117 protein-coding genes (1 of these 117 running past the window's edge) are annotated in these 115,343 nt (G+C 32.0%); 68 read left to right on the top strand and 49 right to left on the bottom strand.

Annotated features, from left to right (window positions below):
- From ACEQT4_RS11125 to ACEQT4_RS11080, 10 genes are all read right to left on the bottom strand, one after another.
- Positions 1-560: the beginning of an ATP-binding protein gene (locus tag ACEQT4_RS11125; protein ID WP_370227703.1), read on the bottom strand. The gene continues 1,684 nt to the left of window position 1, outside the view; the window shows 560 of its 2,244 coding nt (coding positions 1-560); its start codon is at positions 558-560; its stop codon lies off the left edge, out of view.
- A 46-nt stretch (positions 561-606) separates the two neighbouring features.
- Positions 607-1,602 (bottom strand): type I glyceraldehyde-3-phosphate dehydrogenase, encoded by a 996-nt coding sequence (gap, locus tag ACEQT4_RS11120; protein WP_027880263.1) that lies wholly within the window; start codon positions 1,600-1,602, stop codon positions 607-609.
- On the bottom strand, positions 1,602-2,480 hold the full coding sequence (gene lipA, locus ACEQT4_RS11115) for a lipoyl synthase (protein ID WP_027880262.1): 879 nt from the start codon (positions 2,478-2,480) through the stop codon (positions 1,602-1,604). The genes gap and lipA overlap by 1 nt, the downstream gene beginning before the upstream one ends.
- Before the next feature lie 103 nt (positions 2,481-2,583).
- Positions 2,584-3,129 carry an RNA polymerase sigma factor gene (locus ACEQT4_RS11110; RefSeq protein ID WP_027880261.1) on the bottom strand — a complete coding sequence of 182 codons (546 nt, stop codon included), beginning with the start codon at positions 3,127-3,129 and terminating at the stop codon, positions 2,584-2,586.
- Entirely contained in the window at positions 3,120-4,235 is a 1,116-nt protein-coding gene (locus ACEQT4_RS11105) for a glycosyltransferase (protein WP_370227700.1), read from the bottom strand. The genes ACEQT4_RS11110 and ACEQT4_RS11105 overlap by 10 nt, the downstream gene beginning before the upstream one ends.
- A 6-nt stretch (positions 4,236-4,241) precedes the next feature.
- The gene (locus tag ACEQT4_RS11100; RefSeq protein ID WP_027880259.1) at positions 4,242-4,445 is read right to left on the bottom strand and encodes a hypothetical protein; all 204 of its coding nucleotides are present in this window, start codon (positions 4,443-4,445) and stop codon (positions 4,242-4,244) included.
- Positions 4,446-4,554: 109 nt separating this feature from the next.
- On the bottom strand, positions 4,555-5,361 hold the full coding sequence (locus ACEQT4_RS11095; protein ID WP_370227698.1) for an anti-sigma factor domain-containing protein: 807 nt from the start codon (positions 5,359-5,361) through the stop codon (positions 4,555-4,557).
- A 12-nt stretch (positions 5,362-5,373) separates the two neighbouring features.
- Positions 5,374-5,904: an RNA polymerase sigma factor gene (locus tag ACEQT4_RS11090; protein ID WP_027880257.1), complete on the bottom strand. Its 531-nt coding sequence runs from the start codon at positions 5,902-5,904 to the stop codon at positions 5,374-5,376.
- Between the two features lie 46 nt (positions 5,905-5,950).
- The gene (gene murB, locus ACEQT4_RS11085; RefSeq protein WP_370227696.1) at positions 5,951-6,964 is read right to left on the bottom strand and encodes a UDP-N-acetylmuramate dehydrogenase; all 1,014 of its coding nucleotides are present in this window, start codon (positions 6,962-6,964) and stop codon (positions 5,951-5,953) included.
- Positions 6,964-8,154: a pyridoxal phosphate-dependent aminotransferase gene (locus tag ACEQT4_RS11080; protein ID WP_370227694.1), complete on the bottom strand. Its 1,191-nt coding sequence runs from the start codon at positions 8,152-8,154 to the stop codon at positions 6,964-6,966. The genes murB and ACEQT4_RS11080 overlap by 1 nt, the downstream gene beginning before the upstream one ends.
- A 127-nt stretch (positions 8,155-8,281) precedes the next feature.
- Between ACEQT4_RS11080 and ACEQT4_RS11075 the strand changes: the two genes are divergently transcribed.
- On the top strand, positions 8,282-9,619 hold the full coding sequence (locus ACEQT4_RS11075; RefSeq protein WP_370227692.1) for an aspartyl protease family protein: 1,338 nt from the start codon (positions 8,282-8,284) through the stop codon (positions 9,617-9,619).
- A 50-nt stretch (positions 9,620-9,669) separates the two neighbouring features.
- On the opposite strand, the gene ACEQT4_RS11070 is transcribed toward ACEQT4_RS11075, so the two are convergent.
- Positions 9,670-10,095, bottom strand: coding sequence for a DUF1573 domain-containing protein (locus ACEQT4_RS11070; RefSeq protein WP_370227690.1), 426 nt, complete (start codon positions 10,093-10,095; stop codon positions 9,670-9,672).
- Between the two features lie 184 nt (positions 10,096-10,279).
- On the opposite strand from ACEQT4_RS11070, the gene ACEQT4_RS11065 reads away from it, so the two are divergent.
- The 3 genes from ACEQT4_RS11065 (at position 10,280) to ACEQT4_RS11055 (ending at position 14,765) form a co-directional block, all read left to right on the top strand.
- The gene (locus ACEQT4_RS11065; RefSeq protein WP_370227688.1) at positions 10,280-12,916 is read left to right on the top strand and encodes a valine--tRNA ligase; all 2,637 of its coding nucleotides are present in this window, start codon (positions 10,280-10,282) and stop codon (positions 12,914-12,916) included.
- Between the two features lie 236 nt (positions 12,917-13,152).
- The gene (locus ACEQT4_RS11060; protein ID WP_027880251.1) at positions 13,153-13,857 is read left to right on the top strand and encodes a hypothetical protein; all 705 of its coding nucleotides are present in this window, start codon (positions 13,153-13,155) and stop codon (positions 13,855-13,857) included.
- Between the two features lie 95 nt (positions 13,858-13,952).
- On the top strand, positions 13,953-14,765 hold the full coding sequence (locus ACEQT4_RS11055) for a DNA/RNA non-specific endonuclease (RefSeq protein ID WP_370227685.1): 813 nt from the start codon (positions 13,953-13,955) through the stop codon (positions 14,763-14,765).
- Here the strand turns inward: ACEQT4_RS11055 and ACEQT4_RS11050 are convergent.
- The 4 genes from ACEQT4_RS11050 to gcvP all read right to left on the bottom strand — a co-directional run bounded on the left by ACEQT4_RS11050 (position 14,762) and on the right by gcvP (position 20,177).
- Positions 14,762-15,610: a glycosyltransferase family 2 protein gene (locus ACEQT4_RS11050; protein ID WP_370227683.1), complete on the bottom strand. Its 849-nt coding sequence runs from the start codon at positions 15,608-15,610 to the stop codon at positions 14,762-14,764. The genes ACEQT4_RS11055 and ACEQT4_RS11050 overlap by 4 nt on opposite strands.
- Positions 15,611-15,617: 7 nt before the next feature.
- Positions 15,618-16,145 (bottom strand): methyltransferase, encoded by a 528-nt coding sequence (locus ACEQT4_RS11045; RefSeq protein WP_370227681.1) that lies wholly within the window; start codon positions 16,143-16,145, stop codon positions 15,618-15,620.
- A 23-nt stretch (positions 16,146-16,168) separates the two neighbouring features.
- Complete coding sequence (locus ACEQT4_RS11040) at positions 16,169-17,227, bottom strand: 3-oxoacyl-ACP synthase III family protein (RefSeq protein ID WP_027880247.1); 1,059 nt, start codon at positions 17,225-17,227, stop codon at positions 16,169-16,171.
- A gap of 100 nt (positions 17,228-17,327) precedes the next feature.
- Entirely contained in the window at positions 17,328-20,177 is a 2,850-nt protein-coding gene (gene gcvP, locus ACEQT4_RS11035; RefSeq protein WP_370227679.1) for an aminomethyl-transferring glycine dehydrogenase, read from the bottom strand.
- Between the two features lie 174 nt (positions 20,178-20,351).
- Here gcvP and ACEQT4_RS11030 point away from each other — a divergent pair, with 174 nt between their 5' ends.
- Entirely contained in the window at positions 20,352-21,179 is an 828-nt protein-coding gene (locus ACEQT4_RS11030; RefSeq protein WP_370227677.1) for a hypothetical protein, read from the top strand.
- Here the strand turns inward: ACEQT4_RS11030 and ACEQT4_RS11025 are convergent.
- The 9 genes from ACEQT4_RS11025 to ACEQT4_RS10985 form a co-directional block, all read right to left on the bottom strand.
- Positions 21,159-21,413 (bottom strand): hypothetical protein, encoded by a 255-nt coding sequence (locus ACEQT4_RS11025; protein WP_106676710.1) that lies wholly within the window; start codon positions 21,411-21,413, stop codon positions 21,159-21,161. The genes ACEQT4_RS11030 and ACEQT4_RS11025 overlap by 21 nt on opposite strands.
- A gap of 3 nt (positions 21,414-21,416) precedes the next feature.
- Positions 21,417-21,968 (bottom strand): sigma-70 family RNA polymerase sigma factor, encoded by a 552-nt coding sequence (locus tag ACEQT4_RS11020; protein ID WP_027880243.1) that lies wholly within the window; start codon positions 21,966-21,968, stop codon positions 21,417-21,419.
- A gap of 124 nt (positions 21,969-22,092) precedes the next feature.
- Complete coding sequence (locus ACEQT4_RS11015) at positions 22,093-22,491, bottom strand: hypothetical protein (RefSeq protein ID WP_370227675.1); 399 nt, start codon at positions 22,489-22,491, stop codon at positions 22,093-22,095.
- Between the two features lie 3 nt (positions 22,492-22,494).
- Entirely contained in the window at positions 22,495-22,845 is a 351-nt protein-coding gene (locus ACEQT4_RS11010) for a hypothetical protein (RefSeq protein WP_370227673.1), read from the bottom strand.
- Positions 22,842-23,177 (bottom strand): hypothetical protein, encoded by a 336-nt coding sequence (locus ACEQT4_RS11005; protein ID WP_370227671.1) that lies wholly within the window; start codon positions 23,175-23,177, stop codon positions 22,842-22,844. The genes ACEQT4_RS11010 and ACEQT4_RS11005 overlap by 4 nt, the downstream gene beginning before the upstream one ends.
- Positions 23,178-23,231: 54 nt before the next feature.
- A complete protein-coding gene (locus ACEQT4_RS11000) occupies positions 23,232-23,735 on the bottom strand; it encodes a GbsR/MarR family transcriptional regulator (protein WP_370227669.1) in 504 nt (167 codons plus the stop codon).
- Between the two features lie 129 nt (positions 23,736-23,864).
- Complete coding sequence (locus ACEQT4_RS10995; RefSeq protein ID WP_370227667.1) at positions 23,865-25,895, bottom strand: M3 family metallopeptidase; 2,031 nt, start codon at positions 25,893-25,895, stop codon at positions 23,865-23,867.
- A gap of 365 nt (positions 25,896-26,260) precedes the next feature.
- Positions 26,261-26,746: a 5-(carboxyamino)imidazole ribonucleotide mutase gene (gene purE, locus ACEQT4_RS10990; protein ID WP_370227665.1), complete on the bottom strand. Its 486-nt coding sequence runs from the start codon at positions 26,744-26,746 to the stop codon at positions 26,261-26,263.
- Between the two features lies 1 nt (position 26,747).
- A complete protein-coding gene (locus ACEQT4_RS10985) occupies positions 26,748-27,902 on the bottom strand; it encodes a 5-(carboxyamino)imidazole ribonucleotide synthase (RefSeq protein WP_370227663.1) in 1,155 nt (384 codons plus the stop codon).
- A 119-nt stretch (positions 27,903-28,021) separates the two neighbouring features.
- Between ACEQT4_RS10985 and ACEQT4_RS10980 the strand changes: the two genes are divergently transcribed.
- The 3 genes from ACEQT4_RS10980 to ACEQT4_RS10970 all read left to right on the top strand — a co-directional run bounded on the left by ACEQT4_RS10980 (position 28,022) and on the right by ACEQT4_RS10970 (position 31,165).
- Positions 28,022-29,137 carry an adenylate kinase gene (locus tag ACEQT4_RS10980; RefSeq protein ID WP_081653198.1) on the top strand — a complete coding sequence of 372 codons (1,116 nt, stop codon included), beginning with the start codon at positions 28,022-28,024 and terminating at the stop codon, positions 29,135-29,137.
- 85 nt (positions 29,138-29,222) lie between these two features.
- On the top strand, positions 29,223-30,218 hold the full coding sequence (obgE, locus tag ACEQT4_RS10975; protein WP_027880234.1) for a GTPase ObgE: 996 nt from the start codon (positions 29,223-29,225) through the stop codon (positions 30,216-30,218).
- Positions 30,219-30,442: 224 nt separating this feature from the next.
- Positions 30,443-31,165 (top strand): SDR family oxidoreductase, encoded by a 723-nt coding sequence (locus ACEQT4_RS10970; RefSeq protein ID WP_370227661.1) that lies wholly within the window; start codon positions 30,443-30,445, stop codon positions 31,163-31,165.
- Between the two features lie 61 nt (positions 31,166-31,226).
- Here the strand turns inward: ACEQT4_RS10970 and ACEQT4_RS10965 are convergent, their stop codons facing one another.
- Positions 31,227-37,325: an alpha-2-macroglobulin gene (locus ACEQT4_RS10965; protein ID WP_370227659.1), complete on the bottom strand. Its 6,099-nt coding sequence runs from the start codon at positions 37,323-37,325 to the stop codon at positions 31,227-31,229.
- 177 nt (positions 37,326-37,502) lie between these two features.
- On the opposite strand from ACEQT4_RS10965, the gene ACEQT4_RS10960 reads away from it, so the two are divergent.
- Together ACEQT4_RS10960 and ACEQT4_RS10955 are read left to right on the top strand one after the other, a co-directional pair.
- Positions 37,503-38,450, top strand: coding sequence for a tetratricopeptide repeat protein (locus tag ACEQT4_RS10960; protein WP_370227657.1), 948 nt, complete (start codon positions 37,503-37,505; stop codon positions 38,448-38,450).
- 166 nt (positions 38,451-38,616) lie between these two features.
- On the top strand, positions 38,617-39,972 hold the full coding sequence (locus ACEQT4_RS10955) for a UDP-N-acetylmuramate--L-alanine ligase (RefSeq protein WP_370227655.1): 1,356 nt from the start codon (positions 38,617-38,619) through the stop codon (positions 39,970-39,972).
- A gap of 18 nt (positions 39,973-39,990) precedes the next feature.
- Here the strand turns inward: ACEQT4_RS10955 and ACEQT4_RS10950 are convergent, their stop codons facing one another.
- The 4 genes from ACEQT4_RS10950 to ACEQT4_RS10935 form a co-directional block, all read right to left on the bottom strand.
- The gene (locus ACEQT4_RS10950; protein WP_027880229.1) at positions 39,991-41,343 is read right to left on the bottom strand and encodes a TrkH family potassium uptake protein; all 1,353 of its coding nucleotides are present in this window, start codon (positions 41,341-41,343) and stop codon (positions 39,991-39,993) included.
- 47 nt (positions 41,344-41,390) lie between these two features.
- Positions 41,391-41,750: a DUF1304 domain-containing protein gene (locus ACEQT4_RS10945; protein ID WP_370227653.1), complete on the bottom strand. Its 360-nt coding sequence runs from the start codon at positions 41,748-41,750 to the stop codon at positions 41,391-41,393.
- A 4-nt stretch (positions 41,751-41,754) separates the two neighbouring features.
- Entirely contained in the window at positions 41,755-42,354 is a 600-nt protein-coding gene (locus ACEQT4_RS10940) for an FMN-binding negative transcriptional regulator (protein ID WP_106676736.1), read from the bottom strand.
- A gap of 86 nt (positions 42,355-42,440) precedes the next feature.
- Entirely contained in the window at positions 42,441-42,893 is a 453-nt protein-coding gene (locus ACEQT4_RS10935) for a DUF1569 domain-containing protein (RefSeq protein ID WP_370227651.1), read from the bottom strand.
- 63 nt (positions 42,894-42,956) lie between these two features.
- On the opposite strand from ACEQT4_RS10935, the gene radC reads away from it, so the two are divergent.
- The 4 genes from radC to ACEQT4_RS10915 all read left to right on the top strand — a co-directional run bounded on the left by radC (position 42,957) and on the right by ACEQT4_RS10915 (position 46,520).
- A complete protein-coding gene (gene radC, locus ACEQT4_RS10930) occupies positions 42,957-43,655 on the top strand; it encodes a DNA repair protein RadC (protein WP_370227649.1) in 699 nt (232 codons plus the stop codon).
- 90 nt (positions 43,656-43,745) lie between these two features.
- Complete coding sequence (locus tag ACEQT4_RS10925; RefSeq protein ID WP_027880224.1) at positions 43,746-45,047, top strand: polysaccharide deacetylase family protein; 1,302 nt, start codon at positions 43,746-43,748, stop codon at positions 45,045-45,047.
- The gene (locus ACEQT4_RS10920; RefSeq protein ID WP_370227647.1) at positions 45,037-45,723 is read left to right on the top strand and encodes a YjjG family noncanonical pyrimidine nucleotidase; all 687 of its coding nucleotides are present in this window, start codon (positions 45,037-45,039) and stop codon (positions 45,721-45,723) included. Before ACEQT4_RS10925 ends, ACEQT4_RS10920 begins: the two co-directional genes overlap by 11 nt.
- Positions 45,724-45,725: 2 nt before the next feature.
- Positions 45,726-46,520: a hypothetical protein gene (locus ACEQT4_RS10915; protein ID WP_370227645.1), complete on the top strand. Its 795-nt coding sequence runs from the start codon at positions 45,726-45,728 to the stop codon at positions 46,518-46,520.
- 144 nt (positions 46,521-46,664) lie between these two features.
- On the opposite strand, the gene ACEQT4_RS10910 is transcribed toward ACEQT4_RS10915, so the two are convergent.
- Positions 46,665-47,942: a replication-associated recombination protein A gene (locus ACEQT4_RS10910; protein ID WP_370227643.1), complete on the bottom strand. Its 1,278-nt coding sequence runs from the start codon at positions 47,940-47,942 to the stop codon at positions 46,665-46,667.
- A 274-nt stretch (positions 47,943-48,216) separates the two neighbouring features.
- On the opposite strand from ACEQT4_RS10910, the gene ACEQT4_RS10905 reads away from it, so the two are divergent.
- The gene (locus ACEQT4_RS10905) at positions 48,217-48,966 is read left to right on the top strand and encodes a rhomboid family intramembrane serine protease (RefSeq protein ID WP_370227641.1); all 750 of its coding nucleotides are present in this window, start codon (positions 48,217-48,219) and stop codon (positions 48,964-48,966) included.
- Here ACEQT4_RS10905 and rlmB read toward each other — a convergent pair.
- From rlmB to ACEQT4_RS10880, 5 genes are all read right to left on the bottom strand, one after another.
- On the bottom strand, positions 48,963-49,697 hold the full coding sequence (rlmB, locus tag ACEQT4_RS10900; RefSeq protein WP_370227639.1) for a 23S rRNA (guanosine(2251)-2'-O)-methyltransferase RlmB: 735 nt from the start codon (positions 49,695-49,697) through the stop codon (positions 48,963-48,965). The two genes, ACEQT4_RS10905 and rlmB, sit on opposite strands and share 4 nt — an antisense overlap.
- A gap of 65 nt (positions 49,698-49,762) precedes the next feature.
- Positions 49,763-50,506, bottom strand: a complete 744-nt coding sequence (locus tag ACEQT4_RS10895) for a DUF1735 domain-containing protein (RefSeq protein ID WP_027880219.1) — start codon at positions 50,504-50,506, stop codon at positions 49,763-49,765.
- Between the two features lie 57 nt (positions 50,507-50,563).
- Positions 50,564-52,099: a RagB/SusD family nutrient uptake outer membrane protein gene (locus tag ACEQT4_RS10890; RefSeq protein ID WP_027880218.1), complete on the bottom strand. Its 1,536-nt coding sequence runs from the start codon at positions 52,097-52,099 to the stop codon at positions 50,564-50,566.
- 17 nt (positions 52,100-52,116) lie between these two features.
- Positions 52,117-55,419, bottom strand: a complete 3,303-nt coding sequence (locus ACEQT4_RS10885; RefSeq protein WP_027880217.1) for a SusC/RagA family TonB-linked outer membrane protein — start codon at positions 55,417-55,419, stop codon at positions 52,117-52,119.
- Positions 55,420-55,537: 118 nt separating this feature from the next.
- The gene (locus ACEQT4_RS10880; protein ID WP_370227636.1) at positions 55,538-57,187 is read right to left on the bottom strand and encodes a ShlB/FhaC/HecB family hemolysin secretion/activation protein; all 1,650 of its coding nucleotides are present in this window, start codon (positions 57,185-57,187) and stop codon (positions 55,538-55,540) included.
- A gap of 220 nt (positions 57,188-57,407) precedes the next feature.
- On the opposite strand from ACEQT4_RS10880, the gene rpsL reads away from it, so the two are divergent.
- The 37 genes from rpsL to ACEQT4_RS10695 all read left to right on the top strand — a co-directional run bounded on the left by rpsL (position 57,408) and on the right by ACEQT4_RS10695 (position 81,131).
- Positions 57,408-57,782, top strand: coding sequence for a 30S ribosomal protein S12 (gene rpsL / locus ACEQT4_RS10875; RefSeq protein WP_008269190.1), 375 nt, complete (start codon positions 57,408-57,410; stop codon positions 57,780-57,782).
- 22 nt (positions 57,783-57,804) lie between these two features.
- Positions 57,805-58,281: a 30S ribosomal protein S7 gene (gene rpsG, locus ACEQT4_RS10870; RefSeq protein WP_027880215.1), complete on the top strand. Its 477-nt coding sequence runs from the start codon at positions 57,805-57,807 to the stop codon at positions 58,279-58,281.
- A 6-nt stretch (positions 58,282-58,287) separates the two neighbouring features.
- On the top strand, positions 58,288-60,414 hold the full coding sequence (fusA, locus tag ACEQT4_RS10865) for an elongation factor G (RefSeq protein WP_027880214.1): 2,127 nt from the start codon (positions 58,288-58,290) through the stop codon (positions 60,412-60,414).
- An 11-nt stretch (positions 60,415-60,425) separates the two neighbouring features.
- Entirely contained in the window at positions 60,426-60,731 is a 306-nt protein-coding gene (gene rpsJ, locus ACEQT4_RS10860; RefSeq protein WP_010181931.1) for a 30S ribosomal protein S10, read from the top strand.
- Positions 60,732-60,878: 147 nt separating this feature from the next.
- Positions 60,879-61,496 carry a 50S ribosomal protein L3 gene (rplC, locus tag ACEQT4_RS10855; protein ID WP_027880213.1) on the top strand — a complete coding sequence of 206 codons (618 nt, stop codon included), beginning with the start codon at positions 60,879-60,881 and terminating at the stop codon, positions 61,494-61,496.
- Entirely contained in the window at positions 61,496-62,125 is a 630-nt protein-coding gene (gene rplD, locus ACEQT4_RS10850; protein ID WP_027880212.1) for a 50S ribosomal protein L4, read from the top strand. Before rplC ends, rplD begins: the two co-directional genes overlap by 1 nt.
- 8 nt (positions 62,126-62,133) lie before the next feature.
- Positions 62,134-62,424 carry a 50S ribosomal protein L23 gene (gene rplW / locus ACEQT4_RS10845; RefSeq protein WP_027880211.1) on the top strand — a complete coding sequence of 97 codons (291 nt, stop codon included), beginning with the start codon at positions 62,134-62,136 and terminating at the stop codon, positions 62,422-62,424.
- Positions 62,425-62,434: 10 nt separating this feature from the next.
- A complete protein-coding gene (rplB, locus tag ACEQT4_RS10840; RefSeq protein WP_027880210.1) occupies positions 62,435-63,259 on the top strand; it encodes a 50S ribosomal protein L2 in 825 nt (274 codons plus the stop codon).
- A gap of 6 nt (positions 63,260-63,265) precedes the next feature.
- Positions 63,266-63,544, top strand: a complete 279-nt coding sequence (rpsS, locus tag ACEQT4_RS10835) for a 30S ribosomal protein S19 (RefSeq protein ID WP_027880209.1) — start codon at positions 63,266-63,268, stop codon at positions 63,542-63,544.
- Positions 63,545-63,547: 3 nt separating this feature from the next.
- Positions 63,548-63,955, top strand: coding sequence for a 50S ribosomal protein L22 (gene rplV / locus ACEQT4_RS10830; protein WP_370227631.1), 408 nt, complete (start codon positions 63,548-63,550; stop codon positions 63,953-63,955).
- A 7-nt stretch (positions 63,956-63,962) separates the two neighbouring features.
- The gene (rpsC, locus tag ACEQT4_RS10825) at positions 63,963-64,682 is read left to right on the top strand and encodes a 30S ribosomal protein S3 (protein WP_027880207.1); all 720 of its coding nucleotides are present in this window, start codon (positions 63,963-63,965) and stop codon (positions 64,680-64,682) included.
- A gap of 20 nt (positions 64,683-64,702) precedes the next feature.
- Positions 64,703-65,122 carry a 50S ribosomal protein L16 gene (gene rplP, locus ACEQT4_RS10820; protein ID WP_027880206.1) on the top strand — a complete coding sequence of 140 codons (420 nt, stop codon included), beginning with the start codon at positions 64,703-64,705 and terminating at the stop codon, positions 65,120-65,122.
- A gap of 12 nt (positions 65,123-65,134) precedes the next feature.
- On the top strand, positions 65,135-65,326 hold the full coding sequence (rpmC, locus tag ACEQT4_RS10815; RefSeq protein ID WP_027880205.1) for a 50S ribosomal protein L29: 192 nt from the start codon (positions 65,135-65,137) through the stop codon (positions 65,324-65,326).
- A gap of 12 nt (positions 65,327-65,338) precedes the next feature.
- Positions 65,339-65,596, top strand: a complete 258-nt coding sequence (rpsQ, locus tag ACEQT4_RS10810; RefSeq protein ID WP_027880204.1) for a 30S ribosomal protein S17 — start codon at positions 65,339-65,341, stop codon at positions 65,594-65,596.
- 2 nt (positions 65,597-65,598) lie between these two features.
- Entirely contained in the window at positions 65,599-65,967 is a 369-nt protein-coding gene (gene rplN / locus ACEQT4_RS10805) for a 50S ribosomal protein L14 (RefSeq protein ID WP_027880203.1), read from the top strand.
- 12 nt (positions 65,968-65,979) lie between these two features.
- Positions 65,980-66,291 carry a 50S ribosomal protein L24 gene (rplX, locus tag ACEQT4_RS10800; RefSeq protein WP_027880202.1) on the top strand — a complete coding sequence of 104 codons (312 nt, stop codon included), beginning with the start codon at positions 65,980-65,982 and terminating at the stop codon, positions 66,289-66,291.
- A gap of 2 nt (positions 66,292-66,293) precedes the next feature.
- A complete protein-coding gene (rplE, locus tag ACEQT4_RS10795; RefSeq protein ID WP_027880201.1) occupies positions 66,294-66,845 on the top strand; it encodes a 50S ribosomal protein L5 in 552 nt (183 codons plus the stop codon).
- Positions 66,846-66,848: 3 nt separating this feature from the next.
- Entirely contained in the window at positions 66,849-67,118 is a 270-nt protein-coding gene (rpsN, locus tag ACEQT4_RS10790) for a 30S ribosomal protein S14 (RefSeq protein WP_027880200.1), read from the top strand.
- Between the two features lie 63 nt (positions 67,119-67,181).
- A complete protein-coding gene (rpsH, locus tag ACEQT4_RS10785; protein ID WP_027880199.1) occupies positions 67,182-67,580 on the top strand; it encodes a 30S ribosomal protein S8 in 399 nt (132 codons plus the stop codon).
- A 19-nt stretch (positions 67,581-67,599) separates the two neighbouring features.
- Positions 67,600-68,142, top strand: coding sequence for a 50S ribosomal protein L6 (gene rplF, locus ACEQT4_RS10780; protein ID WP_027880198.1), 543 nt, complete (start codon positions 67,600-67,602; stop codon positions 68,140-68,142).
- Between the two features lie 10 nt (positions 68,143-68,152).
- Positions 68,153-68,509 carry a 50S ribosomal protein L18 gene (rplR, locus tag ACEQT4_RS10775; protein WP_027880197.1) on the top strand — a complete coding sequence of 119 codons (357 nt, stop codon included), beginning with the start codon at positions 68,153-68,155 and terminating at the stop codon, positions 68,507-68,509.
- A 6-nt stretch (positions 68,510-68,515) separates the two neighbouring features.
- The gene (gene rpsE / locus ACEQT4_RS10770; protein WP_027880196.1) at positions 68,516-69,040 is read left to right on the top strand and encodes a 30S ribosomal protein S5; all 525 of its coding nucleotides are present in this window, start codon (positions 68,516-68,518) and stop codon (positions 69,038-69,040) included.
- An 11-nt stretch (positions 69,041-69,051) separates the two neighbouring features.
- The gene (gene rpmD, locus ACEQT4_RS10765; protein ID WP_027880195.1) at positions 69,052-69,234 is read left to right on the top strand and encodes a 50S ribosomal protein L30; all 183 of its coding nucleotides are present in this window, start codon (positions 69,052-69,054) and stop codon (positions 69,232-69,234) included.
- A 12-nt stretch (positions 69,235-69,246) separates the two neighbouring features.
- Positions 69,247-69,699: a 50S ribosomal protein L15 gene (gene rplO / locus ACEQT4_RS10760; RefSeq protein ID WP_027880194.1), complete on the top strand. Its 453-nt coding sequence runs from the start codon at positions 69,247-69,249 to the stop codon at positions 69,697-69,699.
- A gap of 13 nt (positions 69,700-69,712) precedes the next feature.
- Positions 69,713-71,062 carry a preprotein translocase subunit SecY gene (gene secY, locus ACEQT4_RS10755; protein WP_370227625.1) on the top strand — a complete coding sequence of 450 codons (1,350 nt, stop codon included), beginning with the start codon at positions 69,713-69,715 and terminating at the stop codon, positions 71,060-71,062.
- A 10-nt stretch (positions 71,063-71,072) separates the two neighbouring features.
- A complete protein-coding gene (gene infA, locus ACEQT4_RS10750; RefSeq protein WP_007094967.1) occupies positions 71,073-71,288 on the top strand; it encodes a translation initiation factor IF-1 in 216 nt (71 codons plus the stop codon).
- A 4-nt stretch (positions 71,289-71,292) separates the two neighbouring features.
- Positions 71,293-71,409: a type B 50S ribosomal protein L36 gene (gene ykgO, locus ACEQT4_RS10745; RefSeq protein ID WP_010519235.1), complete on the top strand. Its 117-nt coding sequence runs from the start codon at positions 71,293-71,295 to the stop codon at positions 71,407-71,409.
- Positions 71,410-71,411: 2 nt separating this feature from the next.
- A complete protein-coding gene (rpsM, locus tag ACEQT4_RS10740; protein ID WP_027880192.1) occupies positions 71,412-71,783 on the top strand; it encodes a 30S ribosomal protein S13 in 372 nt (123 codons plus the stop codon).
- 107 nt (positions 71,784-71,890) lie between these two features.
- Entirely contained in the window at positions 71,891-72,283 is a 393-nt protein-coding gene (gene rpsK / locus ACEQT4_RS10735; protein WP_027880191.1) for a 30S ribosomal protein S11, read from the top strand.
- A gap of 189 nt (positions 72,284-72,472) precedes the next feature.
- Positions 72,473-73,078, top strand: coding sequence for a 30S ribosomal protein S4 (gene rpsD / locus ACEQT4_RS10730; RefSeq protein WP_027880190.1), 606 nt, complete (start codon positions 72,473-72,475; stop codon positions 73,076-73,078).
- Positions 73,079-73,171: 93 nt separating this feature from the next.
- The gene (locus tag ACEQT4_RS10725) at positions 73,172-74,164 is read left to right on the top strand and encodes a DNA-directed RNA polymerase subunit alpha (protein WP_027880189.1); all 993 of its coding nucleotides are present in this window, start codon (positions 73,172-73,174) and stop codon (positions 74,162-74,164) included.
- A 60-nt stretch (positions 74,165-74,224) separates the two neighbouring features.
- Positions 74,225-74,695, top strand: a complete 471-nt coding sequence (rplQ, locus tag ACEQT4_RS10720) for a 50S ribosomal protein L17 (RefSeq protein ID WP_027880188.1) — start codon at positions 74,225-74,227, stop codon at positions 74,693-74,695.
- Positions 74,696-74,782: 87 nt separating this feature from the next.
- Positions 74,783-75,889 (top strand): glutamine-hydrolyzing carbamoyl-phosphate synthase small subunit, encoded by a 1,107-nt coding sequence (gene carA, locus ACEQT4_RS10715; protein ID WP_370227620.1) that lies wholly within the window; start codon positions 74,783-74,785, stop codon positions 75,887-75,889.
- 146 nt (positions 75,890-76,035) lie between these two features.
- The gene (gene eno / locus ACEQT4_RS10710; protein WP_304141996.1) at positions 76,036-77,328 is read left to right on the top strand and encodes a phosphopyruvate hydratase; all 1,293 of its coding nucleotides are present in this window, start codon (positions 76,036-76,038) and stop codon (positions 77,326-77,328) included.
- 174 nt (positions 77,329-77,502) lie between these two features.
- Positions 77,503-78,789 carry a citrate synthase gene (locus tag ACEQT4_RS10705; protein ID WP_370227618.1) on the top strand — a complete coding sequence of 429 codons (1,287 nt, stop codon included), beginning with the start codon at positions 77,503-77,505 and terminating at the stop codon, positions 78,787-78,789.
- A gap of 64 nt (positions 78,790-78,853) precedes the next feature.
- Positions 78,854-79,768 carry a dimethylarginine dimethylaminohydrolase family protein gene (locus ACEQT4_RS10700; RefSeq protein ID WP_370227616.1) on the top strand — a complete coding sequence of 305 codons (915 nt, stop codon included), beginning with the start codon at positions 78,854-78,856 and terminating at the stop codon, positions 79,766-79,768.
- Between the two features lie 61 nt (positions 79,769-79,829).
- Positions 79,830-81,131, top strand: coding sequence for a hypothetical protein (locus ACEQT4_RS10695; protein ID WP_370227614.1), 1,302 nt, complete (start codon positions 79,830-79,832; stop codon positions 81,129-81,131).
- A 64-nt stretch (positions 81,132-81,195) separates the two neighbouring features.
- On the opposite strand, the gene ACEQT4_RS10690 is transcribed toward ACEQT4_RS10695, so the two are convergent.
- The 3 genes from ACEQT4_RS10690 to ACEQT4_RS10680 form a co-directional block, all read right to left on the bottom strand.
- The gene (locus ACEQT4_RS10690) at positions 81,196-83,481 is read right to left on the bottom strand and encodes a TonB-dependent receptor plug domain-containing protein (RefSeq protein WP_370227612.1); all 2,286 of its coding nucleotides are present in this window, start codon (positions 83,479-83,481) and stop codon (positions 81,196-81,198) included.
- A complete protein-coding gene (locus ACEQT4_RS10685; protein ID WP_370227610.1) occupies positions 83,474-84,367 on the bottom strand; it encodes a FecR family protein in 894 nt (297 codons plus the stop codon). The genes ACEQT4_RS10690 and ACEQT4_RS10685 overlap by 8 nt, the downstream gene beginning before the upstream one ends.
- A 75-nt stretch (positions 84,368-84,442) precedes the next feature.
- A complete protein-coding gene (locus ACEQT4_RS10680; RefSeq protein WP_370227608.1) occupies positions 84,443-84,958 on the bottom strand; it encodes an RNA polymerase sigma factor in 516 nt (171 codons plus the stop codon).
- 143 nt (positions 84,959-85,101) lie between these two features.
- On the opposite strand from ACEQT4_RS10680, the gene ACEQT4_RS10675 reads away from it, so the two are divergent.
- From ACEQT4_RS10675 to ACEQT4_RS10660, 4 genes are all read left to right on the top strand, one after another.
- The gene (locus ACEQT4_RS10675; RefSeq protein WP_370227606.1) at positions 85,102-87,501 is read left to right on the top strand and encodes a hypothetical protein; all 2,400 of its coding nucleotides are present in this window, start codon (positions 85,102-85,104) and stop codon (positions 87,499-87,501) included.
- Positions 87,502-87,633: 132 nt separating this feature from the next.
- Positions 87,634-88,962, top strand: a complete 1,329-nt coding sequence (gene ffh / locus ACEQT4_RS10670; RefSeq protein WP_027880179.1) for a signal recognition particle protein — start codon at positions 87,634-87,636, stop codon at positions 88,960-88,962.
- A gap of 73 nt (positions 88,963-89,035) precedes the next feature.
- Positions 89,036-89,926: a bifunctional 5,10-methylenetetrahydrofolate dehydrogenase/5,10-methenyltetrahydrofolate cyclohydrolase gene (locus ACEQT4_RS10665; RefSeq protein WP_027880178.1), complete on the top strand. Its 891-nt coding sequence runs from the start codon at positions 89,036-89,038 to the stop codon at positions 89,924-89,926.
- A 41-nt stretch (positions 89,927-89,967) separates the two neighbouring features.
- The gene (locus ACEQT4_RS10660; RefSeq protein ID WP_370227603.1) at positions 89,968-90,663 is read left to right on the top strand and encodes a TIGR02206 family membrane protein; all 696 of its coding nucleotides are present in this window, start codon (positions 89,968-89,970) and stop codon (positions 90,661-90,663) included.
- A gap of 1 nt (position 90,664) precedes the next feature.
- Here ACEQT4_RS10660 and rluF read toward each other — a convergent pair whose 3' ends face one another.
- From rluF to ACEQT4_RS10620, 8 genes are all read right to left on the bottom strand, one after another.
- The gene (gene rluF, locus ACEQT4_RS10655; RefSeq protein ID WP_370227601.1) at positions 90,665-91,432 is read right to left on the bottom strand and encodes a 23S rRNA pseudouridine(2604) synthase RluF; all 768 of its coding nucleotides are present in this window, start codon (positions 91,430-91,432) and stop codon (positions 90,665-90,667) included.
- 2 nt (positions 91,433-91,434) lie between these two features.
- Complete coding sequence (locus tag ACEQT4_RS10650; RefSeq protein WP_370227599.1) at positions 91,435-92,274, bottom strand: alpha/beta hydrolase; 840 nt, start codon at positions 92,272-92,274, stop codon at positions 91,435-91,437.
- A gap of 3 nt (positions 92,275-92,277) precedes the next feature.
- Positions 92,278-92,652 (bottom strand): cupin domain-containing protein, encoded by a 375-nt coding sequence (locus ACEQT4_RS10645; RefSeq protein WP_027880174.1) that lies wholly within the window; start codon positions 92,650-92,652, stop codon positions 92,278-92,280.
- 55 nt (positions 92,653-92,707) lie between these two features.
- Positions 92,708-93,259, bottom strand: a complete 552-nt coding sequence (locus ACEQT4_RS10640; RefSeq protein ID WP_027880173.1) for a hypothetical protein — start codon at positions 93,257-93,259, stop codon at positions 92,708-92,710.
- A 15-nt stretch (positions 93,260-93,274) separates the two neighbouring features.
- Positions 93,275-94,792, bottom strand: coding sequence for a helicase HerA-like domain-containing protein (locus tag ACEQT4_RS10635; protein ID WP_370227596.1), 1,518 nt, complete (start codon positions 94,790-94,792; stop codon positions 93,275-93,277).
- Between the two features lie 86 nt (positions 94,793-94,878).
- Positions 94,879-95,571 carry a hypothetical protein gene (locus ACEQT4_RS10630; protein ID WP_370227594.1) on the bottom strand — a complete coding sequence of 231 codons (693 nt, stop codon included), beginning with the start codon at positions 95,569-95,571 and terminating at the stop codon, positions 94,879-94,881.
- A gap of 28 nt (positions 95,572-95,599) precedes the next feature.
- Positions 95,600-96,340 carry a hypothetical protein gene (locus ACEQT4_RS10625; protein WP_370227592.1) on the bottom strand — a complete coding sequence of 247 codons (741 nt, stop codon included), beginning with the start codon at positions 96,338-96,340 and terminating at the stop codon, positions 95,600-95,602.
- Between the two features lie 7 nt (positions 96,341-96,347).
- Positions 96,348-97,124: a hypothetical protein gene (locus ACEQT4_RS10620; RefSeq protein WP_370227590.1), complete on the bottom strand. Its 777-nt coding sequence runs from the start codon at positions 97,122-97,124 to the stop codon at positions 96,348-96,350.
- Positions 97,125-97,290: 166 nt separating this feature from the next.
- Here ACEQT4_RS10620 and ACEQT4_RS10615 point away from each other — a divergent pair, with 166 nt between their 5' ends.
- The 10 genes from ACEQT4_RS10615 (at position 97,291) to ACEQT4_RS10570 (ending at position 110,166) form a co-directional block, all read left to right on the top strand.
- The gene (locus tag ACEQT4_RS10615; RefSeq protein ID WP_106676792.1) at positions 97,291-97,920 is read left to right on the top strand and encodes a 7-carboxy-7-deazaguanine synthase QueE; all 630 of its coding nucleotides are present in this window, start codon (positions 97,291-97,293) and stop codon (positions 97,918-97,920) included.
- A gap of 67 nt (positions 97,921-97,987) precedes the next feature.
- On the top strand, positions 97,988-98,536 hold the full coding sequence (locus ACEQT4_RS10610; protein ID WP_027880169.1) for an HNH endonuclease: 549 nt from the start codon (positions 97,988-97,990) through the stop codon (positions 98,534-98,536).
- Positions 98,537-98,722: 186 nt separating this feature from the next.
- A complete protein-coding gene (asnB, locus tag ACEQT4_RS10605) occupies positions 98,723-100,387 on the top strand; it encodes an asparagine synthase B (protein ID WP_370227587.1) in 1,665 nt (554 codons plus the stop codon).
- Between the two features lie 317 nt (positions 100,388-100,704).
- Positions 100,705-102,642, top strand: a complete 1,938-nt coding sequence (gene gyrB, locus ACEQT4_RS10600; RefSeq protein WP_027880167.1) for a DNA topoisomerase (ATP-hydrolyzing) subunit B — start codon at positions 100,705-100,707, stop codon at positions 102,640-102,642.
- 204 nt (positions 102,643-102,846) lie between these two features.
- On the top strand, positions 102,847-103,773 hold the full coding sequence (gene mdh, locus ACEQT4_RS10595) for a malate dehydrogenase (protein ID WP_027880166.1): 927 nt from the start codon (positions 102,847-102,849) through the stop codon (positions 103,771-103,773).
- Between the two features lie 129 nt (positions 103,774-103,902).
- Positions 103,903-104,556 carry a DUF4412 domain-containing protein gene (locus tag ACEQT4_RS10590; protein WP_370227584.1) on the top strand — a complete coding sequence of 218 codons (654 nt, stop codon included), beginning with the start codon at positions 103,903-103,905 and terminating at the stop codon, positions 104,554-104,556.
- Positions 104,557-104,671: 115 nt separating this feature from the next.
- On the top strand, positions 104,672-105,298 hold the full coding sequence (locus tag ACEQT4_RS10585; protein WP_370227582.1) for a hypothetical protein: 627 nt from the start codon (positions 104,672-104,674) through the stop codon (positions 105,296-105,298).
- 129 nt (positions 105,299-105,427) lie between these two features.
- Positions 105,428-108,436, top strand: coding sequence for a protein translocase subunit SecDF (gene secDF, locus ACEQT4_RS10580; protein ID WP_370227580.1), 3,009 nt, complete (start codon positions 105,428-105,430; stop codon positions 108,434-108,436).
- Between the two features lie 288 nt (positions 108,437-108,724).
- A complete protein-coding gene (gene lgt / locus ACEQT4_RS10575) occupies positions 108,725-109,651 on the top strand; it encodes a prolipoprotein diacylglyceryl transferase (protein WP_027880162.1) in 927 nt (308 codons plus the stop codon).
- Complete coding sequence (locus tag ACEQT4_RS10570; protein WP_106676804.1) at positions 109,651-110,166, top strand: DUF192 domain-containing protein; 516 nt, start codon at positions 109,651-109,653, stop codon at positions 110,164-110,166. The genes lgt and ACEQT4_RS10570 overlap by 1 nt, the downstream gene beginning before the upstream one ends.
- A 23-nt stretch (positions 110,167-110,189) precedes the next feature.
- Here ACEQT4_RS10570 and yidD read toward each other — a convergent pair whose 3' ends face one another.
- Genes yidD through folE form a run of 3 tightly spaced genes read right to left on the bottom strand, consistent with a single transcriptional unit; the run spans position 110,190 to position 112,651 of the window.
- Entirely contained in the window at positions 110,190-110,429 is a 240-nt protein-coding gene (gene yidD, locus ACEQT4_RS10565; RefSeq protein ID WP_027880160.1) for a membrane protein insertion efficiency factor YidD, read from the bottom strand.
- A 42-nt stretch (positions 110,430-110,471) separates the two neighbouring features.
- Positions 110,472-111,956, bottom strand: a complete 1,485-nt coding sequence (gene cysS, locus ACEQT4_RS10560) for a cysteine--tRNA ligase (protein ID WP_370227577.1) — start codon at positions 111,954-111,956, stop codon at positions 110,472-110,474.
- An 8-nt stretch (positions 111,957-111,964) separates the two neighbouring features.
- Entirely contained in the window at positions 111,965-112,651 is a 687-nt protein-coding gene (gene folE / locus ACEQT4_RS10555; protein ID WP_027880158.1) for a GTP cyclohydrolase I FolE, read from the bottom strand.
- Between the two features lie 195 nt (positions 112,652-112,846).
- Between folE and ACEQT4_RS10550 the strand changes: the two genes are divergently transcribed.
- Both ACEQT4_RS10550 and ACEQT4_RS10545 read left to right on the top strand, forming a co-directional pair.
- On the top strand, positions 112,847-113,320 hold the full coding sequence (locus ACEQT4_RS10550; protein ID WP_370227575.1) for a hypothetical protein: 474 nt from the start codon (positions 112,847-112,849) through the stop codon (positions 113,318-113,320).
- Positions 113,321-113,355: 35 nt separating this feature from the next.
- Positions 113,356-115,343 (top strand): PKD domain-containing protein (locus ACEQT4_RS10545; protein WP_370227573.1); only part of this gene is annotated, 1,988 nt, incomplete at its 3' end.

The raw sequence follows: 115,343 nt of genomic DNA, 5'->3' as shown, positions 1-115,343 counted from the left end.
ATAGCATCTTCATATAACTCATCTGCCATTTCATAGTTTTTTAAAATGTAGTAAGCGTCTGCTTTATACATTTTAGTTTCTGCTTCAAAGGAGTGTAAATCTTCGTTTTCAAAAATCACTTCTGCAGAATTAAAGTAATCTATAGCGTTATTGTATTCCTTTTTTTGATTAAGATATACTAATCCTAGGGTTTTATAGGTTTCTGCAATATTTATATTGTCTTTAGCAAAGCGCTGTTTTTCTATTGCTTTAACAAGTATTTTGGTGGCTTCTTCTGGGTTTTCTTGTATGTAATACAATTTACCCATTTTTGAGTAGATTAAGCCAATACTTTTATTGTCATTAATTTGTTGTGCTAATTCTAGTGCTTGTTCTAAGTCGTCTTGAGCTTTGTAATACTCGTTATTGTCTATGTTTTTTTGAGCAAAATTAATGTCAAAATCTATACTTTCTTGAATTGACTCAATTTCAGTTTGAGTTAATTCTTCTTGAGCAAATAGATTAAGACCAAATAGGCCTATAAATAAGTATAGTAGGTATGTTTTGGTTAGGGTACTCATAGCATTACACATCAAACAAATATAAATATTTATCAGATAAAATTAACTATTTATTCGATAAATAGTTAATTAAGTCAATAATTCTGCTAGAGTAACCAGTTTCGTTATCGTACCAACCAATAATTTTTACCATATTACCTATGACAGAGGTCATTTGAGAATCGAATATACATGAATGTGTATTGCCAACAATGTCAATAGATACTATAGGGTCTTCTGTATATTCTAAAACGCCTTTAAATTGGTTTTTTGAAGCATTTTTAAAAGCTTGATTAACCTCTTCAATTGTTACTGTCTTTTTAACATTAAAAGTAATATCTGTTAAAGATCCGTTAGCAACTGGAACTCTAATACCACAACCACCAATAACATCTGATAATTCAGGAAAAATTTTAGTTAAAGCTTTTGCTGCTCCAGTTGTGGTTGGGACAATGCTTTGTCCAGCAGCTCTGGCACGACGTAAATCTCTGTGAGGTTGGTCGTGTAAACTTTGATCTGTAGTATAAGAGTGTACTGTTGTAATGTAAGCTTGATCTATACCACACAAATCATTAATGATGTTAATCATTGGTGCAGCGTTGTTAGTAGTACAAGAGGCGTTAGATATTATTTTTTCTTCGCCATTAATACTGCTTTCATTAACACCTAAAACAATGGTTTTAATATCATCTTCGGTTGGAGGAACACTTAAAATTACTCGTTTAGCTCCGTTCTTTAAATGAAATTCTAAATCTTCAGACGTTTTAAATTTTCCTGTAGACTCAATTACAAAATCAGGGTTTACTAAAGACCAATCGGTCTCTTTAGGATGCTTTTTGTTAAATAATGGGATTGATTTATTATTAACTATTATTGTATTTTCTGTTGAAGAAATTTCAGCAGGAAAAACACCATGTATACTATCGTATTTTAATAAATGAGCTAATGTTTTAGCATCTGCCAAATCATTTATAGCAACAACCTTTATCGATGGATGATTATGTAATAATCTAAAAACACGTCTACCAATACGACCAAAACCGTTAATAGCAACCGTTATCATTAATTAATATGTTTTTGAGCTTTGTAAGATGAACGAACTAAAGCGCTACTTTCTACATGTCTAAAACCTAATTTAAGTCCTATTTCTTCGTATTCTTTAAATTCGTCAGGCATAATAAAACGCTTTACCGGTAAGTGTTTTTTACTTGGTTGTAGGTATTGTCCAATAGTTACAACATCTACGTCGTTTTCTTTAAGATCGTGAAGTGTTTCAATAACTTCTTCTCTAGTTTCGCCTAAACCTAACATTATACCAGATTTTGTACGGCGTTGTCCTTGCTGTTTTAAATATTTTAAAACTTGCATACTACGGTCGTATTTTGCTTGTATACGTACTTCTCTAGTTAAGCGTCTTACGGTTTCTATGTTGTGCGAAATAACTTCTGGAGCAACATTGATAAGTCTATCAATATGCATTTCGATACCTTGAAAGTCTGGAATTAAAGTCTCCATTGTTGTTTCAGGATTCATGCGTCGTACAGCTTTAACAGTTTCTGCCCACATGATACTTCCCATGTCTTTTAAATCGTCTCTATCAACACTAGTTAAAACGGCATGTTTAATTTTCATTATTTTGATAGAACGAGCAACTTTTTCAGGTTCGTCCCAATCTACATCTTCTGGTCTACCTGTTTTTACACCACAAAAACCACAAGATCTTGTGCAAACGTTACCTAAAATCATAAAAGTAGCAGTTCCTTCTCCCCAACATTCGCCCATATTTGGACAACTTCCAGAAGTACAAATGGTATTTAAATTGTATTTGTCTACTAAGCCTCTTAATTCGGTATACTTTTTACCAGTTGGTAATTTAACTCGTAACCATTTTGGTTTAGGTTTTCTTTCTGGTAATATATTTGAAACGTTCTCTGTATTCATAGTTTATTTTTCTACTTGCAAAGATACGAGTTATAAGTGTGATTTAAAACTTTAGCTTGGTTAACTAATTTTAGTAAATTATATAAGAATTTAATTGTGAAATTTATTTTTTTTGAATAATCTCTGCAAGCAATTTTTTTGCTCGTAACAATTTAACTTTTACGTTGTTTATAGGTTCGTTTAGCTCTTCAGAAATTTCTTTATAACTGTATTCTTGAAAATATCTTAAGTTAATTACTTCTTGGTAATGAGGCTTTAACTTTTTTATATCTCTAAGTAGTTTAGCTAGGTTTTGTTCTGTAATTAGTTTGTCTTCAACAGAAGGTGTTTCGTCTAAAACATTATATACTTCTTCATCTGTCCTAGATAGTGCATGTTTGATTGAGTTTTTTTCTTTTCTTACAATGTCTATATGTATATTTTTAGAAATGGTAATTAACCAAGTGCTAAATGTATATTTTTCGTCAAAAGTCTCAATCTTATCAAACGCTTTAGAGAAGGTTTGTATGGTTATATCTTCTGCGTCATTTTCGTTTTCAACACGTTTTAATTGAAAACCATATACTTGGTCCCAATAAGTGTTTAGTAACTGTTTAAACGCTTTTTGGTCGTTGTTTTTAGCTTTTTTTATAGCGTCTTTTATTTCCAATAATTAGGTTTTGAAATTTTATTATTTATAAAGATACAGAATTGTATGACAAGTAAAGAAGTCTCTAAAAAAGGAAGTAAAAAAACTATGTCAAATTCTTTTAATTTTTTTGCTGAAAATCCGATACTTAAAAATTGTAGGATAAACCTTAAAATAATAATTCCTAACACAAAAGGCCATAAATAAAGTGTTGAAATAAGTACTATTCCTAAAAGCCAAAACAAAACCTGACTAATATAAAATAGCGCTAACAAAAATTTGTGTTTAAATTTATAAAGATTTGCAGTAGACACATGTCTGCGTTTTTGTCTATACCAATCTTTAAAATTAGTTTTAGGTAGAGATATGGTAAAACTTTTAGGATTTACACAAATAGTTGTGTTTTTTTCGGTGGCGACTTCATTAATAAATAAATCATCATCACCAGATCTTATTTTTATATGGTTTATAAAACCGTTAGCGTTAAAAAACTCATCACTATGATAAGCTAGGTTTCTACCTACGCCCATATATGGTATACCTATTTTAGCAAAAGAAAAATATTGTGTTGCAGTAAGTAAGGTTTCGTATCTAATAAGTTTATTTAAAAATGAGTTTTTAATTTTTTGATAAGCGCCATAACCTAAAACAATAGTTTTTTGTTCTGTAAAATGTGAAACGATTTCAGAAAACCATTGATTAGAAATAGGTTTGCAATCTGCATCTGTAAATAGTAAATGTTTGTGTTTTGCTGCTTTAATACCTAATGTAAGAGCATATTTTTTATTGCCCCAAAACGCTTCGTTATTTTCTACGTTTACAATTTTTATGTTATTATGTTTTTCAGCGAAAGCTTCAAAAACATCTAAAGTATCATCAATAGAAGCGTCGTTAATTAAAACAACTTCAAAGTTTGGATAATCTTGATTTAAAATTGAAGGTAAAAAACGTTTGATGTTTTCGGCTTCATTTTTAGCACAAATAATGACCGAGATAGGTAAGTTACTTTTAGTAGCTTTTGATTCTGTTTTTGAAAAAGAAAAACTACCAAAAAGTACAGCATAGTATAATACTTGAATGATAACTACAATTATAAAACTGTAGAACAGTATATCAAGTATTATCATGTTTTATTAAGAGTGTTGAGGCTCGTTACACGAATCGAATTGATCTGGAGTTTTTCCGCAAAAACCACAAGCATCACCATCTTTATTTAACATTGGATTTTGGCTAGCGCATGTGCCTGCAAATTTACCATCTTTTTTTGCCCAAATTTTTATAGCAATACCAGCAATACCTAATCCTAGAAGTAATAATGTTATTAATAAAAGTTTCAAAATAAAGTATCTTTTTGTTACTGCAAAGATATTAATTTTAATACAAATTAAACCAAAAAGAAAGCCATACTTTTTGGTATGGCTTTTTACTTTTATTAATTGAAATGTTTTAGTCGTTAAGCTTTAAAGAGATTTCTGCAACAGGTGTATCGCTAGATCGTTCTAAGCTTCCGCCTTTTGGTTCTACAGATATGCTTAAACCTAAAGCATCTTCTGTATAAGGTATTTCTTGAAGTTTTCTATCTGCTTCTGTTAAAATACCTAAACTAACCATTTTTCCTTGTATATCTGCCCAGATTTGATAGACTTGATCATCCGGTAATTGAGGTAAAGACACTACATCTATCATAGATTTTTTTTCTTTTGGATTGATGTAAGCTACGGTTTTTAAGTCTTTTGCACTACGGTTACCTTTTAATACGTACTTTTCTGTTTCTGGGTTGTTAAGTTGTTTAAATTGCTCTAATACATCAGTTAAACGACTGTTGTTTTTTGCAATATCACTTCTAAGGTCAAAAATCTCGTCTACGATAACTTGATTTTCGTTAGATAGATTTGAGTTTTGTACGAATAAATATGCAGAACTACCAGCAAAGAGTAAAGCTGCTACACTTGCAGCAATTGCTAGACTAAACCATTTTCTTTTTGGTTTATTAGGCTGCATTGGTACAACAGGTGTGTCTTCTTCTAATGCATTTAAAATGTTATCTAATGCATTTTTAGGGGCGTTTACAGCATTTATTTGAGCTGAAAGTTCTAGCTTGTCTTGTAGTTTTTCGTAAACTTTTTTAACTTCTGGATAGGTGTTTATATAATGTTCTACCTCTTCAGTTTCTGAAGCTGTAGTTTGACCTATCAAGTATTTATCTAATAAATTAGATTTTAAAAAAGTAGTTATTTGTTCATTTACATTCATCACTTTTTACAATTAAGGGTTGTAAATTTTTTTCAATTCACGTAACGCAATTTTCAATCTAGATTTGATGGTTCCTAAAGGTATATTTAACTCTTCACTTGCTTCTTGTTGTGTCATACCTTCAAAAAACAATGCGTTAATGACTTCTTGATATTTAAATTCTAAGGTGTGAATGTGCTTTTTTATATCCATCACATCTTCGTTTAAACTTTTGGTAGTCAGTTTATATACGTTTGAATTTTCAATTTGGATTTCCTTTGTTGCTTTATTATTTACAGATCTAACTTTATCTATTGCAGAGTTGTATGCAATACGGTATAACCAAGTAAATAATTTGGCTTTTTCTGGGTCATAGCTTTTACCTTTTTTCCAGACTTTAATTAAGGTTATTTGTAATACATCTTGTGCTAAATCGTCGTCACTAATTACTTTTTTTATAACACCAAAAAGCGCATCTGCATAGTTTTCATACAGAAGAGTAATGGCTTTTTTGTTGCCATTTTTTAGGTGCTCTATTATACTATCTTCAATCGAAAAGTCCAAATATGCAGTTTTAAGAGTTAGTTAGTTTTATCTTTTGAAGTGATTATTAAAAAATATTTACTTCGGCTTCAATAGAAATATTAAATATACGATAAATTGTTTTTTGTATCAATTTTGAAAGTTGAAGAATGTCTTCGCCTTTGGCGCCACCATAATTAACCAACACTAGTGCTTGTTTTTTATGTACGCCGTAATTGTCAAAAGTTTTTCCTTTAAATCCAGCAGTTTCTATTAGCCAACCAGCAGGTACTTTTACCTCAGTTTCTGAAATTACATAATGAGGTGCATTAGGAAAATTACGTTGTAGCTCTTTAAATTGTTCAGTTGAAATAATTGGATTTTTAAAAAAACTACCAGAATTACCAATCTCTTTTGGATCTGGTAATTTACTTTGTCTTATAGCAATTACAGCTTTAGAAACATCTTGAATGCTTGGATTTGTAACATTCATTGTTTCTAATTGAGAAAGTATTGCACCATAATTAGTGTGTAAATTATGGTTGTTTTTGGTTAGCTTAAAAGTTACGTTTAAAATAATGTATTTGCCTTTAGCTTCGTTTTTAAAAATCGAGTTACGGTACCCAAATTGACAGTCTTTTTTTGATAAAGTTTCAATGGTTAAAGTGTCTAAATTTAAGACTTCGCAAGACTCAAAAACATCCTTAAGTTCTACGCCGTAAGCACCAATGTTTTGTATCGGCGATGTGCCAACATTACCAGGTATTAAAGACATGTTTTCTAAACCGCCATAATTTTGTTTTAAAGTCCAAAGAACAAAATCGTGCCAGTTTTCTCCAGCTTCAGCTTTTATAAAAACATGGTTGTCGTTTGTAGAAACTGTTTTCTTTCCTTTTAAATTTAAATGAATGACAAGTGCATCAACATCTTTTGTTAATAGCATATTGCTGCCGCCACCAATAACAAATTTATTAGGAAAATTTTCAGTAGAAAATATAGTTTTTAAATCGTCTATATTTTCTACTGAAATAAAATGCTTTGCCTTAACATCAATACCAAAAGTATTGTAGGGTTTTAATGATATGTTATGCTGTATTTGCACTAATCTTTGTAAACTTTAAGCGCTTCTTTTAAAATATTAACGGCTTTTACCAGACTTTCTTTATTTAATACGTAAGCAATTCTTATTTGGTTTAAACCTACATTTGGTGTACTATAAAAACCAGCTGCAGGAGCAACCATAATGGTTTCTTTGTCAACATCAAAAGACTCTAATAACCACTGTGCAAATTTATCTGCATTTTTAACAGGTAGCTCGGCAATACAATAAAAAGCACCTTTAGGTTTTGCTACTTTTACACCTTCAATTTTGCTTAATTCTTCTATTAAAACGTTACGACGCTCTACATATTCTTTATTTACTTCATCAAAGTAACTTTGTGGTGTTTGTAAAGCGGCTTCACTTGCAATTTGCGCTAATGTTGGCGGACTTAATCGCGCTTGAGCAAATTTTAATGCTGTAGCTATAACATCTTTACTTTTAGAAACTAAGCATCCAATACGTGCGCCACACATGCTATATCTTTTAGATACAGAATCTATAACTATAGCGTAGTCTTCTAAGCCTTCTTCTTGTAAGATTGAGTAATGTTTTGCTCCATCGTAAGCAAACTCGCGATATACTTCATCAGCTATTAAAAATAGATCGTGTTTTTTAACGATTTCTGCTAGCTTTTTAATTTCTTCTTTAGAATATAAATAACCTGTTGGATTACCTGGGTTACAAATTAATATTGCTTTTGTTTTTGGCGTGATTAATTTTTCAAACTCTTCTATAGCAGGTAAAGCAAAGTTGTCTTCAATTTTTGAAATTACAGGTACAACTTTAACACCAGAAGCGGTAGAAAATCCGTTGTAATTAGCATAAAAAGGTTCTGGTATAATTACCTCGTCATCAACATCCATAATACTACCAAAAGCAAACAATAAAGCTTCGCTACCACCAGTAGTTACAATTATGTCATCATGCTTTACATGGATATCATTTTTAGCATAGTAATCTGCTATTTTTTTACGGTAACCTTCAGAGCCTTCAGACCTTGTGTAAGCTAAAATGTCTAAAGAGTGAACTTTAACAGCGTCTAAAGCAACTTGAGGAGTTTTTATGTCTGGTTGTCCTATGTTTAAATGGTAAACCGTTTTACCTTCTTTATAGGCTTGTTCTGCGTAAGGAACTAACTTTCTTATAGGTGATTGAGGCATTGATTGCCCCTTTTTTGAAATTACTGGCATACTAATTAATATTTGTCCTGCAAATTTGCAAAAATTATTAGAGAATAATTCAAATAATACCAACTAAAAAGTATCAAGTAATTAAAGATTTGTAAATTTAAGAGAACATATTTTTTATTATTTACTAATGCAAAGTGCTAAAATCACATTATTATTAATATTTGCGTTATTTCAAAGTCTTTATTCACAGAGTATATATAAACTTCCAGAAGGTAAAACGTCTGATAAAATTAGATTTGAATTAATAAATAATGTCATATTGATTCCTGTTGAAGTTAATGGTTTAGAATTAACTTTTTTATTGGATACAGGTGTTAGTAAACCTATAGTTTTTAATTTTTTAAAAGCTGCAGATTCTTTACAAATTTTAAATGCAGAAAAAATAAAAGTTAGAGGATTAGGTAACGGAAATGATTTAGAAGCTTTACGCTCTAGTCATAATACTTTTAAAATTGGTGAAGCAGTAAATAGCGACCAAGCTTTTTATGCCGTTTTTGATCCAGAACTAAATTTTGCGCCAAAAATAGGAATACCTATAGATGGTATTATTGGTTATGATTTTTTTAAAGATTTTATTATAGAAATTAATTATAATCGAAAGTTTATTAAAATTAAAAAACCATCAGAATACAAATTAAGAATATGCAGAAGGTGCCAAGTATTAGATTTAAACTTAGAAAATAATAGACCCTATGTTTTGTCTTATGTAGATATTGGTGCAAATAAAAATATACCAGTTAATTTACTATTAGATTCAGGTAATAGTGATGCACTTTGGTTATTTGAAGACAAGGTTAATAATATACAACTAAAACAAAAGTCATTTATAGATTATCTTGGTACGGGACTAAATGGTAGTGTTTATGGTAAGCGCTCTAAAATTAAAAAAATAACATTAGGAATGTTCGATATAGAACAACCAACAGTTGCATTTCCTGATACTTTAGCTGTTAATTTTATGAGATCTTATGAGGGTAGAAATGGCTCTTTAGGAGGAGAGATATTAAAACGTTTTAATGCTGTGTTTGATTACTCAAATTCACGGTTAATGTTAAAACCTAATAGCTATTATAAGGATAAGTTTAGTTATAATAAAAGCGGGATTTTAGTTGAAAATAGTGGCGTTAGAATGGTTATGGAACTTAACGCAAAACAAAACTCAGCTGTAAGTTATAAAGATGAAAAATCTATAAACATTAATAGCATTATAAAACCTAATTATAAATATAATCTTAAGCCAGTTTATACTATTTATGAAGTTTTACCTAATTCTCCAGCAGAAAAAGCAGGATTATTAAGAGGTGATGAGATTGTTTACATAAATAATAGAAGTACTCAAGATATGACTTTAGAAAAACTAACAGGATATTTCTATAAAGATTCAGGAGAAGAGTTAAAGTTTGTTGTGATCAGAAACGGAATAGAGCGTAAGTTTGCTATTACATTAAAATCTCCTTTAGAATAAAAAAAAGCCGAAAACATTAGTTTTCGGCTTTAATAAAAATTTTATAAATGTTATTTTTCCATAACACTCTTTTCTTTTTTAGCTAACACGCTTGTCTTTGAAGGGTCAATAACGTTTCCTTTGATTTTTAAAGAGACTGTTGGCGTATCCGCATTAGATAAAACAGTAATTGTTTTTCTAATTGGCATTACTCTATTTGTGTCATATTTTACCTCTATTTCACCTTTTTCACCAGGCATAATTGGTTTTTCAGGTTTTTTTGGGACTGTACATCCACAACTAGAACTTACTTTAGATATAATTAACGGCGCATCACCTGTATTAGTAAATTCAAAAGTTCTTAAACCATTAGCTCCTTTTTCAATAGTACCGTAGTCTATTGTAGTTTCTTTAAATTCAATTTTTGCTACTTTTTCTTGAGCATTAACTGATAAACTAATTAAGCCAACAAATAATAATGTCATTAATTTTTTCATTGTATATAAATTTTAATGATTTGTAAATTTAATCACTTTTTACTCCTTTAGCAAAAATATTAGATGTAATACACTCAAACAAATACTTTTGAATAATTTAACGGTGCATTAATCTGCTATATAATTTCACAAAAACAGAATAATAAGTATTTTTGCCAACTATAATTCAAAAACTATTCCAAAGATGAGTATCCCATCAAAATATGATGCAAAATCCGTAGAAAATAAGTGGTATGACTACTGGATGAAACATAATTATTTTCATTCAGAACCTGACGAAAGAGAACCATACACCATAGTTATTCCACCTCCAAACGTAACAGGAGTATTACATATGGGACATATGTTGAATAATACCATTCAAGATGTATTAATACGTCGTGCGCGCTTACAAGGTAAAAACGCCTGTTGGGTACCAGGTACAGATCACGCATCTATTGCTACAGAAGCAAAAGTTGTGGCAAAATTAAAAGCACAAGGAATAGATAAAAACGATTTAACTAGAGACGAGTTTTTAAAACATGCTTGGGATTGGACGCACGAATATGGTGGCGTAATCCTTGAGCAATTAAAAAAGCTAGGTTGCTCTTGCGATTGGGATCGTACTAAGTTTACTATGGATGACGATATGAGCGAAGCCGTAATTAAAGTCTTTGTAGATTTATACAATAAAGGCTTAATTTATCGCGGTTATCGTATGGTAAATTGGGATCCAGAAGCAAAAACAACACTTTCGGATGAAGAAGTTATCTACGAAGAAAAGCAAGGAAATCTATACTATTTAAAGTATAAAATTGAAGGTAGCGACGATACGCTAACTATTGCTACAACACGTCCTGAAACCATTTTTGGTGATACAGCAATTTGTATTAATCCTAATGACGAGCGTTTTGTTCACTTACGTGGAAAAAAAGCAATTGTACCAATCTGCAACCGTGTAATCCCTATTATTGAAGATGACTATGTAGATTTAGAATTTGGTACAGGTTGTTTAAAAGTAACACCAGCGCATGACGAAAACGACAAGATGCTAGGTGATAAGCATAATCTTGAAGTAGTAGATATTTTTAATGAAGATGCAACTTTAAACAGCTACGGTTTACACTATGAAGGTCAAGATCGTTTTGTAGTACGAAAAGCTATAGCTAAAGAGTTAGAAGAAAATGGTGTTTTAGTTAAAACCGAAACACATATTAACAAGGTAGGTACGTCAGAACGTACCAAAGCTGTTATTGAACCACGATTAAGCGACCAATGGTTCTTAAAAATGGAAGAATTGGTAAAACCAGCAATAGAAGCGGTTTTAGGTGAAGATGCCGATATAAAACTATTTCCAAAAAAGTTCGAAAACACGTATCGTCACTGGATGGAAAACATCCGTGATTGGAATATTTCGCGTCAATTACTTTGGGGACAACAAATTCCTGCATACTATTATGGTAACGGAAAAGAAGATTTTGTAGTAGCAGAAAACATCAATGACGCAGTAAAACTTGCTCAAGATAAAACAGGAAATTCTTCACTTAAAGCTGAAGATTTACGTCAAGAAACCGATGCATTAGATACTTGGTTCTCATCATGGTTGTGGCCAATGTCGGTTTTTGATGGTATTCGCAATCCAGAAAACAAAGAAATTAAATACTATTACCCAACAAACGACTTAGTAACTGGTCCAGATATTTTATTCTTTTGGGTAGCACGTATGATAATTGCTGGTTACGAGTATAAAGATGAAAAACCTTTTCAGAATGTATACTTAACAGGATTGGTACGTGATAAGCAACGTCGTAAAATGAGTAAATCTTTAGGAAACTCACCAGACGCATTAAAACTTATTGAAGAATACAGCGCCGATGGTGTTCGTGTTGGATTATTATTAAGTAGTGCAGCAGGAAACGATTTATTGTTTGACGAATCATTGTGCCAACAAGGAAAAGGTTTTGGTAACAAAATCTGGAATGCCTATCGTTTAGTTGATGGTTGGGAAGTTTCAGAAAGCATTGAGCAACCAGAAGCAAGTAAGATTGCAATAGAATGGTACGAATCTAAATTCCAAAAAGCATTAATCGAGATTGAAGATCACTTTAGTAAATACCGTTTAAGCGATGCCTTAATGGCGATCTATAAGTTAATTTACGACGATTTTTGCGGTTGGTTACTAGAAATGGTAAAACCAGCATACCAACAACCAATAGATGCTAAAACGTATAATGCAATTATCTCAATTTTTGAAGATAACTTAAAGATCGTACATCCGTTTATGCCATTTTTAACTGAAGATTTATGGCATTACATAAAAGATCGCACACCAGAAGAAGCTCTAATTGTAGCGAGTTGGCCAACAGCAAAAGCAATAAACGAAACCTTGATTTCAGAATTTGATTTTGCTTCAGAAGTGATTTCAGGTATTCGTACTATTAGAAAAGAAAAGAACATTGCGTTTAAGGATGCGATTGGATTTTCGGTAATAAATAACGAAAAAGCATCTACTACGTTTGATGCGATTATCCAAAAAATGGGTAATCTTGAAGCGATTGAGTATGTAGATGAAGCTGTTGAAGGTGCTTTAACCTTTAGAGTTAAATCTAACGAATATTTTGTACCAATGGTTGGTGCTATAGACGTTGAAGCCGAAATTAAAAAGTTAACTGAAGAGTTAAATTATACTGAAGGTTTCTTAAAATCGGTACAGAAAAAACTATCCAACGACCGTTTTGTAAATAATGCACCAGAACAAGTTGTAGCTAGTGAGAAAAAGAAAGAAGCAGATGCGTTAGCTAAGATTGAAACAATTAAAGCAAGTTTAGCTAGCATGCAATAGACTTAATAAATATACTTTACTAAAAGCTCTAAAAAGTTAATTTTTAGAGCTTTTTTATTTGACTGACATTTCAATAAAATTCATGTATTAACATAATATTTTCAGAAAAAGTTAAAGGTTGGTTTGTTTCTGTTAATTTTCAACAAATTTTTAGGATTAGTTTATGTTTTAAAATTTCTACTACATAAAAGTTACCATTAGTTTTGGTGGTATATAAACCAAAAAAACTAAAAACTATGAAATCAATTAAGTTAGTAACAACAACATTAGTAGTATCTGGTTTAGCATTTATGTCTTGTAAAAATGATTATAAGACAAAAGATACAGAAGTAGATACTGTAGAAGAACAAGTAGAAGATTTAGAAAACGAAATGGACAACGCTTCAGATAGTAAATCAGAAAATGATTATATCATGCAATCAGATCAAGTCATGTCTAAAGAGTATGCTATGAATGATGGTAGAAATATTAACTACCAAACTACCGAAGCTGGAATTGTAGGTTTTGACGGATGGCAACAATTTAATATTCTAACATATGAGTTAGAAGAAATGAAAAAAGCCAATATTTACACTAAAGAACGTGTAGGAAATTTAAGAGGAGTTATAGCAACTTTAGATAATAGTATTCCAGACTGGTTAAAAACAGAAGAGGTTATGGAAGATGTTGCAGATATTCAAAAAGAATATAATGAGTTAATGACAGAGACCAATGTTTCAGAAAAAGAATATAAAGAAAACATAGAGGAAGTTTCTGAAAAGTATGCCGATTTACAAGAAGAGTTAACCGAAACAGTTGAAGAATACATGAAAGTTAATGAAAGAGCAATAAAAAAATACAATAAACAAATAGAAAAAGGAAACTTCGAAAAGGCTAATAGAAAATATAAAAGAGAGATAGAAAAACTGAATAAAATTGCAGATTACGAAGAAGAGAAATAGTATTGTCTATTTGTGTTAGTTAGAAGACCTTTTCAAAACGAAAAGGTCTTTTTTTTATTTATTACTATTTTTGATTTTTTTAAATGTAGATTTAAATGACTTATAAAACCAAAGTTTCTTTACTAACAGCAATTGCTTTAATAGCATTATATTCTTATAATTTTTATTTAGACAATCAAGAAAAGAATGCTAAAGTTGAAATTGGTAAGAAAGTCAAAAATAATACAAATGAATACTTCTTACCAAGCAGTACAACAGGTCAAATAATCCACCATAATGGTTACAGTTTAAGTTATAGTGAATTACATGAACAAGCAGAATGGGTAGCCTACGAGCTTAAAAAATCTCATCTTAGTAGCAAGCAACACAAAAGACCATATTTTGAAATTGATAAAGCGGTAAAAACAGGCGCAGCACATTGGCGCAACTATAAGCAATCCGGTTACGATCGTGGTCACTTATGTCCTGCAGGAGATAGAAGGTATAGTAAACAAGCACACGATGAAACATTTTTAACCAGTAATATTTCACCTCAAAATCACGATTTTAATGCAGGAATCTGGAATCGTTTAGAACAAAAAACACGTTATTGGGCAAAAAAATATGATGGTGTATTTGTAGTAACAGGAGGAATTTTAAAAGATAATCTTAAGACTATTGGTGAAGAAGATGTTGCTGTGCCTGACCAGTTTTATAAAATAATATTAGATAATAATACAGGAAAAACGAAAGTAATTGCATTTTTATTACAACATCAAGAATCTAATCAACCTCTATACAAATTTGTAACTTCAGTAGATAAAATAGAGTCTTTGACTGGCATAGATTTCTTTCATGAATTAGACGATGAAGTTGAAAATAAAATAGAAGCTTTAAGTGATTATAAAATTTGGACTTTAAGAGATTAAAAAAGTTTTTCTTTAATGCCTTTCCAACGTAAGTTTCTAATAAATTTACCTTGATCTTTAGTAATTAAACGCTCAGGTTTATTAAAAGTAGCTTTTAAATAACCAACTAAATAATTATAAAAGTAAGGCCAACTTTTTTTCTTTAAACTCATTTTTACAGCTGTCAAAAGAGTAAGTGTAATACCATATCGCATTTTGTACATAGCTTCACCTTGTAGGTGTTTTGCAGCTTTATTGTAGCTTGCGCCAGTCGGTTTTAAGTGTTTAACATGAAGATTATCATCTAAAACTAATTTGTAACCAAAATACTTTGCTAATAACTCATCGATAGTGTCCCAACCCATAGATTTTTTTAGCTGTCCAATAGCTTCAAAACAGGGTTTTGTATATGCTTTTAAAGCGCCTCTTATGTGATCTTTACCAGTAATAGACTCTAAAATCCATTGGTTATTTTTTTCGATATAACAATATCCAGCAACCATTCCTACAGTTTCATCTTTTTTAAAATGAAATGCTAACTGTTCTAAATAATTAAGCGGAAAAATTAAATCGGCATCAAACTTACAAATCACATCATAATCTTTATTTGCAATATCATAACCTTTATAAAAAGCATTAATGATTTTTGTACCAGGTAAATGTTGATTTGATGAGGTATTATTAACTAGTTTTATAAAGTTGAATTGTTGCTGAAAACCTTCAACGATTCCTTTAGTTTTATCTGTAGAATTATCATTTACCACAATAATTTCCTGCGGAAGTAAGGATTGTTTAACTAAAGAATCTAACGTTAACCCAATAGAGTCTTCTTCGTTATGTGCTGGTATGATAATGCAGAATTTCATTTTTAAATTATTTTGAAATTCGTTCAGCATAAACAATATAATATCTTGGCGTAAACCATCTTAAAATTGGTCTAATACCTAGTTTTTTGGTTGGATTAGTCCATTTTTGTCGGTCAATAATTTTCCAACCAGTTTTTTCTAGTAGCCAGTCTAATTGCCAATCTTCAAACTCATGATAATGTCTGTCCCACATATCGGTTTTACTTCTGTAAGCAGAAGAAAACCATAAATGCAATGGTACGCTAATTACTAATTTATTGGCTTTTATACTTTTTAAAACGGTAAAAGGGGAGAGTAGATGTTCAAAAATTTCAAAAGCTGTGACTACGGTAGCATCAGAATTTTCTATAGTTGAGGTGTCTAAATCTAAATCTTCACCTTTAGTGTTTTTAACAGAAAATCCGTTAGCCTTTAGTATTTTGGTAAACGGATTTTCTACACCTAAATCCAAAATGGTTTCGGATTTAGAAATATGTTTTTCTAAAAATTGAAACGTAAGCTTATATCTTTTATGCGGAAATGTGTTTTCGTACATTAGTTGTTTTCCGCGAAAGCGGATTAATATTTATAAACAATAGCGTTGATGTGCATTCCTGCACCAACGCTAGCAAATATAATAACATCTCCTTTTTCTATCTGCTGATTTTCTAATTTATTATTTCTAATTAAGTCAAAAAGTGTTGGTACGGTTGCAACCGAACTGTTACCAAGTTTATGAATACTCATTGGCATAATGCCTTCTGGAACAGGAGTTTTGTAAAGTCTGTAAAAACGTTTTATGATAGCTTCGTCCATTTTTTCGTTAGCTTGATGGATCAATATTTTTTTAACGTCTTTTATATCTACACCACTTTCGTCTAAGCATTCTTTCATAGCTAGTGGTACGTTTGTTAATGCAAATTCGTAAATTTTACGACCGTGCATTTTAATGTACCTAGTATCTTTGTCTAATTCTGGATTGTTAGAATTTCCGAAGAATAAATAATAGGCTTCATCGTATGTGAAACTAGCGGTATTGTGTGCTAAAATTCCACCTTCTTCATCTGTAGCTTCAATAATTGTTGCGCCAGCGCCATCACTGTAAATCATGCTATCACGATCGTGTTTATCTACCACTCTAGATAATGTTTCGGCGCCAATTACTAAACATTTTTTTGCCATTCCAGCTTTTATAAATGCTTGTGCTTGGATTGTACCTTCAATCCAACCAGGACAACCAAATAATATGTCATAAGCAACACATTTAGGGTTTTTAATGCGTAATTTATGTTTTACTCTGGTTGCTAAACAAGGTAAAATATCACTTTGGATCGCATCTTTTTTAACGTCTCCAAAGTTGTGTGCTACGATAATGTAATCTATATCTTCCCTATCAATTTTAGCGTCTTCTATAGCTTTTTCTGCAGCAAGAAAACCTAAATCGGAAGCTATTAACTTATCGTCTGCGTAGCGTCTTTCAACAATACCTGTTATTGCTTTAAATTTTTCAACAATAACTTCGTTCGGGGAATTGATTTGGGAACCGTCTACATTTAAAAACTCATGTTTATGAAAGTCTTCGTTCTTTTCAATATTTTCTGGAATATAACTTCCAGTTCCGGTAATTTTTATAGTCATAAAAAAAATCTGCCTTTTTATTTTTTACTAATATACAAATATACTAGCTACTAAATAAAAAGACAGATTTGAATTTATATTATACGATGCCCAAAAGCTATTATGCTTCCATATATTCTTCTATTGGCGCACAAGTACAGATTAAATTACGATCTCCATAAGCATCATTTACACGACGTACAGAAGGCCAAAATTTATTTTCTTTAACATACTCTAAAGGATATGCTGCTTTTTCACGAGAGTATGGTAGTAACCATTCGTCACTTGTTAGCATATCTAAAGTATGAGGTGCATTTTTTAGCGGGTTGTTTTCGTCTTCTTTAGTTACAGCATCAATTTCTTTTCTAATAGAAATCATGGCGTCACAAAAACGATCCATTTCGGCTTTACTTTCACTTTCTGTTGGTTCAATCATCATTGTTCCTGCAACAGGGAATGATACAGTAGGCGAGTGGAAACCGTAATCCATTAAACGTTTTGCGATATCTGTTACTTCTATACCGTTAGCTTTAAATGGTCTACAGTCTATAATCATTTCGTGAGCTGCGCGACCTCTTTCACCAGAATATAAAGTTTCAAAAGCGCCTTGTAAACGGTGTTTGATATAATTAGCGTTTAAGATAGCTATTTCTGTAGATGCTCTTAGTCCTTCAGCACCTAACATTTTAATATATCCATAAGAAATTAAACAGACTAAAGAACTTCCAAAAGGAGCTGCAGATATTGCTGTAATAGCATTATCGCCACCAGTTTTTATAATTGGATTACCAGGTAAAAACGGAGCTAATTGCTTAGCTACACAGATTGGGCCAACACCAGGTCCGCCACCACCATGAGGAATAGCAAACGTTTTATGTAAGTTTAAGTGACAAACATCTGCACCAATATTACCAGGGTTTGTTAATCCTACTTGGGCATTCATGTTTGCACCATCCATGTAAACTTGTCCGCCATTATCATGGATGATTTTTGTAATGTCTTTAATTGCTGACTCGTACACACCGTGTGTAGATGGGTAAGTTACCATTAAAGCAGCAAGATTATCTGAGTGTAACTCAGCTTTACTACGTAAATCTTCTACATCAATGTTTCCATTATCGTCTGCTTTTGTAACAACCACTTTCATACCAGCCATTACAGCACTAGCAGGGTTTGTTCCGTGAGCAGAACTAGGAATTAAACAGATGTTACGGTGATGATCACCACGAGATTCGTGATACGCTTTAATTACCATTAATCCTGCATATTCACCTTGTGCGCCAGAGTTAGGTTGTAAAGATGTTGCTGCAAAACCTGTAATTTCTGTTAATTGATCTTCTAATGCTTTTAATACTTTTTGATAACCTTCTGTTTGGTCTATCGGTGCAAATGGATGAATGCTTCCCCAATTGGTTTGACTTAAAGGTAACATTTCTGAAGCTGCATTTAACTTCATTGTACAAGATCCTAAAGAAATCATAGAATGGTTTAATGCTAAATCTTTGCGTTCTAATTTTTTGATGTAACGCATTAATTCGGTTTCAGAATGATAGCTGTTAAATACGTCAAGTGTTAAGAAATCACTTGTTCTATTTAAGTCAGTATCTATATTGTTTGTTTCTGATAATTCAGAAATTTCTATTGCTTTTTTGTTTTCCGCTTCAGCGAAAATTTTAACAATTTCATTTAAATCTGAAATAGAAGTTGTTTCGTTAATAGAAATTAAAACGGTGTTATCATCTTGATAGTAGAAGTTAACTTCATTGTTTTCTGCTACTTCTTTTACTTTAGCAGCATTAGCTTTGACTTGTAAAGTGTCAAAGAAAGATGTGTTTGTTTGTTCTAATCCCATTTTTGAAAGGGTAGACGCTAAGGTAGAAGCACTATTATGAACTTTATTTGCTATAAACGTTAAGCCTTTTGGACCATGGTAAACAGCATACATACCTGCCATTACCGCTAGTAAAACTTGTGCTGTGCAAATGTTAGATGTTGCTCTATCACGTTTAATGTGTTGTTCTCTTGTTTGAAGCGCCATACGTAATGCACGGTTGTCGTTAGCGTCTTTGGTAACGCCTATAATACGACCAGGAATATCACGTTTATAAGCTTCTTTTGTTGCAAAATAAGCTGCATGAGGACCACCATAACCCATTGGTATACCAAAACGTTGTGTTGTACCAACAACAACATCGGCACCAAATTGTCCTGGAGCTTCAAGCTTAATTAAGCTTAAAATATCTGCTGCTACTGCAACTTTTATATTGTTTTCATTTGCTTTAGCAATGAATGTTTTAATGTCTGTAATTTGTCCGTTTTTACCAGGATACTGAACAATAGCACCGAAGTATTCTGAAGAGAAATCAAATGTGTTTTCGTCACCGATTACTAAATCAATTCCGATAGGAAGCGCACGTGTCTTTAAAACCGAAATGGTTTGTGGTAAAACTGCATCTGAAACAAAAAACTTATTTACATTTTCTTTTTTTTGAGCTCTTTCTCTAACAGCAAATAAAAGACTCATAGCTTCTGCAGCAGCAGTACTTTCGTCAAGTAAAGAGGCGTTTGCAAGTTCCATACCGGTAAGATCGGTAATCATGGTTTGGAAGTTTAATAAGGCTTCTAAACGACCTTGTGCAATCTCTGCTTGGTAAGGTGTGTAAGCAGTATACCAACCTGGATTTTCTAAAATATTACGCTGTATAACAGCTGGTAAAATTGTTGGATGATAGCCTAAACCAATATAAGTCTTGTACGTTTTGTTAAGTTTAGATAAATTATTAATGTGTGTAGAATACTCATATTCCGTCATAGCTTCATCTAAACCTAAATCTTTTTCAAGACGAATGTTAGAAGGAATAGTTTCGTGAATTAGTTGTTCAATACTTTCTGCACCTATTGTTTGTAACATTTCTTTAATGTCATTTTCTCTTGGACCAATATGGCGCAAAGCAAAAGCGTTTGTGTTCATTAGTGTTGTGTTGTTAGGCTCTCATTTTCATGAGAATGACAAATTAATTTAGCGTTTTAAAACGCATTTTTATGCGATTGCAAAATTAATGAAATCTTATAGCATTTTTTAGTTAAAATTTGAAAGTTTTTAACCATTTAATAGCTTTATTAACAGATTGATTATTTTTGTGTGATGAAGATAGTCAAACAGCTTTTAGATTTTTATATAAATAGCAGTATACATGTGGCTTTAGCAGTATATGCTTTAAGTTGGATTACGCTTCTTGTTTTTAACTTGCCTTACGACGAAAACATCTTATATTTTAACTTTTACGCTACAATTACAGGTTATAATTTTGTTAAGTATTTTGGTATTGCTAAGTGGCATCATCGTAGCTTGGCAAAATGGTTAAAAGTTATTCAGGTCTTTTCGTTTTTTAGTTTTTTGTTAATGTTGTTTTATGCTTTTAGATTAGAGCCTAAAGTTATAGTTGTTTTAACAGGGTTAGGGCTTATAACTTTTTTATATGCTATACCCTTTTGGCCAAAACAAATGTATTTGGATGAACACCAAAATTTAAGACAAATAAGTGGATTAAAAGTTTATATAATAGCAGCTGTTTGGGCATTTACTACAGTTGTTTTACCTATATTAAACAACAATCAAGAGTTAGAAACTAAAGTCTGGATAACTGTATTACAAAATTTTGTATTTGTGTTAGCTTTAATGATTCCTTTTGAAATAAGGGATCTAAAATATGATAGTATAAAACTAGCAACAATCCCACAACAAATTGGTGTAAAAAAGACCAAAATACTTGGTGTTTTACTACTTTTATTTTTTTTAGGTCTAAATGTTTTTAAAGAAGAAATATTAATTCACTTTCTTTACAAAGAAGTAATTGTGGCTTTTGTTTTAATGCTATTTATTTTGTTTTCTACAAAACACAGAAATAAATATTACGCTTCTTTTTGGGTTGAAGCTTTGCCTATTTTATGGCTATTGTTGATGCTTTTTTAATTCTTTTTCAAAAGACTTTTTTATATTATCTTTTTCTTCTGAAGATAAAAACTGAAATTTAATTTTATTTAATAACTGACTTAATTTTTTGTTTGATGCAGAGTGTTTTCTGCAAGCAGAACAATACATTAAATGAATTTTAAGTTTTATTTTTTCAGTTATTGAAGCTTCTTCATATTGATGTTTATCACAAACATGACCAGCCTCTTTGCATTTAATAAAAAATAATCCCATGATTTAAAACCAATTTTTTTCTAAGCAACTAGCAAGAGCAACTCTAGCTCTGTGAACAATTACCCATAGGTTAGACGCTGTAATGTTTAGTTCCTTACTAATTGTTTCTGTTTCTTGATTTAAGATGGTTTTCTTCTTAAAGACTTCAGCCTGTTTTTTAGGTAGTTTAGCAATGCAGCTTTGTATTGCGTCTGCTAATTCTTCGTTTTCAATGCTGTCTTCTGCTGTTTTGTCAAAAGGATCTGCAATACGCTCTTCTAACCAATCGCCTTCAGATTCAGAATCATTGTAAGTCATTCTAACTTCGGCTTTTCCTTTATTAGAATTGATCTTACGATAGTAATCAATAATTTTTCGCTTTAAAATTGAAATAAGCCAAGTACGTTCGGCTGCTTCACCTTTAAAGTTTTTCATAGCGTTTAACCCAGCCAAAAAAGTTTCGGACACTAAATCTTGAGCAATAACACGATCATTTACACGCGTTATTGTGTAATTAAATAGGTAGTCACTATATAGATCAACCCAATTGTTAGGATTTAAAGTGTGTTTTGGCATTAGTTGGTTTTTCTTTTTCTATTTTCAAAAGTAACTAAAATACAAAAGATTTTAGCTAATTTAACAATATGCTAAGAGTTTAAAAAGTAAGCGGAAATTAAATATTTTCCGCTTATTATTTGTTTTAACTATTTATTTGAGGATTATAAACCGTTTTAGTAGTAGTTCTAGATTTTTTTCTTCCTCTAAAAAATAGGAACAGATTAAAAAATAGCATGACGCCTAAATAGATGGTAAATCCACCTAATTTTTTACTTAAAATTTCTATTAGCGTTTGTGAGCTCATAGGATCACTTCCGTAGTGAAAAATCTTCATTGTATACAGTGCAAAACCAATATTAATAAGGTAAAAACCTATCTCAAATAGTTTGTTGGTTGCTAAAGCGATATCCTCTTTTCCCTTAAAAATATCTATCATAAAAAGCTTTCCGTTTTTAAAGAGCATTTTAGAAACAAATATTGTTAGTGCAATAACTATTGGTAGGTAAATAAAGTAACCGATAATGATTTTTGAATGTTCCATAATTTATTGTTTTAAAAATTTGTGTTTATGTGTTAATTGAAGCCAAAAAATATTGTTGTAATGTAATGCGGCAAGTATTAGTATGATTTTTCCTAAAGTAAAGGTTAGGCTGCTTATTACCTCGACTACATTATGTACGGTTTCCCAATAAGAAATGGTAATTATTGCATAGCCTATATTAGTTAGGTAATATCCTAAAAGTAATAAGTTATTAATTGATTTTACTATTGCTTTGTCTTCGAATAAATTTTTTAAAAATAATTCTCCATTTTTATAGCATATCCATCCAATTCTTACCGTAATAAATATTATTACTGGTAGGTAAATGCAGTATGTGATAATGTTTAAGTTCATACCTTTTGTATTTTAAAAAGCACGATTGTGAAATATGTCCCGATAATCATTGGTGTAACTAATAACAATGGAATAAATACATTTTGTAAACCAAAAATTGCTTTAATTAAAATTGTTGTTGAAAGCCATAATCCAATCAATATCCAATAGATATTTAAGAGTTTTATTGAATAGTTATTTAATTTTTTGATATTACTATTTATAGAAATTGCTATTACAATTTGGATTATTCCTAATACTATTTGAATTAGTGCACCATAAATAGTTTCATATAAATACAGGCTTAAAGTGAATAAATAAAATATAAGATTTAAATAAGATTCTATTTTCATAATTCTATTATTTTGAAACTTTCAGAAAATATTGAAAGTTTTGTTTAAATTTTTTTATTTGATTAGTTTTAATAACGACTTAGTAATCCAGTTTTGTTTTTGGTCTACAAGTTTGTTCATTAAAACGTCTAAATTATCAGTAAGTTCTTTTAAAGCTTTTGTTTGCTTAATTAATTCTTTAGTTTTTTCTGTGCCATCATCTTTAATAGAAGAGACATCGTTTAAAACCTTAATAACTGGTTTTATTTCTCTTCGGCTACGTTCTTTAGCTACAATTCTAGCTAATTCTTCAACGTCTTTTTCTGTAGTGAAAAAGTCTTTACGTTCACCCGGAATAAGCTCTTTTGTAACAATTCCCCAATCCATTAATTGTCTAAGATTCATGCTTGTGTTACCTCTAGAAATCTGAAGTTCTTCCATGATTTCTTCCATAGATAATGGTTTTGTCGAAATAAAAAGCAATGCCTGTATTTGAGCCATAGCTTTGTTAATTCCCCAAAGCGTGCCCAAACTTCCCCAAGTGTTTATAAATTTATCTTTTGCTTCTTGATATTCCATGACACAAATATATTAATAATTTTTAAACTTTCAATAAGTTTTGAAAGTTTATTGAAAAAAAATATCATTCTGAAGAAGTAATACAATTAATGTTTTAATTATTTACTACCTTCAGAATGACATAAAATATTACTTAATCAATCCAGCTCGTTTTAATAAAGCTTCTGGTTTTGGGTCTTGACCTCTAAAGCGTTTATATAAAATTAGTGGATTTTCAGTACCGCCTTTTGTAAGTACATTGTCTTTAAATTTTAAAGCAATATCACGATTAAAAATGCCGTTTTGTTTAAAATAATCAAATGCATCTGCATCTAAAACTTCTGCCCATTTATAGCTATAATACCCAGAAGAATATCCACCTTGAAAAATATGAGAAAATGCTGTGCTCATACAATTTTCTTCTACATCAGGATATAATTGCGTGTCTTTAAACGCTTCGTTTTCGTGTGCTTTTACATCTGTAACTTCGGTTGGGTCAATACCATGCCAATGCATGTCTAATAAACCAAAACTTATTTGACGTAAGGTTTGCATACCTTCGTTAAAAGTGGCACTTTCTTTAATTTTTTCTACTAAATCCATTGGGATAAGTTCGCCGGTTTCGTAGTGAGTTGCAAATAATTCTAACGCTTCTTTTTCGTAACACCAATTTTCTAATACTTGACTTGGTAATTCTACAAAATCCCAATATACGCTTGTTCCTGAAAGACTAGGGTAAGTGGTGTTTGCTAACATACCATGTAATGCATGACCAAACTCGTGAAACAACGTGGTAACTTCATTAAAAGTTAGTAATGACGGTTTTGTTTTAGTAGGTTTAGTAAAGTTGCAAACAATAGACACATGTGGTCTTTCATTAAAGTCGTTTTGGACATATTGAGGTTTGTAAGACGTCATCCAAGCACCATTACGTTTTCCTGCACGAGGGAAAAAGTCTGTATAAAAGATTGAAACTAAGTCGCCATTTTCATCTAAAACCTCGTAAGTCAATACGTCTGGATGATATTTATCTATGGTATCTATTTCTTTAAAAGTCAATCCAAATAATTTATTGGCTACTTTAAAAGCACCATCAATAACGTTTTCTAATTTGAAGTATGGTTTAAGTTTTTCGTCATCTAAATTGAAAAGCTTTTGTTTTAGCTTTTCACTATAATAAGCGCTATCCCATTTTTCAAGGTGATCTATACCATCTAACTCTTTAGCAAAATTTTGTAGGTTAGCAAACTCACGTTCTGCAGCAGGTTTGGCTTTGTCTAATAAGTCGTTTAAAAAGCTTTCTACTTTTGCTGGTGTTTCTGCCATACGCTCTTCTAAAACAAAATGTGCATGTGTTTTATAGCCTAATAAATTGGCACGTTGGTGTCTTAGTTTAGCAATTTCTAAAACATTATTTTGATTATCTAATTTGTTGTTATTAAATCCTTTACTACCAAAAGCAATGGACAGTTTTTTGCGTAATGCTCTGTTTTTTGCATAGGTCATAAAAGGAATGTAGCTTGGGTAGTCTAAAGTGATTAACCAACCATCCTTACCTTTGCTTTCGGCTAATTGTTGAGCTGCTTCAATTGCGCCTTCTGGTATACCGTCTAAATCTGCTTTATTGGTAATATGCATTTCAAAAGCATTAGTTTCTGCTAATACATTTTCGCCAAATTTTAATTTAAGTGAAGCTAATTTTTTATCAATAGCTCTTAACTGTTCTTTTTTGTCTTCAGATAGATTGGCACCATTTCTAGCAAAGCTTTTATATTTTTTGTCAAGCAAAGTTATTTGTTCTTCGGTAAGATCTAGTTGATCTTTTTGATTGTAAACTTCCTTGATGCGAGCAAAGAGTTTTTCATTTAAAGTTATATCGTTGCTAAACTCTGATAAAAGAGGAGAAATATCTTGAGCTATCTTTTGAATCTCTTCATTTGTTTCTGCAGAATTTAAATTGAAGAATATACTCGTAACTCTATCTAATTGCTGACCAGCATATTCTAATGCTTCAATAGTGTTTTTGAATGTAGGAATATTCTTAGATCCTGCTATTGATTCTATTTCTGCTTTAGTTTCTTTAATCAATATTTCAATTGCAGGCTTAAAATGTTCGTTTTTAATGGCTTGAAACGGTGCCGAATTGTATTTTGTGTTAAATTTATTAAGAAGTACATTCATTACGAAAACGTTTTAGGTGAAATTTTTATTAAAAAAATAACTTTTTTTTAAAATGATACAGTTTTGTTCTTATCTTTGACTCGATTTTTTCCCGTGAGCTGGTTACTCACATAAAAATTATTGATTAATAGCGATAAAAAGCCTCAAATTAATTTTTGAGGCTTTTTTTCTGTCTTATACTCAGTAAGTTTGTTTTTGAGCGATAAAAAACGCATTTTATCTAAAAACAAAATAATTTTTGCCTCAATTCTTTCATTTTCAACAAAACTAAGACCTTTGACTTAAGTTTTTTTGATGTGAGTAAAACTCATATAGAAAGATTAATAGCGATGTAAAGCCTTGACTTCTCAGTCAAGGCTTTTTTTCTAAGCTTTAATATCTTTTGCAGCTTGTTCTACTTTTAGTTTTAAGCCTTCTTTGTAAGCCATAATTTTATCTAATACACATTGATCTGAAGCGCCTATAATTTGAGCTGCTAATATTCCAGCATTTTTAGCGCCATTTAAGGCTACAGTAGCTACAGGTACACCACCTGGCATTTGTAAAATAGATAGTACCGAGTCCCAACCATCTATAGAGTTACTGCTTTTTACAGGTACACCAATTACTGGTAATGGGCTCATAGACGCAACCATACCTGGTAAATGAGCTGCTCCGCCAGCACCTGCAATTATTACATTAATACCTCTTTTGTGTGCATTATTACTAAAATCGAATAATTTTTCTGGTGTACGATGTGCAGAAACAATATCTACTTCTATTTCTATATCAAAACCTTTTAAAATATCAATAGCGTCTTGCATTACTGGCATATCGCTATTACTTCCCATTACTATGGCAACTTTACTCATCTTATTCGCTTATTACTTGTATTGTGTTTTTTACTTTTTCGGCAATTTGTCTTGCCTTGCTTAAATCTTCATTAACTATGGTTACGTGTCCCATTTTTCTAAATGGACGTGTTTGTTTTTTGCCATAAATATGAGGTGTAACACCTTCAAGATTCATTATGCTTTCTATGTTTTTGTATAAAACATTTCCTGTATGTCCTTCTGCACCAACAAGATTTACCATAATACCACCAACTTTACTTTTAGTTTCACCTAAAGGTAAATCTAAAATGGCACGTAAATGCTGTTCAAACTGACTAGTAAAGCTAGCTTCTATGGTTTGATGTCCAGAATTATGAGGTCTTGGCGCAACTTCATTTATTAAAATTTGGTCCTCTTGTGTCTGAAACATTTCTACTGCTAATAATCCAACATGATTAAAAGACTCAGCTGTTTTTAAAGCCACATCTTGTGCTTTTTTTGCAACGTCATCATGAATGCGTGCAGGACATATTACATATTCTACTTGGTTGGCTTCAGGATGAAATTCCATTTCTACAACGGGATACGTTTTAATGTCTCCTGAAACGTTTCTTGCCACAATTACTGCAAGTTCGTTTTTAAAAGGTATCATCTCTTCTGCAATGCATTCACCAGCAGGTAAACCTTCTAAATCACTTAATTGTCTTACAATTTTTACTCCATTACCATCGTATCCAAATCTAGCTGCTTTCCAAACAAAAGGTAATTCTAAACCACCATTTTTAATAGCATCTTCTATTTCAGATAAATAAGCAAATCTGCTAAAAGGTGCTGTTGGTAAGTTATGGTCTACGTAAAATAGTTTTTGATTGGCTTTGTTTTGTATTTGACGCAAAGTTTTTGAAGACGGATATACTTTTATGTTTTCGTTTTCTAGTTGTTCTAAAGCGTCTACATTTACATTTTCAATTTCGATAGTTAGTACATCAACTTGTTTTCCAAAGTTGTAAACCGTATCAAAATCTAACAAATCGCCTTTTACAAATTTATCACAAGCAATTTTACTTGGTGCTTGATCACTATTATCTAAAACAAAGGTTTGAATATCAAATTTTCGGGTATTGTAAAGTAGCATTTTACCTAGTTGTCCGCCACCAAGAATACCTAATTTAAAGTTTGAAGAAAAATAATTCATTTTTAATATTAGTTGTGTGCAACAAAAATACATTTTAAATGTAAAATAGCCTTTAAAAATCTAAATCAAATATCGTTAAGCTGCTACAAATCCTTATATTTGCTTTTTAATTTTTTACAATGAAAACTATAAAGCTTCACGACAAAGAATTTAAACCTTTTATTTCTGAACAACAAATAGATGCTGCTGTAACAAAAATGGCACAAGATGTTGCAAATGACTTAGGAGACGAAGTACCTGTTTTTATAGGGATATTAAACGGATCGTTTATGTTAGTAAGTGATTTTGTGAAAAAATATCCAAAACCTTGTGAAGTTACCTTTATAAAATTAGCGTCTTATGAAGGTGTTAAATCTACAGAAGATATTCAAAGGTTAATTGGTTTAACCCAAGATTTAACAGGAAGAACTGTAGTTATTTTAGAAGACATAATAGATACAGGTAATACATTACATGAAATTCATCGTATTTTTAAAAACGAAAATGTAAAGCAACTAGTTATTGCTACACTGTTTTACAAACCAGAAGCTTATAAAAAAGACTTTAAACTTCATTATGTTGGTATAGAAATACCTAACAAATTTATTGTAGGATATGGATTAGACTATGATGGGTTAGGTAGAGATTTGCCAGCAGTATATCAACTAAAAACAACACAACACATGACTAACTTAGTATTATTTGGTCCTCCAGGAGCAGGTAAAGGCACACAAGCAAACTTTTTAAAAGAAAAATATAACTTAGTACATATTTCTACTGGCGATGTATTTAGATTTAATATCAAAAACGAAACAGCATTAGGTATGTTGGCTAAGTCATACATGGATAAAGGCGAGCTTGTACCAGACCAAGTAACTATTGACATGCTAAATGCAGAAGTTGAAAAAAATGCAGACGCTAACGGATTTATATTTGATGGTTTTCCGCGTACTAACGCGCAAGCAGAAGCATTAAGTAAATTAATGGATACTAAAGATTCTCAAATTAATGCGATGATCGCTTTAGAAGTAGACGACGAAGTGTTAGTACAACGTCTTTTAGAACGCGGTAAATCAAGCGGTAGAGCAGATGATGCAGATGAGTCTATCATCCGAAACAGAATTAAAGAATATTACAACAAAACCGCTATTTTAAAAGATTACTACTCAGCTCAAGATAAATATTTTGGAGTAGATGGTGTTGGTAGTATCGAAGAGATTACAGAACGTCTTTGTACTGTAATCGATAAACTTTAAAATGAGTTTATTCGTTTGGAGATTAATTTGAAATAATTAAAACCTTCATAAAACGAATTCATAAATTCACAAATAAATTAAATAAATGACCGAAGGTAACTTTGTAGATTACGTAAAAATGCATGTCTCTTCAGGAAAAGGAGGGAAAGGATCTGCGCATCTTAACCGCGAAAAATATAACGCAAAAGGTGGACCAGATGGAGGCGATGGTGGACGTGGCGGACACGTAATTATTAGAGGTAACGAAAACCTTTGGACGTTACTACATTTAAAATTTCAGCGTCATATCCGAGCCGGTCATGGTGGCGATGGTAGTAGTAATCGAAGTACAGGATCAGATGGAGAAGATTATATTATCGAAGTCCCATTAGGAACCGTAGTAAGAGATACAGAAACTAACGATATCCTTTTTGAAATCACAGAACAAGGTGAAGAAAAAATTGTTGCCGAAGGTGGAAAAGGTGGTTTAGGAAACTGGCACTTTAAAAGCAGTACCAACCAAACACCACGTTACGCGCAACCAGGTATTCCGTTAGAAGAAAAAGACATAACATTAGAACTTAAAGTTTTAGCAGATGTAGGTTTAGTAGGTTTTCCTAACGCAGGAAAATCTACTTTACTATCTGTAATGACCGCTGCAAAACCAAAAATTGCAGATTACGAGTTTACAACCTTAAAGCCAAATCTAGGTATCGTAAAATATCGCGATTATCAAACTTTTGTGATGGCAGATATACCAGGGATTATAGAAGGAGCTGCCGAAGGTAAAGGCTTAGGCTATTACTTTTTACGTCACATAGAGCGTAATTCGGTATTACTATTTTTAATACCAGCAGATGCACCAGATATTAACAAACAATACGAGATTTTGTTAGACGAGCTTAGACGTTACAATCCAGAAATGTTGGATAAAGACCGTATGATAGCCATCTCAAAATGTGATATGTTGGATGACGAGCTTAAAGCCGAATTAAAGCAAGAGTTAGACAAAACCTTACCAATTCCATATCAATTTATCTCAAGTGTAGCTCAACAAGGCATTACAACGCTTAAAGATAAATTATGGGACATGCTTAATTAATTTTATTTTGGCGTTACCCTAAAGGGTCAGGCTTTCATTACTCGCTTCCCAACTAAAAAGTTGGGAGAGCTCAAACATGCCATTCAATCCTTAACGCGGTATGTTTGCTGTCCTAGTGTTCAAGTCAGAGATTATTTCAATTTTATAAATATCCTAACATTTTAAAATTCGACTTGCGTTGTAGGTTTTGTAACTTTGGGTTTCAACCAAAAAAATAAAATTCTATGAGCAATTTAAATAATAAAGTCGCTTTAATAACAGGCGGATCAAAAGGCATTGGATATGGTATTGCCTATGCATTAATGCAACAAGGTGTTAACGTAGCTATAACCAGTAGAAGTGCAGAATCTGCTCAAAAAGCAGCAGGACAACTAAACGCAGATGTATCTTCAGCAAAAGCAATCGGACTAGAAGCAGATGTAAGACAATTAGAAAGTCAGCAACAAGCTGTTAAAACAACTGTTGAGACCTTTGGACAGTTAGACATTGTTATTGCTAATGCAGGATTAGGACATTTTGGTAGTATAGAAGATTTAACTTCAACACAATGGAACGAAGTTATTGATACCAATCTAACCGGCGTTTTTAATTCGATTAAAGCAAGTGTAGATGCACTTAAACAAACTAAAGGGTATTATATTACTATTTCTAGTTTAGCAGGTACTAACTTTTTTGCTGGCGGATCTGCTTACAACGCTAGTAAATTTGGTGTTACAGGATTTACCCAAGCTGTGATGTTAGATTTACGTAAATACGGCATAAAGGTTAGTACTATTATGCCAGGATCTGTTTCGACTTACTTTAATGGTAACGAGCCAAGTGATGAAGGCGCATGGAAAATACAAATTGAAGATATTGGCGAGTTAGTGGTTGATTTATTAAAAATGCATCCACGTACATTACCAAGTAAAATTGAAGTACGACCAACAACTCCGCCAAGTAAATAACTATAGATACAAAAAAGGCTTCCAAATTTGGAAGCCTTTTTTGTATTCAATAATTACATTATTATTCAACATCAATTCTTACGCCTTCACTGTGACTACTAAATTCTGGTGCATACATGCTTTGTATAGTAGTTATACCATTACTCATATTACCAGCATTGTTAACACGTAAATCATATTCAAACACATAAACGCCTTTTGGTAAGTAATCAAAAAAGAAGTTTGTACTTGCGTCTTTTGTGCTTTGATAATAGCCTAAACCATCTTGCCATTTGTATTGACTAATCACATTGGTTGGCTCTAAACCTGCTGCACGCATATCTTTCATGTGGATAAATTCCATATTTCTGTCGCTTCTTAATTCGATTCTTACGGTTACTAAATCACCAACTTTAAGTTTGGTTTTTTTAGTAATTTCGGTAAGTGTTTCACCAGTATCTGTATTTATTTTCAAGAATAATTTTTTCTTTAGTTGAAGAGGTGTTTCCGCAGAGGTAATTTTATCTAAGTCTTCAAAGTACTGCCAGTATAAACTTCCCCAAGCAATTCCTTCTCCTTTTTTAGAGATTTTTACTTCTGCCATTTTAGACGAAATTTCATTAGCAGACCAAGACGTTTTAAAATAGCCAGTTCCAGCTTCAACTTTAACGTCTTCCATAGTATTAGGATCTATTTTTTTATTACCTAAAACAATGTCTACCATATCCGTTACACTTAACCAATCGCTACCTTGAAGTAATAATGCGTACACAGCTTCGGTAGTAGCTTTGGTTGTTTTCCAACGGTTGGTTTGCTTGTTTTTAAGTAACCAGATTTTAAGATTATCTATGGTTTCAAGATTCTTCGTTTCATTTTGAATGACATTACCAGCTTCAGAAAATGTTTCAATTAGTAACGCTTGTGTTTCAATTGGTGCTTGATACCAATACCAAGAGTTTTCGTTAGATTTCCAATACATACCTAATTCTTCACTAGTTATACTGGTTTCTTTTAATGAATTTAAAATTTTAGAAGTGGTATTAGTGTCATTATTTCTATAAGAAATTAATGCCATCAATCCTTTGTTATACAGACTTCTGTTTAACCAATAGTTTTGAATTTGGGACTGATAATAATCCATTATCGTTTTTACTTCTTTAGACGTTTTAATTTCTGGGAAAAAGCTACGCATGTACAAATAATGTATTTGCATATGACTTAAATGGTCTTTGCTTAAATCTACATCTTTGTTGTATTTAGTTAAGTTGTTGTATTCTTCTACAAATTCTGAATCTAAATACTGGATTGCTTTTTTGATCATAGATTCTTCGCTGTCGCTCTGAATGACATTTAATTTTTTAAGATGTCCAAAACCAGTGATGATGTGTTGCGTGATAAAACGGTTTGGTCGTCCGCCATTAAACCAAGCCCAAGCACCATTAGACATTTGGTTTTGTTTTAGTTTGTTCTTGGCGTTTTGCAATTCGTTATTCATTTTATTTAAATCGAAAAGCAATGCAATACGTTTTTTCTGTTCGGTTTCGCTTTGCGCATCGCGTAACCAAGGTGTTTCTTGAATTAAAATAGATTTAAGTTCTTGATTTTTTTCTAAATTACTAATCAAAGCATCGGTATTTTTCCATTGATTAAATACCTCTTGAATTCGCGGATTACTATTTGCAATATGACTAGCCAACGCATTAGCGTAATATCTACTAAAGGTTTGCTCGTTGCAATCGTAAGGATATTCCATTAAATAAGGTAAAGCTTGTACCGCGTACCAAGCAGGATTACTAGTCATTTCTAATGTTAATTTATGATGTTTTAAAGTGCTTGATGAGGTGTTTTTAAGCTTATCTAGTGTAAATGTTCTAGTCTGGTTACTCCTAATCCACATTGGTAATGTTTCGGTAACTAACATTCTGTTGGTTAAAACTGGTAGCGCACTTTGTTCGCCATCACTAAAATCTTCTGCTTTTGCTACAATTTTATATTGAATAGCATTTACCGTATCTGGAATGGATAATTGCCAAGCGACCTGTGTGTTGTTGTCTTTGTCTACGGTGAAGTTCTCGACTGCGCTCGAACTGACAAGCAAAGACGTAATATCTTCACCAGAAACCGCATCAGTCAATATCAATTTAGCTTGTCCTGATAAAGCTTTATCAGATAAGTTGGCAATTTTAGTGCTAATGGTTATTTGGTCACCTTGACGTAAAAAACGTGGTGTGTTAGGTATGACCATAAGCTCTTTTTGCGTCACTGTTTCTAAAGTTGAAACTTTACTTTCCAGAGTTTTTGTGTGTGCTAATAATTGTAGTTTCCATTTGGTTAATGCTTCTGGTGTTGTAAAATTGAAACTGACGTTACCATCTTTATCTGTTTGTAACTGCGGAAAGAAAAAGGCTGTTTCTTGTAGGTTTTTACGAATTGAAACCGTGTTGAAATCTGTATCTTTATCACTTGGTAATGGATATAATTTCATGTCTGAAGTGCCATCAGTAACAGTTGATGAGGGTTTAATTTTTGCAGTTCCTGTATAGGCTTTTTCTGTTGTTGTACCATATCCAACAACGACAACTTCATCTAGATTAGCATCATTTGGAGCAGCAATTTCCATCATGGCTTCTTCTTCAACAATAACACCTGAAGTTCTCCCTCGTAAAGCATCATATCTATAATTATTACCAAAACTCAACCCAAACCAATTAATTTGGTCGTATTGTTGTGTTGGATAACTATAGTAATTCTTGTTGTTATTGATGACTCTAAATCCGCGTTGTCCAAAACTGTTTCCGTTATTTTGGTTTCGGTTTGGATTGTATGTAGGTTGGTACAACGGATTAAATTTCCAATTATGCGATTTAAATTGGTCTAAAGATGCATCGTACATGCTGGCTAATAATTCGGCTGAGATTTTTTCACCTTTTGGACCTTTAATTTTGAAGCTCCAGGTCTCATCTGTTCCTGGTTGTATTTTGTCTCTAAAGGTTGTGGTTTCTATCTCTAAATCTGTTTTAGGATATGGCACCGAAAGAGCTAAAGTGTTAGCGGTATAGCTATTAAAAGCAGCAAAACTATAATGTACTGCAAATCCGCCAACATCTTCGTTAGTAATAGGTATGCGTATGGTTTTTTTCTCGTTACTTATTACGTATTTATTACTGTTGATAATACGGTTGTCTTTTTCTACATCAATAAAAACAGTAAGGTTTGTCGCTGCACTACCAAATGTAATTATTGCAGTGTCGTTAGGTTGGTAACTGTCTTTGTTTGTGGTAATGGTAAACAATTGGTTGTCTGAAACAGTGTTATCTTTTTCACTGTAAAGTGTTGTTCTAGTTTCATCTTTCACTAATTGTCCAAACTTATCTTTACTTTCTAAAACGATAAGGTATTTACCAGATTCCCATTTTTTAATGTTACCAAGTTTAACGTATTTATTGTTTTCAGTATTAAATGCTTTGGTAAATACCAGTTCATCCTTATCCCAAAATTGACTATCATCTTCATTGTTGTAAGCATCATGAGGAAAAAGCGTTTTAAATTCAGTTTCACTTAAATTATGATAATCTGGTGCGTCCCAAGGACGATGTCTTAATACTTGGTTTGGTGCTTTAAGTTTGTAGATTTTAATAGTGCCTTTTGCAGGAACAAATTCGCCATTTAAATTTTTAGTATCGATTTGGATTGCATGCGCTTTATTGGTTTTATCTAATTCACTTTTTACAGACATAGTTGCTGTTAAAGAATGATAGCCAACGTTGACGATAGTCGTTGTGCTTCGCGTTTCACCGTTAATGTCGGTAACGTCTGCTGTGACTTCGTAATTAAAAACAGGTTGTGATTTTTGATCAATACTTTGGTCTGGTATGGCTTTAAAGGTAATGTCAAATTCACCTTTATTATTTGTTTTGGTTTCGCCGTGTGTAATTTCTTGAGACTCGCTATTAAAATACGGTCTACGCCAGTACCACCAAGTTGGATATTGTACTTTGCGTTTTACGGTGTAAGTGACTTTAGCATCGCTAATATTGCTACCTGCGTAGGCTTTTGCGTTACCTTTTACGGTAATAATATCGTTAATTTTGAAGGTTTCGGTGATTGGATTAAAATTAGCTTCAAATTTTGGACGTTTGTATTCTTCAACTGAAAAATAATGTCTGCCGTTATCAAAGGTGTGATTTTTTCCTAAAATTTGAATTCTGTATTGTCCGTTTAAACCTGAGTTAGGTAAAATAAACTCGCCAGCAACCGATCCAAAATCATTGGTTTTTAATTCTAAACGACCAACTTCTTCATTGTTTACATTATAAAGAATAGCGTAAACTGCTTCGTTTTGTAATACTTCAGATTTTTGTTTAAATGTTTTAATGGCGATTGCCTTAAAATAAACAGTTTGGCTAGGTCTGTAAATACTTCTGTCTGTAAAAACAAATGTGTTGTAACGTGTTTCTTCTTTGTTAGTATTATCGTATGTTCTGCCAACGTAATAATTGCCAAAATAAGCAGTTTGGTTGTTGTGATTAACTTCTGCACTAACGTCTGAAAGATAGGTTGACGCTTTTTTTAAGGTAGCTTTACCAAATACGTCGGTTTTTAATGTCGAGTTATGGTATTTGTTTTTGTAATTTTTACGGTACGTAATATCTAAAGTTGCATTTTGAATAGGTTGCCCGTTATTTCTGTCTATTAATTGAAAAATAACTTCGTTATTGGTTTCCATTTCGGTTAACGCAAAATCGGTAATTTGAAAGGTTTGCGTAGCGTACAAATCGCTATTGGCTCTAGCAAGAATTAGATAGCTTCCATTAGATAATTTTGGTACAACAACTTCTGTTGTGTGCGATTGGTAGTCGTTTTCGTTTTTTAAATTATTGTTCCAATTCGTGTGTTGTTTTAAAGTTTTTATGAACTTTAAACGCTCGTCTTCACGATAGGTTTTGTTGTATGTTTCTAACTGATTTTTTGATAAGTTGTATAGTGTAAATTCAAGATTTTCTACATTTTTATAACGTACTAGAAATCGGCTGTTTTGCTGAATTGGAATATACGTCTCGGTAGTAATTTGCAGTTCTTTATTTAAAATTTGTTGCTTTAAAATTGTACTGTTTTTAGCCGCTTTGCTATCAGGAAAACGTTTAATAATATTGTTTACAATCGCTAATGCTTCTTGTATTAGCCAACGATTTTCGGTATTGGTTTTAGAATCGTATTGTAAGCCATTTTGATAGGTTTTTTCGGCAATTTCAAATTCGTAAAGCGCAGCTGTTTCATCTGTTTTTATACTAAAAATTTCATCTTTTAACGTTTGAAGGTAAATTTCATCTTTATTATTAAACGTCGCATGTTGTAAGACATAGTCAAGACGCTGAATATTAACATCAACTAACGCTTTATAATTTTTGTTTTGTTGATGAAACTGAATTAGTTTTTGATACACTTTTAAAGCCTGTAGTTGTAAAGAAGTACTGTCTTTAGCTTCAAGTTTTAGGGTAGAAAATTTTGATGAAGCACTTAAATAGGTTGCGTTATCAATTTCAAATTTATATGCTGGTTTTGTTATGCTGTTCTCGTCTGTTTTAAAAAAGTCTAATGCATTATGCGCCAATAAATCATATAACGTAGGTCTATATGTTTGCGAGTTTTCGGCAAGTAAAATTATGGCTTCGAATTGATTAATTGGCGTTGTTTTTAAAACACTTTCATTTTCTAAAGATTGATTAAAAAGTATTTGTATTTCGGTAAATAAAGTGTCTAAATCCCAAGTTCTAAAATCTTCTTCATCAACTTTACTTTCGATTTTTGTACGATTGTAAAATTTATATCTATTTTGATTAAAATATTGCCAATACAAGTTAGCCAACAAGTTTTGTAATACATTTTTGGTAGGCGATTGGCTATTGTTTATTTCAGTTTTAAAATCTTTGATAATGCTTAACTGCGCATCTTCTTTTAAGGTTAGCGCATACTTACTTTTAAAAATAAGCGTTTTAATAACTTGTGGACTGTTTTGCTCTTTTTTAGCCAATGTTTCAATTTGCTTAACAACATCCAAAGCGCTTTTTGGTAAACCATCTTTTTCATGGGTTTCGACTTGCTTCCAAAGTTTGGAATAGTCATCTTGAGCGTAAGTAGTAGCAAAAAGTAAAATCATTATTAAGGTTGAAATCTGTTTCATAAAATTATTTTTAATAGCAAGATAAGTTTAGACATTTTGACTTAAAACTAAAAATGCGTGAGTCTATCGTTTTGTTGAGTAAAACGATAGAAATTTAAAGTTAACAATTATTAACGCAACAGAATCAAAAACAATACCAACAGAATGTTATTTTTGTATAAATTGAAAATACTAAATATGCGATTAATCATTTTTATATGTTGCTTTCCGCTTTTTTTAATAGGGCAAACCTCTATTGAAAAAGGAAAAGCCCTTATTCAACAAAAATTGTTTAGCAAAGCAGAAGCAGAGCTAAAACCTTTTGTTGATAATAATGAAAATGATTTAGAAGCTATAGAATTATTAGGCGATGCTTACGGACATCAAAAAAAATGGGATGAAGCCGCAAAACAATATAAAAAGTTGACCGAAGCCAAACCAACCGAAGCTAATTACCATTACAAATATGGAGGCGCTTTAGGGATGAAAGCCTTGTCTGTAAGTAAAATTAGAGCATTAACCATTATAGATGACGTTAAAGCAGCGTTTTTAAAAGCAGCCGAATTAGATCCAAATCATATAGACACACGTTGGGCTTTAGTAGAGTTATACATGCAGTTACCAGGTATTATTGGTGGTAGTAAAAGTAAATCTTTAAAATATGCTAACGAGCTTGAAAAACTTTCTAAAGTAGATGGTTATTTAGCTAAAGGTTATATTTACGAATATGATGACGAGCCAGAACTTGCCGAAGATTATTACCTAAAAGCTATTAAAGTTGGTGGCTCTATTACTTGTTACGACAAGCTAACAGCGTTATATGAAAAGGAAAACCTACCAGAAAAAGCTATTAGTAATATTGAAGCCTCACAAATTAAACATAAAAGAAATGCACTACACTATCAAATAGGGAAAGTGTGTGCAGATTATAATGTACAATTAGATAAAGGTCTAACATGTTTAAAAGTGTATTTGCATAACTACTCAGCAAAAGATGGTGTGCCAAAAGCTTGGGCAAATTACCGTATAGCACAAATCTACAAACACAAAAAAGACACTAAGCAAGCTTTAGCACATATAGATCTAGCTTTAAAAGAACTACCAAAAATTGAAGTCTTTAAAGAATTTAAGGAAAGTTTGCAGTAAGATTTTTTAGTTGATAGTCGCAGTCCCAGTTTTCAGGTTTTTTAGTAAAGTAAACTTACTAAGAAACTAAAAAACTCTATTAAGTCTACAGTTAAATTTCCGCTTTTAAATAATTCGGGAATTAGTATCAAAACAACTATCTTTGAAACATCTTCAAAAATAAACCATGAACGTACATTTTATAGCTATTGGCGGAAGCGCAATGCACAACCTTGCATTAGCATTACATAACAAAGGATATCAAGTAACCGGAAGTGACGATACGATTTTTGAACCTTCAAAATCACGTCTTGAAGCTAAAGGATTATTGCCAGAACAATTTGGATGGTTTCCTGAGAAAATTACTGATAAATTAGATGCTATCGTTTTAGGTATGCACGCTAAAGCAGATAATCCGGAGTTATTAAAAGCTCAAGAATTAGGCTTAAAAATATACAGTTATCCAGAGTTTTTATACGAGCAATCTAAAGATAAAACTAGAGTTGTTATTGGCGGTAGTCATGGAAAAACCACAATAACATCTATGATTTTACACGTCATGCATTACCATGACCGCGATGTAGATTTTATGGTTGGCGCGCAATTAGAAGGTTTTGACGTGATGGTAAAATTAACCAAGGATAATGATTTTATAGTTTTAGAAGGTGATGAGTATTTAAGCAGTCCGATAGATAGACGACCCAAATTCCATCTATACAAACCCAATATTGCATTGTTAAGTGGTATTGCTTGGGATCATATTAATGTCTTCCCAACCTATGAAAATTATGAAGAGCAGTTTAAAATCTTTGTAGATAGTATTGTACGTGGCGGAAGTATAAATTATAACGAAGAAGACGAAGCGGTTAAACGCATTGTAGAATCTAGCGAAAACCCAATACGTAAAATCCCATATCACACACCAGAATACACTGTTGAAGATGGCGAAACATTGTTAGAAACTCCTGAAGGACCAATGCCAATAGAAGTATTTGGCAAGCATAACTTAAATAATTTGGCTGGTGCAAAATGGATTTGCCAACATATGGGAATAGATGAAGATGATTTTTACGAAGCTATTTCAACATTTAAAGGAGCAAGCAAGCGTTTAGAAAAAATTGCCGAAACCAATAATAGCGTTGCTTATAAAGATTTTGCACATTCTCCAAGTAAAGTAAGCGCTACAACCAAAGCAGTTAAAGAACAATATGCAGATCGTACTTTGGTAGCGTGTTTAGAATTGCATACTTATAGCAGTTTAAATGCCGAATTTTTAAAAGAATATAAAGGCGCTTTAGATGCAGCAGATGTTGCAGTAGTGTTTTATAGTCCACATGCTGTAGAAATTAAAAAACTAGAAGCAGTAACACACCAACAAATAGCAGATGCTTTTGAGCGTGATGATTTAATTATTTATACCAATCCAGACGATTTTAAAAATTATCTATTCTCTCAAAATTTTGATAACAAAGCCTTATTGTTAATGAGTAGCGGTAATTATGGCGGATTGGATTTTGATGAGGTTAAAGGATTGATAAAATAAACTGTTTTTTTAGAAGAATTAAACAGCTAAATCATCTTCTTTTATTTTGTTTAAATAGTTATGCTTCTGTTTTAGTAGAGCAAATCCAAAAGTTAAAACACCTACGCGACCAATAAACATAATCATTATTATTAAAATTTTCCCTAAGCTGGAGAGATCACCTGTTATACCTGTACTTAATCCAACAGTTCCTAAAGCAGAAGCTGCTTCGAATAAAATTTTATCAAATGAAAAATTTTCTGTGTAGGATAATAAAAAGGAGAATAAAAAAATCAAACTTGTATAAAGCATAAAAGTAGAAGTAGCTACATAAATCCTCTCAAAAGGAATTAATCTATTTAAGAAGGTGATTTTTTTCTGACCTAGCAATCTACTTTTTAATATAGCTAACATCGCTGTAAGAGTTGTTATTTTCATACCACCAGCAGTACCAGAAGGAGATGCTCCTATATACATTAAGAATGTTAATAATAATAAAATCGGTAGAGAAAAGTCACCAATAGGTACTGTGTTAAAACCGACTGTTGTCATTGCAGACATGGCTTGGAAAAATGATATCATTAAAGGACTATCATGACCAGTTATAGTTGCGCTTTCAGTGGTGTAAATAATAGAAGTACCTATTGCTAATAGAACAATAAACCCATAAATAATAATTTTTGTTGTAAAAGAAACTTCTTTTGATCTGCCTGTCATTCTGTACCATAGATCTGTAATAACGATAAAACCTAATGATCCAGCTATAGCTAAGCAAGATATAATTGTGTTAATAAAAACATTGTCTTTAAAGCCTTCAAAACCATCATTAAATAACCCAAAGCCAGCTGTGCAAAAAGAAGAAATACTATGAAATATAGAAAACCAAATTGCTTGAATGTTTTCCATCCCAGAATTTGTAAAAGCAATGTAGAACAATACAGCTCCAATACTTTCCATTACTAGTGTGAATATAATTACACTTTTAATAAAATCTTTAATTTTAATTGTATTAGGTAAAGTAAATTCTGCGCCAATTAATTTACTATGCCAGCGTGTTAATCTTTTTGTAGTAAAAATTAAATAATAAGTAGTTAGTGTCATATATCCTATTCCTCCAATTTGAATAAGACACATGATTACAAATTGCCCTAAGTAATTATATGAGTCAAAAATACTAATAGTGACAAGACCTGTTGTAGAAATGGCTGATGTAGAAATAAATAAGTTGTCTAAAAGAGATACATCAGTTTTATGAAAAAATGGAATACTCAATAAGAAAAATCCAATAATAGTGTATAAAAAGAAACCCCAAACTAAATTCATTTGAGGTGATTTACTAATTTGAAATTTTCTATACCAATTTTTTACTTGTTTAAGTAATTTAGATCTCATAGCTTAAATTTTAAACAAAGATACGATATAAATGATTTTCTATTGAACTATATTAACACCAACAATATCCCAATTAAAGCAGGTAAAGCTTGAACAAAAAATATCTTTTTAGAAGCGGTTAGTGCGCCATAAATACCAGCAACAGCAACGCAACCTAAAAAGAATAATGCAATGTTAGATTGCCACGTTGAATTAGTGATAAAAAACGTCCAAATTAATCCAGCTGCTAAAAACCCATTATATAATCCTTGGTTTGCCGCCAATGCTTTAGTTGGTGTAAATAAATCTTTAGGAAATTGCCTAAAAATTTTTGGTCCTTTGGTTTCCCAAGCAAACATCTCAAAATATAAAAAATAGAGGTGAAGCAAGGCTACTATGGCTATGATAATGTTGGTTAGTATATTCATGATTTTAATTTTTAAATACCTTGTCTAAAAAAGCCTTAATACTATCTTGACTGCTTTTAATTAATTGTTGTCTGGCGTTTTCTTTGTCTTTTGGTAGTTTGTCTTGAGAGAGTTTAAACTTGCCTTCCCAAGTTTTAATATCTATTTCAAACAGTTTAATATAGTCTAAATTTTTATCTAATCTTGGGTTGTCAGGCTCTAAAACGTAGTTGTGTTCTGGCGCTTCTAAAAACTCGGTCATCGTAATTAAAGACTGTTTTAAAGCAGCTTTGTCTTCAATTCTGGTAACAGTTCCGGTAAGGTGTACTTTAATGTAATTCCACGTTGGTAATTGTGTTGTCGTATAAATACTTGGCGAAATGTAACATTGTGGACCAGAAAATATTATGGTCACTTCATTTTCATGCTGAAGCAAGTCCGTTTGCGGATTATAAATATCTATATGACCAATAAGTTTACCATCGGTTTCACGATAAATTAATGGTAAATGTGTTATCAAAGGTTGATTATCTTTTACCGAAATTAATGTAGCTAACGGATACGTTTTTATCACTTCAATATGATGAAGCTGGTCATTATCTTGATGTTTTTTTGGAGGATACACTTTTTAAGTTGAAAGTATTTAGAATTGAAAAGTATTTAAAGTTTTTAAGCTAATAAATCTCGTTTGGTAGTTGAGCGTAGTCGAAGCTACACACCAAATTGTCTAAAATGATGATCTAAATGTTTATAAGCACTTTTTCCCCATTGGTCTGCGGTAAACGTACCAAAAACCGGATGTTTCTTTTTAGGTTCAAAATAGTCTTTAGATGTACTCATGGTTTCAATTTTAGACTTTAATTTATCTTTTTCGGTATTAAAACCGTCACTATTTACAATTATAAATTCTTTAGCAGTTGGCAAACCTTCTTTCCAAGGTTTGTCGTTGTAAAGGCTTGGTGCAACAAGTTTCATCATCATACCTATTAAAAAATTAGGTTTTTCAATAGTGCTTTCGCCTAAAGCTAATTCAATAGGTTTTGTACAGTGTACCAGCATTTGATTTACGTTCATTTTTCCCCATTTAGCCGACGATTCAGCATCAAGATTTTCTAAACGGTTTAATAGTTCATCTTTAGCTTCGGTTTCAAAAATAGATTTCATATTTAGATAATTAGTTGGTTTTTTGGAGTTTAAAAATTACAAAATATTGTGTAGTTTTATCAAATGTCTGAAAAAAAGCCATCTTTTTCAATAAAAAACTGGTCGGAAGATGATCAACCACGCGAAAAGCTTCTAAAAAAAGGAAAAGCAGCATTAAGTGACGCCGAATTAGTTGCGATTTTAATTGGATCTGGAAACCGCGAAGAAAGCGCTGTAGATTTGTGTAAACGCATCTTATCTAGCGTAGACAATAATTTAAACCAGTTAGGAAAATTAAGCATCAAACAGTTAATGCAATTTAAAGGCATTGGCGAAGCTAAAGCTATAAGCATTGCGGCTGCATTAGAGTTAGGACGACGCAGACGAGCTCAAGAAGCGTTGCAGCAATTTAAAATTACATCTAGTAAATCGGTTTTTGAGTTAATGCAACCCATGATTGGTGAGTTACCTCATGAAGAGTTTTGGATTATTTATCTTAATAATTCTAACAAAGTAATTGATAAATTACAGCTTAGTAAAGGCGGAATTACAGGCACTTTAGTAGATACACGTTTAGTCTTAAAACAAGCGCTACAAGTAGGTGCAGTTGCAATAATTATGGCACATAATCATCCATCAGGAACCTTAAAACCTAGTCAAGCCGATAAGGATATTACCCAAAAATTAAAATTAGCTGCTCAAAGTTTAGATATACGTGTTTTAGATCATTTAATTATTACAGAATCGGCTTATTTTAGTTTTGCAGACGAGGCTTTGCTGTAATTTCATGTTAATTTCTTTAAAACTGATCTTAAAAAATATACTTTTAAATCAGGAATTTGGTACTTTTAAACCTTATAATTTCAATCGTTAATGTTACTAGTTTACACACACAAAATTACACCACGTGTTAAATACACTTTTAAACAAGTGTGTACTAGAATACTTGGGATTCCTGTAGAATTTACAACAACTATAGAAGATTTTATTGCTCACGATAGCCTTAAAATATCTTATGCAAAACAACCTTTAAGTAACGAGGTTTTTATTAGATCTAACGATTTGTTATTTGAGCAAGGCTTATCAGATATAGATATAAATATTTATGATTGGGAAGAGACTAAATGCTTTTTTCCTGCAGGAGATAAAAGTGCTTTGCCCTACGATATTTTTGCGGCAACATTTTATTTAATTAGTAGATATGAAGAGTATTTACCACACGTAAAGGACAATTATGGTCGTTTTCCAGCAGAAGAAAGTTTAGCCTTTAATAATCAGTTTTTAACACAACCAGTAGTAGATATTTGGGCATATAAATTTAAAACCATATTAAAAGAACAATTTCCTAATTATATATTTCCTGATAAAAAATATACAGTAACACCAGTTATAGATGTACCTATAGCTTATAGGTATAAATTGGTAGGAGTAATGCGTACATTTGGCGGGACCTTTAAAGATTTTTTTGCATTTAGATTTAAAGATGTTTATGAGCGTTTTGGCGTATTATTAGGAGCAAGAAAAGACCCGTTTGATACATATAAATACATTGTTAATCGACAAAAAAAACGGAATTTTAAATTTATATTTTTCTTCTTAGTTGGCGATTTTTCTACCTACGATAAAAACATAAATAGTCAAAAACAAAAGTTTAAATCTTTAATAAAACACGTTGCAGATTATTGTAAAGTAGGTATAAAATCTTCATTTTTTGCTCTAAATGATATTGAATTGTTAAAGATTGAAAAGAGTAGAATGGAAGCTATCATTAATACAAATATAGCAGGTTCTAGACATTCTTTTTCTAAAGTAAATTTACCAGAATCTTATCGTAATTTAGTCGAATTAGAAATACCTGAAGATTATACAATGGGCTACGTTAATCATTTAGGCTTTAGAGCAGGAACTTGTACTCCGTTTTTGTTTTATGATTTAGATTACGAGGTGCAAACACCACTAAAAATAGTACCATATCATGCTTTAGATTTTGCATTTTTAAAGTATAATTCGTTATTAGACAAACAAGAAGCTTTAGATAAATTAATTAAACAAGTTAAAGCTGTAAACGGTAATTTTGTACCTGTTTTTCATAATTATACATTTAGTAATATACCACGTTGGCAACATTTTAAAACACTATTTAATACAATTTTAGACTCAGTAGATGAACAATAATATAGAGCATATTTTTTTTGATTTAGATCACACACTTTGGGATTTTGATAAGAACTCGGCATTAACTTTTGATTTTATTTTTAAAAAGAATAATCTACAACTTAGTTTACCTGAGTTTTTGAGCGTTTACGAACCGCTAAATTTGCAATATTGGAAGCTTTATAGAGAAGAAAAAGTAAGCAAAGAACATTTAAGATTTTATAGATTAAAAGATACCTTTGATACTTTAAATATAGAAGTAGAGGCAGAAGTAATTAATAAACTGTCTGAAGATTATATAGATAACTTAAGTAATCAAAACCATTTATTTGATGGTACTTTTGAAATTTTAGATTATCTAAAACCAAAATATCAATTACATATTATAACCAATGGATTTGAAGATGTACAGCATCATAAGATGAAAAAATCAAACATATTTCATTTTTTTGAAACTATAACAAATTCAGAAATGGTTGGTGTAAAAAAGCCAAACCCTAAAATATTTAATCACGCTTTAGATTTAGCCAATGCAACAACTAAAAACAGTATTATGATTGGCGATAATTATGAAGCCGATATTTTAGGCGCATTAAATATTGGTTTAGATGCTATTTGCTTTAATTATCATAAAGAAACTATAGCTCCAGATATAAAAATTATCAATCATTTATTAGACTTAAAGAAATATTTATAAAGATGAAATTTTCAAAAATATTATTCATTTTCACAGTGCTATTTAGCACCGCATTATCAGCCCAAGACCAATTAAATAACTATAAATATATTGTTGTTCCAAACCAGTTCAAATTTCAAAAAGAACCAGGTCAATACCGTGTAAATGGTTTAGCTAAGTTTTTGTTAGAAAAACAAAATTTTACTGTTTTATTAGAAGGAGATACCTTACCAGAAGATGCGATACAAAATAACTGTTTAGTTTTAAAAACTACAGCAATAGACGATTCTTCTATGTTTAAAACTAAAATAAAATTTCAGTTTAAAGATTGTCAAGGTAAAGTGGTTTATACCACAGAAGAAGGCGAATCTAGGGAGAAAAAATATATAGTTGCATACAATGAAGCTGTAAGACAAGCTTTTAGTAGTTTGTCAAATTTCACTCATAAGTATGAAGTAAAAGAAACTGAAAATGAAGTAGAAGAAGTTATTGTTACTCCATTACCTAAAGTAACAGAAGCACCATTGGTTGAAGAAGTTGATGATGAAGAAATAGATGAAGAAATTGAAATGCCAGTAAAAGAAGGATATAAAAACTTTTCAAAAAATGCACTTACCGCCGAAGCATTTGGAGTTATCAATTATAAATTAAAAAATAGTCAAGGTCAAACAGTATACACTATATTATATTCTGGTAAAGAAGACTTTTATATTGTAAAAGGTAAAGATGCTGTTATTTATAAAATAAATGGTAGCTGGGTTATTGCAACCAACGACAATGGTACTTTACAGATTAAATCTATTGATATTAAGTTTTAATGTATTAATTTCTTAATTGATTAGTACTTAGTTTATTTCGCGTTAGGGATTAAGGTATTGTTGGAGCACATCTTTGATTGCGACTACCGAAAGCCCGACGCACTTTTGCTATTAAAAGCAAAAGTGGGTAACGCCCAAAATATTTTAATATCCATATTTATCTTTCCAGCGCTGTTTTAAAAATTCACGTTGCGCGTTTTCTCTAGCATTATTACCAGGTTGGTATAATGGTGTATTTGCAATTTCTTTGGGTAAAAACTCTTGTGCAGCAAAATTATTAGCGTAATTATGATTGTATTTGTAGTCTTCGCCATAACCAATATCTTTCATTAGTTTTGTTGGCGCATTACGTATGTTAAGTGGTATACTTAAATCTCCGGTTTGTTTGACTAATTGTTGCGCATTATTTATTGCCATATACGCCGCATTACTTTTTGGAGAACACGCTAAATATGTAGCACATTGACTAAGAATAATCCTGGATTCTGGATACCCAATTGTTGATACTGCTTGAAATGTACTATTTGCAATAACCAAAGCAGTTGGATTAGCATTACCAATATCTTCACTAGCTAAAATTAACATACGTCTAGCTATAAATTTTACATCTTCGCCGCCTTCAACCATACGTGCTAAATAGTAAACAGCAGCATTGGGATCACTACCACGTATAGATTTTATAAACGCCGAAATAATATCATAGTGTTGCTCGCCAGTTTTATCGTAACGTACGGTGTTACTTTCTACTTTATCCATTACCATTTTATCGGTAACGATAATCTTGTCACTATCTTCTGCGTTAATAATAAGTTCAAAAATATTAAGTAGTTTTCTAGCATCACCACCAGAAAGACGTAATAAAGCGTTGGTTTCTTTAAGCTTTATATTTTTTTTGGATAAAATCTCATCTTTTTCAATTGCACGGTTTAAAAGCGCCTCTAAATCGGTTTTTTCAAACTCTTTTAAAATATAAACCTGACAACGTGACAATAATGCCGAGATGACTTCAAAACTTGGGTTTTCTGTAGTAGCACCAATTAAAGTTACCCAACCTTTTTCTACAGCTTGTAATAAACTATCTTGTTGTGATTTGCTAAAACGATGTATTTCATCAATAAATAAAATTGGGTTTTTAGCCGTAAACAATCCGCCGCTTTCCTTCGCTTTATTAATTACATCTCTAACATCTTTCACTCCAGATGCAATTGCGCTTAATTGATAAAACGGACGATTGGATGTGTTTGCAATGATATTTGCTAATGTAGTTTTTCCAATTCCTGGTGGTCCCCAAAGTATCATCGACGGGATTAACCCTTGTTGGATGTGTCTAGTTAACGTTCCGTTTTTGCCCACTAAATGTTGCTGACTTATGTAATCATCCAACGTTTGTGGTCTTAATCTTTCGGCTAAAGGCGTATTCATCTTGTAAAATTAAATCAAACTTTTTTAAAACAATAATTACAATCAAACAACTTATCAACTTTGTTTTGGTGTGTCTTTTTTTGACAAAAAAATCAAAAAACGTCAGGATTTCGTAAGTCGCATTCAAAGATGTGCTCTAACAATTGCTCAACTATGAAGTAATCATGAATACATAAATTAAAAATAAGTATTAATGAATAATCCTTCACGCATTTATTAGCTGACAATTTAACATCACTTCAAAGTTGGTTAACTATTTGCTATATTCACTATAATGAAACAAAAAGAACCATTTAAATACAGTCCAGAAGTATTACTTTATCCGCTAGGATTTGTAATGCTAATTTGGCTTATTTTTGCTATCGAAATTCGTTTTAGTTTCAGTTTAAATAAATTAGGTATTTATCCTCAAAAACTTTCAGGTTTAAAAGGTATTTTGTTTAGTCCTTTTATACATGGCGGGATTAGTCATTTGTACCATAACTCAATACCGTTATTTATTCTTTCAGCAGCTTTATTCTATTTTTATAGACCGATAGCATTTAAAGTTTTAGGATATGGTATATTACTTTCGGGTTTTTTAACATGGTGTATTGGACGACCATCTTATCACATTGGAGCTAGCGGATTAATATATGTTTTAGCTAGTTTTATTTTTTTTAAAGGAGTTTTTGCAAAACATTATAGGTTGGTAGCTTTATCTATGTTGGTTGTCTTTCTTTACGGAAGTATGGTTTGGGATGTTTTACCATTAAAAGAAGGTGTTTCTTGGGAAGGACATCTATCTGGTTTAATAACAGGTTTGTTTTTTGCTTTAGTTTTTAGAAAGCAAATAGCAAAACCAAAACGATATGTTTGGGAACAACCAAATTATAACGAAGAAGAAGATGAGTTTTTAAAACACTTTGATGAAAATGGTAATTTTATTGAAAGTAAAGAAGAAGATATTGAGGTAGAAGAGAAGTCTTCAGCTCAAAATTCAATACATATAAAATATACTTTTAGAGAAAATAAAGACGATTAACGTCTTTGTCTTACAGCTTCATATAAAAATGCACCACAAGCAACCGAAACATTTAATGACTCTATCTCTCCTAACAAAGGTAATTTAGCTTTATAATCTGCAACTTTAATAACAGATGGATTAATGCCTCTTCCTTCAGATCCCATAATAATGGCACAAGCCTCTTTAAAGTCGACATCGTAAAGCGTATCTTCTGTTTTTTCGGTAGCAGCAATGACTTTAACACCAGATGCTTGTAAAAAAAACACAGCATCTTTAATGTGTGATACTCTACAAATAGGTACTTTAAATACAGCACCAGCACTTGTTTTAATAGTATCTCCGTTAACAGGTGCAGCTCCTTTAGATTGAATAATGATTCCGTTTACACCAGTACATTCTGCAGTTCTGATTATAGCACCAAAATTGCGTACATCACTTAATTGATCAAGTAGTAAATAGAGTGGAGTAGAAGTTTTTTCTAAAACTTGCTCATGCAACTCTTCAATATCATAAAACTTAATAGGAGATATTTGTGCCACTGCACCTTGGTGATTATTTTGTGTTAATTTATTTAGTTTTTCAATAGGTACATACGAAGCGTTAATTCTATTATGATTTATTAAAGACTCTAGCTCTTTAAATAAATCGCCTTTTAATCCCTTTTGTAAAAAGACTTTATCAATGTTCTTATCGGCATTTATAGCTTCTATAATAGCTCTTAAGCCAAAAATTTGTGTTGTTCTTTGCATGATGTAAAGGTATAAAAAAACAGCCTGATTTCTCAGGCTGTTTTTTTTATTCTTAATTGTTTTTCTTATAAAGAAAAATCAAAATCAAAACCGGCACCATAGTCTCCATCAGAGTAGTATAGTGTTGATTTGTTTCCATCTAGTAAATAAATTTCTCCAGCACCATCACCATATTGATCAAAAACTTGAAGTCTATAGTCTCCATCGCTTAAACAAATAGGTAAGTTAGTAAATCCTGTTCTGCCAGCATAACCACCAAAACCAGGAGAAGAATTGTTTGAAGCAACAATAACACCAGCATTAAGGTCTACAATTCTCCAGTAAACTTCTTCTGGGTAATCGTCAAAAACAGTGTAATAGAATAATCTGTTTTCTAAACACTCTCTAAAAACGTTAATAGTAGCAGGCTCACCAATTGATGATCCGTCTCCATTAGGTTCTGTAACGTTTAATACTAAAGTTACAGGCTCTCCATCTAATCCAGCGTAATCATTAATAGAAACAGCTAAGTCTCCTTTATTAGATCCTGCAGGTATAGTAACAGTTGAAGGTACTGTAATATAAGTTTGGTCTATTGTAGATGCAGACATAACTTCAACATTATATGTCCTGTCATTACCAGCTACGTTTGCTGAATAAAGTGATACATTTTGAGTACTAGAACCGCTAATTTCAACTTCTAAATCTATAGCTTGTCCTGAGAAAGCTACATAGTTTGTTCCTGGAGCTTCAACTTCTTCTTTTTCACAACTTGAAAAAAAGAATGCTGCCCCAATAGCTAAACATGTAAATAATCTTAATTTTTTCATGATTTGTATTTTTAACACACTTCTATGAAATATATTTCATAGAAGTGTGAAATTATATTATTGATTTTGGTTACTTAAAAATGGATTGTTCTGAATTTCATCTTGTGGAATTTCGAACTGCATTCTTTCGTCATTATAAGGAATTGGTTGTCCTACAAAAGATAAATGGTTAGAACCTCTAGTTACAGTAGCTTGGTTACGCTTCATAGCTAAATAACTCTTACCTTCACCCCATAACTCGATACGAGTTTGTAAGTAAATTTCATCTAAAAGTGCTTGACCTGTTAAAGTATCTACATAAGCAGAACTAGGTACTCTTAAATCTAATAAAGCTTTTAAGCTTGTTCTAGCAGCAGCTTCGTTTGGTATTCTAGCGTTAGCCTCAGCATTTAATAGGTAAGCTTCTTCAATTCTCATGTAAACGTAATCTGCAGTTACAGTTTGAGAAGCACCTCCAATTGTACCAGAAGCAGCAAACTTAAATAAAGGTTGTAAGTGTCTTCCGTTAGCAGGATTGTTTAAGAATTGACCTTTACGTGCATCATTTGCAGGGATTGCAGCGAATAAACTTGCGTCTATAGCTTTGTAATCTCCAGCCCATGCATAACTATATGAGAAAGCATCAATCTGACCCCACCAAGATACTAAATCTAAACCATTGTTTTCAGTAATGTCTATTCCCCACATCCAGTTGTCTGTAAAATTAACATCATTAAAAGCATTACTAGTACCATCTGCAGGTACAACAGTTACTTGAGCAGGCTGTAACATTGTGTGACTTGTAGTTGTGATAACATCATTTGTCAAGTCAGCTACGTCTTGCCATCTTCCACCTTTTGCACCTAAAACGTAAGCATAAATCATTCTAGCTACGTTTTGGTCAACTTGGTTTTTAGCTGTTCTGTTAAAACCATCTAAAAGAGTCACTGCATCCATTAAGTCCGCTTCCATTTGGTTGTAAACTTGCTCAGCTGTAGACTTTGGTAAGTTTTCAATTTCAGGCTCTATATAAAGAGGTAAAATAGCTTCGTTTGGTACATACTCTTTTTGAAAATATTGTGTTAAGTAAAAATAAGAATGAGCTCTTAACGCCTTAGCTTGTCCCATTGCATATTTGTTCTCATCTAACTCAGGTACTGCGTCATTACCTCCTAAAGAAGCAATTACGTTGTTTGCAGATCTTACAATTCTGTAGTAGTATCTCCATACCATTCTGTTACGACCTCTTGTGAAATCCTGAGGAGCTTGGAATTCAGTAATATCTGCTCTGTACCATCCATATGTACTAACACTAAGTGCCATATCACCACAAAGCATATCACCATATACATCATAACCTTTTTGACCAAAGTCATCATGGTTAAGATCTGTTCCTCCTGATCCAGTTTGAATCATTTGAGCGTAAATACCATTTACGAATGCTGCAGGTATATTTGTGTTTGTTTCTGCAGCCTGTTCTGCATCAGCAGAAGTAAAAGATGCTGTTGGTTGGCTTTCACCAGCAACACCTGTGTTGTCTAAGAACTCTTCACTACAGCTGAAAGACAAAGCAATCACTGCTATAGCTAAAGTTTGTTTAAATAAATTTTTCATAATTTCTTTTTTTTTGTTTAAAATTTAATTCTTGCACCAAAAGTTATAGTTGTTGCAGGTGCATAAATTTGTCTTCCTGAGTTTCCGTTTTCTCTAATAGATGGATTAAACCCTTCTCTCTTGGTCTTAATCATTAAGTTATCTCCAGAAACCCACAGGTTTAATGCATCAATACCTGATTTTGATATTAATTTGTTAGGTACAGTATATCCTATTCTAGCATTGTTAAGTGCTATGTAATCTGTACTAATGATAAATCTTGATGAAGTTGAAGTACCATTAACAACAGCATTGTCAGCTAATAAAGGAACATCAGTTATGTCTCCTGGTTGTTGCCATCTATTAAGGATATCTGTGTGGTAGTTGTTACCAGCTGCACCAAAACGATCACTCATCAATTCAGCATATTGAGAGTCATAAGCATAACCACCTAAACTATAAGTGAATTGTGCAGAGAAATCAAAGTTTTTGAACGCTCCAGATAATCTAAACGCACCTCTTAAATCAGGTATAAAAGATTTGTCTAAATATACTTCTGTTGCATTAGCGTATGTTTTAGTAACAGTTCTTTTGATGTTAGCATTACCTACTTTTTGTTGATATTCAAAAAGAGATCCTGTTCCATTTAAAGATTCTTCAGTACCATTTCCAATGTAGAAGTTATCAGTTGATGTAGGTTCACCTGCATCTAAGACACCATTGTTATTTAAATCATCATAGTATTGGTACCATAATGGAGAACCATCTCCTGGATCAACACCAGCCCATTCTCTCATGTAGAAATCATAGATAGAACTTCCTTTAGACCAAGCATATAAACCTTGAACATCAAGAATTTTTTCTTGACCAGTAGATACATCTATTGGCATTTTCTTAAATTCATTACTGATAATTTCTCCATTAGCAGAAATGTCTAATTGGAAATCTTTATTCTTGATTATGTGTGCAGTTACATCAAATTCAAGACCACTGTTAGAAATTTCTCCATCATTAACTAAGATAGAAGCAAACCCGATAGAAGGACCTCTTCTTTGAGGGAAAAATAAGTTGTCTGTATACTTATTATAATAATCAATATTAACATCTAAGAATCTAGATCTACCAATTGTAGATTCTATTCCAAACTGAGTCATTTTTGAAGTTTCCCAAGTTAAGTCAGGATTTCCAGGTCTAGTTTCTGGTAATGAAATTGCACCACCAACAAATTCTCTACTGTAGATTGTATAACCAGATACGTTAGAAACACCATCTTGGTCACCAGTAATACCGTAAGAACCTTTAAGCTTTAAGTAAGATATGTAACTATCTGCCATAAAGTCTTCAGCACTCATTACCCATGCTCCACCAATAGAACCGAATACACCCCATTTGTCATTTACAAATCGAGAAGATCCATCTGTTCTTAAAGAACCTGTTACATAGTACTTACCATTGTAGTTATAGTTAACTTGACCAAAGTAAGATTCGATTGCCGAACCAGTTGTGGTACCAATTGCAGGAGAAGTACTTTCTGCATAGTTAGACAGATTGTAGATGCCTGGTTGGTATACATTTTGCTTAAACTGTTGAGAAACATCAGATCTTTGCTCGTTAGATTCGTGTGCTACTAAAGCTTCTATAGAGTGATTTCCAAAAGTCTTGTTATATCTTAATAACTGTAAGAAACTTGTGTTCCAAAGTTGAGAGTCAGTAACCGTTAACGTACCGTTAGAGTTAGCTGCTATCGTATAATTATTGTTACCTACGTTGTAGAATCTTTGGAACCTGTACTGAGCACCATATCTAATTTCAGCTTTTAAATCTTTAGTTATGTTTATATCAGTAGTGAAATTACCATTTAAAGCGTGATTATCACCTCCGTTAAAATCTAAAATAGCTGATCCTACAGGGTTTAATAAGTTTGCATTAGGACGAGCTCTATCAAATCCATTAGCTAAAGCGGTAGGTGAACCAAAATCAAATTGAGCACCTCCATAAATTGGGTCTGGAATTAATTCTCCAGTACCAGGATATCTTGCATAAACAGGATATATTGGCGCCATTTTATCAGCAAATTCAAATATGTTTTCTGATCCATCTGTTTGACCATTGTTAGTACTTTCAGAGTATGCATAGTTTACATTAGCTCCTACTTTTAACCAATCTTTGATATCTGTACTTAAGTTAATTAAACCAGTATATCTTTTGTAATCAGAATTTATGATATAACCTTCGTCATTAAGGTATCCTAAAGATACATAGTATCTTGATTTGTCGCTTCCACCACCCATTCTCAGGTTAGCTTCAGTTCTAATACCAGTACCAAACGATTCGTCTGCATATGATTCTGGAGTAAATAATCTGTTTACACCAGGTCTAACTGAACGTGTAACAGGGTCAATTAATTCTGCTCCTGTAGCAACATCCCACATGTTGTAACCAGCACCTATACCGTTATCTCCTAATAAGCGGTTGTTTGCAAATCCAACTGGATCTGGGTTACCATCTACAACACCTCTGTTGTACAGTCCTTCCCATACAAGACCAACGTATTGTTCTGGAGAATCGATTACATCGTATCTAGGTATAATTTGGTTGTTGATACCTGTTTTTAAGTCAACTTCAATATAAGATTTATCAGTAGAAGTTCCGCTTTTGGTAGTAATAATTACAACACCATTAGCACCTCTAGAACCGTAGATTGCAGTTGCTGTAGCATCTTTTAAAACCGTAGTACTTTTAATATCAGAAGGGTTTATAGTGTTAAGAGCAAAAGTACCTTGTAAAGGAACTCCGTCTACAACATATAAAGGCGCTCTGTTTCCGTTAGGAGAACCAAAACCTCTAATTCTTATTGTACCAACAGTACCTGGCTGACCAGATGTGTTAATTACGTTAACACCAGCTACCTCACCAGTTAGAGCTTGAGTTACATTGGCAAAGTTTTTTGCTTCTAAAACTTCACTTTTTACAACTTTAGCTGTACCAGTGTTTGCTCTTTCTGTTGTAGTACCGTAACCAACTACGATAACTTCATCAAGAGTGTTGTCTGGTTCAAGAGTAACATCAATTTTGTTACTAGCTCCAACAGTTACTTCTTTGGTGCTATATCCAACATAACTGTATGTTAACACATCACCTGTACTTGTGCTGATAGAGTAATTACCATCAAAATCTGTTGTAGTTCCGTTAGATGTTCCTTTCACAGCTACTGTTGCCGATGGTAACGGTAAGCCATTTTCGTCAGAAACAACTCCTGAAACTGTTTTTTCTTGTGCAAAAGATAGTTGCACAACAAACGCTAGGAATAGCGTTAAAATTCCACTAAACTTTGTTTTCATTTTATAATTTATTTGAATTAGTCTACGCCAAAAATCATAATAAAAACTTAATTAAACAATAATTATGGGTTAAAATTTTGATTTTTTTATAAATATTTCCTAAAATCTTAATATTCGATTAGAATATTGCGGATAATTTAAGGTGTATCTTCGAATTATTTAATTTGAATGGTAATTCTTCATTTTTACCATTTGCATATACAAAACTTAATATTCCTGATTTAGTTAATATTCCAAAACCAAAACCAAATCCGTACAGGTTTTGATTTTGGTTTATAGTTTCGTTTTTAAATGTAGCTATATCAACAACGCTGTTAATATAAATGTTTGAGCTTAGATTATATCTGTATTCTGTATTTAAAAGGTAGTAATTAGAGGCAATTATACTATTTTCAGAAAACCCTCTTATTGAGTTTATACCTCCAAACCGATATAATTCATTTTCTAAGTAATTGCTAGAGGATAGTATTTCAGCTTTTCCTCTTAGATAGAAACTGTTTCTTTCATTTAAATTAAAAATATGATTAGCGTCAATGCTTATTTTGTTCTGTTTTGTTTTATTGTTGTTGTCCCTAAAACCAGTTCCGTAAATTAATGTAATATCAGTTTTGATTGGGAATAGGACATTACTTTGTCTTTTTAGGTATTGATAACCAAAATTGGTAAATGCAGCGTTGTAGTTATCAATCAACGAATTATTAATCGTATTGTTAGAGGATAAGTTTGTGGAGTTGCTAGATTCTATGCCTCCAAAAAATAAATTCTCGCTATTAAGCTGGAATGTGATATTCGCTTTTTGGGTTGTGTTTGAAAAGGTTGAATCTACTCTAACTATTTTTAATGCTGTATTTAAGCCAATTGGAGAATTGAATAAGTAGGGTAGGTTGGCTTCAATGTTAAAATTTGTTTGATCAGATTCATCGCTTTTATAATTGATTAATAAGCTTTCTCCGTAATTAAGGTTATTGGTTAGTTTGATGTCTAAGTATCCATTAAATTTAATTTTATTTGTCTCTTCATTAGTTGTAAAACCAATAAAACCATCAAAAGCGTTGCTTTTAATTTTTTCTATATAAAGATAGAGTTGTGTTGAGTCTTTGCTAAATAAAATTTCTGGTTCTTTAATTTGATTAGAAAAGCTTAGATTGTTTAAGGCTTTTGTTTTTTTCTTTATTTCGGTTATACTAAAGTTGGTATTCTGTTTTAATTTTAAGTAATGTTTTAAATATGACTTAGGAAAACTCTCATACCCTTTAACTATTATTTTATTAAGTTTTCTTTTCGAACCTTCAATGTTTATTTTTAAATCTGCTCTTAAACTGTTTTGATTTATGTTTGAAATATTTGAAAGTTTGATTGATAAGAAAGGGTATCCTTCAGAAGATAATTTTTCAGTTAGATTTTCTAAGGTTTTTTCTAAATTTTTGTACTTTATAATAAGAGTGCCATTTGAGATTTTTTCTTTTAAACTCTTTTTAAACTTTTCATTAAAAATGTTATTAGTGTATATGTGAATGGTTTCAATTTTACTTTTAAGATGAAATTTTGCAATAAATAAGTTTTTAGAAATTGAATCCAAGCTAATTAGTTCTGTGTTGATATAGCCATCATTGATAATATTGGTTCTAACTTTTTTTATTTCTTTTTCTATCGATGTAATATCAGTATGTTGAATGTTGTATCCAATCTTATTGATAATTGAGGTCTCTGTACTATCAACACCAATAATATTAAGTTTCTTGTCTTGTGAATAGCTTTGTGAAATCACAAGAGAAAATATGTAGAGAAAAATAAGTTTTAAACGCAAATTATTATGATGTTTTATTTGGTGAGTAAAACTAACCTAAAAAGTTAATCATTTATAACTGAATTTTATAAAAAAGTAAATTCTATTGAAAATTAATGGTTTAAGATTTGAATTATTGATTTTAATTTCTACCTTTGCAGCCCTCTAAGAAGAGGTAACGAAAAAATTATATATAAATTATATGCCAACAATTTCACAATTAGTACGAAAAGGAAGAGCCAAAATAACCAAGAAGAGTAAATCGGCTGCTTTAGATTCGTGTCCTCAAAGACGTGGTGTATGTACTCGTGTTTATACAACGACACCTAAAAAACCTAACTCAGCAATGCGTAAGGTGGCAAGGGTTCGTTTAACAAACGGAAACGAGGTTAATGCATATATCGGTGGTGAAGGTCACAATTTACAAGAGCACTCGATAGTATTGGTTAGAGGAGGAAGGGTAAAAGATTTACCAGGAGTTAGATATCACATCGTTCGTGGTGCTTTAGACACAGCAGGTGTTGCAGGTAGAACACAACGTAGATCTAAGTATGGTGCAAAACGCCCTAAGAAGTAATTTAAAACTTTAAGAAGAAGACATGAGAAAAAGACAAGCGAAAAAAAGACCTCTTTTACCGGATCCTCGTTTTAATGATCAGTTAGTAACTAGATTTGTTAATATGATGATGTGGGACGGGAAAAAGTCTGTTGCTTTTAAGGTGTTTTATGATGCAATAGATATCGTAGACTCAAAAAAGACAGATGAAGAAAAAACAGCTTTAGAAATTTGGAAAGATGCTTTATCTAACGTTATGCCTCACGTAGAAGTACGTAGTCGTCGTGTAGGAGGTGCAACGTTTCAAATTCCTAATCCAATACGTGCAGATCGTAAAGTTTCAACTGCAATGAAGTGGTTAATCAGCTACGCGCGTAAAAGAAATGAAAAATCTATGGCTTTAAAACTAGCTTCAGAAATTTTAGCAGCTGCTAAAGAAGAAGGAGCAGCGGTTAAGAAGCGTATAGATACTCACAAAATGGCAGAAGCAAACAAAGCATTCTCTCACTTTAGATTTTAATAAGAAATGGCAAGAGATTTAAAATATACAAGAAACATAGGAATTGCAGCTCATATTGATGCAGGTAAAACTACAACAACAGAGCGTATTCTTTATTATACAGGAGTTTCTCATAAGATAGGAGAGGTACATGATGGTGCTGCTACTATGGACTGGATGGAGCAAGAGCAAGAAAGAGGTATTACAATTACTTCAGCTGCTACAACTTGTACGTGGAAGTTTCCAATGGAAAATGCACAACCACTACCAGAAACTAAAGATTATCACTTTAACATCATTGATACTCCTGGTCACGTTGATTTTACAGTAGAGGTAAACCGTTCTTTACGTGTGTTAGACGGTTTAGTATTCTTATTTAGTGCAGTAGATGGTGTGGAGCCACAATCTGAAACTAACTGGAGACTTGCTGATAATTATAAAGTACCACGTATCGGATTTGTTAACAAAATGGACCGTCAAGGATCTAATTTCTTAGCGGTATGTCAACAAGTAAAAGATATGTTAAAGTCAAACGCTGTGCCAATCGTTTTAAATATTGGTGATGAGGCAGACTTTAAAGGTATTATTGATTTAGTAAAAAACAGAGCTATCGTATGGCATGACGAAACTCAAGGGGCTACTTTTGATGTTATCGATATTCCAGAAGATATGAAAGAAGAAGCGCGTAAGTACCGTGCACTTTTAATTGAAGAAGTTGCAACTTACGACGAGAATCTTTTAGAAAAATTTATGGAAGATGAAGATTCTATTACAGAAGAAGAAGTGCATGCTGCACTTAGAGCTGCTGTAATGGATATGGCTATAATACCAATGGTATGTGGTTCTTCTTTCAAAAATAAAGGTGTGCAGTTTTTATTAGATGCTGTATGTCGTTATTTACCTTCTCCATTAGATAGAGATAATATTGTAGGAACAGATCCTAATACAGGAGATTCTGTTGTGCGTAAACCAGATGCTAAAGATCCATTTTCAGCTTTAGCGTTTAAGATTGCTACAGATCCGTTCGTAGGACGTTTAGCATTCTTCCGTGCTTATTCTGGACGTTTAGATGCAGGTTCTTATGTGTTAAATAATCGTTCAGGTAAAAAAGAACGTATCTCTCGTATTTACCAAATGCACTCTAATAAACAAAATGCAATCGATTTTATCGAAGCAGGAGATATTGGAGCAGCTGTAGGTTTTAAAGATATTAAAACAGGAGATACTTTATCTTCAGAAAATGCACCAATTGTTTTAGAATCTATGGAATTCCCAGATCCAGTAATCGGTATCGCGGTAGAGCCAAAGACTAAAGCAGACGTTGATAAGTTAGGTATGGCTTTAGCTAAATTAGCTGAAGAAGATCCAACATTTACAGCAAGAACTGATGAAGCTTCTGGACAAACAATTATATCTGGAATGGGTGAGCTTCACTTAGATATTATTGTAGATCGTTTAAAGCGTGAATTTAAAGTTGAAGTAAGTCAAGGTCAACCTCAAGTAGAGTACAAAGAAGCAGTTACACAACGTGCAGAGCACAGAGAAGTTTATAAAAAGCAATCTGGTGGACGTGGTAAATTCGCAGACATTGTATTTACTTTAGAGCCAGCTGAAGAAGGAAAAGATGGTTTAGAATTTGTCTCTGAAATTAAAGGAGGTAACGTACCAAAAGAATTTGTTCCTTCAGTAGAAAAAGGATTTAAAGAGGCTATGAAAAATGGTCCATTAGCAGGATACGAAGTAGACGCTATGAAAGTGACTTTAACAGATGGATCTTACCACGATGTGGATTCTGATCAGTTATCGTTCGAATTAGCTGCTAAATTAGGTTTCAAAGCTGCTGCAAAAGCTGCAAAAGCTGTAATAATGGAACCAATAATGAAGTTAGAAGTTATCACTCCAGAAGAAAACATGGGTGATATCGTAGGAGACTTAAACCGTCGTAGAGGACAAGTTAGTGATATGGGTGACAGAGCAGGAGCTAAAACAGTAAAAGCAACTGTACCATTATCAGAAATGTTTGGATATGTAACTACATTAAGAACATTATCTTCAGGACGTGCAACTTCTACAATGGAATTTTCTCATTATGCAGAAACTCCATCTAACATTTCAGAAGAAGTAATAAAAGCTGCTAAAGGCGCTGAATCGTAAATCTTAAGAAAATGAGTCAAAAAATCAGAATAAAATTAAAGTCTTACGATCACAATTTAGTAGACAAGTCTGCTGAAAAGATTGTAAAAACAGTAAAAAGTACTGGTGCTGTAGTAACTGGACCAATTCCATTACCAACACACAAAAAGATTTTCACTGTATTACGTTCACCACACGTAAATAAGAAGTCAAGAGAACAATTTCAATTAAGCTCTTACAAGAGACTATTAGATATTTACTCTTCATCTTCTAAGACAATTGATGCTTTAATGAAGCTTGAATTACCAAGTGGAGTTGAAGTTGAAATCAAAGTGTAAGTAAGATTAAAATTCGTTTAAGGAATTTAAACGAAACATGTCCGGAGCTGCGAGCGAAGGAAAAACGGTAAAAAATACAATTCAAGGCTGAAACGTATTTTTCAGCCTTGAATTTTAATAAATAAATTAATAAATAAATAAATAAATATGTCTGGGTTAATTGGAAAAAAGATCGGTATGACAAGCATCTTTGATGAAAATGGAAAAAACATTCCATGTACAGTAATCGAAGCTGGACCATGTATCGTTACCCAAGTCAGAACTGAAGAAGTTGATGGCTACAATGCTGTACAATTAGGTTTCGATGACGCGACAGAAAAAAGTGCTACAAAAGCAGACTTAGGTCACGCTAAAAAAGCAGGTACTTCTGTAAAACGCAAACTTGTCGAATTTAAAGGTTTTGAGGAGGAGTACAAATTAGGTGATGCAATCACTGTAGATCACTTCGCTGAAGGTGAGTTTGTTGATGTTTCAGGGACATCAAAAGGAAAAGGATTTCAAGGAGTTGTTAAACGTCATGGTTTTGGCGGAGTAGGACAAGCTACTCATGGTCAACATAACCGTTTAAGAGCACCAGGATCTATTGGTGCTGCATCTTATCCTGCAAGAGTATTCAAAGGAATGCGTATGGCAGGTCGTATGGGTGGAGACTCAATTAAAGTTGAAAATTTAAGAGTTTTAAAAGTAGTTCCAGAAAAGAACTTACTTGTTGTTAAAGGTTGTGTACCTGGACACAAAAACGCTTATGTAATTATCAGAAAGTAATGAAAGTAGCAGTTTTAGATATAAACGGAAAAGAAACAGGAAGAAAGGCAGACCTTTCTGATGGTGTTTTTGCTATAGAGCCTAACAATCATGCTGTATATTTAGATGTAAAGCAATACCTAGCAAATCAAAGACAAGGTACGCATAAGTCTAAAGAAAGAGCAGAAATTGCAGGAAGTACTCGTAAAATTAAAAAGCAAAAGGGTACTGGTACTGCCAGAGCTGGTAGTATCAAATCAGGAGTGTTTAAAGGAGGAGGACGTATGTTCGGACCAAGACCAAGAAACTACTCTTTTAAATTAAATAAAAACTTAAAGCGTTTAGCGCGTAAGTCTGCATTAAGTATTAAGGCAAACGAGAAATCAATTATAGTTTTAGAAGACTTTAATTTTGACACTCCAAAGACTAAAAACTTTACAGCAATTTTAAACGCATTAAACCTACAAGATAAAAAATCATTGTTTGTCTTGGGTGCGTCAAATAATAACGTATATTTGTCGTCACGTAATTTAAAAGGGTCTGAAGTTGTAACTTCTTCAGAATTAAACACTTATAAAATACTAAATGCAAATCAAGTTGTCCTTTTAGAGGGTTCTTTAGAAGGAATTGAGTCGAACTTAAGTAAATAAGAAACAAAATGAGTATCTTAATTAAACCTATAATCACAGAAAAAGCAACTGCAAACAGTGAATTAAATAACTGTTACAGTTTCTTCGTGAACACAAAGGCGAACAAGGTAGAAATTAAAAAAGCAGTAGAAGCTGCTTATGGCGTTTCTGTAGAAAAAGTTCGTACTATAAATGTCCGTCCAGATAGAAATACTAAGTATACAAAAACTGGTATTCAACATGGTAAAACAAATGCAATGAAAAAAGCAATTGTACAACTGGCGGAAGGTGAAATGATTGATTTATACACTAACATGTAATTAAAGACAAATGTCAGTAAGAAAATTAAAACCAATCACACCAGGTCAGCGATTTAGAGTAGTAAACGGGTTTGACGCCGTTACTACTGACAAGCCGGAGAAAAGTTTATTAGCTCCGAAAAAAAGATCAGGTGGTAGAAACAGTCAAGGACGTATGACTATGCGCTACAAAGGTGGTGGCCATAAAAGAAGGTATCGTATTATCGATTTTAAAAGAACTAAAGTAGGTGTTCCTGCTGAAGTTGCTTCGATTCAATACGATCCAAACAGAACAGCGTTTATTGCTTTATTAAACTATCAAGATGGTGAAAAAGCATATATTATTGCTCAAAATGGATTAAAAGTTGGGCAAACTGTTGTTTCTGGTGAAACTGCATCTCCTGAAATTGGAAATGCTATGCCATTAGCTAATATACCATTAGGTACAATTATTTCTTGTGTAGAGTTAAGACCTGGTCAAGGTGCTGTTATGGCACGTAGTGCTGGTGCTTTTGCACAATTAATGGCAAAGGATGGTAAATTTGTTACGATCAAATTACCTTCAGGAGAAACTAGATTAATCTTGTCTACATGTATGGCTACAATTGGAGCTGTATCTAACTCAGATCATCAATTGTTAGTTTCTGGTAAAGCAGGACGTAGTAGATGGTTAGGAAGACGTCCAAGAACAAGACCTGTAGTTATGAACCCAGTTGATCATCCAATGGGAGGTGGTGAAGGTAAGTCTGCAGGTGGACATCCACGTTCTAGAAACGGTGTACCTGCTAAAGGTTACAGAACCCGTTCTAAAACAAAAGCAAGTAACAAGTACATTGTAGAACGTAGAAAGAAATAATAAGACATGGCAAGATCATTAAAAAAAGGACCTTACGTTCATTATAAATTAGAAAAGAAAGTAGCTGCTAATGTAGAAGCTAACAAAAAAACAGTAATCAAAACATGGTCAAGAGCTAGTATGATTACACCTGATTTTGTTGGTCAAACAATCGCAGTACACAACGGTCGTCAGTTTGTTCCAGTTTATGTTACAGAAAACATGGTTGGACATAAATTAGGAGAATTTTCACCAACAAGATCTTTTAGAGGACATGCTGGTGCTAAAAATAAAGGAAAAAAGTAAGCTATGGGAAGTCGTAAAAAACAAATGGCAGACGCTATTAAGGAAGCAAAAAAGCAAGTAGCTTTTGCAAAGCTTAATAACTGTCCTACGTCACCAAGAAAAATGCGTTTAGTTGCTGATTTAGTTAGAGGTGAACGCGTAGAAAAAGCACTTAATATTTTAAAGTTTAGCCAAAAAGAAGCTTCAAATCGTTTAGAAAAATTATTATTATCTGCGATAGCTAACTGGCAAGCAAAAAATGAAGATGCTAGTATAGAAGATGCTGAACTTTTTGTTCAAGAGATAAGAGTTGATGGTGGATCTATGTTAAAAAGATTAAGACCAGCTCCTCAAGGACGTGCACACAGAATAAGAAAACGCTCAAACCACGTAACAATCGTAGTAGGAGCTAACAATAATACACAAAGCTAAGATAGATATGGGACAAAAAACAAATCCAATCGGAAATCGCTTAGGAATTATCAGAGGATGGGAATCTAACTGGTACGGAGGAAACGATTATGGTGATAAACTTGCCGAAGACGATAAGATAAGAAAGTATGTTTATGCTCGTTTATCTAAAGCTAGTGTATCAAGAGTAATTATCGAAAGAACTCTTAAACTTGTAACCGTTACTATCACTACTGCTAGACCTGGTATTATTATCGGTAAAGGTGGTCAAGAGGTAGACAAGTTAAAAGAAGAGCTTAAGAAAATTACTGGTAAAGAAGTTCAGATTAATATTTTTGAAATAAAAAGACCTGAACTAGATGCGTTTTTAGTTGCATCAAGTATTGCTCGCCAAATAGAAAATCGTATTTCTTACAGAAGAGCAATTAAAATGGCTATTGCTGCAACAATGCGTATGAATGCAGAAGGAATTAAAGTTCAAATTAGTGGTCGTTTAAACGGTGCTGAAATGGCACGTTCAGAACATTACAAAGAAGGACGTATTCCTTTATCAACTTTTAGAGCCGATATTGACTATGCTTTAGTTGAAGCACACACTACTTATGGTAGATTAGGTGTTAAGGTATGGATCATGAAAGGTGAAGTATATGGAAAAAGAGAACTTTCTCCTCTTGTTGGATTATCTAAGAAGCAAGGAAAAGGTGGTCGTGGTGGAAAGAGAGATAATAAATCACGTCGTAGAAAGTAATTTTTTAAAGCAAAGAAAAAATGTTACAGCCTAAAAGAACAAAATTTAGAAAACAACAAAAGGGACGTATGAAAGGTAACTCTGGAAGAGGTCACCAATTATCTTACGGAACTTTTGGAATAAAATCATTAGATTCTAACTTTCTAACTTCACGTCAAATTGAAGCAGCTCGTATTGCAGCTACTCGTTACATGAAAAGAGAAGGGCAATTATGGATTAAAATATTTCCAGACAAGCCTATTACAAAGAAACCTCTTGAAGTACGTATGGGTAAAGGTAAAGGTGCTGTAGAATATTGGGCGGCTGTTGTTAAACCAGGAAGAATCTTATTTGAAGTTGGAGGTGTGCCTTTAGACGTTGCTAAAGAAGCATTAAGACTTGCAGCTCAAAAATTACCAGTAAAAACTAAGTTTGTAATCGCTAGAGATTACGAAGCATAATTAATTAATATTATGAAACAGTCAGAAATTAAAGAATTATCTGTAGCTGAGTTACAAGAGAAACTTAGTGAAACAAAAAAGAGCTATGTAGATTTAAAAATGGCTCATGCAGTCTCTCCTTTAGAGAATCCTATTCAATTACGTTCAGTAAGACGTGATGTTGCTAGAATAGCTACGGAATTAACTAAAAGAGATTTAAAATAATTCTGCTTAAAGATGGAAAATAGAAATTTAAGAAAAGAGCGTATAGGTGTAGTTACTAGTAACAAAATGCAGAAATCAATAGTGGTTTCTGAGGTTAAAAAAGTAAAACACCCAATGTACGGAAAGTTCGTATTAAAGACTAAAAAATACGTAGCACACGACGAGACAAATGATTGTAACATTGGTGATACTGTAAAGATCATGGAAACAAGACCTTTAAGTAAATCTAAATGTTGGAGATTAGTTGAAATAATTGAAAGAGCGAAGTAATTATGGTACAACAAGAATCAAGATTAAAAGTAGCAGACAACACTGGAGCAAAAGAAGTATTAACTATTCGTGTTCTAGGTGGTACTAAAAGAAGATATGCTTCTGTAGGAGACAAAATTGTCGTTTCAGTAAAAGATGCAACTCCTAACGGAAACGTTAAAAAAGGAGCTGTTTCTACTGCAGTAGTTGTTCGTACCAAAAAAGAAGTTAGACGTCCAGATGGATCATATATTAGATTTGACGATAACGCATGTGTTTTATTAAATCCAACAGGAGAAATGAGAGGAACACGTGTATTTGGACCTGTAGCTAGAGAACTTCGTGATAAACAATTCATGAAAATTGTATCATTAGCACCAGAGGTGCTTTAATTGATAAATAAGATGGCAAAGCTTAAAATAAAAACAGGAGATACCGTAAAAGTTATAGCAGGTGATCATAAAGGATCTGAAGGTACAGTACAAAAAGTGCTTATCGAAAAAAACAAAGCTATAGTAGAAGGCGTGAACATGGTTAAGAAACATACTAAACCAAGTGCACAAAACCCTCAAGGTGGTATTGTAGAAAAAGAAGCACCAATTAACATTTCAAACTTATCATTGTTAACTTCTAAAGGAGAAACAACTAGAGTAGGTTATAGAATGGAAGGTGATAAAAAAGTAAGATTTTCTAAAAAATCTAATGAAGTATTATAGTTATGGGATATTCACCGAGACTAAAAGAAGAGTATAAAAGCAAAGTAATTGCAGCTCTTACAGAAGAATTTGGATATAGTAACGTTATGCAAGTACCAAAGCTAGAAAAAATAGTGCTTTCTAGAGGTGTTGGTGCTGCAGTAGCAGATAAAAAATTAGTAGACCACGCAGTAGAAGAATTAACAACTATTACTGGTCAAAAAGCTGTTGCTACTATGTCTAAAAAGGATGTTGCGTCTTTCAAATTACGTAAAGGAATGCCAATCGGAGCAAAAGTTACTTTACGTGGAGAAAGAATGTATGAGTTTTTAGATCGTTTAATCACTACTGCGTTACCACGTGTAAGAGATTTTAACGGAATTAAAGCTACAGGTTTTGACGGAAGAGGTAACTACAACCTAGGAGTTACTGAACAAATTATATTTCCAGAAATAAATATCGATAAAGTTAATAAAATTGACGGAATGGATATTACATTTGTAACTTCTGCTGAAACTGATAAAGAAGCAAAATCATTATTAACAGAATTAGGATTGCCTTTTCAAAAAAACTAAATTATGGCTAAAGAATCAATGAAAGCCCGTGAGGTTAAAAGAGCAAAAACAGTAGCTAAATATGCTGAGAAACGTAAAGCTTTAAAAGAAGCTGGAGATTACGAAGCATTACAAAAGTTACCAAAAAATGCATCTCCGGTTCGTATGCACAATAGATGTAAACTAACAGGAAGACCAAAAGGATATATGCGTACTTTTGGTATCTCTCGTGTAATGTTTAGAGAAATGGCAAACAAAGGTTTAATACCAGGTGTTAAAAAAGCAAGTTGGTAAAATTATTATAAATTGGATTAAGGTTTGCAATAGTGCAAAAACCAAGTCCGCAAATTAATACATATGTATACAGATCCAATAGCAGATTATTTAACTAGAATTAGAAACGCTGTGCGTGCTAATCATAGAGTAGTTGAAATACCTGCTTCAAATTTAAAAAAGGATATAACTAAAATATTATTCGATCAAGGATATATTTTAAGTTATAAATTTGATGACTCTTCAGTACAAGGAACTATCAAGATAGCTCTTAAGTACAATAAAGAGACAAAAGAGCCAGTAATTAGAAAAATTCAAAGAATTAGTAAACCTGGTTTACGTAAGTACTCAGGTTCTAAAGAAATGCCAAGAATTCTTAACGGTTTAGGTATTGCAATTGTTTCTACTTCTCACGGAGTAATGACAGGTAAACAAGCCCAAAGAGAGAATGTAGGTGGCGAAGTTTTATGTTACGTTTACTAATTAAAAATCCAGAAAGAAAATGTCAAGAATAGGAAATAATCCAGTTGCCATTCCAGAAGGAGTAACTGTAACAGTAAAAGATAATACAATTACGGTAAAAGGAAAATTAGGGGAATTAACTCAAGATTTTGATACTGTAGAAGTAAAAGTAGAAGAAGGAAACGTATTAGTAACACGTTCTGCAGAAACTAAACAACATAAAGCTAAGCACGGTTTATACCGTTCTTTGATCAATAATATGATTGAAGGAGTATCTAAAGGATGGACTAAAGAACTAGAGTTAGTCGGAGTAGGATACAGAGCAAGTAACCAAGGTAATGTTTTAGAATTAGCCTTAGGTTTTTCTCACAATATAGTGATGAGTTTAGCACCAGAAATTAAAGTTGAAACAGTTTCTGAAAAAGGTAAAAATCCAATTATTAAACTTTCATCTTTTGATAAGCAATTAGTAGGTCAAGTAGCTGCTAAGATCAGAGGATTTAGAAAGCCTGAACCATATAAAGGAAAAGGTATTAAGTTTGTTGGAGAAGAATTAAGAAGAAAAGCTGGTAAATCAGCATAATAATTTAGTTATGGCGTTAACAAAATCACAAAGAAGATCAAGAATAAAAAGCAGAATTCGTAAGATTGTTTCTGGTACAGAAGCAAGACCGAGATTATCTGTTTTCAGAAGTAATAAAGAAATTTATGCTCAAATAGTAGATGACGTTACAGGTAAAACACTAGTAGCTGCATCTTCAAGAGATAAAGATATTAGTTCTTCAAAAGGTAATAAAGTAGAAATAGCTGCATTAGTAGGTAAGTCTATCGCTGAAAAAGCCTTAAAGGCTGGTGTTGAAACTATTTCTTTTGATAGAGGTGGTTATTTATATCACGGAAGAGTAAAATCATTAGCTGAAGGAGCTAGAGAAGGAGGACTTAAATTCTAAGAAATTATGTATCAAAAATACAAAAGCGCAGAGTTAGTAAAACCAAGTGGATTAGATCTTAAAGATCGTTTAGTTGGAGTGCAAAGAGTTACTAAAGTAACTAAAGGAGGTAGAGCATTTGGATTTTCAGCAATCGTTGTGGTTGGTGATGAAGCAGGTGTAGTAGGACATGGTCTAGGTAAATCAAAAGATGTTGCTAGTGCAATAGCAAAAGCAATAGAAGATGCTAAGAAAAATTTAGTACGTATACCTATATCAAAAGGAACATTACCTCACGAACAAAAAGGTAAATATGGTGGTGCAAGAGTAAACATTATACCTGCAGCTCCTGGTACAGGAGTAATTGCTGGAGGAGCTGTTAGAACAGTTTTAGAAGCAGTAGGTGTACACGATGTATTATCTAAGTCTCAAGGATCATCAAACCCACACAATGTAGTAAAAGCTACTTTTGATGCTTTATTACAATTAAGAGACCCACAATCGATTGCTCGTGAAAGAGGAATCTCTTTAGAAAAAGTTTTTAACGGTTAATCAAAACAGAAATGTCTAAGATAAAAGTAAAAAAAGTTAAAAGCGCAATCAATAGAACTCAAAGACAAAAGAGAACTTTAGAAGCTCTTGGTCTTAAAAAGATTGGGCAAGTTGTAGAGCACGAGGCTACTCCTAATATCTTAGGAATGGTAGCAAAAGTAAATCACTTAGTTTCTGTAGAAGAAATTAAATAATAATACTGAAAAATGGATTTAAGTAATTTAAAACCTGCAGAAGGTTCAGTTAAAGGTCAAGGAAAAAGAGTAGGTAGAGGTCAAGGTTCTGGTAAAGGTGGTACTGCAACACGTGGACACAAAGGAGCTAAATCTAGATCAGGATACTCTAAAAAAGTAGGTTTCGAAGGAGGGCAAATGCCAATCCAACGTAGAGTGCCTAAGTTTGGCTTTACTAACATAAATCGTAAAGAGTATCAAGGAGTTAACCTTGACACTATCCAACAATTAGTTGACGATAAGAAAATTAATGATACTTTAGATTTTGAAACACTTGTAAGTTTAGGACTAGTTGGTAAAAACGAATTAGTTAAAATCTTAGGAAGAGGTGAATTAAAATCAAAGTTAAACGTAACAGCTCATAAATTTACTGCTACTGCTAAAGCTGCTATCGAAGCTGCAGGAGGAGAAGCTGTAACTTTATAAGAATTATAGACGCATGAAATTTATAGAGACATTAAAAAATGTTTGGAAAATCGAAGAACTAAGAAACAGAATCGTCGTTACTGTTGGTTTGTTATTAGTTTATAGATTTGGAGCACAAGTGGTATTACCAGGTATTGATGCTGCCCAGTTATCTAACTTACAAACTGAAACTAGTGAAGGTTTATTTGGATTATTAAATGCCTTTACTGGTGGAGCTTTTGCAAATGCATCAGTTTTTGCTCTAGGAATCATGCCTTACATTTCAGCCTCTATTGTAGTTCAATTAATGGGAATAGCTATTCCTTACTTACAAAAACTACAAAAAGAAGGTGCAAGCGGACAAAAGAAAATAACACAAATAACAAGATGGTTAACTATAGCAATATGCTTAGTACAAGCACCAGGTTATTTAGCTAGTTTAGGTCCAGTGTTTGGTATTCCAAATTCAGCATTTTTATTAGGACAAGGAGGAATGTTTTATGTTTCTTCTATAGTAATCTTAGTTACAGGTACAATTTTTGCTATGTGGTTAGGTGAAAAAATTACTGACAAAGGAATTGGTAATGGTATATCGTTATTAATTATGGTTGGTATTATTGCTACCTTACCTAAAGCATTTTTACAAAATGCTGCTTCAAGATTACAAGATGGTAATAACGTAATGATGATTTTATTTGAAGTTGTCATATGGTTTGCTATCATCTTATTATCAATCTTGCTTGTAATGGCAGTACGTAAAATAGCAGTACAATACGCAAGAAGAACAGCATCTGGTGGTTATGAAAAGAATGTATTTGGGTCAAGACAATACATTCCATTAAAGCTTAACGCTTCAGGTGTAATGCCAATCATATTTGCTCAAGCAATTATGTTTGTTCCAGGACTTATTGGTAAATCTTCTTTCTTAGAAGATACATCGGCAGGTTTGTGGTTACAAACTAATTTCTCTGATATATTTGGTTTTTGGTACAATTTAGTATTTGCATTATTAATTATCATATTCACGTATTTTTATACTGCAATTACAGTACCTACTAACAAAATGGCTGATGATTTAAAACGAAGCGGTGGTTTTATACCAGGTATTCGTCCAGGATCAGAAACATCAGAGTACCTAGACAAGATAATGTCTCAAATAACGTTACCAGGTTCAATATTCTTAGCTTTAATAGCTGTGTTCCCAGCATTTATAGTTAAGTTAATGGGTGTACAACAAGGATGGGCATTATTTTTTGGAGGTACATCATTATTAATTATGGTTGGAGTTGCAATCGATACTATGCAACAAGTAAATTCTTACTTGTTAAATAGACATTACGATGGCTTGATGAAAACAGGTAAAAACAGAAAAGCAGTAGCTTAATATTTTTAACATGGCAAAACAAGCAGCAATAGAACAAGACGGAACAATTATAGAAGCATTATCTAATGCTATGTTCCGAGTAGAATTAGAAAATGGTCACATTGTGACTGCGCATATTTCTGGTAAAATGCGTATGCATTACATTAAACTTTTACCAGGAGATAAAGTAAAATTAGAAATGAGTCCTTACGATTTAACTAAGGCTCGTATAACTTATAGATACTAATACGATGAAAGTAAGAGCATCAATTAAAAAAAGAAGCGCAGATTGTAAAATAGTGCGCAGAAAAGGTAGACTTTACGTCATTAATAAAAAGAATCCTAGATTCAAACAAAGACAAGGGTAATTATGGCAAGAATTGCAGGAGTAGACATACCAAAACAGAAAAGAGGAGTAATCTCTTTAACTTATATCTACGGAGTAGGTAAAAGTAGAGCAAAAGAAATTTTAGCAGCTGCTAAAGTAGACGAAAGCATCAAAGTACAAGACTGGACAGATGATCAAATCGGAGCAATCCGTGACGCTGTTGGTAACTATACTATTGAAGGTGAATTACGTTCTGAAACCCAATTAAACATTAAGCGATTAATGGATATAGGATGTTACAGAGGGATACGTCATAGAGCAGGTCTTCCATTAAGAGGACAACGTACTAAAAACAACTCTAGAACTAGAAAAGGTAGAAGAAAAACAGTTGCTAACAAGAAAAAAGCAAGCTAATAAACAATTTGGTCTTTAGTATTTAGACGTTGGAAGGAATCTGTTTGAAATTATAAAAGGTTTAGGATTCTAGCGACTATTAACTAAAAACAAAGAACAATAATAATATGGCAAAGAATAACGCTAAAAGTACAAAAAAACGTAAAGTTATTATTGATGCTGTAGGAGAAGCACACATCACAGCTTCTTTTAACAACATCATTATCTCACTTACAAACAAAAAAGGTGACGTAATTTCATGGTCATCTGCAGGTAAGATGGGCTTTAGAGGATCTAAAAAAAATACTCCTTATGCAGCGCAATTAGCAGCAGAAGATGCTTCAGGTGTAGCTAAAGAGGCTGGTTTAAAAAAGGTGAAAGTTTATGTGAAAGGTCCTGGTAATGGTAGAGAATCTGCTATCCGTTCTATTCACAATGCAGGTATCGAAGTAACAGAAATAATAGATGTTACTCCATTACCACACAACGGATGTCGTCCTCCTAAAAGAAGAAGAGTTTAATTACGTATAATAATTTACGTTATAAAACACATTATAAAATTAATATCATCTGTTTTTCAGATGGTATTAATTTTTTGCATAAATTTGCAAACTGAAAAAATTTAATAAACAAGTATAACAAGAGATTAACGATTATCGAAGGATAAGATTAAGACCTTAATTCATAATCACTCTTTAATTAATTTAAAAATGGCAAGATATACTGGTCCTAAAACTAAAATAGCTCGTAAATTTGGCGAAGCTATCTTCGGAGACGATAAAGCTTTCGAAAAAAGAAATTACCCTCCAGGACAACATGGAGCAAACAAAAGACGTGGTAAAAAATCTGAATATGCAATCCAATTAATGGAAAAGCAAAAAGCTAAATATACTTATGGTATTTTAGAAAAGCAATTCAGAAACATGTTTAAAAGAGCAACAGCAGCACCTGGAATTACAGGTGAAGTTTTATTACAATTGTGTGAGTCTAGATTAGATAACGTTGTATTTAGAATGGGTATCTCTCCTTCAAGAAGAGGAGCAAGACAATTAGTTTCTCACAGACATATTACTGTTAATGGTGAAGTAGTAAATATCCCTTCATACCAATTAAAAGCAGGAGATGTTGTTGCAGTAAGAGAAAAATCTAAATCACTTGAAGCTATAGAAAGATCACTTTCAAATTCAAGTAATGTATTTGAATGGATTACTTGGAATACAGAGAAAAAAGAAGGAACTTTTGTATCTGTACCTGCAAGAATTCAAATACCAGAAAATATTAACGAGCAATTCATCGTCGAATTATACTCAAAATAATAAATTAACATTGGTATTTAGCCAAAGGGTTTATTCGTATCTCTTCAAACTTATAAACCGCGCAACTAAATAACAATTAAAACGAAGAACAATATGGCAGTATTTAATTTTCAAAAACCTGATAAAGTAATCATGATTGATTCTACTGACTTCGAAGGTAAATTCGAATTCAGACCATTAGAACCAGGTTATGGTTTAACAGTTGGTAATGCTTTACGTAGAGTTTTACTTTCATCTTTAGAAGGTTTTGCAATAACATCAGTTAGAATAGAAGGTGTAGATCACGAATTTTCTACAATACCAGGTGTTGTTGAAGACGTAACAGAAATTATCTTAAACTTAAAACAAGTTCGTTTTAAGCGTCAAATAGAAGATGTAGATAATGAGTCTGTTTCAATTTCAATTTCTGGACAAGAACAAATCGTTGCTGGAGATTTTCAAAAATTTATTTCAGGATTTCAAGTATTAAACGCAGATCAAGTAATCTGTAACTTAGATCCAAAAGTAAATATTAACATGGAAATCACTATCGAAAAAGGTAGAGGTTATGTTCCTGCTGAAGAAAACAAAAAAGCTACAGCTCCTATAGGAACAATTTTTACAGATTCGATTTACACACCAATTAAAAATGTTAAATACAGCATTGAAAATTACCGTGTAGAGCAAAAAACGGATTATGAAAAATTAGTTTTCGAAATCCAAACTGATGGTTCTATAAATCCACAAGATGCTTTAACAGAAGCAGCTAAAACGTTAATTCACCACTTTATGTTATTCTCAGATGAGAGAATTACTTTAGAAGCTGATGAGATAGCTCAAACTGAAACGTATGATGAAGAATCACTTCATATGAGACAGTTGCTTAAAACTAAGTTAGTAGATATGGATTTATCTGTTCGTGCTCTTAACTGTTTAAAAGCTGCAGAAGTAGATACTTTAGGTGACTTGGTATCTTTCAATAAAAATGATTTAATGAAGTTCCGTAACTTTGGTAAAAAATCTTTAACAGAGCTTGAAGAGCTTGTTAATGTTAAAGGTCTTAACTTCGGTATGGATCTTTCAAAATACAAATTAGATAAAGACTAACACTTCATATTTTGCTCCTCAAAAAGGGTAGAGCAAGATGATGGTTAAAACAAAAATGTCATGAGACACGGAAAAAAAATAAACCACTTAGGTAGAAAAACAGCACATAGAAAATCTATGTTAGCTAACATGGCTTGTTCTTTAATAGAGCACAAGCGTATCAACACTACTGTTGCTAAAGCAAAAGCTTTAAAAGTTTTTGTAGAGCCAATGATTACAAAAGCTAAAGAAGATACTACTCATAATAGACGTATCGTTTTTAGTCGATTAAGACAAAAAGAGGCTGTTACAGAATTATTTAGAGAAGTAGCAACTAAAGTAGGAGACAGACCAGGTGGATATACGCGTATTATCAAATTAGGTAATCGTTTAGGAGATAACGCTGATATGGCAATGATCGAGTTAGTAGATTATAACGAAATTTATAATGCTGGTAACAAGCCTAAAAAATCAACAAGAAGAAGTAGACGTGGTGGTTCTAAACCAGCTGCAGCTAAAGTTGATAACACAGCAACTAACGAAGAAGAATAAATGTTAATAAGCATTTAACATATAAAGGATAATCTATTTTAGATTATCCTTTTTTTTATGCAATTTTGTGAAACCTTTATTATTACAATGAAATATCAAAAACTTAAAAAAGCACTTATCTTATTAGAAGACGGAACAATTTTTCATGGAAAAGCAGTAGGCAAAGAAGGCACTGCTTTTGGAGAAGTATGTTTTAATACCGGCATGACTGGTTATCAAGAAATATTTACAGATCCGTCTTACTATGGACAATTAATGGTAACAACCAATGCGCATATTGGTAATTACGGAGTTAATGATGAAGAAGTTGAATCTGACTCAATTAAAATATCAGGATTAATTTGTCGTAACTTTAGTTATGATTTTTCCCGAGTTAAAGCAGATGGATCATTAGAAGATTTTTTAAACAAACACAATCTTTTAGCAATTTCTGATGTAGATACACGAGCATTAGTTACATACATACGTGAAAACGGAGCGATGAATGCAGTTATTTCTACAGAAGTTGATAATGTTGAAGGCTTAAAAGAGCAACTATCAAAAGTGCCTTCAATGAATGGTTTAGAACTTGCCTCTAAAGTATCAACTAAAGAAGCATATTATGTAGGAGATGAAAATGCTCCTATAAAGATAGCTGCATTAGATATAGGAATAAAAAAGAACATCCTTCGTAATTTAGCAACACGTGGCGCATATATAAAAGTCTACCCTTTTGATAGTACTTTTAAAGATATGAGTGATTGGAATCCTGATGGCTATTTTTTATCAAATGGTCCTGGTGATCCAGAACCATTAAAAGGAGCAATTGAAGTAGCAAAACAAATTATAGATAATAATCTTCCTTTATTTGGAATTTGTTTAGGCCACCAAGTTATCGCTTTAGCTAACGGAATTTCTACTTACAAAATGCATCACGGTCATAGAGGTATAAATCACCCTATTATGAACCTAGAAACTGGTAAAGGAGAAATAACATCTCAAAACCATGGTTTTGCAGTAAATAGAGAAGAAGCAGAAGCACATCCAGACCTAGAAATTACACATGTACATCTTAATGACAATACAGTAGCAGGTTTAAAAATGAAATCTAAAAATGTTTTCTCTGTACAGTATCATCCAGAAGCTAGTCCAGGACCAAATGACTCTACATATCTTTTTGATCAATTCATAGAAAATATAAAATCAAACAAATAAAAAAAAGGCAACGAATATTAAATTTCGTTGCCTTATTTCTTTTACTAAAACGATATAGATTAAATTTTATGTATTTCTCACTTTAAAGCTGTTTATAGTGAGATTTTAAACTTAAATTTGAAGATAATTAACTAAAAATTAAATATATGAGTATTATAATTAATGTTCACGCAAGACAAATTTTTGATTCAAGAGGAAATCCAACAGTAGAGGTAGATGTTGAAACAGAAAACGGGTTTTTAGGTAGAGCAGCAGTTCCTTCTGGTGCTTCAACAGGAGAACATGAAGCGGTAGAGCTTAGAGATGGTGGCGATAAATATATGGGTAAAGGTGTAACTAAAGCAGTAGATAATGTTAATAATATTTTAGCAGAAGAACTGCTTGGTGTCAACGTTTTTGAACAAAACTATATTGACACATTAATGTGTAAAATAGATGGTACACCTAATAAATCTAAATTAGGTGCAAACGCTATTTTAGGTGTGTCTTTAGCAGTAGCAAAAGCAGCAGCAGCAGAATTAGGTATGCCTCTTTACAGATACGTAGGTGGTGTTAGTGCAAACACTTTACCTGTTCCAATGATGAATATCATTAACGGTGGATCACACAGTGATGCTCCAATCGCATTTCAAGAGTTTATGGTTATGCCTGTAAAAGCAAAAAACTTTTCACATGCATTACAAATGGGAACAGAAATATTCCATAATCTTAAAAAAGTTTTACACGACAGAAACTTAAGTACAGCAGTAGGAGATGAAGGAGGTTTTGCTCCAACACTAGACGGTACAGAAGATGCATTAGACACAATTGCAAAAGCTGTTAAAAATGCAGGTTATAATTTAGGAGATGATGTAATGATTGCATTAGATTGTGCTGCTGCAGAATTTTATGTAGATGGAAAATACGATTACTCAAAATTTGAAGGTGAAACAGGAAAAGTAAGAACAAGCCAAGAGCAAGCAGATTACTTAGCAGAATTAGCAGGTAAATATCCAATTATTTCTATAGAAGATGGTATGGACGAAAACGATTGGGAAGGTTGGAAGTATTTAACTGAAAAAATTGGAGATAAAGTACAATTAGTTGGTGACGATTTATATGTAACAAATGTAGAGCGTTTATCTAGAGGAATTGACCAAGATATAGCCAATTCAATTTTAATTAAAGTAAACCAAATTGGTACTTTAACCGAAACTATTGCAGCTGTAAATATGGCTCATAATGCTGGTTATACTTCAGTAATGTCTCACAGATCAGGAGAAACAGAAGATAACACAATTGCAGATTTAGCAGTTGCATTAAACTGTGGTCAAATTAAAACAGGATCAGCATCTCGAAGTGACCGTATGGCTAAATACAATCAATTACTTCGCATAGAAGAAGAGCTAGGAGATGTAGCTTATTATCCAAAAGAAAAGGCTTTTAAAGTAAACAGATAATTACTTTTTCTTATAAAAACTATAGAAAACTCTCATCTAAAATGATGAGAGTTTTTTTTTGATAATAAATAACTATATCAATATAGCAAAATCCATGTTAATACGCTTTAAAAAACGGCTTAGTTTTCGTACTTTTACAGCACTTATTTTAACTAAATTATACAAATATTATATATGTCAAATACAGCAATTCTAGAGATTAATGGTGAAAAACACGAATTTCCATTAATTGTAGGTACAGAAAATGAAATAGGAATAGATATTAAAACACTTAGAGGTGTAACCGGTGGCGTTACAACAATAGACCCAGGATACAAAAATACTGGTTCTTGCGAAAGTGCTATTACATTTCTAAATGGTGAAGAAGGTGTATTAAGATATAGAGGTTATGCTATAGAAGATCTTGCAGAAAAAGCAGACTTTTTAGAAGTTGCTTACCTACTAATTTTTGGTAATTTACCAACACAAGAGCAGTTAGATAAATTTCATTCAGATATTAAGAAAGAATCTGTAGTAGATGATGATATAAAGAAAATACTTGATGCCTTTCCTAAGACAGCTCATCCTATGGGTGTTTTAGCATCTTTAACAAGTGCTTTAACAGCGTTTAATCCTTCTTCTGTAAATGTAGATTCAGAAGAAGATATGTACAATGCTATTGTTAAAATCTTAGGTAAATTTCCTGTGCTTGTAGCATGGACAATGCGTAAAAAGCAAGGATTGCCATTAAATTATGGTAGTGAAGATTTAGGTTACGTAGAAAACATTTTAAAAATGATGTTTGAAAAACCTAACAAACCATATGAGCAAAATGATATTTTAATCAATGCATTAGATAAATTATTAATCTTGCACGCAGATAATGAGCAAAACTGTTCTACATCTACAGTTAGAATTGTAGGTTCTTCTCACGCAGGTTTATTTGCTTCGTTATCAGCTGGTATTTCTGCTCTTTGGGGACCACTTCACGGTGGAGCAAATCAAGCAGTTTTAGAAATGCTTGAAGGAATTAAAGAAGACGGTGGTGATACTAAAAAATATATGGCTAAGGCAAAAGACAAAGAAGATCCTTTCCGTTTAATGGGCTTTGGTCACCGTGTTTATAAAAACTTTGATCCAAGAGCAAAAATCATTAAGAAAGCTGCAGACGAAGTTTTAGGAGACTTAGGTGTAGAAGATCCTGTTTTAGATATTGCAAAAGGATTAGCTGAAGAAGCATTAAGCGATGACTACTTTGTAAAACGTAAGTTATATCCAAACGTAGATTTCTATTCAGGAATTATCTATAGAGCAATGGGCATACCTGTAGAAATGTTTACAGTAATGTTTGCTTTAGGACGTTTACCAGGTTGGATTGCACAATGGAGAGAAATGCGTTTACGTAAAGAACCAATTGGACGTCCAAGACAAATTTACATTGGTGAAAACCATAGAGAATTTAAATCTATTAACGAAAGATAGAACTAATATAACTTTTAAAACAAGCTTCATAATTATTTATGAAGCTTTTTTATATATTTAATTTATGCTACAATTAAACGTAAAAAACGAAACATCTAGGCTTCGAGCTGTAGTTTTAGGAACCGCAAAAAGTAATGGTCCAACTCCAAAAATAGAAGAAGCTTACGACCCTAAATCTTTAGAACATATTAAAGCAGGAACATATCCAGTTGAAGAAGATATGGTAAAAGAAATGGAAGCTGTCGCAAAAGTTTTTGAAAAATATGATGTAAAAGTATTTAGACCAGAAATAATAGAAAATTGTAACCAAATATTTGCTAGAGATATAGCTTTTGTAATAGACGATGTGTTTGTTAAAGCAAATATTCTTCCTGACCGTGAAAACGAATTAGAAGCAGTACAATATGTAATAGATCAAATAGATCCAAATAAAGTAATACGTCCACCAGAAGAAGCTCATATAGAAGGAGGAGATGTCATGCTTTGGAATGACTATATTTTTATCGGGACTTACAGAGGAGAAGATTATTCAGATTATATAGTTGCTAGAACTAATGAAGCAGGTGTAAATTATATCAAAGAAAAATTTCCTCATAAAAAAGTAAAGAGTTTCGACTTAAATAAATCCCAAACTAACCCTTACGATAATGCGCTGCATTTAGACTGTTGTTTCCAACCCATAGGAACAGATAAAGCGATCTTACATAAAGAAGGGTTTAGAGATGAAACTGAATTTGAATGGTTACTAAATTTCTTCGGAAAAGAAAGCTGCTTTATTATTTCTAAAGAAGAAATGTACAATATGAATAGCAACATTTTTTCAATTTCAGAAGATGTTATCATTTCAGAAAAAAACTTTACACGTTTAAATACTTGGCTTAGAGAAAAAGGTTTTACTGTTGAAGAAGTGCCTTATGCCGAAATAGCTAAACAAGAAGGCTTGTTACGTTGTAGTACAATGCCATTAATAAGAGATTAATTTTATTTGTAACTGTAAGATATTTCTTTAATTTTGAATTTTTAATCAATAAATTCAAATCATGAAAAAACTTACATTATTATTATTTTTATTAACTGTATCCGTAAAAGCTCAAATTACTTATGAAAGAGGATATTTTATAGATGAAAATGATAATAAAACAGAATGTTTAATAAGAAACTTAGATTGGTCTAACAGTCCAGATAAGTTTATTTATAAATTAAACGAATCGTCAAATTCTCAACAAAAATCTATTAGTTCTGTAAAAGAATTTAGGGTTTATGATACAGACCAATATTATATTAAACATCTTTTAACTCAAGATTTAAAAGACCTTGAGAATAAAATTATTAAAAGAATAGATAATTATATTTTTTTAAAAGTACTATTGATCGGTAAAGCATCTCTTTATAAGTATCAAAACGAAGAAGATTATTTTTTTTATAGTATAGAAGGACAAGCTCCGGAATATTTAAGTCATACAAAATATTTAAAAGAAAAAAATAAGGTTGTAGAAACTCATGACTATAAAAAGAAACTTTATGAAGTTTTATTATGCGATAATTTTACAATGAAAACATTTACAAAGTTGAATTATAGAAATGATGCATTAGTAAATCTTTTCGAAAAATATAATAAATGTATAGATCAAGAATTTAATCAGATATATAAAAAAAGAACAAAAACTATCTATAGATTAAAAGCATTAGGAGGATTAAGTACATATTCAAAAATATCAAATAATTATACTTATAAATATGAATATGGATTAGCACCAAGTACAGGGCTTGATGATTATAGTGTAACAAAAACCTCTGAAAAAGATGTCAATTTTGAAGGAGGATCAAGTATTGCTTTTGGTGTTGAAGCAGAAATTGTCTTACCTATTCAAAGAAATAAATGGAGTGTTTTTATAGCACCTAACTATCAAAATATTTCTAATACAAAATTTGAAGAGTATTTTACACAAGAAGATGGATTAATAGATTTTTCGTACAGATCAAATATATCTTACTCTTTCATAGAGCTACCAATTGGTTTAAGAAATTATATTTTACTTAACGATAAACTAAACCTTTTCCTTCAAGTTGCTTATGTCAGAAATTTTATTTTAAGTTCAGAATATAATCAAGAATTAATACTAGAATCAACGTTTCTTCAAGATTACAATTACTCGATTCTTTCAAAAGAAAACGAAACCAAAAAAAATTCAAGCTTTTTTATTGGTATAGGATGTGAGTATAATAAAAAAATGTCATTGGCTATTAATTACTATCTTTCTAAAAAACATAAGGTAAATGATGAGTTCCAGTCAGATATTAAAGGAGGTATTTCATTAATAGCGACTTACAACATATTATAATTTGTAATAAATTATAGTTATATAAAAAGATAAAAAAACCACCTTTTTTAGGTGGTTTTTTAAACTAAAATCTAATCTTAAAGCTTACATTAGGCGTTATTCGTAAAGATTCATTTTCAATTTTTAAAATTTCTCCGTCATTAATAGTATAGTAAGTATTTATAGTATTTTTTTTGTTTAAAATATTCCAGATAGAAGCACCTAAAATGGCTCTGTTGGTTCCTAAGTTAAACTGATATGTTGCCGAAAAATCTGCTCTTAAATAATCATCTAACCGACTATTGTTTGGAGAGTTATAAATGATAGTGTTATTGTTTGAGTCTTCGTAATTTGGTGTTGTAAAAGGTCTACCAGAATGCCAATTTAAACCTAAAGCTAATTTTAAATCATCAAGAGTAAAAGTACCTGCAAAATCAATAACATGAGTAATGTCAAAGTTGTTAGGGAAAGAAGCTCCTTCATTCAAATCCTCAAAAGTGTAATTGTTTTTAGAGTAGCTATAGCTTAACCAAGTACCAAATTTTTGAAATTGCTTATTTATTAAAAGGTCAACACCTTTAATTTCATAATCACCAATTGCATTTACAAATTGATACTGATTTTGAAAACCTTGACTACGTGTAGTAATACCGTCTACGTGTTTAATAAATGCTTCTGCAGTAACTAGTAATTTATTTTTGTTATATGATAAACCAAAGCTTGCTTGTTTACTTTTTACAACCGGAATTGTTGTGTTGTTTGCTAGTACCCAACGACGTTTTTCTATACCTAAAAAGTCTTTTTGTAAATCTATAATTTGAGTGGTGCTTTGACTTTTATACTCAGCAGAAAGTTCTGCTCTAAAATGATTTAAAAACCTCTGGTTTATGTGTAATCTAGGTTCAACTAGATGTAAATTAAATTTTTTAAAATAGTTATCTCTAACTCCTAATCTAGCCGAAGTATTTTTATTTTTAGATTGAAAGTGAGCTTCTACAAAACCAGAATACGTCCTAATAACACGTTTAATATAACTTCTAAATACTGGGTTATTAACATCTTCTAGGTTACTTATTCCTACTTCTGTAAATTGGAAACCTCCATTAATATTAATACTTGGACTTAAGTTATAATTAACATGTAACTTTAAACCTCCATCAACTACTTCATTTTCCTGAATCAGGCGTTGATTATTTAAAACATCAAAGTTAGTTGCATCCAAGTCGTAATTAGAATAATAGATTTGCGCAAAGGTATTAAGCTTCTTATTCCATTGTCGCTCGTAAGTTATTCCAGTAGCTATGTTATGCTGTTTTAATTGACTGTTAAAAGTTTCGTTGGTTGTATTAATTGTTGCTTCTTCGTTATAATCTAAAGCATTATAAATATTTAAAAAGTTGAATCTTATTTTATCTTTTTCAGTTAAATCATAAAGAAATTTTACAGCAGTGTCATAAAAGTAAAAATGTTCATCTTTAGAAACGGCTGCATCTTCTGTATTAGTCAAATCAGTATCTTGAAAAACTCGATCAAAATAGTTGTTGTAAGTTGGTGTGTCTAAAACATCTGTTACAGATCGTCTTGCTGCAATTTGAATTTCAGTCTTTTTGCCTAACGGAATTTTAGCATATCCGTCTGCACTAATCAAATTAAGTCCCATACCAATATTGCTGTCAGAACTTATTTTGTCTGATAGTTGCATATCTACAATACTTGATATACCATCGCCATATTTGGCACTACTCCCGTTTTTAATCACAGAAATTTTATGTGTTAATTGCGGATTAAAAGCCGAAATCAATCCAAAAAAATGTCCAGATTGGTACATTTTAATTCCATCATAAAGAAATAGGTTTTGATCATGTGTACCACCTCTAACATTAATGTTTGATACAGTTTCGTCTACGCTTAAAACACCAGGTAAAGCTTGTATAGTTTGTAATACATCGGCTTCTATTAAACCTGGTAAAATGCCAAATTGTTTTGGTTTTATACTTATGTTTCCGGTGTTGCTTTTAGATATACCAGACGTTAAATAATTTGTAATTGTAACTTCTTCTAACTGTTGGACAGATGTGTGTTCTTCTTTATCATACTTAACTATGGTATAAAATTGTTGATCAATTTTGTTAAACTGAAGATTGGTTTTTAAAGAGATTTCATTTAAAATATGATCTAAAGAATTTTCTGTAGAAATGTCTATTAATAGTTTTTTTACATCTTTATCTGCGTAAGAAAAACTTACTTTATGTTTAGCTTCAATTAAGGATAAAACTTCTGTTAGTGGTCGTTTTTGGTTTTGAGAAAAACCATTAAACAAACACAAAAAATATAAGATTATATATGAATAAGTTTTAAGGTTGTTACTCACGCTTTAATATTATGGTTTGATTAGATTTTTTGTAAGTAAGTTGTAAAGGTTGAGTTATTGATTTAAGAGCCAAGTCAAGATTATCATGCGTAAATCTACCTGTAAATAATAAGTCGGTATTAATGTTTTTAGCTTCAACTTTTACGTTGTACTGTCTTTCAAATTCGGCAATAACTTCTTTTAAGGGTAAACTTTTAAATGCACTTGTATTAGATAACCATTGTGGTTTGCTATAATCAGTTTTATTATTAATAACCAAATCGTTTAATACTAAAAACGATTCACCTGGTTTGATTTTGGTTTTGTTATTTTTATAAGTGACTTGTACTAAACCTTCGTAGCAGGTTACTTCAAAAAAGTTATTACGCTGTTTTACATTAAACTCAGTACCTAAAACAGTTACTGTACCAGTTATAGTGTTTACGTTAAATGAGCTTCCTTTTTCAACATCAAAAAAGGCTTCCCCTTTAAGGGATATATTTCTGTTGTTTTTCCAGTCGCTTTTGTTAAATGTTATGCTTGATAAAGCATTTAAATTTACTTTGGAATTATCTGGTAAGTCTATATCAATTTTTTCTGAAAAATCTGTAGTAAAAGTAGTATCCAATGTTGTGGTATAATAATATGCACCAAAACATAAAACTAGGATAGCAGCAATTTTTAATATAGGTTGTAACCAATTGGTGTTGCTCTGTTTTTTTGTTTCTATTTTATGTAGTACCATTTTTAGGGCTTCATCTTCATTAAATTCAGTAGCTTTAAAACCTTTAGAATAGTTAGATAATTTGGTAAGTGCTTCGTAATCTTCAAGCGCTTTAAAAGCTTCTAACTCTTTAGGAGTTAAACTATTGTCTAGCCATTTTTTTATTAAATATTCTTTTTCCATAAATTTTACTTCAATAATATAACAAGTTGGATTTTAAAATTCCTACCTTCACTTTAATCTTTTTAATTAATAATCTTATAAACCTTCTATTTCTTTTCTTAATTTTTTTAAAGCTCCATAAATACGTTTTTCTACTGCTTTTGTACTTATATCTAAAATTTCAGCAATCTCTTTAAAGCGTTTACCTTCTGTGCGATTCATCAAGAAAGCGACACGTTCGGCTTCGGTAAGATTTGCAATAGCGTTTTCTAATTTTTTTCGGTATTGATTTTCTTCCATTAAAAATTCAGGACTTTCGTTGCTATGCTCTTTCGGTTTATTTTTTTGATGTTTTAAAACTACTTTTTGGTGTGCAGCCTCGTTAAGCATTAAGTTATTAGCAATAGTGTAGACGTAACTTTTTGCTTTATTTGGTGGTACTTTTTTACAGTTTTCCCATAGTTTAATAAAAGCGTCTTGAACTTTATCTTGTGGGTTTAATCGTTCTCCAAACTTATAATATAAAAAGTCATGTAAATTTTTAGAATGCTTTTTAAAGAAGACTTTAAATAAATTTTGATTGCAAATATTTTTATGTAAATCTTCAGACATTAGATTGGTTATTAGTGATTTCTAAAAAAAAGAAAAATTTTTTAGAAACCCAAGGTAGGAATTTTTTAAACATATCTGTTTTATAATTGAAGCGTGGGAAAAACAAGCTTTGAAAAGAAAATATCAATTAAAAAACTACAATTATGAAATCGACCATTAATTTTTTTAAACTAAAACACTTTGTTTACTTGTCGTTTTTAGCATTAATGCTAACAATGTCTTGTCAAAACGAAGAAACCGAAATTATCAATCCTTCAAATGAAGATATAATTGAAGGCGACTCAACAGCTGCTAACTTAATGTTAAGAATGGCTTCTAATGATGGTTCTGAAGATAATATAGTAGATTATGCCAACTGTTTAGAAGTTGTATTGCCTGTAACTGTTACGGCAAATGGTGTTACAATTACAATACAAAGTGTAGCAGATTATAGTCAATTAGAAAATATTTTAGATGCTTTTACTAATGATGATGATCAGGTAAATATTACATTTCCAATTACTGTGACTTTAAACAATTATACAGAAATTCTAATTACTAGTCAGCAAGAATTAGAAGAGTTAATTGACGATTGTTTAGGAGAAAACGAAGATGATGATGATATAGAATGTATTGACTTTGTATATCCAGTATCCTTTTCAATTTATAATACAGATTTTCAGGTTATCAATACAGTGACAATAAATAACGACGAAGCTTTATATAACTTTTTAGAAGATTTAGACGGACCAATTTTAGCAAGTTTAGACTTTCCTGTAACATTAATAACCGCTTCAGGAAACACTGTAATTGTAAATAATAACCAAGAATTAGAAGTAGCTATAAGCGATGCAGATGGTACATGCGACGAAGATGATGATTACGATTGGAATGACGATGACAATAACTGTACAGACGAAAATGTAGAACTAAACCTAAAAGAATGTTTATGGGATATTTCAAACTATAACAATTCTAATGTATTTAGCGATTATTACATAGATTTTAATACCAATTACGAATTTTCTGTTTTAAACGATGCTGGTAATATAATTCATGATGGTAGTTGGTCAGTAACTCAGGACGGAGCAATCATAACTTTAAATTTTACAACAGATTGGGAAGACTTAGCAGGAGATTGGACAATTGTTAATTGTGATGATGAAGACGAGTACAATTTAGATAACGGTCAAATCACAATGCAAATAGAACAAGACTGTACTGTTAGCAATAATCCATTAGGTTGTTTAGAAGCTAATGATATTGTAAAGTGCGACGAAAACAATGATGGACTAGAAACGTTCAATCTTTATGAAGGTTTAAGTGATATTGATGGTTGTACAATATCAAGTCCCGTACAAGTAAGCTTTCATGAAACTATAGTAGATGCAGAAACTAATATTAATGCTATACCAAATGTAACCGCATATAGTAATATTTCAAGTCCTCAAACTATTTATGTAAGAATAGAAGTGCTAAATAATCCAAGTCAATTTGAAATTTTAGAATTAGGCTTAATCTTAGAAGATTGTAGTTTAAATTGCACAGAATCAGATGTAAACTCATATTTACAAACCTGTGTGTGGAATGTAGTAAACCTAAACGGAAGTGATAATCTACTCAATTTCAACTTAACTTTTGAAGATAATGCAGATATAGCAATTACAGATACAGATAATGCTAATTCTTACAATGGATATTGGAATGTTACAGAAGAAACTTCTGGCGAAATTATTTTAGAATTAGCCAATATTTCAGGTCCAAATATCCAAGCAATATCAGATTATTGGAGCTTGATTGAGTGTGATTCAGACAGATTAAAATTTGAAAATGCAAGCGGAGAATATCTAATTTTAGAACAATTACCATGTTACACAGAAGCAGATTTATTTAATACAATAACCGAGTGCGATTGGACAGTATATAGCTACATTAATACAGGTGTAGACCAAACTAGTACATATGCTGGGCAAACATTCACTTTTAATGAAAATGAATTTGTTTATGCAGTAGAAGGAGAAACTGTTAACTACGGAAGTTTGTCTGCAGAAAATACAGCTAGCGATCAATTAGTAGTATTATTTGCAATGCAAGGAACATCTTCAGGATTAGGCGGTTATTACACCGTAACAAGTATAACAGAAGATTATATTATTTTTTCAGCAAATGGAACAACTTTAAAGCTAGAAAAAGAATGTAATAACACCACAGATGGAGATGTTGATCAGATACAAAACTGGTTATATGATGGTGTTTGGCAAATTACATACTCTACTATGGAAGGCGTAGATAACACATCAGATTACTCAGGGATAACTTTTAATTTTTCTGCAGGAGCAAACATTCAAGCAAACAATGCAGGTACTATAACAAATCTACAAGGCGAAGTGGTTAGAGACGAAAACAGTAATTTAAGATACGTAATTAACTACTTAGGAATTTTTCCTTACTGGCAAATGGATGACGATTGGTACATTACAGAAGTTAATAGTAATAGACTAGAATTGCATCATGTTAACGATGATAATAACAACGAATTTGTTTTTGTTATTGAAAAAATGTAAATCCAAATTAGAAATTATATTAAAGACTGTCTTAAAAAAGGCAGTCTTTTTTTATTCAATTAAATCACATTAAGACTTTACAAATACGCTACAAATTGCTATTTTTGTGCTTCTTAAAAAAATAGGAAAATTATGTTTAATAATTTAAGTGAAAAGTTAGATAAAGCATTACACGTATTAAAAGGTCACGGTAGCATTACAGAAGTAAACGTTGCAGAGACTTTAAAAGAAGTAAGACGTGCGCTTTTAGATGCCGATGTTAACTATAAAATTGCTAAAGATTTTACTAAAACAGTAAAAGAAAAAGCACTTGGTCAAGACGTATTAACAACGTTACAACCAGGACAGTTAATGGTTAAAATCGTTAAAGACGAGTTAACCGAACTTATGGGTGGTGATGCAGAAGGTATTAACATGTCTGGTGCGCCAACTGTAATTTTAATGTCAGGTTTACAAGGTTCTGGTAAAACTACCTTTTCGGGTAAACTAGCTAATTACTTAAAAAACAAAAAAACAAAAAAACCTTTATTAGTCGCTTGTGACGTATATCGTCCAGCAGCGGTAGATCAATTACACGTAGTTGGTGATCAAATAAAGGTAGATGTTTATAGTGATAAAGGTAACACAGATCCAGTAGCAATTGCTCAAGCAGGTATTGCGCATGCAAAAGCAAATGGACATAATGTGGTAATTATAGATACCGCAGGTCGTTTAGCTGTAGATGAAGCTATGATGACCGAAATCTCTAACATCCATAAAGCTATACAACCACAAGAAACACTATTTGTTGTAGACTCTATGACAGGTCAAGATGCTGTTAATACAGCAAAAGCCTTCAACGATGTATTAAATTTTGATGGTGTAATCTTAACCAAATTAGATGGTGATACACGTGGTGGAGCCGCAATTTCTATTAAATCTGTAGTAAATAAACCAATTAAGTTTATTGGTACAGGAGAGAAGATGGAAGCAATCGATGTCTTCTATCCTTCACGTATGGCAGATCGTATCCTTGGTATGGGTGATGTTGTGTCTTTAGTAGAAAGAGCTCAAGAACAGTTTGACGAGCAAGAAGCAAGAAAATTACAGAAGAAAATAGCTAAAAATCAATTTGGTTTTGACGATTTCTTAAAACAAATCCAGCAAATCAAAAAGATGGGTAACATGAAAGACCTTATCGGAATGATACCAGGAGCTGGAAAAATGATGAAAAATATAGACATAGATGATGATGCTTTTAAAGGTATAGAAGCAATAATTCATTCTATGACTCCAAAAGAACGCGCTAATCCTTCAATTATAAATGCAAGTAGAAAAAAACGTATCGGAAAAGGCTCTGGTACATCTGTTCAAGAAGTCAATCAGTTACTAAAACAGTTTGACCAAATGAGCAAAATGATGAAAATGATGCAAGGTGGCGGCGGAAAACGTATGATGCAAGCAATGAAAAACATGAGGTAACTCATGTTTTTTTGTTTTAAAAACAAACAGTAAAATAAGTTAAATTACCAATATTAAATAACAACAACACAACATGACAATTCTTGACGGAAAAAAGGTAAGTAACGACATAAAAAACGAAATTAAAGCTGAAGTCGATAAGATGAAAGCAAATGGCGAAAAAGTGCCACATCTTGCTGCAGTAATTGTAGGTAATGACGGAGCAAGTTTAACCTACGTAGGAAGTAAAGTAAGAGCTTGCGAACGTGTAGGATTTGAATCTACAATGGTACGTATGTCTAATACAACTAGCGAAATTGAATTACTTGATAAAATAGAAGAGTTAAATGAAAATGATGATATAGACGGATTTATCATTCAATTACCATTACCGCCGCAAATAGATACTCAAAAAGTTTTGATGGCTGTTCACCCAGATAAAGATGTAGATGGGTTTCATCCTATGAATTTTGGTAAAATGGCTTTAGATATGTCAACCTTTATTCCTGCAACTCCATTTGGAATATTAGAACTGTTAGATCGTTATCAAGTAGACACAAAAGGTAAGCATACTGTAGTTATTGGTAGATCACATATTGTTGGAAGACCGATGAGTATTTTAATGGGACGTAAAGGTTTTCCTGGTAATTCAACTGTTACCCTAACACATAGTCATACTAAAAACATTACACAAATTACAAGTCAAGCAGATATTATTATTTCTGCATTAGGTGTACCAAATTTCTTAAAAGCCGAAATGGTAAAAGACGATGCTGTAATTATTGATGTTGGTATTACACGTGTTCCGGACGAAGAAGCTGCTAAGGGTTATGTTATTACAGGAGATGTAGACTATGAAAATGTAAGTAAAAAAGCAAGTTTTATTACGCCTGTTCCAGGTGGAGTAGGACCAATGACAATTGCAATGCTACTTAAAAACACTTTATTAGCAAGAGAACGACACAGAAAAATAAATAAAAAATAAATGTCTATTTTTAAAACCTGAATTTAATTCAGGTTTTTTTTATGCCTTTAACTCAACGTGTTTTATTTGGAAGTTTAGAACATATACTTCCTATTGTTATTGCTGTAATAGCTACAATTGTTTTAATTCGATTTGCCTTAAATCAAAATACAATAAACCAAAACAAAATATTTAAATATTTAGGTGTTTTTGTTTCTGGCTTTATAGCAGTGTTTCATTTATATCAGATTTGCTTTGGATATTATGATGTGACATCAGACTTACCTTTGTTTCTGTGTAGTTTTATGGCTTTATTCATCTTTATTTTTACAACATCAAGAAGGTTCTGGTTGTTTGAGATATTATTGTTTTGGATAATTTTAGGTACATCTCAAGGTGTTATTACACCAGATATAGAAGTTGGTTTTCCTTCTTTTGACTATTTTAGATATTGGATTGTTCACTTAGGGTTACTAACCATTATCAGTTATGCAATTGTAGTTTTAAAGATGAAACCTAAGTTAAAAAGTGTTTTTAAATCCTTTTTAGTATTACAACTGTATATGGTTGTTTTAATGGTTATAAATTACTTTTTAGAAGCTAATTATTCTTATTTAAATAAAAAACCAATCTCGGGATCTGTGTTAGATTATTTAGGAGATTGGCCTTATTATATTATCAAAGTACAGTTAATCTTAGTACCTGCATTTATGTTAATTTATTTTCCTTTTTATATCGTAAGTAGAAAGAAAAACTAAATTAATTTTTACGTCTGTTTCTAGATTGTTTTGCTTGAAACGTTTTTGTCGAATCTTCTAAAAGTGTGTTTAAAGTTTTGATTTCATCCTTAGTAAATTCTCGATACTTTCCAACAGGTACGTCTAGTTTTATATTCATTATTCTAACACGTTTTAAGGTTTGTACTTCGTAACCTAAATACGTACACATACGTCTAATTTGACGGTTTAAACCTTGAGTTAAAATTATATTGAAAGTATGACTATCTAACTTTTTAACCTTGCATTTTTTTGTGGTTTTACCTAATTCTTCCAGAGGTATTCCGTTAGACATTCTATTTACAAATGTTTGAGAAATTGGTTTGTCTACGGTAACCACATATTCTTTTTCATGATTGTTGCTAGCACGAAGTATTTTGTTAACAATGTCTCCATCATCAGTCAAAAAAATTAACCCTTCACTAGGTTTGTCCAAACGACCAATAGGGAAGATGCGTTTTGGGTAATTAATAAAGTCTATAATATTGTCTTTTTCAACTTTAGTATCTGTAGTGCAAACAATACCAACAGGTTTATTAAAAGCTAAATAAACAAAACTGTCTTTGTTGTTTTTGATAATCTCTCCATCTACAGCAACAGTATCTTTTGGGGCTACTTTTGTACCCATTTCTGGGACAACTCCATTAATAGTTACACGACCAGCATCAATAAGTTTGTCTGCTTCACGACGTGAGCAGTAACCAGCTTCGCTAAGGTATTTATTAAGTCTTGTTAATTGTTGTTCTTCCAAAATTAGCTGTTTATAAAGTTTAAAATTTCGTCGTCTATACTATCATGTTTTAAACTGTGTCCTAGACCTTCTGTAGTTTTTAAAGTTGAATTTTTATAATGTTTTGCAATTAATTCAGCTTCATCATAATTTATAATTCTGTCTGATTTATCATGGATAATTAATCCTTCTGCTTTTATTTCTTTTGAAAAATTAGCAGAAGAGAAAAATGCAGGTTCTTTATCGTATCTATCAACAACCAAGCGGTTTAATCCATTTTCAATCTTTCTATTGTAGCTTAACATGTTTACATAGTTTTTGAAAATTTTTGTAAACTCTGATGGTGCGCCAAGTAATACCAATTTTTCGATGCTTTTTAATTGATATTTGTATTGGAAAAATACTGTAGACATACCACCAACCGAGTGTCCAACAATAACTTTTGGTTGATAATGTGACGCCACAACATTTATAAACTCAGAATATAAAATAGCATTAAATTGAGTACCACTAGATTGTCCATGTGCAGGCGCATCTAAAGCAATAATATTGTGGCCATCTTTGTGTAATTTAGTAATTAAAGATTTCCATCGGTAAGTGTTACTTTCCCAACCATGTGCCAATAAAATGGTTTGTTTTTCTCCTTTCCATTGATAGGTTTGTATGGTGTAATCTTCATATTTTAAAGTAGATTGATCTGCTTTTTCTAAAAAGTTTTTATGCGTCTCGGTTAAACGACCTTTACGTGGTGTGGCAAATATATTTAATGCTTTTGTGCTAGCATATTTTGGCGCTATGTAACTAATGGTATTTAGCGATGTGCCAATTATTTTTGGAAGAGCTTTTTTTATTATTTTTTTCATTTTTTACAAGTCTTCTCTGTGTACTAAATCTATTGAAAACGCTGGTGTGCAAATAGAAAGATACTCACAAGCTACTGTAAAAGGGTTAGAGTATTGTACTCTTGTGTTTCTTTCTATTTTAATAGATTGTCCAGCTTCTAAAACTACGGTTTCGTCTTCAATAATAAATTGCTTTTTACCTTTTATAATATACGTAAATTCATCGAATTCTGGAGTTTGAAAAGGTTCTGACCATCCAGCAGGTGCAATCATATGCGCAATGCTAATGTCTTTGTTACCATCTGTAGCATGTCCAAAATGCTCTTCTATTAACTTTCCATCAGTTGTAGGAACAATAAAGGGACTATTTTGTATGGTGTATTTTTTAGATGAAGACATTGAGATTTGTTTTATATAAGTTTTATTTTATTTCTATTGAAGGTGAAATACTGGTTTACCATCCAATCATAAAATGTTTGATTTTTGCTTTGCTAGGTATGTTAGCAGGTTCTATAGTTTTTGTAATATCAAATTTAAATTCTGCAGGCAAATCGTTTTTATCAAATAAAAACATCATTTTACTTCCTTTTACAAAAACCGAAGCACTTTTAAACGAGTTTTGAATTTTAGAAATTGTATAATTTTTTTCTATATCTTCAAAAGTACTTAAGTTATTTACTCCTTTTTCTGTTTGATATCTTGGGTCTTTAAATTTTACTATTGAAATAGTTGAGGTACTATCTAAAACTTGTTTTGGAGTTATTGAAAGTAAATGTTTTCCGCCTGTTTCATAAACTTCTATTGTGTTTACAGAACCAGCAAACTCATCACCAGCAATAGGTTTTACAATTGAGTCTTTAGCAAAAATGATATCTAAATCTTTTATTTGAGTACTGTCGGTAAGCATTCCTATGTTTTGTTCTTTAACTAAAAACGGATCTGCTTCATTTTTACAAGAAGTTGCTAATATAGCAATGGTACTTAAGGCTAATATTGTTTTTTTCATATACATTTTAAATGTTTATTTGATAACTTTTTTTAGTATACCAAAAGCGGCTCTAATAAATGTAGCGCTAGTTAATACTTTTATAATTGGGTTTTGTCTTGTACTTTTTCTGGTTGAGGTTTTTCTAGATGCTTTTTCTTTTGCTTCTCTTTCTTCTTCTTTGGCTTTAGCTATTTCTGCTTTTTCAATTTTTTTGTTAAGCATTTCGTAAGCACTTTCTCTATCAATATTTTCGTTGTATTTTAAAACTAATTTAGAGTCGTCTAATAAATTTTGTAATTCGGTGTTAGTTAAAACGTCCATTCTACTCATTGGAGCACGCATCATAGTAGCGGCTAATGGTGTTGGCCTTCCTTTTTCGTTTAAAGCAGATACTAAAGCTTCTCCTGTTCCTAAAGCTGTTAAAACTTCTGCGGTATCATAATAATCGGTATCAGGATAATTTTGTGCTGTTAGCTTAATTGCTTTTCTGTCTTTTGCTGTAAATGCACGTAAAGCATGCTGAATTTTTAACCCTAATTGACCTAAAACGCCTTCAGGCACATCTGTTGGGTTTTGAGTAACAAAATAGATTCCAATTCCTTTACTTCGTATTAGTTTTACAATGCTTTCTATTTGATTAAGTAAGGCTTTAGAGGCTTGGTCAAAAATTAAATGCGCCTCGTCTATAAACATGATTAATTCAGGTTTGTCTGCGTCACCCTTTTCTGGAAAAGTTTCGTAGATTTCTGCTAATAAGCTTAACATAAATGTAGAAAACAACTTAGGTTTGTCTTGTATATCTGTTAATCTAATAATATTTATATAACCACGACCATCTCGTGTTGTACGTACCAAATCTTCTACATCAAAACTTTTTTCTCCAAAAAATAGATCGCCGCCTTGTTGCTCTATTTCTATTATTTTTCTAAGAATTGCACCTGTAGAGGCAGTACTTATTCTTCCATAAGCTTCTTTAAATTCTTCTTTACCTTCGTCGGTAGCGTATTGTAATATTTTTTTAAAATCTTTTAAGTCAAGTAAGGGTAATTTGTTATCATCGCAGTATTTAAAAATTACAGCAACGATACCAGCTTGGGTTTCTGTTAAATCTAAAATTCGTGAGATTAGAACAGGACCAAATTCACTAATGGTTGCACGAAGTCTTACACCATCTTGCTCCGAAAGACTCATAATTTCAACAGGAAAACTTTTTGGTTCAAAAGTTAATCCTATTTTTTCCATACGTTCGTCAATTTTAGGGTGACCAGGACTTGGTTGTGCAATACCGCTTAAGTCTCCTTTTATGTCCATTAGTAAAACAGGTACGCCTTTTTCGCTTAAATTTTCGGCTAAGACTTGAAGTGTTTTTGTTTTACCTGTCCCTGTTGCTCCTGCAATTAAACCATGTCTATTCATGGTTTTTAGAGGTACGTTTACATAAGCGTTTTGTAAAGTCTGTCCATTTAAGATAGCAGATCCTAATGTGATAAAATCACCTTTACAGGTGTTTCCGTTGACAATGTGATTAAAAAATTCTTCTTGATTACCCATAGTACTAAATTTGGATAAAAGTAAAGCAAAAAACAAGAAGAAAAAAATAAGCTAATAAGCAAATATTAACAGTTTGTAAGGCTTTATTAGTCCAGTTTGGTGATCCCTATATTAGCAAATTTAGCATTAATAGTATTGCCGTTATTATTAATTACATATCTAATAGTTACAACATCATTTGCGTTTACTGGATACATAATAGCGCCGCTTGTTCCCCAATAATCAGAGCTTTGTAATGTTGCAACACCTCTGTTTAAATAACCAACTAAAGTGTTGTTTACTTCTAGAGCTAAAATGTATTTAGTGTTTCCGTTAGGCATATTAGGTGAAGATAATGAAGCTGTAAATAAATAATTTCCAGCTTGAGAAATCTCTATTGTACCATTACCAGTAACATTAAATACTTCTGAATTATTAGAAATTACATCTGCTGTACCTATTGGAAAGTTTACATAAGTGTTATTTGGTGTAGCTAAAGCATTATTGTTATTAGGAAAGTTTCTGTTTATTATTAAAGTACGACTAGATTGTGGAGACCAGACATTATTTTTAAATACATAATAAGAACTTGTTGTTGTATTATATACCATAGCTCCTTCTAGAGGCGTAGGTATAGCGTTCATTTCTGTACTAGTCATTCTTGGAGGTACAAAAGCACCAGTTGTGCTATCTATTTGCAGAACAGATCCATCATCAGGAGTAGAGGTGTTTATTCCTACTTGAGAAAAAGATAAAGTAAAATTGATTGTAAAAAATAATATAATAAGAAAAGATTTCATTTGAATTAATCTATTTGGAGGGATTTATTTATAGTATTTTTTCTATATAAAAATTAGTGCTACCTGATGATCTTAGGTTAACAGCACCAGTGTTTCCTGTTCTTAAAATATCTATACTAATAACATCGCCAGCGTTAACTTGTATAACTTCATTAAGATTTAAAGTCGTTTCTTCATGACCGTTAGCTCTTCTCATGTATCCAGTAGAAGAAAACGATCCAACTTGAGTGCCATTAACTGAAATATACATTTCTGGAGCTTTTCTTGCACTAGTACTTGTTGATATAATACTTGCATTAACTAGTATTTCATATCTTCCGGTTTCATTAACAGTTACTGTATGATTTACATTGTCTATAACGTAAAGCGAAGTATTATCGTTCCATTCTGCAAGCCCAAAAACAGGTAAATGTATAGCTGTATTGTTATTAATATTTGTTGTAATATCTACATTACTGTATTTGGTAGACTGTCCAGGAGATGCTGTTGACGTTGCTGTAATACTTAATGCTTCCCAATTAGGTGTTGCGGATGTATTAGTATTGATTTGTATTTCATCGCTATCCGTGTTATATATAATCAAACCGTTTGCTGGGTTGATAATGGCATCTCTTTCGGCACTAGTCAACCTTGGTAAAAGAACACCTTTTTCATTACTGTCAATGTCTAAAATTGCAGATTGATCAGGGTTTGAAGTGTTTATTCCTACTTGAGCATAAACAAAAGAGCATAAACAAATAAAGACAATTTGAAAAAATATTTTTTTCATAATTTCCTTATTTGTAGGCTTCAAAAATAACAACTAAATTATCAGCATGTCGATCTACATTAATAGTGAAACCATCAGCATTAAAGCTTACAATTGAAGCAGAAGTTATACCTAAATTGTTTCCGTTATTATTAGTATATCTTACCCCAATACAATGAGATGAAGACGCGAATCTTGAGATGTTGTTTATAGAAGAACCTGATCCGCCTACAAAAATTAATTGTTCAGAGATTACTCCAGAGTAATTTGTTGCAATACCAGTCATACTTCCAAAAGTATTTGCTAGTGTGCCTGTGTTATTCCCAACTTGATTGTCATTATTTAAATCATAGGTTTCAACATTAGGATAAGCTGTGAATTTTACTTGAGAAGGCTCAAAAGGTAAACCAGAAATGGTAACATTACCTGTACCTGTAATTCTAAATTTACCAAAATGAGTTGTTCTTCCTAAATAAACACCATTGTCAGATCCACTAGTTAATTGGTTTCCTGCATCTGTGCTTACACTTGGGTTATTGTTTACAGATGTCCAAATAGGAGCAGTACTTATACCTATATTAAATTGAAGCTTGTTTTCATCAGTATTAAAGATAATAAGTCCGTTAGCAGGATTTGCAATTGCATCTCTTTCTACAGAAGTCATTCTAGGAAACAGTACACCTTTATCAGAACTTTCAATGTCTAAAATTGAAGAATTATCTGGATTTGAGGTGTTTATTCCAACTTGAGAGAAAGATAAAACTGAAGTTAGTAAAACTAAAACTAAGATGTTAATTTTTTTCATGACTATTAATTTACGTTTGTAAAAATAAACTTACATATTTCTTTTACGAAATTATAAGCCGCTTGGTTTCAGGTTTTTCGTTGATTTGTAAGAATAATTAGACGAAATGTTGATTAAGCAAAAATCTTCAAGCGATATTTAGCTATTTGTCTTACTTTTGTACGCTATGAAGCAAGAGATTCAAGATTTAGTAAACAAAGGTTTAATGCTTCCATTAATGGAAGAATTTTATACCATACAAGGAGAAGGATATCATAAAGGCACAGCAGCTTACTTTGTAAGAATAGGTGGTTGTGATGTTGGTTGTCATTGGTGTGATGTTAAAGAAAGTTGGATTGCAGATTTACATCCACCTACAAAAACTGAAACTATTGTTGCTAATGCAAAGAAATATAGTGATACAGTTGTTGTTACAGGAGGAGAACCTTTGACTTGGGATATGACAGAGCTTACAAGACAATTAAAAGAAGAAGGTTGTAAGATTCATATCGAAACATCAGGTGCTTATGAGCTAACAGGACAATGGGATTGGATATGTTTATCTCCAAAAAAGATGAAATTACCTACAAAAAAAGTTTACGAGAAAGCTGACGAGTTAAAAGTTATAATTTACAATAAAGATGACTTTAAATTTGCAGAAGAACAAGCCGCTAAAGTCAACGATAACTGCATTTTATACATGCAACCAGAATGGAGTAAAAGAGATAAAATGATACCATTAATTGTAGATTACGTAATGGCAAATCCTAAATGGAAAGTGTCTTTGCAAACACATAAGTATCTCAATATCCCTTAAAATTAGTAACTTAGCAGCAAGCTATTAATCATAATGTATATTATTAAGTGTGTAAATGTAATACAATATGATTAGAAATCACTACAACGAAAAATGGAAAGACATTGTTTTTGATAATGATATTTCCGAACAAATGACATTTAAAATATCTAACTACGGTAGACTAATAAAAGTAGTTAACGGTGAAGATGTTTTAATAGAAAAACAATATTCTATAAACGGCTATAATACAGTATCTGTTGTTAAAAAGAAAGGGACAAAAACAGCTAGATACATTCATAAAATTGTAGCTCAACATTTTTTAGAAAAACCTGAAGATGCTAAGTATGTTATTCATTTAGATTATAACAAAATGAATAATAAAGTAGAAAACCTAAAATGGGCAACTAAACGAGAAAAAGAACTTCACCAATTCAAAAATCCCGATTACATTGCAAAAAATAGTGTTATCAAATACTCTAAGCTAACAGAAACACAAGCTATGCGCTTAAAGAAAAAACTATTAGATCCTAATAGGCGTACACGTTTAAAAATTCTAGCTAAGCAGTTTGGTGTTTCAGAAATGCAATTGCATCGTATAAAAACTGGTGAAAATTGGGGACATCTAAAAGTTTAATTTATTTAAACTCACACATTTTAACTAAAAAATGAAATAGTCTATCTTAAAATTTCATTTTTTATCAATTTTTTAAATTGAAATTACATTTTGTAAGCATAATAAGTATTTGTGTTTTAATACTGAAACATAAAACTAATATTTGTTATATCAATTAGTAATTAACCAATTTAAAATATTAAGATTATGTGTGGAATAGTATGTGCTTTCGATTTAAAACAGAAAAGCGAAGATTTAAGACCTCAAATATTAGAAATGTCTAAAATTATTCGTCATCGTGGACCAGACTGGTCTGGTATATACAGTGACGATAAAGCTATATTGGCGCACGAACGTTTAGCTATTGTAGATCCAGCATCAGGAAAACAACCATTGTTTAGTCCTGATAAAAAACTGGTTTTGGCTGCTAATGGCGAAATCTACAACCATAGAGAGTTACGTAAGCAATTTGACGGTAAGTATAACTTTCAGACCGAAAGTGATTGCGAAGTCATCTTAGCGCTTTATAAAGAAAAAGGTGTTGATTTTGTAGATGAAATGAACGGAATATTTGGTTTTGCAATTTATGATGTTGAAAAAGACGAATATTTTATAGCAAGAGACCATATGGGAATTATTCCATTGTATATAGGTTGGGATCAAAACGGAACCTTTTATGTGGCTTCAGAGTTAAAAGCTTTAGAAGGTATTTGCACTAAAATAGAATTATTTCCTCCTGGTCATTACATGTCAAGTAAAGATGGCGAGTTTGTTAAATGGTGGAATAGAGATTGGCGAGACTACGATAAAGTAAAAGATAACGAAACTAGTATAGCAAAAGTAAAAGAGGCATTAGAAGCTGCTGTAAAAAGACAGTTAATGAGCGATGTGCCTTATGGAGTTTTATTATCTGGTGGATTAGATAGTTCTGTAACTTCTGCAATTGCAAAAAAATATGCACAATTACGTATAGAGAGTGATGATAAACAAGCAGCATGGTATCCGCAACTACATAGTTTTTCTGTTGGTTTAGAAGGTTCACCAGATTTAGCAGCAGCACAAAAAGTAGCAGACCATATTGGTACTGTACATCACGAAATTAAATTCACAATTCAAGAAGGTTTAGATGCTATAAAAGATGTGATTTATAATATAGAAACCTACGATATTACCACTATTCGTTCTTCAACACCAATGTATTTAATGGCAAGAGTAATTAAATCTATGGGCATAAAAATGGTACTATCGGGTGAAGGAGCAGACGAGATTTTTGGAGGTTATCTATACTTTCATAAAGCGCCAAATGCTAAAGAGTTTCATGAAGAAACAGTTCGTAAAATAGATAAATTACATATGTATGATTGTTTACGAGCAAACAAAAGTTTAGCAGCTTGGGGTATTGAAGGTCGCGTACCATTTTTAGATAAAGAATTTATGGATGTGGCAATGAGTTTAAATCCACAAGACAAAATGATTAATGGAGAACGTATGGAAAAATGGATTATCCGTAAAGCATTTGAAGATATGTTACCAGAAAGCGTTGCTTGGAGGCAAAAGGAGCAATTTAGTGACGGTGTTGGTTACAGCTGGATAGATACTTTAAAAGAAGTAGTAGAAAGAGAAGTAAGTGACGAGCAAATGGAAAATGCAAAATACCGTTTCCCAATCCAAACACCACAAAATAAAGAAGAGTTTTATTATCGTTCTATTTTTGAAGAACACTTCCCAAGTGATGCTGCAGCATTAAGTGTACCACAAGAGGCAAGCGTAGCATGTAGTACAGCAACAGCTTTAGAATGGGATGAAGCATTTAAAAAAATGAATGAACCATCAGGAAGAGCAATAGCAAACGTTCACAACTCAGCATATTAATAAATAAAAGTATAGAATATTAATTATTTTTAGCTCCAAAATCTCGCTTCTGCGGGATTTTGTGTTTTTTTGAAAAAAATGAAATAAAAAAAATGACTAAAATCAATTTTAAGATGCTTTTTAGCGCTTTTAAGACATTTTTAGTTTTTTAACAATTGTTGATAATTTTAAGACTAAGTGGATAAAAAAGCTTGAAAAAGGGCTTTTATTTCGTATATTTGTTTGTACTCATAAGAGGCGCTAAAGCGTCTTTTTTTATGTGTATAACTTTCTTTTAGAAGAAAATTTAAAAAAGCAAATAACTAATAATTCGATATATGAGCGAAGAAAATAAAAAACAGTATTCCGCAGACAGTATTCAGGCATTAGAAGGAATGGAGCACGTACGTATGCGTCCTTCAATGTATATTGGAGATGTTGGAGTACGTGGTTTACACCACCTAGTATACGAGGTTGTGGACAACTCGATTGATGAAGCTTTAGCAGGACACTGTAACAATATTACAGTAACTATTAACGAAGACAACTCGATTACAACAGAAGATGACGGACGTGGTATTCCTGTAGATATTCATAAAAAAGAAGGGATTTCTGCATTAGAAGTTGTAATGACCAAAATTGGAGCAGGTGGTAAGTTTGATAAAGACTCATACAAAGTATCAGGTGGTTTACATGGTGTTGGTGTAAGTTGTGTTAACGCGTTATCAGAACACTTAAAAGCAACAGTGCATCGTGATGGTAAGATCTGGGAGCAAGAGTATGAAAGAGGAAAAACACTTTACCCTGTAAAAGCTGTTGGAGATACAGATAAAAGAGGTACAATTGTAACCTTTAAACCAGATCCAGAAATATTTAAGCAAACATTAGAGTATAGTTATGATACTTTAGCTAGCCGTTTACGTGAGTTGGCTTACTTAAATAAAGGAATAACTATCCATTTAATAGATAAACGTGCCAAAAAAGAAGATGGTAATTTTGAAGGAGAAACATTTCATTCAGAAGAAGGTCTTAAAGAGTTTATCAAGTTTTTAGATGGAAATAGAGAACCTTTAATGCAAGAGGCTATTTCTTTTGAAGGTGAAAAAAATGGAGTGCCTGTTGAGGTTGCCATGATTTACAACACAAGTTATGCCGAAAACTTACACTCTTACGTAAATAATATTAATACACACGAAGGTGGTACACATTTATCAGGTTTTCGTCGTGGATTAACACATACCCTAAAAAAATATGCAGATGAATCTGGAATGTTGGATAAATTAAAATTTGACATTGCAGGTGATGATTTCCGTGAAGGACTTACAGCTATTGTTTCTGTTAAAGTAGCAGAACCACAATTTGAAGGTCAAACAAAAACAAAATTAGGTAACCGTGAAGTTTCTGCATCTGTAAGTCAAGCGGTTTCAGAAATGTTAACTGATTATCTAGAAGAACATCCAGATACAGCCAAGACCATAGTGCAAAAAGTGATTTTAGCAGCTCAAGCACGTCACGCTGCACAAAAAGCGCGCGAAATGGTACAGCGTAAAACAGTAATGAGCATTGGTGGATTACCTGGTAAATTATCAGACTGTTCAGAGCAAGATCCAGCACAATGTGAAGTGTTTCTTGTTGAGGGAGATTCGGCAGGTGGTACTGCAAAACAAGGAAGAGATAGAAAGTTTCAAGCTATTCTACCATTAAGAGGTAAAATCTTAAACGTAGAAAAAGCAATGACACATAAAGTTTTTGAAAACGAAGAAATTAAAAACATTTTCACAGCTTTAGGTGTAACTATAGGTACAGAAGAAGACAGTAAAGCCTTAAACCTTTCTAAATTAAGATATCATAAGATTGTAATTATGTGTGATGCCGATATTGATGGTAGTCACATTGCAACATTAATCTTAACATTTTTCTTTAGATACATGAAAGAATTAATCGAAGCTGGTCACGTATACATAGCAACGCCGCCACTTTACTTAATCAAAAAAGGAGCTAAGAAACAATATGCTTGGAATGATAAAGAACGTGATGCAATCGTTAAAGAATTTGGAGAATCTTCAAAAATCCAAAGATATAAAGGTCTTGGAGAGATGAACGCAGAACAACTTTGGGATACAACAATGAATCCAGAATTTAGAACATTACGTCTAGTACAAATAGATAATGGTACAGAAGCAGATCGAGTATTTTCTATGCTAATGGGAGATGAAGTTCCGCCACGTAGAGAATTTATAGAGAAGAATGCTATTTATGCAAATATAGATGCTTAATTAGATATTTAAATGAATATTAAAAACACCTGAAAATTATCTTTCAGGTGTTTTTTTTGTTTTATAAATAATAATTTTCTGTAGAGGTTAACAGATTAGTTTTAAGCTTAATTTAACCTAATATTTTGATGTTTTCGGTTAATTCTTCGGGTTAAATTGTTAAATTTGTAGGATAAATTTATTAACACAATTAAAATATATAACATGAAAGTAACAGTAGTTGGTGCAGGTGCAGTTGGTGCAAGTTGTGCAGAGTATATTGCTATTAAAAACTTCGCTTCAGAAGTTGTTTTATTAGACATTAAAGAAGGTTTTGCAGAAGGTAAAGCAATGGATTTAATGCAAACAGCATCTTTAAATGGTTTTGATACAAAAATTACAGGTGTAACAAACGATTATTCTAAAACAGCAGATAGTGATATTTGTGTAATTACATCAGGTATACCTCGTAAGCCAGGTATGACTCGTGAAGAGTTAATAGGCATCAATGCTGGTATTGTTAAATCTGTATCTTCTAGTCTTATAGAGCAATCTCCTAATACGATCATAATTGTAGTTAGTAACCCAATGGATACTATGACTTACTTAGTACACAAAACTACAGATTTACCAAAAAACAGAATTATCGGTATGGGTGGAGCTTTAGATTCTGCACGTTTCAAGTATAGACTAGCAGAAGCTTTAGAGTGTCCAATTAGCGATGTAGACGGTATGGTAATTGGAGGACATTCAGATAAAGGTATGGTGCCATTAACATCTCATGCTACAAGAAATAGTATTAAGGTTTCAGAATTTATTTCAGAAGAAAGATTAAATCAAGTAAAAGAAGATACTAAAGTAGGAGGAGCAACATTAACTAAGTTATTAGGGACTTCTGCATGGTATGCACCAGGAGCAGCTGTATCTGGATTAGTTCAAGCAATTGCTTGTGACCAAAAGAAAATGTTCCCATGTTCAACTTTATTAGATGGAGAATATGGATTAAATGACTTATGTATTGGTGTTCCAGTAATTTTAGGACGCAACGGAATTGAAAAAGTTGTAGAGATTGAACTTAGCGATGCAGAAAAAGCACATATGAAAGAAAGTGCAGAAGGTGTGTCTAAAACTAATGGTTTATTAGAATTATAAGATTTTATTAAATAATACAACTAAGCCTCATAAAGTTTTTACTTCATGAGGCTTTTTTATTTTATAAAATCTGTATTAATTAAAAACAATTTCAGTACATTACAACATTCAATAATTAAAAATAAAATAATGAAAAAATTAATTTTTATACTTCTAGCATCATTCAGTTTAGTAAGTGTTGCTCAAGAAGAATTAAAAGAAGGAGTAATCTCTTCAAAAATGACAATGTCTAGTGATAATGCAGAGATGAACTCGCAATTACAAATGATGGGCGAAACTAAAATTACGACATATTTTACAGAAGATAGAGTAAGAGCAGAAACTAGTAGCCCAATGTCTGGTGAGTCTATTACAATAGTAGATAAGGAAAAAGAAAAAGTTTTAACCTTAATAAGCTCTCCAATGTACGGTAAAAAATATACAATGACCGATTATGAAGCACCAGAAGACTTAGGCGATGATATTAAAATTACTAAAGGAGATAAAACAAAAACTATTTTAGGATATGATTGCCAACAGTACAATGTAACAATGAAAGCTGATGGTGTAGATATGACTATGGAGATATTTGCTACAGATCAAATTAAAGCTCAGACTCAAGAAACGTCTCAGTTTGGAGACGAGTTAGAAGGATTCCCTTTGTATATGAAAATAGATGTGCTTCAGCAAGGTATGAAAATGACCTTGTTGTACGATGTTACAGAAGTTAAAAATGAAGCTGTACCAAATAACATGTTCGATCTTACTCCACCAGAAGGTTATTCTAAAATGGAGGATCAATAAAGATTTATTTTATAAAATTTAAATAAAAAAAGAGTAACATTCGTTGCTCTTTTTTATTTGTAAAAAACCTCAAAATCAGCCTTTTTAAAGACTTAATTTTTTATATTTGGCACTTATGAAAACAAAATGGTACATCAGTGCTCTAATTGTTGTTCTAGCTGTATTTGGAGTTTTACAAAACCAAGCTTCTTTACCAAATCAAGAAGTACATATTCGTTTTGAAGATCAAACAGTAACGTTAGAACAATCAGAACAAACAATTGCTTTAATACAAGAGCAATTGCAGGCTATTGATGTTACTAATATAGTTGTAGAAAAGGACGCTAATGACCAATTAAAAATAAGTTATCACAGTAACTTAGATGTTGTTGTTATTAAGTCTTTACTTTCAAAAGCATTACAGATAGAGATAGCATCAGGCTATTTAAATTTAGAAGAAAATCAAAGTAATCTACCTAAAAAAACTAGCAAAAAAGGATTTGATTTTGATGTTTATGAGATTAAAACGTCTTCAAAAAATCAAAATAATTCTGCTGGAAAAAGTATAATTGTAACTAAGCAAGATTATGATCGTTCTTCTAATACAAATCTTCCGTTTTACTTAGATGCTTTTGTAGCAATCGATTTTCTTAATATTTCGGTTTTAAAACAAAATATTTCAAGTCAATACCATTTGACTTTTAGTAATAAAACTTACACTATACCAGAGGTTAGAGCTGGACCTTTTTCATTTCAATCTTAAACAAAAAAAGGAATTCAACCTTAAAAGCTTTTCAGCTTAATAAAATCATTTTAAACATTATAATTGTCAATTATTAAGGGAAAAATTATATTTGCCCGATTTATAAAATTGACCAAAAATTAACAAACAATGCAAAACAAAGGATTAATAAAACTATTTGCAGTTTTATTTGGATTGGTAAGTATTTACCAGCTGTCTTTCACATTTAAAAATAATGCGGTAGAGAGCGAAGCTACACAGATAGCAGAACAAAAAATAGATGCGTCTGCAGAGGATCGTAGCGCAAAAGTAAACGAATATGCAGCAAGATATTTAGACTCTTTAGCAACATCTAAAGAAAGTGTTTTCTTAGGAAGTGATTATTCTGAAGTTAAAGAAAACTCAATGAAGTTAGGTCTTGACCTTAAAGGAGGTTTAGAGGCTATCTTACAAATTTCTGTAAAAGACATCTTAATTGGTCTTGCAGACGGAAGTACAGATCCAACTTTTAGAAAAGCATTAGATGATGCAGATGAAATTCAGAAAAATAGTCAAAATACATATTTAGAAGATTTCTTTGTTGCTTTTGACGCTATCAAAGGAGATAAAAAATTAGCATCTCCAGATATTTTTGCAACACGTTCTTTAGTAGGAGAGATTGATCTTAATATGTCTGATGACGAGACTAAAGTAGTTTTAGAAACAAAAATAGACGAGTCTATTGTTTCTGCTTTTGAAGTATTACGTAAGCGTATTGACGAGTTTGGTGTAACGTCTCCAAACATCCAACGTTTAGGTAACTCTGGTCGTGTATTATTAGAATTACCAGGTGTTAAAGATGTAGAAAGAGCTACAGATTTAATAACAACAACAGCGCAATTAGAGTTTTGGTATGGTTCAAACTCTCAATTATTTAGTCAATTTTTACTTGATGCTAATGAAGTATTAAAAGCAAAAGAAGGAGAAGCTAAAGCAGATCAAGCAACTGCAGATGAAGAAGAGATGACTGAAGAAGAGCAAGCTATTGCAGACTTAACAGGAGAAGAAGATGAAACAGTTGTAGAAAACAATCCTTTATTAGATCTTTTTGTTGGTCCTGGTTTTGGGGCAACTTTAGCACAAGTTAAAGTAGAAGATAAAGAGCAAGTAGCTAAACTTTTAGCTATGCCAGAGGTAAGAGCAAAATTACCTGCAGAGTTACGTTACACAAAATTTGTATTTGGTAAAGTAGCAGAAGATAGCGAAGTAGTAGATTTATATGTTTTACAAGGAAACAGAGATGGAGAGCCACCATTAAGTGGTGCAGTAGTTACAGACGCGCGTCAAACTTACAATCAAGCAAACAAAGTTGTTGTAAGTATGCAAATGAACAGTAAAGGAGCTAAGATTTGGGAAGAAATGACCGGAGAAGCTTACAAGACTCAAGGTCAAATTGCAGTAGTTTTAGATAACACAGTATACTCTGCGCCAACAGCTTCTAACGGAGCAATTGCTGGAGGTAGTACAGAAATTTCTGGAGACTTTACTTTAAGAGAAGCAACAGATTTAGCTAACGTTTTACGTGCTGGTAAATTACCTGCAAAAGCAGATATTATTCAAAGTAGTATAGTTGGTCCATCTTTAGGTCAAGAAGCTATTGATAGTGGTACAATGTCTTTTGGTATTGCTTTAGCTTTAGTATTATTATGGATGGTTTTCTATTATGGTAAAGCTGGTATATTCTCAGACATCGCAATGTTATTCAATATCTTATTAATCTTCGGGATTTTATCGGGTATTGGTGCAGTGTTAACATTACCTGGTATTGCTGGTATCGTATTAACAATAGGTATGTCGGTAGATGCTAACGTACTTATTTTTGAACGTATTAGAGAAGAATTAAGTAAAGGTAAAGATCAAAAATCTGCAATTAATGACGGATTTAGTAACGCTTTATCATCAATCTTAGATGCTAACATAACTACAGGTTTAACAGCATTAATCTTATTTGTGTTTGGTACAGGACCAATTAAAGGTTTTGCAACTACATTATTAATTGGTATTGGTACATCTTTATTTACAGCAATTTTTATTACAAGATTATTAATTGACTGGTATGTAAATAAAGGAGGGAAATTAGATTTCTCTACAGGTGTAACTAAAAACTTGTTCAGAAACATTAATATCGAATTCCTTAAAAAGCGTAAAGTAGCTTACATTATTTCAGGAGCTTTATTAATAGTAAGTTTAGGGTCTTTATTTACTAATGGGTTAGATCAAGGTATTGACTTTGTTGGAGGACGTACAACGCAAGTGCGTTTTGCAGAGCCAGTTAGCGCTGTTGAGGTAGAAGAAGCTTTAGCTACACCAGAAGTATTTGGAAGTGCATCTGTAAAAACTGTAGGAGACGAGAATAACTTAAAAATCTCTACAAAATACAAGATTAACGAAACTGCTAACGAAGTAGACGAAGAAGTAAGAGAAAAACTATACAACGCGTTACAGCCTTATTTAAACGGTCAATCTTTTGAAGAGTTTAAAGACCTTTCTAAAGCAGACAAGCAAATAGGAATTATGGATCAATACAAAGTAAGTCCATCAATCGCAGATGATATTAAACAAGCATCTTTCTGGGCTGTATTAGGATCTTTAGTAGTGGTATTCTTATATATCTTATTCCGTTTTAAAAGATGGCAATTCTCTCTTGGTGCAGTAGCGGCTGTTTTCCATGATGTTATTATTGTATTAGGTGTATTCTCATTAACATACAAGTTTATGCCATTCTCAATGGAAATTGATCAAGCATTTATTGCAGCAATTCTTACCGTAATCGGTTACTCGTTAAACGATACCGTGGTTGTATTTGACCGTATTCGTGAGTTCTTTAACGAGCATACCAATTGGCCATTTACAGAAGTAATTGACAAATCATTAAGCAGCACATTAAGCCGTACGTTAAATACCTCTTTAACAACATTAGTAGTGTTATTAGCTATCTTTATTTTTGGTGGCGAATCTATTAGAGGATTTATGTTTGCCTTAATCGTAGGTGTAATTGTAGGTACATATTCATCATTATTTATCGCAACACCAATCATGTTTGATACTGCTAAAAAAGGAGGCGCAGCAGACGCTTTAAAAAAGAAAGAAGAAGTAATTGATGAGACTGTTGTAAAATAGTTCTTCAAACTCCAAATAATAAAAAAGCCTTTTTGCACTTGTAAAAAGGCTTTTTTTATGCAATTATTTTGGACGTTACCCACTTTTGCTTTAGGGCAAAAGTGCGTCGGGCTTTCGCTAGTCGCAATCAAAGATGTGCTCCAACAATAGCTCAATCCCTAACGCATAGATCAACTTAATCTTAAGCCTAATAAATATAAATTAAAAATCAATTAATTAATAAACCTGCGTTAATTCTATTTATAACTAAAGCATAAATACTATATTTACAATCGCAAAAAAAATAGTATGTACGCATTAAAATTTGACTGGAATCCAATAACAGGAATAGATATAGCAGGAAACTTCAAAATTCATTTTTATAGTTTAATGTGGATTATAGCATTTGTTTTAGGACATAAAATAATGAGCTATATCTTTAAGCGCGAAAAAATTAAATTAGAATATCTTGATCCTTTATTTATTTACACAGTTTTAGCTACTATGTTAGGCGCAAGATTAGGTCATGTAATATTTTACCAACCAGAACTATTTAGTCAAGACTTTTTAAGCATTTTTCTACCAATACGCACCAAACCAGAATTCGAGTTTACAGGCTTTCAAGGGTTAGCAAGTCACGGTGCAGCAATAGGTATTATTATAGGTATGTATTTATACCGTAAAAAATATAATTACAAATCATTAATGTGGATTTTAGATCGTATTGTAATACCTGTAGCTTCTGGAGCTATATTTATTAGAATAGGTAATTTTATAAATTCAGAAATTATTGGTAAAGTAACAGACTCTAGCTTAGGTGTACGCTTTGTGCAAGACTATTATCACAAGTCAGAAATTGTAAAGCTAACAGGTATTCAAGACGTAAAAAAAGCTTACGCAGCAGTAACAGATAACCCAAAATTTGCCACTCTTTTAGAAGCTGTTCCGTATCGTCACGCTGCTCAGTTATATGAGTCTTTTAGTTATATTTTTGTGTTTTTAATTCTGTTATATTTTTATTTAAAAACTAATAAAGGAGAACAACGTGGTTTCTTATTTGGTCTGTTTTTAGTATTGCTTTGGACAGTAAGATTTTTTGTAGAGTTTGTAAAAGAAGCCCAAAATCCAGAACGTGCAGATTGGTTGTTAAACACAGGGCAATTATTAAGTATTCCGTTTATACTTATAGGCTTATATTTTATGTTCACTTTTAAACCAAAAAAAACTAATATCTAATGAGGTTTTACAAGCCACTAATTGTAATTATAGTTTTTGCTATTTGTATTACTTCATGTAAAGAAGAAAAGAAAACAATAGAGCAAGTTAAAGTTGAATTTAAAAAAGAAGGAGAACTAACTTTCTTTAAAGGTACAACAGATACCATAATTAAAATCTTTGATATAGAGATAGCAAAAACTCCTTACCAAATCCAAACAGGCTTAATGTATCGCGACGGAATGGAAGATAATCAAGGTATGTTATTTGTGTTTCCTGATGTTAGAGAGCGCAGTTTTTATATGAAAAACACACGTTTTCCTTTAGATTTAATTTTTATAGATCACAATAAGCGTATTGTTAGTTTTCAAGAAAATGCTCAACCTTTTGATGAGTCTTCTTTACCATCTCAAACAAAAGCTCAATTTGTATTAGAGGTTAATGCTGGTGTTGCAGAAAAATTACTGCTAGAAGTTGGTGATAAAATGGACTATTACGAATATAGAATTGTAAAAGATACTATACCTGTTAAGTAATAGCTTAATTTTATATAGAGTTGTTATTCTTTTTCTTTTTTTGGAGGTACTGGATCAAAACCTTTACCACCAAAAGGATGACAGCTAAAAATTCTTTTTATACTTAACCAGCCACCTTTTATTAACCCATGTGTTATCAAAGCTTCTTTAGTGTAATGTGAGCATGTTGGTTGATATCTACAAGTATTTGGTGTAAATGGAGATATAAAAGTTTGATAAACTTTTATAAGAAATAAAAAAGGTTTGATAATCAGTTTTTTCATTGTTAAAAATGAAAAATCCTCTCATGTAGAGAGGATTTAATATTAATTTGTAGTAAAGGTTGTACCGTCTTTACCATCTTTAAGTTTTATACCTACTTCGGCTAATTCGTCTCTAATTTTATCACTTAAAGCAAAGTCTTTATTAGCTCTTGCTTCTTGACGTAATTTGATTAAAAGCTCTACTGTGCCAGATAATTTGTCAGTACCTGTATTAGTTTGAATAGTGTCGTCTTTTAATCCTAAAATATCAAAGGTAAAATCGTTAATAGTTTTTGTAAGCGTTTCTAAGTCTTCTTTAGTTATTGTTACTGTACCATCTTTTATTTGATTGATATATTTTACAGCTTCAAAAAGGTTGGCTATTAAAATAGGTGAATTAAAATCGTCATTCATAGCAACAAAACACTTTTGTTTCCAAGCATTAATATCGATGCTACTTTTATCAGAAATTTTTAATTCTGATAAAGACTTAACAGCTTCCATTAATCTGTTATATCCTTTTTCTGCAGCTAATAAGCCATCATTTGTAAAATCTAAAACACTTCTATAATGTGCTTGTAGCATGAAGAAACGAGCAACGCTTGGTGTAAATGCTTTAGTAATATGTGGATTGTCGCCAGTGAAAATTTCGTTTGGTAAAATAAAATTACCGGTTGACTTTGCCATTTTTTTACCATTCATGATTAGCATGTTAGCATGCATCCAATAGTTAACTGGAGATTTTCCTTTTGCTGCTTGGTTTTGAGCAATTTCGCACTCGTGGTGTGGGAATTTTAAATCCATTCCGCCACCATGTATATCAAAATGTTCACCTAAATATTTAGTGCTCATTGCTGTACACTCTAAGTGCCAACCAGGAAAACCATCACTCCAAGGAGATGGCCAACGCATAATGTGAGCAGGTTCTGCTTTTTTCCAAAGCGCAAAATCTTGAGGGTTTTTCTTATCAGATTGCCCATCAAGTTCACGTGTGTTGTGTATTAGGTCTTCAAGTTTACGCTTACTTAAAATTCCATATTCATTACTTTCGTTGTACTTGTGTACATCAAAATAAACAGAGCCATTTACTTCATAAGCAAAACCATTGTCAATTATTGTTTTAATAAGTTCTATTTGCTCAATAATATGACCTGTTGCTGTAGGTTCTATACTTGGTGGTAAAAAATTAAAAGTATTTAGAATATTATGAAAATCTACAGTGTAACGTTGTACGACCTCCATAGGTTCTATTTCTTCTAAACGTGCTTTTTTAGCAATACGGTCTTCACCAACATCTGCATCATTCTCTAAATGTCCAGCATCTGTAATATTACGTACATATCTTACTTTGTAACCTAAATATTTTAAATATCTAAAAATAACATCAAAAGACATAAACGTTCTAACGTTACCTAGGTGTACATTACTGTAAACGGTTGGTCCACAAACGTACATACCAACGCTACCTTCATGTATTGATTTAAATTGCTCTTTTTCTCCTGTTAAAGAGTTGTATATTTTAATATTTTGGTTTTGGTAAAGTTGCATGATTGATACTAAAATTTAGTCTCTAATTTGATGTAATCTAAAAATTCGCGTTTAGTTTCTTTGTTTTTAAAAGCGCCTCCAAACTCAGAAGTTACGGTGCTACTTTCAATATCTCTAATGCCTCTAGAGTTTACGCATAAATGCTTAGCATCAATAACACATGCTACGTCTTCAGTACCTAAAACATCTTGTAATTCTTTTACTATTTGAATGGTTAAACGTTCTTGTACCTGTGGTCGTTTTGCGTAATAATCTACAATACGATTCATTTTAGAAAGCCCAACTACACTTCCATTAGAAATGTAAGCGACATGAGCGCGTCCTACTATTGGTAACAAATGATGCTCGCAAGTAGAGTATACAGTGATGTTTTTTTCAACCAACATTTCTCCATATTGATATTTGTTATCAAATGTTGACGCGTTAGGTTTTTTATCTGGGTTTAACCCACCAAAAATTTCGTTCACAAACATTTTTGCTACTCGGTTAGGTGTCCCTTTTAGACTGTCGTCTGTTAGGTCTAAACCTAGGGTATTCATTATGTTTGTTACGTCTTTTTTTATACTTTCTATTTTTTCTTTGTCAGAAATTGCAAAAGCATCAGGTCTAAGCGGTGTGTCATGACTTGTGCCTATATGGTTTTCGCCAATAGGATCATTATTGTCTATGTTTTCTACAGAGTTATCAATCTTCATTTATATAAAAAATGTGATGTTTAAAATAGTTTGCAAAGATAATCAATTATTAAAATCTAATAGTTTAATTAAAGTTAATAATTAGCAAGTTTTAAACTTAATAGCATTGAAAAGTAAATTACATTCTTTAATTAACATAATGTTTATTAAAAATTTCTTAATTTTCCGTCTTAATTTATTATTTCAGAAAATACTATGAGACGTATATTATTGCTAATATCTTTTTTTGCGATTGTTTTTACTGTGCAAAACGTTAATGCTCAAAACAATAGAAAATTAAAAACGCAGCCAGTTAAATATGGAGATAATTTAGAAGCTCCTTTTACTGCAAAAGAATTAGGGATGCTTAAAGAAGTTTATCAAGACAAATTAGAAAAATATGTTTTGAGTAGACCACAAAAAATTAAGGATTTAAAACATTTATTAAGAAATAGATTATTAATTACAAAGCTACCTCATTATAACTCAAAAAGTAAAGTGACTCTACTTTCAACGGTTGGTTTGTTCAATAATTATAATAAAAAGCTTAAAAGAGATCAGGTTTTTGATATAAACACATTTAACCCTTTAAAATATAATTTAGAATTTTTTAAAGTTGGTTCTGCGATATACAGAATTGATAATACACAATATTATATTGTTATAAAGGCTCAAAATTTAAAAAAATAATTAGTCGCTAGATTTTACTTTCAAACTACTACAAAATGAAAAAGTTTTTACTTACTATAACTCTATTACTAAATGTTTTCTTTGTGTTTTCTCAAGACATAATTATGCAAACCACAACTGTAAGTCAATGTGGAGGCGTATTTTATGATTCAGGTGGAAGTGCAGGTAACTACGCTAATGATGAGAGTTTTATTTTAACTATATGTCCAGATACTGCTGGACAGCAGGTACAATTAGACTTTGTTGCTTTTAGTACCCAAAATGGCACTGATGAAATGACGATTTATGATGGTGATAGTACAGCAGCAAATGCTTTTGGAACATTCTCTGGTGGTGGAGCTTCAGCAAACCCAGGTTTTGTTTCTGCTACACCAAACAATCCAACAGGATGTCTTACTATCGAATTCACATCAGATGCTTCTGCTAATACGACAGGTTGGGAAGCAAATGTATCTTGTTATGAACCATGTCAAACTATTGTTTCGCAATTAGATTCATCTTCACCAGCTCCAAATGGAGATGGATATATAAGAGTTTGTCCAGGAGATCCTATAACATTAAACGGAAGTGCTAACTTTTCTGTAGATGGTACTGGAGCAACGTACGAATGGGATTTAGGAGATGGAAATACAGTTTCTGGTCAAACAGCAACTTTTTCTTACCCTAATCCAGGTGTGTATATTGTGAATTTAAATGTTACAGATACAAATACAGATCCTGATCCATCAGGTTGTAGTAATACCAATTTAATCAATCAAGTTATTCAAGTAAGTACAGAGCCTGACTTTACAGGTACGGCAGCCTCTGCTTCAACAGCATGTTTTGGAGAACAGGTAACCTTATCGGGAGTAGCAAATCAAGTAGAATTTATTAATGATTGTACTCCGCCAGTTAGTGGTACAACATTTTTACCTGATGGTTCAGGAGCAACATACCAAACATGTGTAACAGTTGATTGTTACGAATCTTCATTAACATTAACGGATGTAAATCAAATTGTTGCAATTTGTGTTAACATGGAGCATTCTTACATGGGAGATTTAGATATTAATATTATAAGTCCAAATGGTCAAACCGCAGTACTTAAAGGTTATCCAGGAGGTAATGGGACTTATTTAGGAGGAGCAAATGACGATGGGACTAATACACCAGGTACAGGTGCAGATTACTGTTTCTCTAGTACAGGGACAGTAACTATAGAAAATGGACCAACAATTACTGCTGGTTCTAATCCTCCAAATAATTCTATTACACCAGGAACTTATCTTCCTGAAGGAAATCTATCTGACTTATTAGGAAGTCCTTTAAACGGAGATTGGTGTATAGAAATAATAGATAATTTATCAATTGATAATGGTTATATTTTTTCATGGAGTATCGAGTTTGATCCTACATTACAACCACCAGAATATTCTTTTACACCAGTAACAACATCAGAAGCTTGGGATTCAGACCCTTCTATTGTTAGTACGTCAGGAAACGATATTACTGTTCAGCCTTCTACGCCCGGTCAACATTGTTATACTTACAGAGTTTTAAATGATTTTGGATGTGAATATACAGAGACAGTTTGTATTGATGTTTATCCAGAAGTAGATAATGGAGAACCAGATGATTTATTTATGTGTAATCCAGGAGCGCCACCTTATATTTTTGATTTAACAGAAAATGACACTCCGATATTAGCACCATCAGCAATTCCTTCAGATTTAGTTATAACTTATCATGAAAGTCAGGCAGACGCAGATGCCGATACTAATCCAATACCAACACCAGATACTTACACGACAACAGCTACTTTAGGTAATCCTCAAACTATTTATGTTAGAGTAGAGTATCTAAATACAGGTTGTTATGAGTCTGAAACATTTACTTTAAATATTACAGCTCAACCTACAATCAATCCAGCGTCAGATATGGTAGTTTGTGATGATCCGAGTAATGATGGTGTAGAGCCATTTGATTTAGAGAGTCAGACGCTATTAATATTAGGGACACAGCCAGCTTCAGATTATGTAGTGAC

Origin of the sequence: Mesoflavibacter sp., from assembly GCF_964226795.1 — a bacterium.
Taxonomy (GTDB): Bacteria; Bacteroidota; Bacteroidia; order Flavobacteriales; family Flavobacteriaceae; genus Mesoflavibacter; species Mesoflavibacter zeaxanthinifaciens.
This window is presented reverse-complemented; position numbering and strand designations above follow the sequence as displayed.

Excerpts from the sequence above, each read along its gene's own strand:
- ACEQT4_RS11095 (WP_370227698.1), bottom strand. The coding sequence starts at position 5,361 with ATGAATGTAAATGAACAAATAACTACTTTTTTAAAATCTAATTTATTA.
- ACEQT4_RS10905 (WP_370227641.1), top strand. The coding sequence starts at position 48,217 with ATGAAACAAAAAGAACCATTTAAATACAGTCCAGAAGTATTACTTTAT.
- ACEQT4_RS10885 (WP_027880217.1), bottom strand. The coding sequence starts at position 55,419 with ATGAAAACAAAGTTTAGTGGAATTTTAACGCTATTCCTAGCGTTTGTT.
- ACEQT4_RS10680 (WP_370227608.1), bottom strand. The coding sequence starts at position 84,958 with ATGTCTGAAGATTTACATAAAAATATTTGCAATCAAAATTTATTTAAA.
- ACEQT4_RS11075 (WP_370227692.1), top strand. The coding sequence starts at position 8,282 with ATGCAAAGTGCTAAAATCACATTATTATTAATATTTGCGTTATTTCAA.
- ACEQT4_RS11105 (WP_370227700.1), bottom strand. The coding sequence starts at position 4,235 with ATGATAATACTTGATATACTGTTCTACAGTTTTATAATTGTAGTTATC.
- ACEQT4_RS10570 (WP_106676804.1), top strand. The coding sequence starts at position 109,651 with ATGAGGTTTTACAAGCCACTAATTGTAATTATAGTTTTTGCTATTTGT.
- ACEQT4_RS10550 (WP_370227575.1), top strand. The coding sequence starts at position 112,847 with ATGAGACGTATATTATTGCTAATATCTTTTTTTGCGATTGTTTTTACT.
- rplQ (WP_027880188.1), top strand. The coding sequence starts at position 74,225 with ATGAGACACGGAAAAAAAATAAACCACTTAGGTAGAAAAACAGCACAT.
- rplR (WP_027880197.1), top strand. The coding sequence starts at position 68,153 with ATGGCGTTAACAAAATCACAAAGAAGATCAAGAATAAAAAGCAGAATT.
- ACEQT4_RS10640 (WP_027880173.1), bottom strand. The coding sequence starts at position 93,259 with ATGAAAAAAACAATATTAGCCTTAAGTACCATTGCTATATTAGCAACT.
- ACEQT4_RS10635 (WP_370227596.1), bottom strand. The coding sequence starts at position 94,792 with ATGGGTAATCAAGAAGAATTTTTTAATCACATTGTCAACGGAAACACC.
- ACEQT4_RS10585 (WP_370227582.1), top strand. The coding sequence starts at position 104,672 with ATGAAAACAAAATGGTACATCAGTGCTCTAATTGTTGTTCTAGCTGTA.
- ACEQT4_RS11005 (WP_370227671.1), bottom strand. The coding sequence starts at position 23,177 with ATGAAAATAGAATCTTATTTAAATCTTATATTTTATTTATTCACTTTA.
- lgt (WP_027880162.1), top strand. The coding sequence starts at position 108,725 with ATGTACGCATTAAAATTTGACTGGAATCCAATAACAGGAATAGATATA.
- ACEQT4_RS11055 (WP_370227685.1), top strand. The coding sequence starts at position 13,953 with ATGACTTATAAAACCAAAGTTTCTTTACTAACAGCAATTGCTTTAATA.
- rplD (WP_027880212.1), top strand. The coding sequence starts at position 61,496 with ATGAAAGTAGCAGTTTTAGATATAAACGGAAAAGAAACAGGAAGAAAG.
- rpsE (WP_027880196.1), top strand. The coding sequence starts at position 68,516 with ATGTATCAAAAATACAAAAGCGCAGAGTTAGTAAAACCAAGTGGATTA.
- asnB (WP_370227587.1), top strand. The coding sequence starts at position 98,723 with ATGTGTGGAATAGTATGTGCTTTCGATTTAAAACAGAAAAGCGAAGAT.
- rpsJ (WP_010181931.1), top strand. The coding sequence starts at position 60,426 with ATGAGTCAAAAAATCAGAATAAAATTAAAGTCTTACGATCACAATTTA.
- rplW (WP_027880211.1), top strand. The coding sequence starts at position 62,134 with ATGAGTATCTTAATTAAACCTATAATCACAGAAAAAGCAACTGCAAAC.
- ACEQT4_RS10945 (WP_370227653.1), bottom strand. The coding sequence starts at position 41,750 with ATGAATATACTAACCAACATTATCATAGCCATAGTAGCCTTGCTTCAC.
- ACEQT4_RS10610 (WP_027880169.1), top strand. The coding sequence starts at position 97,988 with ATGATTAGAAATCACTACAACGAAAAATGGAAAGACATTGTTTTTGAT.
- ACEQT4_RS10665 (WP_027880178.1), top strand. The coding sequence starts at position 89,036 with ATGACAATTCTTGACGGAAAAAAGGTAAGTAACGACATAAAAAACGAA.
- rpsS (WP_027880209.1), top strand. The coding sequence starts at position 63,266 with ATGGCAAGATCATTAAAAAAAGGACCTTACGTTCATTATAAATTAGAA.
- lipA (WP_027880262.1), bottom strand. The coding sequence starts at position 2,480 with ATGAATACAGAGAACGTTTCAAATATATTACCAGAAAGAAAACCTAAA.
- ACEQT4_RS11015 (WP_370227675.1), bottom strand. The coding sequence starts at position 22,491 with ATGGAACATTCAAAAATCATTATCGGTTACTTTATTTACCTACCAATA.
- ACEQT4_RS10960 (WP_370227657.1), top strand. The coding sequence starts at position 37,503 with ATGCGATTAATCATTTTTATATGTTGCTTTCCGCTTTTTTTAATAGGG.
- rplF (WP_027880198.1), top strand. The coding sequence starts at position 67,600 with ATGTCAAGAATAGGAAATAATCCAGTTGCCATTCCAGAAGGAGTAACT.
- ACEQT4_RS10615 (WP_106676792.1), top strand. The coding sequence starts at position 97,291 with ATGAAGCAAGAGATTCAAGATTTAGTAAACAAAGGTTTAATGCTTCCA.
- ACEQT4_RS11050 (WP_370227683.1), bottom strand. The coding sequence starts at position 15,610 with ATGAAATTCTGCATTATCATACCAGCACATAACGAAGAAGACTCTATT.
- eno (WP_304141996.1), top strand. The coding sequence starts at position 76,036 with ATGAGTATTATAATTAATGTTCACGCAAGACAAATTTTTGATTCAAGA.
- ACEQT4_RS10700 (WP_370227616.1), top strand. The coding sequence starts at position 78,854 with ATGCTACAATTAAACGTAAAAAACGAAACATCTAGGCTTCGAGCTGTA.
- ACEQT4_RS10970 (WP_370227661.1), top strand. The coding sequence starts at position 30,443 with ATGAGCAATTTAAATAATAAAGTCGCTTTAATAACAGGCGGATCAAAA.
- ACEQT4_RS10675 (WP_370227606.1), top strand. The coding sequence starts at position 85,102 with ATGAAATCGACCATTAATTTTTTTAAACTAAAACACTTTGTTTACTTG.
- ACEQT4_RS10630 (WP_370227594.1), bottom strand. The coding sequence starts at position 95,571 with ATGAAATCTTTTCTTATTATATTATTTTTTACAATCAATTTTACTTTA.
- ACEQT4_RS10660 (WP_370227603.1), top strand. The coding sequence starts at position 89,968 with ATGCCTTTAACTCAACGTGTTTTATTTGGAAGTTTAGAACATATACTT.
- ACEQT4_RS10620 (WP_370227590.1), bottom strand. The coding sequence starts at position 97,124 with ATGAAAAAAATTAACATCTTAGTTTTAGTTTTACTAACTTCAGTTTTA.
- ACEQT4_RS10985 (WP_370227663.1), bottom strand. The coding sequence starts at position 27,902 with ATGAATTATTTTTCTTCAAACTTTAAATTAGGTATTCTTGGTGGCGGA.
- fusA (WP_027880214.1), top strand. The coding sequence starts at position 58,288 with ATGGCAAGAGATTTAAAATATACAAGAAACATAGGAATTGCAGCTCAT.
- ACEQT4_RS10695 (WP_370227614.1), top strand. The coding sequence starts at position 79,830 with ATGAAAAAACTTACATTATTATTATTTTTATTAACTGTATCCGTAAAA.
- gyrB (WP_027880167.1), top strand. The coding sequence starts at position 100,705 with ATGAGCGAAGAAAATAAAAAACAGTATTCCGCAGACAGTATTCAGGCA.
- ACEQT4_RS10890 (WP_027880218.1), bottom strand. The coding sequence starts at position 52,099 with ATGAAAAATTTATTTAAACAAACTTTAGCTATAGCAGTGATTGCTTTG.
- rpsC (WP_027880207.1), top strand. The coding sequence starts at position 63,963 with ATGGGACAAAAAACAAATCCAATCGGAAATCGCTTAGGAATTATCAGA.
- ACEQT4_RS10705 (WP_370227618.1), top strand. The coding sequence starts at position 77,503 with ATGTCAAATACAGCAATTCTAGAGATTAATGGTGAAAAACACGAATTT.
- rpmD (WP_027880195.1), top strand. The coding sequence starts at position 69,052 with ATGTCTAAGATAAAAGTAAAAAAAGTTAAAAGCGCAATCAATAGAACT.
- rpsH (WP_027880199.1), top strand. The coding sequence starts at position 67,182 with ATGTATACAGATCCAATAGCAGATTATTTAACTAGAATTAGAAACGCT.
- ACEQT4_RS11040 (WP_027880247.1), bottom strand. The coding sequence starts at position 17,227 with ATGACTATAAAAATTACCGGAACTGGAAGTTATATTCCAGAAAATATT.
- ACEQT4_RS10725 (WP_027880189.1), top strand. The coding sequence starts at position 73,172 with ATGGCAGTATTTAATTTTCAAAAACCTGATAAAGTAATCATGATTGAT.
- ACEQT4_RS11010 (WP_370227673.1), bottom strand. The coding sequence starts at position 22,845 with ATGAACTTAAACATTATCACATACTGCATTTACCTACCAGTAATAATA.
- rplO (WP_027880194.1), top strand. The coding sequence starts at position 69,247 with ATGGATTTAAGTAATTTAAAACCTGCAGAAGGTTCAGTTAAAGGTCAA.
- rlmB (WP_370227639.1), bottom strand. The coding sequence starts at position 49,697 with ATGCAAAGAACAACACAAATTTTTGGCTTAAGAGCTATTATAGAAGCT.
- ACEQT4_RS11060 (WP_027880251.1), top strand. The coding sequence starts at position 13,153 with ATGAAATCAATTAAGTTAGTAACAACAACATTAGTAGTATCTGGTTTA.
- ACEQT4_RS10935 (WP_370227651.1), bottom strand. The coding sequence starts at position 42,893 with ATGAAATCTATTTTTGAAACCGAAGCTAAAGATGAACTATTAAACCGT.
- rplX (WP_027880202.1), top strand. The coding sequence starts at position 65,980 with ATGGCAAAGCTTAAAATAAAAACAGGAGATACCGTAAAAGTTATAGCA.
- obgE (WP_027880234.1), top strand. The coding sequence starts at position 29,223 with ATGACCGAAGGTAACTTTGTAGATTACGTAAAAATGCATGTCTCTTCA.
- ACEQT4_RS10625 (WP_370227592.1), bottom strand. The coding sequence starts at position 96,340 with ATGAAAAAAATATTTTTTCAAATTGTCTTTATTTGTTTATGCTCTTTT.
- folE (WP_027880158.1), bottom strand. The coding sequence starts at position 112,651 with ATGAAGATTGATAACTCTGTAGAAAACATAGACAATAATGATCCTATT.
- rplP (WP_027880206.1), top strand. The coding sequence starts at position 64,703 with ATGTTACAGCCTAAAAGAACAAAATTTAGAAAACAACAAAAGGGACGT.
- rplE (WP_027880201.1), top strand. The coding sequence starts at position 66,294 with ATGGGATATTCACCGAGACTAAAAGAAGAGTATAAAAGCAAAGTAATT.
- ACEQT4_RS10965 (WP_370227659.1), bottom strand. The coding sequence starts at position 37,325 with ATGAAACAGATTTCAACCTTAATAATGATTTTACTTTTTGCTACTACT.
- secY (WP_370227625.1), top strand. The coding sequence starts at position 69,713 with ATGAAATTTATAGAGACATTAAAAAATGTTTGGAAAATCGAAGAACTA.
- rplN (WP_027880203.1), top strand. The coding sequence starts at position 65,599 with ATGGTACAACAAGAATCAAGATTAAAAGTAGCAGACAACACTGGAGCA.
- rplV (WP_370227631.1), top strand. The coding sequence starts at position 63,548 with ATGGGAAGTCGTAAAAAACAAATGGCAGACGCTATTAAGGAAGCAAAA.
- ACEQT4_RS11025 (WP_106676710.1), bottom strand. The coding sequence starts at position 21,413 with ATGGGATTATTTTTTATTAAATGCAAAGAGGCTGGTCATGTTTGTGAT.
- ACEQT4_RS11080 (WP_370227694.1), bottom strand. The coding sequence starts at position 8,154 with ATGCCAGTAATTTCAAAAAAGGGGCAATCAATGCCTCAATCACCTATA.
- mdh (WP_027880166.1), top strand. The coding sequence starts at position 102,847 with ATGAAAGTAACAGTAGTTGGTGCAGGTGCAGTTGGTGCAAGTTGTGCA.
- rpsL (WP_008269190.1), top strand. The coding sequence starts at position 57,408 with ATGCCAACAATTTCACAATTAGTACGAAAAGGAAGAGCCAAAATAACC.
- ACEQT4_RS11000 (WP_370227669.1), bottom strand. The coding sequence starts at position 23,735 with ATGGAATATCAAGAAGCAAAAGATAAATTTATAAACACTTGGGGAAGT.
- ACEQT4_RS11065 (WP_370227688.1), top strand. The coding sequence starts at position 10,280 with ATGAGTATCCCATCAAAATATGATGCAAAATCCGTAGAAAATAAGTGG.
- rpsM (WP_027880192.1), top strand. The coding sequence starts at position 71,412 with ATGGCAAGAATTGCAGGAGTAGACATACCAAAACAGAAAAGAGGAGTA.
- ACEQT4_RS11045 (WP_370227681.1), bottom strand. The coding sequence starts at position 16,145 with ATGTACGAAAACACATTTCCGCATAAAAGATATAAGCTTACGTTTCAA.
- rplC (WP_027880213.1), top strand. The coding sequence starts at position 60,879 with ATGTCTGGGTTAATTGGAAAAAAGATCGGTATGACAAGCATCTTTGAT.
- ACEQT4_RS10920 (WP_370227647.1), top strand. The coding sequence starts at position 45,037 with ATGAACAATAATATAGAGCATATTTTTTTTGATTTAGATCACACACTT.
- rpsQ (WP_027880204.1), top strand. The coding sequence starts at position 65,339 with ATGGAAAATAGAAATTTAAGAAAAGAGCGTATAGGTGTAGTTACTAGT.
- ACEQT4_RS10645 (WP_027880174.1), bottom strand. The coding sequence starts at position 92,652 with ATGTCTTCATCTAAAAAATACACCATACAAAATAGTCCCTTTATTGTT.
- ACEQT4_RS10910 (WP_370227643.1), bottom strand. The coding sequence starts at position 47,942 with ATGAATACGCCTTTAGCCGAAAGATTAAGACCACAAACGTTGGATGAT.
- ffh (WP_027880179.1), top strand. The coding sequence starts at position 87,634 with ATGTTTAATAATTTAAGTGAAAAGTTAGATAAAGCATTACACGTATTA.
- ACEQT4_RS10955 (WP_370227655.1), top strand. The coding sequence starts at position 38,617 with ATGAACGTACATTTTATAGCTATTGGCGGAAGCGCAATGCACAACCTT.
- ACEQT4_RS10590 (WP_370227584.1), top strand. The coding sequence starts at position 103,903 with ATGAAAAAATTAATTTTTATACTTCTAGCATCATTCAGTTTAGTAAGT.
- purE (WP_370227665.1), bottom strand. The coding sequence starts at position 26,746 with ATGAGTAAAGTTGCCATAGTAATGGGAAGTAATAGCGATATGCCAGTA.
- ACEQT4_RS10950 (WP_027880229.1), bottom strand. The coding sequence starts at position 41,343 with ATGAGATCTAAATTACTTAAACAAGTAAAAAATTGGTATAGAAAATTT.
- rpsD (WP_027880190.1), top strand. The coding sequence starts at position 72,473 with ATGGCAAGATATACTGGTCCTAAAACTAAAATAGCTCGTAAATTTGGC.
- cysS (WP_370227577.1), bottom strand. The coding sequence starts at position 111,956 with ATGCAACTTTACCAAAACCAAAATATTAAAATATACAACTCTTTAACA.
- secDF (WP_370227580.1), top strand. The coding sequence starts at position 105,428 with ATGCAAAACAAAGGATTAATAAAACTATTTGCAGTTTTATTTGGATTG.
- ACEQT4_RS11070 (WP_370227690.1), bottom strand. The coding sequence starts at position 10,095 with ATGAAAAAATTAATGACATTATTATTTGTTGGCTTAATTAGTTTATCA.
- rpsK (WP_027880191.1), top strand. The coding sequence starts at position 71,891 with ATGGCAAAGAATAACGCTAAAAGTACAAAAAAACGTAAAGTTATTATT.
- radC (WP_370227649.1), top strand. The coding sequence starts at position 42,957 with ATGTCTGAAAAAAAGCCATCTTTTTCAATAAAAAACTGGTCGGAAGAT.
- gcvP (WP_370227679.1), bottom strand. The coding sequence starts at position 20,177 with ATGAACACAAACGCTTTTGCTTTGCGCCATATTGGTCCAAGAGAAAAT.
- rpsN (WP_027880200.1), top strand. The coding sequence starts at position 66,849 with ATGGCTAAAGAATCAATGAAAGCCCGTGAGGTTAAAAGAGCAAAAACA.
- gap (WP_027880263.1), bottom strand. The coding sequence starts at position 1,602 with ATGATAACGGTTGCTATTAACGGTTTTGGTCGTATTGGTAGACGTGTT.
- rplB (WP_027880210.1), top strand. The coding sequence starts at position 62,435 with ATGTCAGTAAGAAAATTAAAACCAATCACACCAGGTCAGCGATTTAGA.
- yidD (WP_027880160.1), bottom strand. The coding sequence starts at position 110,429 with ATGAAAAAACTGATTATCAAACCTTTTTTATTTCTTATAAAAGTTTAT.
- carA (WP_370227620.1), top strand. The coding sequence starts at position 74,783 with ATGAAATATCAAAAACTTAAAAAAGCACTTATCTTATTAGAAGACGGA.
- ACEQT4_RS11030 (WP_370227677.1), top strand. The coding sequence starts at position 20,352 with ATGAAGATAGTCAAACAGCTTTTAGATTTTTATATAAATAGCAGTATA.
- ACEQT4_RS10980 (WP_081653198.1), top strand. The coding sequence starts at position 28,022 with ATGAAAACTATAAAGCTTCACGACAAAGAATTTAAACCTTTTATTTCT.
- ACEQT4_RS10685 (WP_370227610.1), bottom strand. The coding sequence starts at position 84,367 with ATGGAAAAAGAATATTTAATAAAAAAATGGCTAGACAATAGTTTAACT.
- ACEQT4_RS10650 (WP_370227599.1), bottom strand. The coding sequence starts at position 92,274 with ATGAAAAAAATAATAAAAAAAGCTCTTCCAAAAATAATTGGCACATCG.
- rpsG (WP_027880215.1), top strand. The coding sequence starts at position 57,805 with ATGAGAAAAAGACAAGCGAAAAAAAGACCTCTTTTACCGGATCCTCGT.
- infA (WP_007094967.1), top strand. The coding sequence starts at position 71,073 with ATGGCAAAACAAGCAGCAATAGAACAAGACGGAACAATTATAGAAGCA.
- ykgO (WP_010519235.1), top strand. The coding sequence starts at position 71,293 with ATGAAAGTAAGAGCATCAATTAAAAAAAGAAGCGCAGATTGTAAAATA.
- ACEQT4_RS10915 (WP_370227645.1), top strand. The coding sequence starts at position 45,726 with ATGAAATTTTCAAAAATATTATTCATTTTCACAGTGCTATTTAGCACC.
- ACEQT4_RS10925 (WP_027880224.1), top strand. The coding sequence starts at position 43,746 with ATGTTACTAGTTTACACACACAAAATTACACCACGTGTTAAATACACT.
- ACEQT4_RS10895 (WP_027880219.1), bottom strand. The coding sequence starts at position 50,506 with ATGAAAAAATTAAGATTATTTACATGTTTAGCTATTGGGGCAGCATTC.
- ACEQT4_RS10995 (WP_370227667.1), bottom strand. The coding sequence starts at position 25,895 with ATGAATGTACTTCTTAATAAATTTAACACAAAATACAATTCGGCACCG.
- ACEQT4_RS11020 (WP_027880243.1), bottom strand. The coding sequence starts at position 21,968 with ATGCCAAAACACACTTTAAATCCTAACAATTGGGTTGATCTATATAGT.
- rpmC (WP_027880205.1), top strand. The coding sequence starts at position 65,135 with ATGAAACAGTCAGAAATTAAAGAATTATCTGTAGCTGAGTTACAAGAG.